Genomic DNA, 115,343 nt, shown 5'->3' on the forward strand with positions numbered 1-115,343 from the left:
ACGATGCCGACGTGCCCTACACGCGCATTCACGAATTCCGGCACTTTCACCCCGAGCGGGATTACCCGGCGGACAAGACCGTGATCATGCGCGAGTACTCCCGGTTCGCCGAGAACGACGACGAGCCGTACTACCCGATCAACACCGAGGGTGACCGCGCCCTGTTGGCCGCCTACCGAGCCCGCGCCAAAGCTGAAACCGCGTCGGCCAAGGTGCTTTTCGGTGGCCGGCTGGGCACCTACCAGTATCTGGACATGCACATGGCCATCGCCAGCGCCCTGAACATGTACGACAACACGCTGGCGCCGCATCTGCGTGATGGTGCGCCGCTGACGACCGACGGCGAGACCAAAGCTCGATACCAAGAAAGCAGCAACGCATGAGTGACATCCCGTCCGGCGCGTTGGAGGCCGGAGAGTCCAGGGCGGTCAGTCTGCTGGCCCGCGTCATCCTGCCGCGGCCCGGTGAGCCACTGGACGTCCGCAAGCTCTACATCGACGAGGATCCGACCAACGCCCGCCGTGCCCATGCCCCCAGCCGCACGACGCTGGAAATCGGCCCGGAATCCGGGATATCGTTCGCGACCTACTTCAACGCGTTCCCGGCCAGTTACTGGCGGCGCTGGTCGACGCTGGAATCCGTGGTGCTGCGGGTCGAGCTGACCGGTAGCGCCCGCGTCGACGTGTACCGCTCCAAGGCCACCGGCGCGCGCATCACCGTCGGCGGCGCCCCCGTCTCCAGCGGGACCGGCGGACCGGCCGCCGGGCCTGATGGCGGCGCCCGCGCCGCGGAATCCATGGTCGGCCCCGCCTCCGTCGAATTCGAGATCGACCTGATGCCGTTCGAGGACGGCGGCTGGATCTGGTTCGACATCACCACCGATTCCAAGGTGACGCTGCACAGCGCCGGCTGGTACGCCCCGACTGCCGCGCCCGGGCGGGCCAACGTCGCGGTCGGCATCCCGACCTTCAACCGGCCCTCGGACTGCGTCAACGCCCTGGCCGCGCTCACGTCGGATCCGCTGGTCGACGACGTGATCGGTGCGGTCATCGTGTCGGATCAGGGCACCAGCAAGGCCAAGGACCATCCCGGGTTCGACAAGGCCGCGGCGGCCCTTGGCAACCGGCTCTCGATTCACAACCAGCCGAACCTCGGCGGCTCGGGCGGCTACAGCCGGGTCATGTACGAGGCGCTGAAGAACACCGACTGTGAACAGATCCTGTTCATGGACGACGACATCCGCATCGAGCCCGATTCGATCCTGAGAGCCCTGGCGATGAACCGGTTCGCCAAGGAGCCGACGCTGGTCGGTGGGCAGATGCTCAACCTGCAGGAGCCGTCCCACCTGCACATCATGGGTGAGATGGTCGACCGCGCGAACTTCATGTGGTCGGCCGCGCCCAACGCCGAGTACGACCACGACTTCGCCAAGTACGCCCTTGACGACATCGACGCCGAGCGCAGCAAGCTGCTGCACCGCCGGATCGACGTCGACTTCAACGGCTGGTGGATGTGCATGATCCCGCGGCAGGTCGCCGAGGAGCTCGGCCAGCCGGTACCACTGTTCATCAAGTGGGACGACGTCGAGTACGGGCTGCGCGCCGCCGAACGCGGCTATCACACGGTCACCCTGCCCGGTGCCGCGATCTGGCACATGGCCTGGAGCGACAAGGACGATGCGATCGACTGGCAGGCGTACTTCCACCTGCGCAACCGCTTGGTCGTCGCGGCCCTGCACTGGGATGGCGATGTACGGGGGCTGCTGGCCAGCCATCTCAAGGCGACGTTCAAACACCTTCTCTGCCTTGAGTATTCGACGGTCGCCATCCAGAACCGGGCGATGGAGGACTTCCTCGCCGGGCCCGAGCACATCTTCTCGATCCTGGAATCGGCGCTGCCCGACATCCGCGAGATGCGGTCGCAGTATCCAGACGCCGTGGTGCTGCCGGGTGCCACCGCACTGCCGCCGGCGTCGGATCTGAAGCGCAAGAGGGTGCGTATCCCGGTGTCCAAGCCCGCGATCGCGATCCGGCTGGTCCGCGGCATCGCGAACCAGCTGCGCGAGGCCGATCCGGAAACCCATGTCCGGCCGCAGATCAACGTGGCGACCCAGGACGCCCGCTGGTTCTCGTTGTGCATGGTCGACGGTGTCACCGTCACCACCGCGGATGGGCGCGGCGTGGTGTACCGGCAGCGTGATCGCGCGAAAATGTTTGCGTTGCTGCGTGCTTCGCTGCGCCAGCAGATGCGGTTGGCCCGTCAGTTCGACCGGCTGCGCAAGGTGTACCGCGAGGCGTTGCCTGCGCTGACGAGCACCCAGGAGTGGGAGAGCGTGCTGCTCACCGAGTCTGCCGAGAAGGTCTGACATGACCGATGCCCCGCGCGGCGAAGACGCTGTGCTGGTAGCCGTTCAGTCGGCACTGGCCGGCCGCCCCGGCGTACTGGCCGGGGCCCGTGCGTTGTCCCACTTCGGGGAGCACAGCTTGGGCTGGGTCGGGCTGGCCGCGGTAGGTGCGTTGGCGCAGCCGTCGAAGCGCAGGTCCTGGATTGCCGTGGGTGTCGGGGCGTTCCTGGCGCACGCTGCCGCGGTGCTGATCAAACGGGTGGTCCGCCGCGAGCGTCCGCACCACCCCGACATCGCGGTGAACGTGGGCACGCCGAGCCGACTGAGCTTCCCGTCGGCGCACGCCACCTCCACCACCGCGGCTGCGGTGCTGCTGGCCGAGACCACCGGTCTGCCGCTGCCCGCAGTCCTGGTGCCGCCGATGGCGCTGTCGCGCCTGGTGCTCGGTGTGCACTACCCGACCGATGTGCTCACCGGCGTGGTCGTCGGTGCCCTGGTGGGGAAGGCAGTCGGTAAAACGGTGGACCGGGGTTCCGGGGTCGAAGGAGACTGATGAGCGATGAGCACAGCTCGGATGAGTGAGGAAGCCCAGCCGACTTCTGGCCCACCGAAGAATGTGGTGACCGGTACCGTCAAGGCGATGCGCCCCCGCCAGTGGGTGAAGAACCTCCTGGTGTTGGCCGCGCCGATGGCCGCGCTGGGTGGCGGCGTCCACTACGACTACGCAGACCTGACCTACAAGATCTCGATCGCGTTCGTGGTGTTCTGCCTGGCGTCGTCGTCGATCTACCTGATCAACGACGCCCGTGACGTCGAGGCGGACCGGGCGCACCCCACCAAACGGTTCCGGCCGATCGCGGCCGGTGTGGTGCCCGAATGGCTCGCCTACGGGCTCGCGGTGGTCTTGGCCGTGGTGTCGCTGGGCGTCTCCTGGGCGCTGACGCCGAACCTGGCCCTGGTGATGGCGATCTATCTGGGTATTCAGCTGGCCTACTGTTTCGGCCTGAAACACCAAGCGGTGCTGGACATCTGCATCGTCTCGTCGGGATTCCTGATCCGGGCCATCGCCGGTGGTGTGGCCACCGGCATCCCGCTGTCACAGTGGTTCCTGTTGGTCATGGCATTCGGCTCGTTGTTCATGGCATCCGGTAAGCGGTATGCCGAGCTGCAGCTGGCCGAACGTACCGGCGCGAAGATCCGCAAGTCGCTGGAGAGCTACACCACCTCGTATCTGCGCTTCGTCTGGACGCTGGCGGCCACCGCGGTGGTGGTCTGCTATGGACTGTGGGCCTTCGAACGCGATCGCGTCGTCGGATCGTCGTGGTTCGCCATCTCGATGATCCCGTTCACGATCGCCATCCTGCGTTACGCGGTCGACGTCGATGGCGGCATCGCCGGCGAGCCGGAGGAGATCGCCCTGCGGGACCGGGTCCTGCAGCTGCTGGCCGTGGCGTGGATCGGGACCATCGGTGCTGCCATCGCTTTCAGCTGACCGCAGCGGGGTGATCGGCCTACGGCTGCGGGCTGTCGGCCTGGGCGAGCGATTCGAGCGCTCGCCGGCATTCCCGTACGACATCTCGGTGCGGGTCAGCCTGTGGGCTAGCGTCGTGGTGGTCGCGGGCCTGTTCGGGTGGGGCGCCTGGCAACGCCGGTGGATCGCCGACGACGGTCTGATCGTGCTGCGCACGGTACGAAACCTGTTGGCCGGCAACGGTCCGGTCTTCAACGCCGGGGAGCGCGTGGAGACCAACACCTCGACGGCCTGGACGTACCTGGTGACCCTGGGCGCCTGGATCGGCGGCCCGATGCGACTGGAGTACGTGGTGCTGGCCCTGGCGCTGGTACTCAGCGTGCTCGGCATGGTGTTGGTCATGCTGGGTACCGGTCGACTCTATGCGCCCAGCCTGCAGGGCCGCCGCGCGCTGGTGCTGCCGGCCGGTGCGCTGGTCTACATCGCGATCCCGCCGGCTCGTGACTTCGCCACCTCGGGGCTCGAAAGTGGTTTGGCGCTGGCCTATCTCGGCTTGCTGTGGTGGATGATGGTGTGTTGGTCGCAGGCACTGCGCGCACACCCCGATCAGCAGCGGGCGCAGCAGAACGTCACCGGCCGGGTCTTCGAGGCGTCGCTGGCCTTTGTCGCGGGCCTGAGCGTGCTGATCCGTCCCGAACTGGCGCTGCTCGGCGGCGGACTACTGATCATGATGCTGGTGGCCGCGCGCGGCTGGCGCCGCCGGACACTGATCGTCGTCGCGGGCGGGCTGCTGCCGGTGGGCTATCAGATCTTCCGGATGGGCTACTACGGCCTGCTGGTGCCCGGTACGGCGGTGGCCAAGGACGCGTCGGGATCCAAATGGGCGCAGGGTTTCATCTATCTGACCAACTTCAACCATCCGTATCTGTTGTGGGTGCCCGCGGTCCTGCTGGTGCTCCTCGGGATGGTGCTGCTGGCCACCCGGACCAGGCCGTGGTGGGTTCGGCGCCAGGTGCCCCGCGGTTACGGCTGGTTGCCGCGGACCATCCAAAGTCCGCCCGCCATCGTCATTTTCATGATTCTGAGCGGTTTCCTGCAGGCCGTGTACTGGATACGTCAGGGCGGCGACTTCATGCATGGCCGCGTGTTGCTGGCGCCGGTGTTCTGCATGCTGGCCCCCGTCGCGGTGATCCCCGTGGTGCTGCCCGACGGCACCAAGTTCACCCGGGAGACCGGTTATCTGCTGGCTGCGGCCACCAGCGTGCTGTGGGCGGCCGTGGTGGGCTGGTCCATCTGGGCGGCCAATTCGCCGGGACTCGGCGCGGACGGCACCAAGGTCACCTATTCCGGGATCGTCGACGAACGCCGCTTCTACTCGCAGGCCACCGGTCATGCGCATCCGCTGACCGCGGCCGACTACCTGGACTACCCGCGCATGCGTGCGGTGCTGGTGGCCATCAACAACACCCCCGACGGCGCTCTGCTCCTACCGTCCGGCAACTACGACCAATGGGATGTGGTGCCCGCGATCCCGCCGCCACCGGGTCTCTCGCCGTCGGCTCGCAAGGCGTTGACCCCGCCGCACACGGTTTTTTTCACCAATCTCGGCATGGTCAGCATGAACACCGGGCTCAATGTGCGGGTCATCGATCAGATCGGGCTGGCAAACCCGCTTGCGATGCACACCCAGCGCTTGACCGACGGGCGTATCGGCCACGACAAGAACCTGTTCCCGGACTGGGCCGTGGCAGAGGGGCCGTTCCTGAAGGAACACCCGTACATTCCGCCCTATCTCGACGAGGACTGGATCGCCGAGGCCGGGGTGGCCTTGGAGTGCCCGGGTACCGAAGCGATGCTGAATTCTGTGCGCGACGAGATGGGGCCGCGGCGATTCCTGTCGAACCTGACACATGCATTTGAATTCACCAAATACCGGATCGACCGGGTGCCGTTGTACGAGCTCAAGCGGTGTGGCTTGCAGCCTCCGCCGACCAAAACCCCGCCCTACGACGGGATGCCTGCAACCGGTCCGTAGCCCGCCTCGTGACGCCTATACCGCAAGGCGCGGATTTGGTCGTAAGCGGGTTCGTCTGTTTGGGTAACACTAGGCCGCCATGGCCCGATACGTAATCGGGCATCCGTGCTTCCGCCTGCGGTGCCCGATGGTCTGCCTTTGCTCGCGTCCTCGACGTCCGAGGCCCTGACCTGGGCAGACAACTGCTGAAAACGAGAAATAGGCCGTCGTGTGGTTGACTACACGGGCACGTGAGCCGCGTACGTCGGTCTGAATCGGCGTGCGGCACACGGACAGATGAGTGAGATAGGGAGCAGTATGAAGTTCGTTGGGAAGATGCGCGGCGCAGCGGCAGGTCTGTCGCGCCGGCTGACGGTTGCGGTCGCTGTTGCGGCCCTGCTGCCTGGCCTGGTGGGCGTCGCGGGTGGCTCGGCGACTGCTGGGGCTTTCTCTCGCCCGGGTCTGCCGGTCGAGTATCTCGACGTTCCGTCGGCGGCGATGGGACGTGACATCCGCGTGGAGTTCCAGAGCGGTGGACCGGGTTCGCCCGCACTGTACCTGCTCGACGGCATGCGCGCCCGCGAAGACAACAGCGGCTGGGATATCGAGCTGCCGACGTTCGAGTGGTTCCTGGACTCCGGCATCTCCGTCGTCATGCCCGTCGGCGGCCAGTCCAGCTTCTACACCGACTGGTACAAGCCGGCGTGCGGCAGCAAGGACGGCGGCTGCAAGACCTACAAGTGGGAAACCTTCCTGACGAGCGAGCTTCCGGCCTGGCTGGCGGCCAACCGCGACGTCAAGCCGACCGGTAGTGCCGTCGTCGGTCTGTCGATGGCCGGTTCGGCCGCGCTGATCCTGGCGATGAACCACCCGGAGCAGTTCATCTACGCGGCATCGTTGTCGGGCACCTTGAACCCGTCCGAGGGCTGGTGGCCCACGCTGATCGGTGTGTCGATGAATGACGCCGGTGGCTACAAGGCCGAGGACATGTGGGGCCCGTCGAGCGATCCGGCCTGGAAGGCCAACGATCCGACGGTCAACGTCGCCAAGATCGCCGCCGAAGGTACCCGTCTGTGGATCTACTGCGGTAACGGCAAGCCGAACGATGCCGGCGGCACCGATGTCCCGGCCAAGTTCCTCGAGGGTTTCCTGTGCCGGACCAACACGACGTTCCAGGAGAAGTACATCGCCGCGGGTGGCAAGAACGCGGTGTTCAACTTCCCGCAGAGCGGTACGCACGCCTGGGTTTACTGGGGCCAGCAGCTGCAGGCCATGAAGCCTGACCTGCAGCGCGTGCTCGGTGCCACTCCGACCGCCTGATCAGGCGGTCGGTACCGGCCGAATATGAATTGACGCTGATGGCGGCGACCCTTCCGGGGGCGCCGCCGTCAGTCATTCGCGGCCCTGCCGAGCGGCCGTGTGGTTCACTACAACGAGTCTGTGCTCCTCGCGTGCGCGGGGGCTGTGCTTCTCGCGTGCGCGGGCGACGTTAGGTGTGCGGGGGCACTTCTCAGCGATGGGGTCCGGCGGGCTCCCCGGGGTTCCCGGCAGCAGGAGGGGTTTGAGGATGCGACGTGCATTGATTGCCATCCGGGCGGTGCTGCTGGCCGCGGTTCTGGCGGCCGGGCTGTGGACTTCGTCGGTCCTCACCGGAACTTCGGCCCGCGCCGACGGTGTCGAATACCTGATGGTGCCCTCGGCCGCGATGGGCCGCGACATCCCGGTGGCGTTCCAGGGCGGCGGGCCGCATGCGGTGTTCCTGCTCGATGCCTTCAATGCGGCCCCCGACGTGAGCAACTGGGTCAACGCCGGGCACGCGATGACCACGCTGGCCGGCCGCGGCATCTCGGTGGCCGCCCCGGCCGGTGGGGCGTGGAGCCTCTACACCAACTGGGAGCAGGACGGCAGCAAACAGTGGGAGACCTTTCTCAGCGAGGAGCTGCCGAACTGGCTGGCCGCCAACAAGGGGCTGGACCCGGGTGGCCACGGCATCGTGGGTGCTTCGCAGGGCGGTACCGCGGCATTGACGCTGGCCGCATTCCACCCGGACCGGTTCCGCTTCGCCGGCTCGCTGTCGGGCTTCCTGACGCCGTCGGCCACCACCATGAACGGCGCCATCACCGCGGGGTTGGCGCAGTACGGCGGCGTCGACAGCTACGGCATGTGGGGTGCGCCGCAGCTGGGCCGGTGGAAGTGGCACGACCCGGACGTCCACGTGCAGCTCTTGGCCGATGCCAACACCCGGCTGTGGGTATTCACGCCCAGCACGATGACCTGCAGCGATCCGCCCGCCATGATCGGCGTATGCGATCAGGCCCAGGGCAGCAACCGGGTGTTCTACTCGCGCTACCGCGGGGTCGGCGGCGGCAACGGTCACTTCGACTTCCAGGGCAGCGGCCAGCATGACTGGGGCAGCTGGGCCCCGCAGTTGGCCCAGATGTCGGGCGAGCTGGTGGCCACCATCAAGTAACCGCGGCGAATTCGGCTGTCCCGGGACACTTTTTGGCAGCCGGTACCGTGGAGCCGTGCAACGCTCGGTACGGTCGGCCACCCTGGCTCTCGCGGTGTCCGCTGCGTCGTTGCTGTCCGGCTGCGGCGTGGGCAGCGACATGATGGAGCCGCTCGCCATGCCGACATCGCAAATCAACGATGCGCACCCCCAGTCGGGTGACCCCTCGTCGGCGTCGAGTTCTCCGGCCCTCAGCGCCCAGCAGCGGTCGTATCTCGACGCGCTGGCCGCTGCCGGGGTGAAGCCGTCGAGCGATCTTCAAGCCCTGACCATCGGGTCCTATGTCTGTCAGGCGCGGGCCGCGAAGCAGAATGATCAGGCGGTGTGGGATCTTGTGCTACCCCTGGTGCGCAGTGATGTGCAAGCCAAACACGCGGTGGACGACACCGTGTCGACCTGGGACGAGTCGGCCGGGGACGTGTCGGCTGGGGAAGTCACCACCGCGGCCACCGACTACATCCGCATCGCAACCGAACGACTCTGCTAGCAGGGAGACATGGCAAAAAATTCTCGACGGAAGCGGCATCGCGTCCTGGCGCTGGTCGCAGCCGGTGCGATGGCACTCGTCGTGGTGCTCGTGGTGGCGATCGTGGTGATCGTGATGCGGCGGCCGGAGACGCCGTCTGCGCCGCCCAGCGCCCAGCCGTCCCCCGGGGTGCAGGTGCCCCCGACGTCACGTAAGCCGCGTCCGGCGTTCCAGAGCGCGGACTGCCCGGACGTCTTCGTCCTTTCGATCCCGGGCACCTGGGAGTCCTCGGTGCAGCTGGACCCGACCAACCCGGTGCAGTTCCCGATGGCGTTGCTGCTCAACGTGACCAATCCGCTGCGGGACCAGTTCGACAACTCACGAATAGAGACCTACACCGTTCCTTACACCGCGCAGTTCCACAATCCGTTTTCCGCCGACAACCAGATGTCCTACAACGACAGTCGGGCGGAAGGCACGCGGGCCGCGGTCAAGGCGCTGACGGACATGAACGACCGTTGCCCGTTGACCAGTTACGTGATCATGGGTTTCTCCCAGGGCGCGGTGATCGGCGGGGACATCGCCAGCGACATCGGCAACGGTCGCGGCCCGGTCGACGAGGATCTCGTGCTCGGCGTGACCTTGATCGCCGACGGACGTCGTCAGATGGGTGTGGGTAACGACGTGGGCCCCAACCCCGTCGGACAGGGCGCGGAGGTCACGCTGCACGAGGTGCCGACGCTGTCGGCCCTCGGGTTGACGATGACCGGCCCCCGCCCAGGGGGTTTCGGTGCTCTCAACGACCGCACCAATGAGATCTGCGGCACCGGTGACCTGATCTGCTCCGCTCCGGAGGAGGCGTTCTCGATCGTCAACCTGCCGGCCACGTTGTCGACGCTGTCCGGAAGCACCGCGGGTCCGGTGCACGCCCTTTACAACACTCCGCAGTTCTGGGTTCTCAATGGTCAGACGGCCACCCAGTGGACGTTGGCGTGGGCGCAGAACCTCATCGAGAACGCGCCGCATCCCGCACACGGATAACAGTTCGGCCACGTGCGCGCCGGATTTGGTTGGGGCCGCTGGACTCCCCTAATATTAAGAGAAAAGTAAGGGCTTCATATATGTGTAGCGAGTCCGATCGCGCGTACCATCTTCGGGGTTTGGGTACGCGCGGTCGGTTGACTGGCTGAGGCGCACCGTGAATGACGTGCGACAACAGGCTTCACGATGAGTGCGGCTCCGACGGGAGAAGAGATATGCCGTTCCACAATCCGTTCATCAAGGACGGACAGATCAAGTTTCCTGACGGCGCCAGCATCGTTGAACACGTCGAGCGCTGGGCCAAGGTGCGTGGCGACAGACTCGCTTACCGGTTCCTCGACTTCTCCACCGAACGTGAAGGCATCGCCCACGACCTGACGTGGGCGCAGTTCAGTGCCCGCAACAAGGCCGTCGCCGCGCGGTTGCAGCAGGTCACCCAACCGGGAGACCGCGTCGCGATCCTGTGCCCGCAGAACCTCGACTACCTCGTCGCCTTCTTCGGCGCCCTCTACGCGGGCCGCATCGCGGTGCCGCTGTTCGACCCGTCTGAGCCCGGGCACGTCGGCCGCCTGCACGCGGTGCTGGACAACTGCCACCCGTCGGCGATCCTGACCACCACCGAGGCCGCCGAAGGTGTCCGCAAGTTCTTCCGCAGCCGGCCCGCCAACCAACGGCCGCGCGTGATCGCCGTCGACGCGGTCCCGGATGACGTTGCCGCCACGTGGGTCAAGCCCGATCAGCCCGACGAGACCACCATCGCGTACCTGCAATACACCTCCGGATCGACCCGCATCCCCACCGGCGTGCAGATCACCCACCTCAACATGGCCACCAACATCGTGCAGATCGTCGAGGCGCTGGAAGGCGAGGAGGGCGACCGTGGGCTGTCCTGGCTGCCGTTCTTCCACGATATGGGTCTGGTCACCGGGCTGATCGCCCCGATGATCGGTCACTACTTCACCTTCATGACCCCGGCCGCCTTCGTGCGCCGTCCCGAGCGCTGGATCCGCGAGATGGCCCGCAAGGAAGGCGACACCGGCGGCGTCATCTCGGTGGCTCCCAACTTCGCCTTCGACCACGCTGCTACTCGCGGTGTCCCCAAAGATGGCGCCGAGACGTTGGACCTGTCCAATGTCAAGGCCGTGCTAAACGGCAGTGAGCCGATCTCTGCGGCGACCGTGCGCCGGTTCAACGAGGCGTTCGGCCCGTTCGGGTTCCCGGCCAAAGCCATCAAACCGTCCTACGGACTGGCCGAGGCAACGTTGATGGTGTCGACTACCCCTGCCGCCGAAGAGCCCAAGATCATCACGGTCGACCGCGACGAACTCAATAGCGGCCGGATTGTCGAGGTGGCCGAGGATTCCCCGAAGGCCGTCGCACAGGCCTCCGCAGGCCAGGTCGGCATCTCCGAATGGGCCGTCATCGTCGACGCCGAAAGCGCCAGCGAACTGCCCGACGGACAGATCGGCGAGATCTGGATCAGTGGCGAGAACATGGGCACCGGCTACTGGGGCAAGCCCGAGGAGAGCCGCGAGGTGTTTCAAAACACCCTCAAGTCACGGACCAGCCCGTCGCACGCGCAAGGCGCGGCCGACGACGCCACCTGGGTGCGCACGGGCGACTACGGCGCCTTCTACGAAGGTGACCTCTATATCACCGGCCGCGTCAAGGATCTGGTGATCATCGACGGCCGCAACCACTACCCACAGGATCTGGAGTATTCGGCGCAGGAGGCCAGCAAGGCTGTGCGCACCGGATATGTGGCGGCCTTCTCGGTGCCGGCCAACCAGTTACCCGACGAGGTCTTCGAGAACGCCCACGCCGGGCTGCACCGTGACGCCAGCGACACCTCTGAACAGCTCGTGATCGTGGCCGAGCGGGCGCCGGGCGCACACAAGCTCGAGGTCGGCCCGATCTCCGACGACATCCGCGCCGCCATCGCGGTGCGGCATGGGGTCACCGTCCGCGACGTGTTGCTGACCGCGGCGGGAGCCATCCCGCGCACGTCGAGCGGCAAGATCGGCCGCCGCGCCTGCCGGGCCGCCTATCTGGACGGCACCCTGCGCAGCGGCAAGATTGCCAATGCCTTCCCAGACGAGACCGACTGATGAGCGCTTGCGCGAAGAAGAGATGGCACTGATGAGCGCTTGCGCGAAGAAGAGATGGCACTGATGAGCGCTTGCGCGAAGAAGAGATGGCACTGATCTGCGTTAGACATGTCGCCGACTCCCGCGGCCGGTCTGAGACAACAGTGAGCTGAACCCCGCACGCGAGGAGGACAACCCGCGATGGATGAAACACAGAACGACTCGAATCTTCCAGCGACCACCGAGTCTGCCGGCCAATCGACGTCGCGCCCCGACATGACGGTCGCGGAGATGCGTGAGTGGCTGCGTAAGGCGGTGGCCACCGCCACCGGGCAGTCGCCCGATGCCATCGATGAGACCACCCCGCTGATCGAGCTTGGCTTGTCCTCGCGTGACGCGGTGGCGATGGCCAGCGACATCGAGGATCTCACCGGTGTGACACTGACGGCCACGGTGCTGTTCCGGCACCCGACCATCGAGTCGCTGGCCACCGTGATCATTGAGGGTGAGCCCGAACCCGAGAACACCGGTGACGAGGACTGGTCCCGGGATGTGGACGAGGACAGCTTCAACATCGCCATCGTCGGCGTGGCAACCCGCTTCCCGGGGGACCTGAACACTCCTGACGAGATGTGGACCGCGCTGCTCGAGGGCCGCGACGCCATCACCGATCTGCCCGAGGGCCGGTGGGAGGAGTTTCTCGACGAGCCGCGCATCGCCGAGCGAGTCGCCAAGGCCCGCACCCGCGGCGGCTACCTCAAGGACATCAAGGGCTTCGACTCCGAGTTCTTCGCGTTGTCGAAGATGGAAGCCGACAACATCGACCCGCAGCAGCGCATGGCGCTTGAGTTGACGTGGGAAGCCTTGGAGCACGCCCGGATTCCGGCGTCGAGCCTGCGCGGGACCAGCGTCGGGGTGTACATCGGCAGCTCGACCAACGACTACAGCTTCCTGGCGATGAGCGACCCGTCTGTTGCCCACCCGTATGCGATCACCGGAACCGCGAGTTCGATCATCGCCAACCGGGTTTCGTACTTCTACGATTTCCGCGGCCCGTCGGTCGCGGTGGACACCGCATGTTCCAGCTCGCTCGTGGCTGCGCACCACGGCGTGCAGGCGCTGCGCTCCGGCGAGGCCGACGTCGCGGTGGTGGGTGGCGTGAATGCGCTGATCACCCCGCTGGTGACGGTCGGTTTCGACGAGGTCGGCGGCGTGCTGGCAGCTGACGGGCGCATCAAGTCGTTCTCGTCGGACGCCGACGGCTATGCCCGTGCCGAGGGCGGCGGCATACTGGTGCTCAAACGGGTATCCGATGCGCGCCGCGACGGCGACCACATCCTGGCGGTCATCGCAGGCAGTGCGATCAACCATGACGGCCGGTCCAACGGTCTGCTCGCGCCCAACCCCGACGCGCAGGAGGCCGTGCTACGCAAGGCTTACAAGGACGCGGGAATCAACCCGCGGACCGTCGACTACATCGAGGCGCACGGCACCGGCACCATCCTGGGCGACCCGATCGAGGCCGATGCGCTCGGCCGAGTGGTCGGCCGCGGCCGTGACGCCGATAAGCCAGCCCTGCTGGGTGCGGTGAAATCCAATGTGGGACACCTGGAGTCGGCCGCGGGCGCGGCCAGCCTGGCAAAGGTGACGCTGTCGCTGGCCAACGACAAGCTGCCACCGTCGATCAACTACGCGGGACCCAACCCCTACATCGACTTCGACAAGGAACATCTCAAGGTCAACGACACCCTCTCGGAGTGGCCGCGCTACAGCGGGCACGCCATCACCGGTGTGTCGGGCTTCGGGTTCGGTGGCGCCAACGCGCACCTGGTGCTGCGCGAGGTGTTGCCCAGCGATCTGACCGAGCCCGAACCGAAACCCGAAGCCGTCGAGGATAAGTCGGCTTCCGACGCCACCGACGCGGTATACGTCGGTGGCGTGCGGATGGATGAGTACGGCGAGTTCGTGCACAATGAGCCGCTTGCGCGAAGAGCAACAGACAGCGATGAGCCGGAAGTGGACGAGTACCCGGCCTACGGCTCCGCTGATTACGAGGCGACCTACGAGCTGCCGGGCCTGACTGACGAGGCTAAGCGCCTGCTCGAGGTGGCCCGCGAGGAACTGGCTGCCGCTGAGGCCGCCGAGCCCACCAAGAAGGTTGTCCCGCTGGCAGTTTCGGCGTTCTTGACGTCACGCAAGAAGGCGGCCGCGGCCGAGTTGGCGGACTGGATCGATAGCGCTGAGGGTCGGGCGTCGTCGCTCGAGTCCATCGGGCGTTCGCTGTCGCGACGCAACCACGGCCGTTCCCGCGCGGTCGTGCTGGCTCACGACCACGACGAGGCCGTCAAGGGTCTGCGCGCGCTGGCCGAGGGCAAGCAGCATCCCAGCGTGATTACCGCCGACGGGCCGGTTACCAACGGGCCGGTGTGGGTGTTGGCCGGATTCGGTGCGCAGCACCGCAAGATGGGCAAGAGCCTGTACCTGCGCGACGAGATCTTCGCCGAATGGATCAACAAGGTCGACGCCCATGTGCAAGACGAGCTGGGCTATTCGATCGTCGAGCTGATCCTCGACGACTCGAAGGACTACGGCATCGAGACCACCCAGACCGTGATCTTCGCGATCCAGGTTGCGCTCGGTGAGCTGCTCAAGGCACATGGCGCCAAACCCGGTGCGCTCGTGGGACAGTCGCTCGGCGAGGCTGCCGCGGCCTACTTCGCCGGCGGCCTGTCGCTGGCTGACGCGACCCGCACGATCTGCTCGCGCGCGCACCTGATGGGTGAAGGCGAGGCGATGTTGTTCGGCGAATACATCCGGCTCATGGCGCTCGTGGAGTACTCGGCCGACGAGATCAAGACGGTCTTCAGCGATTTCCCCGATCTTGAGGTGTGCGTCTACGCCGCGCCGACCCAGACCGTCATCGGCGGCCCGCCCGAGCAGGTCGACGCGATCATCGCGCGCGCCGAATCGGAGGGCAAGTTCGCCCGTAAGTTCCAGACGAAGGGCGCCAGCCACACCCAGCAGATGGACCCGCTGCTCGGTGAGCTTGCCGCGGAAATTCAAGGGATCCAGGCGCATCCACTGACCACGGGCTACTTCTCGACCGTGCACGAGGGCAAGTTCATCCGCTCAGGAAGCGAGCCCATCCACGACGTGGAGTACTGGAAGAAGGGGCTGCGGCACAGCGTCTACTTCACCCAGGGGATCCGCAACGCGATCGACAACGGGCACACCACGTTCCTGGAGCTCGCCCCGAATCCGGTGGCGCTCATGCAGGTTGGGCTCACGACAGCGCCCGCGGGGCTGCACGACGCGCAGCTGGTCCCCACGCTGGCCCGTAAACAGGACGAGGTCGCCTCGATGACCACGGCCATGGCGCACCTGTACGTGCACGGTCACGATCTGGACCTGCGCACGCTGTTCCCGCGCAAATCCAGTGGCCTGGCCGGTGCGCTCGATTTCGCCAACGTCCCGCCGACCCGGTTCAAGCGCAAGCAGCACTGGCTCGACGTGCACTTCACCGGTGACAGCTCGGCGGTCATGCCGGGCAACCACGTTGCGACCCCGGACGGCAGGCATGTCTGGGAGTTTGTGCCGAAGGGTGCGAGTGACCTAGCGGTCCTAGTGAAAGCCGCTGCCGCACAGGTTCTTCCGGACGCCAAGCTGACCGCGTCCGAGCAGCGCGCGGTGCCCGCCGAGGGATCGCGACTGGTCACGACGCTGACGCGGCATCCGGGTGGAGCCTCGGTGCAGGTGCACGCCCGCATCGATGAGTCGTTCACCCTGGTCTACGACGCGATCGTGACCCGAGGTGGTGCGGCGACCGCGTTGCCGACCGCCGTGGGTGCCGGGGTTGTCGCCCCAGTGGTCGGCCAGGCACTGGTCGAGGACGAGGCTGAGCCCGACGTCACCGTCGGGGCGGCTCCGGAGATCCTGCAGGACAACCTCACCCAGGGCGCCAATCTCGGTGTGGGCTTTGCCAAGTGGTCACCGGACTCGGGCGAGACCGTCGCACAGCGATTGGGCACGATCGTCGGTGGCGCTATGGGCTATGAGCCCGAGGACCTGCCGTGGGAGGTACCGCTGATCGAGCTGGGTCTCGACTCGCTCATGGCGGTGCGGATCAAGAATCGCGTCGAGTACGACTTCGACCTGCCGCCGATCCAGTTGACCGCGGTGCGCGACGCGAACCTCTACAACGTCGAGGAGCTCATCAAGTACGCGATCGAGCACCGCGACGAGGTCGATCAGCTCGCCGAGTCCCAGAAGGGCAAGACCGCCGAGGAGATCGCCGCCGAGCAGGCCGAGCTGCTGGGTGGGGCGTCGAGTGTTGCCGAGGTCGAGGCCAAGCTTGCAGAGGTGAGCGGAGCGACGGGGGATAGTCGAGCGACGGGGGAGTCGGAAGCCGCTATCCCGGCTCCGCCCACCGATCCGAGCGGACCTGCTGGCCCTTCCAAGGCCACCGCGGCCGCGGCAGCGGCCAAGGTGCTCACCCAGGAGGCGGTGACCGAGGCGCTCGGTGCTGACGTTCCGCCGCGTGACGCCGCGGAACGCGTCACGTTCGCGACGTGGGCGATCGTCACCGGTAAGTCGCCGGGCGGCATCTTCAACGAGCTCCCCGCGGTCGACGAGGCTACCGCGACCAAGTTGGCCGAGCGGCTGTCCGAACGCGCCGAGGGCACCATCACGGTCGACGACGTCAAGTCGGCCACGACCATCGAGCGCTTGGCCACGATCGTCCGCGACCAGCTCGAGGAAGGTGTGGTCGACGGATTCGTCCGCACCCTGCGGGCTCCTGTAGAAGGTTCCTCACGCGTCCCGCTCTTCGTGTTCCACCCGGCCGGCGGATCCACCGTCGTCTACGAGCCGTTGATGAAGCGGCTGCCGGCAGACACCCCGGTGTACGGCATCGAACGGGTCGAGGGTTCCATCGAAGAGCGCGCCGCCGAGTACGTGCCCAAGCTGCTGGAGATGCACAAGGGTCCGTTCGTGCTGGCGGGCTGGTCGCTCGGCGGTGCGCTGGCTTATGCGTGCGCCATCGGGCTCAAGCAAGCCGGCGCCGATGTGCGCTACGTCGGGCTGATCGACTGCGTGCGCCCCGGTGAGCCGATCGACCAGAGCCAGGCGGGGATGCGGGCTCGGTGGGACCGCTACGCACGGTTCGCCGAGCGCACTTTCAACGTGGACGTTCCCGAGATCCCCTACGAGGAGCTCGAGAAGCTCGACGACGAGGGCCAGGTGAAGTTCGTCCTGGAGGTCGTCGCGCAGAGCGGCGTGCAGATCCCGGGCGGGATCATCGAGCACCAGCGCACGTCGTACCTGGACAACCGCGCCCTGGACACCATCGAGATCCAGCCGTACGACGGGCACGTCACGCTGTACATGGCCGACCGCTACCACGATGACGCGATCGTCTTCGAGCCCGCGTATGCGACCCGTAAGCCCGACGGCGGGTGGGGCGAATTCGCCAAGGACCTCGAGGTGGTGCCCATCGGGGGCGAGCACATCCAGGCCATCGATGAGCCGTACATTGCCAAGGTGGGTGCGCATATGAGCGAGGCGCTCAACCGTATCGAAGCTGAGAGCGAGAGCAAGTGACGACTGAACCGTCCCCCGCCCATTCGCCGAGGACCACCGCTGAGCTGCTGGCCGACCTCCGCGAGAAGCTCGAGCTCGCCAAGGAACCCGGCGGTGAGAAGGCCGTCGCCAAGCGCGCGAAAAAGGGTATCCCCAGTGCCCGCGCGCGGATCCACGCGCTGCTCGACCCGGGCAGCTTCCTGGAGATCGGTGCGCTGTGCAAAACCCCGGGTGACCCGAACGCACTGTTCGGCGACGGTGTGGTCACCGGCCACGGCACCATCAACGGCCGCCCGGTCGGCGTGTTCAGCCACGACCAGACGGTGTTCCAGGGCACGGTCGGTGAGATGTTCGGCCGCAAGGTGGCCCGACTGATGGAATGGGTGGCCATGGTCGGCTGCCCGATGATCGGCATCAACGACTCCGGCGGCGCGCGCATCCAGGACGCGGTGACCTCGCTGGCCTGGTACGCCGAACTCGGCCGTCGCCACGAGCTGCTGCGCGGCATGGTGCCTGAGATCTCCATCATCCTCGGCAAATGCGCAGGCGGCGCGGTGTATTCGCCGATCCAGACCGACCTCGTGGTCGCGGTGCGCGACCAGGGCTACATGTTCGTCACGGGACCGGACGTCATCAAGGATGTCACGGGTGAGGACGTGACCCTCGACGAGCTCGGCGGCGCGGACGCACAGGCCCGCTACGGCAACATTCACCAGGTGGTCGAGGACGAGGCCGCGGCGTTCCAATATGTGCGTGACTACCTGAGCTTCCTGCCTCCCAACACCTTTGACGATCCGCCGATCGTCAACCCGGGCCTGGAGCCCGAAATCACGCCGCACGACCTTGAGCTGGATTCCATCGTGCCGGACGCCGACAACATGGCCTACGACATGCACGAGATCCTGTTGCGGATCTTCGACGACGGCGACGTGTTCGACGTGGCCGCGCAGCGCGGGCAGTCGCTGATCACCGCTTTCGCGCGGGTCGACGGGCACCCGGTCGGGGTGATCGCGAACCAGCCGATGCACATGTCGGGTTCGATCGACAACGAGGCGTCTGACAAGGCCGCCGGTTTCGTCCGGTTCTGCGACTCCTACAACCTGCCTTTGGTTTTCGTGGTCGACACCCCGGGCTTTCTGCCGGGTGTCGAGCAGGAGAAGGGCGGCATCATCAAGCGCGGCGGGCGGTTCCTCAACGCCGTCGTGGAGGCCGACGTGCCAAAGGTGACCATCACGATCCGCAAGTCCTACGGCGGTGCGTACGCGGTGATGGGCTCCAAGCAGCTCTCGGCCGACCTGAATTTCGCGTGGCCCACCGCACGCATCGCGGTGATCGGTGCCGAGGGTGCGGCGCAGCTGCTGGTGAAGCGCTTCCCGGATCCCACCGCGCCCGAGGTGCGTAAGATCCGCGACGAATTCATCAAGGGCTACAACGAGAACATGGCCACGCCGTGGATCGCCGCCGAGCGCGGGTTCATCGACGCGGTGATTCAGCCGCACGAGACCCGGCTGCTGCTGCGCAAGTCGCTGCACCTGTTGCGCGACAAGCAGAATCACGCTCGCATCCAGCGTAAGCATGGTCTGACCCCGATCTAGCGCGAGCAGACACTGCGGTCCACGACACGCCGCCGTTCCGGTACCGCAGTGTCTGCTCACTTATCAAGTCCCACAAGGGAACCACGCTGTGCATAGCGTCCCCGCCGAGAGTGCATTCAACCCAGCTGTCCAAGCAGCACCTGTAGCAACCGGCGCGCGGCTACGATTCGAACCGTGTCAGGCCTAGAAGATCATCCTGTGGTGACGGTTGCCGCGGGTGCGGCAGCGACCGCCGTCGTCGGCGCCGGAGCGGTCTACCGCGGTGTGGAGCGGCTGCCCGTGGTAGGCGGGCTGCTCAAGCAGGCGCGCAGCGATCTGTCCGCGCGCGGTGGGCGCGTCATCGCCGCTGGCGTCGAACCAGTCAAGGCGGTCGTGGCCGCCATCGCCGTGCAGGTCGTCGACATGGTCCTGGACGAGCTCGACCTCAACGAACTGGTACGCGAGCGCGTCGACCTCGTCGGGCTGGCCAACGAGGTGGTCGACGGAATCGACCTGCCTGCGATCATTCGCAAGTCGACGGATTCGGTGACCGCCGAGGTGATGACGGACGTCCGCAGTCAGAGTGAGCGGGCCGACGACGTGGTGTCCGGCTTCGTCGACCGGTTGCTGGGCCGCGGGTCACAGCCGTGATCGAGGATGTCCGAACGGCTGGAATCGTGAGTCGGGGAGTGGCCGCGGTGATCGATCTGGCCGTCGTCGGAGTCGTGCTCTCAGCGTTGTACATCGGCCTGATCCTGATGCGGTTGATGTTCGGCCCCACTACATTCATCCTGCCGACCGTGTCGGCGATCTTCTCCTCGGTGGTGATGTTCACCGTCTCGGTGCTCTACCTGACGGCGTGCTGGGCGGTGTCAGGCTGCACCATCGGCGCGGTCGTCATGGGGCTGCGAGTGGTGGGGCGCCGATGTGACCGGTTGCCGCCGGTGGTGGCGCTACTGCGCGCCGTGGCCTACGTGCTGTTCCCCGTCGGCTTGCTGTGGGTCGTGGTTGATGCGCGGCGAAGATCGTTGCAGGACATCGTCTTGGGTAGTCGCGTGGTGTACGTGCGGGTGTAGCTTGTTTCCGCTGCGGTCCGGCATTATCAGAGGTTGGATGGCATCATGTCGAACCACTTCACCGGGCTGAGCCTCGGGCCACCGCTGGGCGATCAGCGACTCGATTTATGCGATCTGTATGCCTTCCAGTCACCGGCAGATCCGGAGCGCACGGTGTTGATTCTCAACGCCAATCCGCAAGCCGACGCGCTGCATCCCGATGCCATCTACCGCCTGGCCATCGACAACGACGGTGACCTGCGCAATGACATAGCGTTCAGCTACGTCTTCTCCGAACCGGTCGACGGCCGTCAGACCGTGGACGTGTACCTAGCGTCCGGCGACGACGCGGAATCGCCCGAAGCGGTGGGGGAACGGCTCTTCACCGGTGTCGAGGTGTCATTCGGGCGGGAGCCGGTGATCGCCCGGACGAACGCCTACACGTTCTTCGCGGGCGCCCGCAGCGACGCCTTCTTCTTCGACTTCGACGGCATCAAGAACCTGTTCGACACCACCGGCGGCCGCAATTTCACCGCGCTGCACCTCAGTGGCCAATTCCCGTGGACGGGTGTGGATTCCAACATCGAGGCCAATGTGTGCTCGATGGTCTTGGAGTTGCCGACCGAACAGCTCGGCGCCGACCCGGACATTCGGATCTGGGGTCGGTGCAGCGTGCGCATCGACGGTGAGCTCCTACACGTGGACCGGGCCGGGCATCCTTCGGTGAGCAGCTTCTTCAACACCGACGACACCAAGCTGGAGTACAACGCCAGCGTTCCGATCCACGACCGGGAGCGCTGGATGGGCCTGTTCATCCACTTGCTGGGGCACACCGGTGGCTACTCACATGACGAGGCGATCGCCGCCATCGACGCCGAGGGCATCCTGCCCGACATGTTGACGTTCAACCCGTCGAAGCCCGCCAAGTATCCGAACGGCCGGGTGTTCACCGACGACGTGATCGACTACCGCCTGGCGTCGTTGACCAAGGGTGACTGTCCGCCCTCGGGGCTCAGCCCCCATACCGACACCCTGCGGGTTTTCCCGTATCTGGGGCCGCCGCACTGAAGTACTTTTCCGCCGAATGGCCAGTTATGTACGCGTACCGCGAAAAAGCGTGCAGTAACTGGCCACTCGACGCGAAGTGCTAGGGCTGGATGCGGATCTTGCCCGGCGTGTACAGCCCGCTGCGGGTGGCGGTGCCCAGGTCGATCTGCGCCGGTGTGGCGTCGACGATGGTGTCGAACCTGCGCAATGAGCCCCAGTCCCGGCCCCAGTCCTTGTTCAGATACGCCGCCATCACGTGTTGCCGCAGCAGCACGTCTGTGATGCCCAGCAGGCCACCGTTGATGCCGTCCTCCCAGGTGTCGGTGTCCTTCATCTTGGCGTTGTAGTCCGGCGTGATGCGGAACTTCGGGACCTCGGTGACGCCGTTGGCGTGCAGCATCGGTTGCTGGCACGGGAAGGCCAGGCCGACTGCCCAATCCATCAGTACCGGCTGCTCTGAGCCGATGTACTGCTGAACGGTCTTGACCTCGGGCACCCGCGGCGGGGTGATGGCGATCCAGTCGCCCAGGCTCAGTGACTTGTCCTCGGCGATGACCCGGACGAACGTCGCGTCGGCCGGGATCTGACTGCGGTCGAACCGCAGGTTGCGCCACGACGGGATGGGCCCGAGGTCATAGGGCACCAGCCGGCCCGCGGCCACCGGTGCACCGTCGGGCCCCGGACGTCCGTATTCCAGCTCGACGGTCTGGCCCTCGGTGCGGCCGTTGAAAACGCTATTACCCGTGATGGTTCCGGCAGCGGTCACGACGACCAGCGGGCTGCCGGGATCGGGGGCGGGCAGCTGGTACCACGCCGACGCGAGCTTGCTCTCCTGCTGCGCAGACCCTTCCACGTAGCTGCCGGCCACCGGAACCCGGGCCGGGTCCAGACCGTAGGGCAGCGGCACGGTCGAACCGTTGATGCCCGGGGTCTTCAGCTTGGCCGGAGCATCCCAGTCGGAATCGATGCCCGGTATCGGTACGGTCAACCGAATCGCTTCGGCGACAATGTGATCCGGAACACCGTTGGGGGTGAACCCGGTCGGTGCGGTGCCGCCCAGCGGGCCCAGCGGGCCGTAGTCACCGGGCAGCGGCGTCAGGAAGCCGTTGTTGGTGTCGGGTTCGACCAGCACGTCGTCGGCCAGACCACAACCACCGCTTAGCGCCTGCAGGTTGGACGATGCATTGGAGTAGGTGCCGTGCTGGCGTACCACGCCGTAGAGCATCGAGCCGACGAACACGACGCACATGAACCCCGCCGCGAGCGGTACCGGCGCCGTGGTCAGCACCCGGGTCAGCTTGCCGCCTGTCCCCGGACGGAAATGCAGCCAGAACGCCCACAGTGCGGTGATCACGAACAGCGTGAAGAAGATGGTGCTCACGGTGATGCCACCGATGGCCGGCTTGTCGTTGTTGAACGGCACGCCGTAGCTGGAGACGTACCACCAGCCGTTGGTGGTGGCGAAACACAGTGCCATCACGAACAGCACAGCCGAGGTGAATGCCATGCGGTTGCGTGCCGACCGCAGCACCGCGGGCGACGCCAGCACGGTGACCACCGCGGCCATCGCCGCACCCACGGCGGCGAACAGACCGAAGTGGTGCACCCACTTGGTCGGGGTGAACATCAGGCAGAACATGGTCGCGAAGATGATGCCCATCAACCGCCACACGGGTCCGCGGGCCACGCCGGGAATCCTCTTGCGCCGCAACATGATGAACATCGAGGTGAACAGGCTCAGCGCGGTGATCATGAAGCCGAACCGGCGCGACAGCGATCCGTCGACCGTCGGCAGGATCAGGTAGTAGTAGCGCAGGTTCTCGGTGTACCAGGCCTGGCTGGGCCCGATGGCCGTGCGAATCCTGGTGGCCTCCAACACCGTTGCCAGTGTTTGGTCGGCGAACACCACCGTGAGGATCACGGTTCCGGCGGCCAGCAACGGCAGGATCAGCGGCCACGTGCCGACCACCTTGTGGCGCTGCACCAGGATGCGCACGATCGGACGGCCACCGGCCAGCAACGCGGCAACCGCGATGAGCCCGGTGGGTTGGATGCCGAGGGTGAACGCCGCCGCGATGATCGCCAGCGCGGCGGGGGTGACCCTGCTGGAAATGATGGCACGTTCGATCAGCACGTAGGTGATCAGCGCGCCGGTGGCGATCTGGCCCTCGGGACGCAGACCGTTGTTGAACGGCATCCAGGCGGCCATCAGCACCAGGCCTGCGGCCCACAGGGCGGGCTTGCTCGCGATGACGGCGGGCCCAAGCCGCGGCAGCACCTCGCGGGAGAGCAGCAGCCAGCACACCAATGCGCAGATCAGGTCGGGCAGCCGCATCCAGATGCTGGCGTCGCTGACATGGGTCATCAGCGCCAGCAGGTTGTAGAACCAGCCGAACGGGTCTTCGGGGCTGCCGAACCAGCGGAAGTAGTTCGACATGTATCCGGCGTGATCGGCCACGCGGGCCATCTGCAGGATGTAGCCGTCGTCGGACGAGTTGGCGCCGATCACATGCCACACCAAGAACCCGCCGACCACCACCACGTCGACCGCGCTGAACGTGCGCCAACGCGACGGGATCAGGGTGTGCATCCGGCGGCCGTCGAGCCGGTCGAGGCGCCACAGCGCGAGCACCGCGATCACGGTGGCCGCGATGCCCAGCAGCATCGCCGTCAGCTTGAGCGCCGTCGGGGTGGTGGTGAACCGGGTGTCGATGGTCGCCGACAGGGAAAGTCCTTGCGGCGCAGGCCCGCTCAGGTCGGTGAAGACGCCGACGATCGCCGGCCGCAGATTCGGGTCGGCGAAGCCCGTGCGCTCCTGCCCGCCGTCGGTACTCGTCAACCCGACGAACGTGGCGAAGGTGCCCGCCTCCGAGGACGTGATCTCGATGCGGGAACATCCGGGGCTGCCGGCACCGCCGACCGCTTTCTCCCGGGGAACGCTGGCGATCACCACGTTGCGGTCGGTGATGTCGACGCGCTTGCTGGTGACGTTGACGAACAGCGCGTTGAGCGGGGCCTGTCGGCCCTCCTTGGGTGCGGTGCCCAGCACCAGGGCACCTTCGGGCGGCAGTGAGCGGATCAGGTCACACGGGATCGTCGCCGTCATATTGACCGGCGTCTCGCTGATCAGCGGTGCGGTAACGCTGTTCAGCTGCCCCCCCTGGGGCCAGTTCAGCGTCGCCGTCGTCTGCACCACCGGCAGCAGCGGCGTCAGCACCGAGCAGACGAACCCGATCAGACCGGCGATCATGGCGACCCAGCGGGCCGTCTTCACGTCCTTCGCCGCCGCCGGCGCACTCTCGGCGGGCTTGAGTTCCGTCGTGGTCATGGCAGGGCCCGGATCGGTCCGGGCCGGCTGAAGCCGAACACTCGCTTTGTCCCCTGATCGATGTGGGCAATGGGTGCCGCCTCAGGCGGTACCACCGGGTCGTACTTCTCGATCGAGCCCCAGTCGCGATACCAGTCGTCGCGCAGATACGTCGGGATCGTCGACGTGCGCAGCAGCGCCTGAATGAACAGGAAGGGGCCACCCTTCTGGGCGGACTGCCACATATTCGACGACACCACCACTTGCTTGACGTTGGGCAGGATGCGGTACTCCGGCAGCTCGGCAACACCGAGGTGCTCGGAGAACGGGCGCTGGCACGGGAAGTTCGCGGCGGTCGCGATGTCCATCAGGATGGGGGTCTGCGAACCGAGGAACCGCTGCGCGGTCTGTAGCGTCGGCACCCGTGGCGGGGTGAACCCGAACCACTGGTCATCGCTCAGGTTCGGGTCGTCGGCGACGATGCGCGCCACGTTGGCCTCGGCCGGCGCCCAGGCCAGCGGGAAACGCAGGTTGCGCCAAGCGAATTGGGCGAACACGTCGATCGGCTGGACCGAGTTGAGCGCATGGTAGCTGCCGTCGGGACGGTGTACACCCCACTGCAGCTTCAGCGACTGGCCGTAGTGGAATTCGTGCTCCTCGTCGTAGTACCAGATGGCGCCGGCGGCGGCGACGGTGACGAGCGGCCGGTCGGGGCTGCGGGGCGGCAGCTGATACCAGGCCGAGGTGGCCTTGGCGGCGACGGTGTTCTCCTTGTAGCTGCCCATCACCGGGGTGCGGGCGGGGTCGAGACCGAAGGGCAGGAACACGCGGGATCCGTTGATGCCGGTCGGTCCGTAGCCGCCGCCCGTGCCTGCCGCGTAGGCGATACCGACGTTGGGTTTGTTGGGGGAGCCGTCGGAATTCACGGTGCCGGGGTTGGCGACGACGGGTTTCGGCGGCTCCAGGGTGTCGCTGATCCCGTTGGGGGTGAACCCGACCGGATTCTCGCCACCGAGCGGCCCGTACTCGCCGTAGGTCTGGCCCGGTACGGGCTGCAGCATGCCGGCGTTGGTGTCGGCTTCGACCAGGACGTCGTCGGCCATCGCGCAGCTCGTGTTCGACAGCCCCGAACTCAGTGCGCTCAGGTTAGCTTTGGCGGTGGTGTAGACGGGGTAGCGCTGGACGAAGCCCTTGGCCATCGAGCCGACCTCGAGCACAACCATGATGATCGCGACCACCAGCAGCGGTGTGGAGGCCAGTGCGCGGTTGCGCCGGGTATTGGCCACTTCGGTGTGCCCGGCGTAGTCGATGCGGAAGTGCAGCCAGCCGGCGAGCACCGCGGTGATGATGGCCAGCACCAGGAACATCGTGGTCACGGGGTGCCCGGCGAGCACGGGCTGGCGGTCGAACCACGGCACGCCGAAGTTGCCGATGTAGAACCAGCCGTTGATCCCGGACGTCGCCCAGGCCAGCACGAACAGCAGCGCCGTCACGTACAGCGCGAGGTTGCGTCGGCTGTGCAGGCCCACCAGGGCGAACGCGAACGCCGTAACGCCGCCGAGCGCGCCGGCCAGCCCGGCGAACTCACCGAACTGCACGGCCCATTTGGTCGGTGTGAAATGCAGCAGCAGCAGGCCGATCGCGGTGACACCGAGCAGCCGCCACACCGGGCCGCTGGCCAGCCCGGGTACCCGGCCCTTGCGCAGCAGCACAGCCATCATGCCGAACAGGCACAGCAGCATGGTCAGCACCGCGAACCGCCGAGTCAGCGAGCTGTCCACAGAATCTTCCACGGTGAGGAAGTAGTAGCGCAGGAACTCCTGGTACCAGGAGATGGTCGGGCCGACGGTGTACTTGATCCGGGCCGATTCGGCGACCGTGGCCAGGGTCTGGTCGCGGAACACGATGACGAAGACCAGCGCGGCCGACCCGGCCAGGGCCGCCAGCGCGGGCAGTGCGATACGCCGGGCCCTCATGATGCCGACGACGGCACGGGCCCCGACCAGCAGCGGTGCCAGCGCGATGAGGCCCTGCGGGGCCAGCGTCACGCTGAACATCGCCACGATGACAGCCACGCAGGCCGGCCACAAACGGCGTGTTCCAATCGCATTTTCTATGAGCGCCCACACCGCGAGCACGCCGAAGGCGATCAGCGGCTCCGGCCGCAGGCCGTTGTTGAACGGCAGCCAGGCCGCCAGAAACACCGCGCCGGCCGTCCACACCGCGATGCGGTTGGTGGCGAGTTTGCGACCCAGCCGGGGCAGCACCCAGCGGCTCAACAGCAGCCAGGTGCCGATGGCGGCCAGGGTTGCGGGCACCCGCATCCATACGCTTGCGGTGCTGATGGCAGCGAAGTGCGCGAGCACCGACTGATACCAGTCGAAGGGAGCCTCGGTGGTGCCGAAGTAGCGGAAGTAGTTGGCGGTGTAGCCGGCGTCGGCGGATACCCGTGCGATGGTGAGGTTGTAGCCGTCGTCGGATGAGATGGCGCCGATCATGTGCCACAGCAGCAGCGTCCCGACGACGCCTGCGTCGGCGATCCATGTCGCAACGGGCACTCGTAGAAATCGGCGCCACGCACCGCGCACCCGGTGGGCGCCGTGGTGGTCCAGCACGGCCAGCGCCACGATCGAGGCCACCACGCAGACCACGCCGAGCGCCATCACCAGCAGCTTGAGCGCCGTCGGGCTGGTGATGAACCGGGTGTCCACGTCTACCCGTGCCGACAGGCCGGGCTGCGGCGCCACCTTCAGATCGGTGAACACGCCGGCGACCTGGGGTTTCTTCTCGACGGCCGCGGTGCCGGTCGCGCCGGGAATGCCGGCGAAGTCAGCGCCCACACCGCCGAGGTTGGCCCAGATGTGCAGCGCGCTGCACGTCCCCGCGTTGACTGCGGCACGTGGCGCGACGGCGGTGACGGTGTCGCGGAACGCGACGAAGACGGTGTCGGCGGTGGCCCGGACGAACAGACCGTTGCGGGTGGCGTCGATGCCATCGGGCGGAATGGTGGAGAACACCAGCCCGCCCGCCGCGGGCAGGGTCGCGATGGCGTGACAAGGGATGGAGACGTCGAGGGCCTGCGGGGCCCCGGACACCAGCGGCGCCGTGATGTTGGTGATGTTGCCGTCGGTACCGGTGCCCTGCGGCCACAGGATGGTCGCAGTGGTCTGTTTGACCGGCAGCAGTGGGACCAGTCCGCACAGCACCACACCCGCGACGCCGGCGATGATCGCGATCAGGCGAGCGATGCGGGTTCGATCAGTGGCTGTATTACCTGTTTCTCGTTCATGTCGCTCATCGCCCGGCACGAGGGTCGATGGTATGCGACCCACATGTGAGTCCCGGTTTCCCCTGCCGCGTGGTCGCTGAGTCGTGATCCGCTCAGCTGGGCCGTAGCGGAGCCGGGCTCCACCACCCGCTGCGGGTGGCGGTTCCCAGGTCGAGCCGGGCCGGCACGGCGTCGGTGTACCACGGTGTCAGCCGCTGCAAAGAACCCCAGTCCCGGAACCAGTCGTCTTTGAGATAGGTCGGCACTGTCGCGGCCCGGAACATCAACTCGGTGATGCCCAGTGGCCCGCCGCCCAGGTAGTCCATCACCGGCGAGTTGGCCTCCGCGCCGAACCGGTCCGGCAGGATCCGCCACTTCGGCACCTCGATCACGCCGTACTGGTGGCCGAACGGCCGTTGGCACGGGAAGGCCAGGCCCACCAGCCAGTCCAGCATCACCGGATCGGTCGAGCCCACCACGTCCTGCAGGGTGCGCAGGGTGGGGATCCGCGGCGGGGTCACCGCGATCCAGTGCTGCGGGGCCAGATCGTCGTCGGTCGCGACAAGCCGGATCTGGGTGGCGTCGCTCGGGATGGCCGCCAGCGGCGCCCGCAGGTTCCGCCATGCCGGGGCTGACCCGACGTCGGCGAAGCCGAGACTGCCTCCCGGCCGGTCCGCGGCAGCCTGCTTGTCGGTGGCCCACTGGACCACGACCTCGCCCGCATTGAACCGTCCGGCGGCTGCCACCACGAGCAGAGGCCCGGCGGTATCCCGGTTCGGCAGCCGGTACCACGCCGAACGCAGCTCCGACGGAATCTGGGTGCCGGCCCGCCAGCTGCCCAGCACCGGTGTGGTGGCGGGGTCGAGGCCGTAGGGCAGCCGCGCGCGCGACCCGTTGGCGCCTGCCGCGGCCGTGGTCCCGCCCTCGGTTCCGCCTTGGCTGGCGGTCGTGGTGCCGGATTCGGTGTCGGCGAAGTTGGTGGAGCCGGGTTGCTCCATCACCGGGTCGGCCGAGACGTCCGACGGGATGCCGTTGGAGGTGAACCCCTGTGAGGTGACCGCACCGAGCGCCTGGCTGGGGGGCTGGTCGATCGGCGTGAGCATGCCCGCGTTCGGGTTCTCCTCGACCATCACGTCGCTGGCCAGCCCGCACGTCTTACCGGTCAGGGCCTCCAGATTGGAGCGTCCCACCGACCAGGCCGGGTACTGGTTGATCATCGCCAGAGTCAGTGACACCACCTCGAACATCACCAGCACCCACGCGGCGATCGCGAGTGGTGCCTGCACGAGCCGCTGCCATCGGCCCGGCGGGCCGGCGGGGGACACGTCACGTCCGCTGAAGTGGAACCAGGCGGCCAGCAACAGTGCCAGCACCGAGAACCCGAGGAGGATCGTGGTGAAGCCGAAGTGCCACTGCGGGAACGAGTTCGACCACGGCACGCCGAAGTTCGACACGTACCACCACCCGTTGACGGTCGCGAACGACAGCGCCGTCACGAACAGCACGGCCGCGCCGAACATGGCGCGGTTGCGTCGCGATTTCATCGCCGCGGCGGTCACCGCCACCGCGGCCAGCGCCCCCAGGGAGCCGGCCAGGCCGGCGAACACGCCGAAGTGATGGGTCCACTTGGTCGGGGTGAACATCATCGCGAAGAACGAGATGATCGTGATGCCGATGATGCGTCGGCTCGGACCCGCCGCAGTGCCGGGCACGCGGCCCTTCCGCAGCGACATGGCGATCGAAACCGCCAGCGCCAGAAGGAGAGTCAGCACCGCGAAGCGTCGAGCCACCGAGCCGTCGGGGCTCGTGGTGAACAGCCGCTCGTAACGGATGTGTTCGTCGAACCAGGCCAGGCTCGGACCCACGGTCGACTTGAAGGTGCTGGCCTGGATCTCACCGATCAGCGTCTGGTCCCGGAAGATCAGGATGATGGTGACCGTGCACGCGGCCAGGATCGGAGCCAGCAGGGCCAAGTGCCCGAAGCGGGAAGTATGCCGGGCCACAATGGTTTTCAGTGGTCCGACGGCCACCAGCAACGCGCCGATGGCGGCGATGCCGGTGGGACCGGAGAACAGGGTGAGCGCACCGATGATGATCGCTATGGCGACCGGCAGCATCCGGTTGGTGGCCACGCCGCGTTCCACCGAACACCACGTCAGCAGGATGCCGAGGGCGATGATGGGCTCGGGGCGCAGCCCGTTGTTCAGGGGTAGCCAGAACGCCAGGAACATGCCGGCCGCGGTCCATGCCGCTGCCCGGCTGTGTTTGACGGCGTGCCCGAGTCGTGGGATGACCTCGCGGCTGATGACCCACCAGCAGGCCAGCGCCATCACCAGCGTCGGCAACCGCAGCCACACGCTGGCGGTGCTGACATGCGCCCACAGCGCCAGCAGGTCGTAGTACCAGCCGAAGGGGGCTTCAGGGGTGCCGAACCAGCGGTAGTAGTTGGCCATGTAGCCGGCGTGTTCGGACACCCGGGCCATGGTGAGGATGTAGCCGTCGTCGGACGTGTTGGAGCCGACGAAATGCCACCACACCAGCACAGCGCTGACCAGCGCGTCCAGCGGCGACACCGACCACCAGCGGGCCGGCAGGAAGTGCCGCTGTTTGACGCCGTCGGCGGCGTCGAGCACGTGCAGAGCGCCCAGGGCGACGATGGTCATGGCGACGCCGATGATCATCGCCAGCATCTTGAGCAGCGTGGGGGAGCTGCTGTACCGCGTGTCGATCGTGGCCGAGAAGGTAAGACCTTCCGGCGCGGGGCCGGACAGATCGGTGAAGACGCCGACGATCTGCGGGCGGAAGTCGTAGCCGCTGCGCTCACCGCGCAGCGGCGCATTGGGATCCTGGGACGGGTCACTCGACGGGCCCTGCGTAAGTCCGACGAACTCGCCGGTGACCTTGTCGGCGTGCGCGGTGAAGGTCAGGTACTTGCATGCGGGGCTGAGCACCCGATCCAGCGAGGCGCTGACCACCGGGGTGTTGCGGACGATGACCAGCAGGTCGTTGTTGACGCGTTCGATGAGCAGACCGCGGTCGACGGCCTTGGGCGCCTGCTTGGGCACGGTCGACAGCAGGACCGTGCGCTCGCGGTACTGCGGGCCGACTAGCCCCGCGGCGGCCTGGCACGGCACGTTGATGGTCAGGTCGGTGGCGACATATCCGATCAGTGGGGCGTCGACGCTCTGCCAGGTGCCGTTCTGTGGCCAGTTGAGCTGCGCAGTGGTCTGCTTGACCGGCAGGAACGGGGTGGCGATGGCCATGATCGCACCGAGCAGACCGGCGACGATGGCGATGAGTCGCGCTGTCCGGTGGTTGGCGCCCGTAGCGATCACGGGTTTCGATGCTATCGGCGCGTCAACGGCCATCGGGAGTCGCTTTCTGACTGGCGTTCTGATCAGGCTTGCGGATGGCCAGTACGAACGGCCCCACATCCGACAGGTGGAACCGCGGATCGTCGAACAGCGCTGAGTTCAGCTCCACGTGGTAGCGGCGCACATTGGGCTGGTTCGGATAGACGTCGGAGGCCAGCCGCAGGGTGTAGGTATCGCCGGCGCCGCGGCGCATGAGAAACACCGTCGGCGCCTTCCAGGGCAGCCCGTCGAGGGCCTTGATGAACTGGTCGGCGGTGCTCAGTGTGCCCCAGCCCTCGATGGTGGCTGCGCGTTCCTTGAACTGGGCCAGCGGGTTGGCGTAGTGCGATGTCAGTCCCTGGAAGCCGTAGTACGGGTAGTACGACAGGAAGCTGTAGTCGGCGGTGAGCACCACGGTCTGGTCCCGCGGGACGCCCGTGACCTCAAGGATCTTGGCGTCGACCTCGCGGTAGTACTGCTCGGCGCCGGGCGGCCTGCGGTCAGCACGTACACCGGTGCCGTCGGTGTCGGTGTAGGCGACGTTGATGTCGGGACGCAGCACGTCGGGAATGTCCTGGCTGAACGTGAGCGCGCCGACGGCGCCGATCGTCGCTGCCACGGCGATGACGCGTCGCCGGGTGTCCGGCTGATAGCGCCGGGCGATCGCGAGCGTCGCCTCGATGAACCCGAACGCCCCCGCAGTGGTCAGCAGCACGGTCAGCATCGACTGCAGCCGGAATGACAGCAGCGTGGTGCCCACAAGCGTGGTCAGCATCGACAGCAGCGACCAGGCGTAGATCGCGACCACGCCGAAGGCCAGCGCTGCAGCCGTCTGCTCTTCGCGCGAGTTACGCGCCCGCACCACCAGCCACAGCGTGCCGACCATGCACAGCGCCCCGAGCAGCGTGAAGCTCAGCATCGGGAAGGTCAGTTGCGCGCCGGCGTCGGGCAGATAATGCTGGGCGGTGCCCTTGTCGGCGGGCCGGCCCTTGGCTGCGGCCAGCAGGTACGGGCCCCAGCTGATCAGGGCGATGAGCCCCGAGATCGCCGCGATGACGACCAGCCGCAGCAACGGGTCCCAGTGCCTGCGGGCGGCTGCCAGCAGCAGCCCCATGATGGCCAGCGTGAACGCGCAGTAGGCGAACAGCAGCGTGTAGAACAGGGCGGCCACGCCGAGGAAGATGCCGGTGCCGACGATGGCCGCCCACCCGCCGTTGCGGGTGCCGCCGTCTCCTTCTGTGCTCCTCGCGTGCGCGTCTCCTTCTGTGCTCCTCGCGTGCGCGCCCAGCCCGGACCAGGCCAGCACCAGTACGGGCGGCAGCAGCACGGTGATGATCGCGGCATACGGTTCGGCCGGCGAATAGGCCAGCATGGCGGCGGTACTGGCCGTGGTGACGACCAACGCGTACTCGAACCGGACCATGGCCGCCCACAACACGAGTGCCAGCGCCGCGGCGACGGTGATGGAGCCGATGGCCCATGGTTTGAACATCTCCCAGGCCGGGGTCCCGGTCCAGGCGGCGATCCGCCCGCCCATCCAGAACCAGCCCGCCGGGTAGTAGGGCGGCAGCCCGAAGTAGGTCATGTCATGCAGGCCCGCGGTGTCGGTGAGCCGGGTCAGGTACTCGGTGCGGAACTGCTGGTCCACCGACACCCCGAACAGGTACAGCTTGGTGGCGCCCAGCGGCATCGCCAGCGTCACCACCGAGAAGGCCGACAGGAAGATCAGCGCGGCAAGGCGGGCCAGGGTGCGCCATCCGCGCCGCCAGATCAGACCCGACACGAAAAGCCCTGCCAGGCAACCGAACTGGCCCACGGTGGTCAGGGCGTGCAACTGGTTGGAGGTGTTGTAGGCCGGCCACTGCACCCGGGCGATCGCGGTGATCGCCACGCCGGCAACCACCGAGGCGATCAGGGCGGCGATGACCATCTGGCCGACCACCCTGGCCGGACCGAGGAGTCCGGCCCGCATCAGATGGGGAGCCGACGGAAGATGGGTCGCGGGATGTGCCGCAACACCATCATCACGTAGCGGAACGCCCCTGGCGCCCAGACCAGCTCCTTGCCCTTGGCCGAAGCGGTGACCGCCAGGTCGGCGACGTATTCCTTGTCGACGGTCAGCGGGGCTTCCTTGACGTGCGCGCTCATCCGCGTGCGCACCTGGCCGGGCCGGATCACCAGTACCCGGACACCGAATTCCCGCAGTGCCTCACCGAGGCCGAGGTAGAAGCCGTCCAGGCCGGCCTTGGTCGAGCCGTAGACGAAGTTCGAGCGACGCACGCGCTCACCGGCCGCGGAGCTCATCGCGATGATGCGCCCGGAGCCCTGCGCGCGCATCTTCTCGCCCAACAGCACACCGACCGAAACGGCTGCGGTGTAGTTGATTTCGGCGATCTGCACGGCCTTGCGCTGGTTCTGCCACAGTTCCTCGGCATCCCCGAGCAGCCCGAACGCCACGATCGCGACGTCTATATCTCTGGGGCCATCGCCTCCGTCGAATGCCTTGTCGATGACCGCGGGATGGCTGGCGGTGTCGACGGCGTCGAAGTCGATCACCTCGACCTCTTTGGCGCCTGCAGCACGCATCTGGGCCACCGCACCGTCTCGGCCCGGGTCGTCGGGCAGCGCGGCCAGCACGATACGGGCCGGGGCGTTGCGCAGATAGCGCTCACAGATTGCCAGCCCGATCTCTGAGGTGCCGCCGAGCAGCAGGATCGTCTGGGGGTTACCTACGGCGTCGAACACCATCTAACGCAGCTCCAAGCCTCGGGGGACATCGTGACGAGGGTACCGTGCGGCCTTCTTCCCACGGCCGAACGCCGAACGCCCAGGCGGCCGCGAGGCCGACCTGGGCGTTCGGGTACTTCGGTTACTTGCCGATCAGACCTCGAGGTCGAACCGGTCGTTGTCCATCACCTTGGTCCACGCCGCGACGAAGTCCTTGACGAACTTCTCGCGTGCGTCGTCCTGGGCGTACACCTCGGCCAGTGCCCGCAGCTGCGAGTTGGAGCCGAACAGCAGGTCCACCCGGCTGGCGGTCCACTTCGGCGTGCCGGTGGCCCGGTCGGTGCCGACGTAGGTGCCGTCGTCGGCCGGTGCCGGCGCCCACTTGGTGCCCATGTCGGTGAGGTTGACGAAGAAGTCGTTGGTCAGCTGACCCTTCTTGTTCGTCAACACGCCGACATCTGAGCCGCCGTGGTTGGCGCCGAGCACCCGCAGACCGCCGACCAGCACGGCCATCTCGGGAGCCGTCAGACCGAGCAGGTTGGCCCGGTCGATCAGCCGGTACTCGGACGGCAGGGTGTCGCCCTTGCCCACGTAGTTGCGGAAACCGTCGCCCTTGGGCTCCAGGTAGGCGAAGGACTCGATGTCCGTCTGGTCCTGGCTGGCATCGCCGCGACCCGAGGTGAACGGCACCGCGACATCGAAGCCGGCATCCTTGATCGCCTTCTCCAGGCCGACGACGCCGCCGAGGACCACCAGGTCGGCGAAGGACACGCCAGTGTTGGACGCCTGCTGGATCTCCTCGAGCTTGCGGATCACCTGGGCCAGCTCGTCGGGCTCGTTGACCTCCCAGCCGAGCTGCGGCTGCAGCCGGATCCGGCCGCCGTTGGCACCGCCACGCATGTCGCTGGAGCGGTACGACGCGGCCGCCTTCCATGCGGTGTCCACCAACTGCTGGACGCTCAGACCCGACTCCGCGATGGCCGTCTTGAGCGCGGCGACATCCGCGGCGGACAGCGTCTTACCGGCAGGCACGATGTCCTGCCACAGCCAGGTCTCCTTCGGCGCCAGCGGTCCGAGGTAGCGCGCCACCGGTCCCATGTCACGGTGCAACAACTTGAACCAGGCCTTGGCGTACTCCTCGGCCAGTTCCTCCGGGTGATCCAGCCACCGGCGGGTGATTTCGCCGTAGATCGGGTCCATCCGCATCGACAGGTCTGTGGTCAGCATCGACGGGTGGGTCTTGCCCTTACCCTGTGCCATCGGCACCGAGTTAGCCCAGCCGTTGTCCTTGGGACGCCACTGATTGGCGCCCGCGGGGCTCTTGAACAGCTCCCACTCGTTGCTGTAGAGGATCTCCAGGAACGAGTTGTCCCACTTGGTGGGGGTGTGGGTCCAGGTCACCTCGAGGCCGCTGCTGACGGTGTCGTTGCCGACGCCCGGGTTGGCCCAGCCGAGGCCCATCTGCTCCAGCGGGGCGGCTTCGGGCTCCACGCCGTTCTCGATGTCGGTGGCACCGTGGGTCTTGCCGAAGGTGTGACCGCCGACGATCAGTGCGGCGGTCTCGATGTCGTTCATCGCCATCCGGCCGAAGGTCTCGCGGATGTCGATGGCCGCGGCAACGGGATCCGGCTTGCCTTCGGGGCCTTCGGGGTTGACGTAGATCAGACCCATGTGGCTGGCGGCCAGCGGGTTTTCCAGCTTGGTGCGGTCAGTGCCGGCGTAACGATCCTGCGAACCCAGCCATTCGTGCTCGGCGCCCCAGTAGATGTCCTCCTCGGGCTCCCAGAAGTCCGGGCGACCGAAGGCGAAGCCGGCCGTCTTGAAGCCCATGTGCTCCATGGCGCGGTTGCCGGCGTAGACGATCAGGTCGGCCCACGAGATCTTCTTGCCGTACTTCTTCTTCAGCGGCCACAGCAGACGGCGGGCCTTGTCCAGGCTGACGTTGTCGGGCCAGCTGTTCAGCGGAGCGAAGCGCTGCATACCGCGTCCGCCGCCACCGCGGCCGTCCTCGACTCGGTAGGTGCCCGCGGCGTGCCACGACATGCGGACGAACAGCGGGCCGTAGTGCCCGAAGTCGGCAGGCCACCAGTCCTGAGAATTCGTCAGCAGCTCGTCGAAATCGCGCTCGAAGGCCTCGAAATCGAGGGTCTTGACGGCTTCCCGATAGTCGTAGCCCTCGTCCGTCGGGTCGACGGCGGGGGGATTCTTTTGCAGGATCTTGAGATTCACCGCATTGGGCCACCAGTCGCGGTTGCTACCGCCCTCGACGGGAGGCTTGATCCGCATGGGACAACCGCTTTCGGCGGGTTCGGTCTGAGCTTCGCCGATGGGGGGGTGAGTTTCGGTCTCGGCCATGACAAATCCTTTCCGGGCTGGGGTGGGCTGTTTGTGAGTTATCTACTTGGAGCAGTGGAACATTCGGGGCAAGTGCCCCAGTAGATGACCTCGGCCTCGTCGATCTCGAAGCCATGGTCTTCTGACGCGGTCAGGCAGGGGGCTACGCCGACCGCACAATCGATGTCGGCGATGGCGCCACACGAGCGGCACACGATGTGGTGATGGTTGTCGCCGATCCGTGACTCGTAACGGGCTACGGATCCGGAGGGCTGGATCCGTCGCACCAGGCGCGCCGCGGTCAACGCGTGCAGCGAGTCGTAGACGGCTTGGTGTGACACCTCGGGCAGCTCTTCACGCACGGCGCGGATGATCGAATCCGTGTCGGCGTGAGGATGTGCATGCACCGCCGTAAGCACTGCCACCCTGGGGCGGGTCACTCGCATGCCGGCGGTCCGCAGCACTCGCTGGAGGTCCGCAGTCGTCGCCACGCCCTGAAGTCTCGTCCCTTTTCTGGAATTAGTCAAGAAAAAGTTCTCGGCTACTCCCGCCGCCCGTTCCGGCGTATCCGGACTACAGAAGTTCCAGTCGGCGCGCCATGTCGGAGGCGAACACCCCGTCCGGATCTACCTTGCGCCGCACCGCAATCCACTCGTCGATGCGCGGGTACATGGCATGGAACGTCTGGGCCGTCGTGCGCGAATCCTTGGCGGTGTAGAGCCGCCCACCGAACTCCAGTACCCGGCGATCCAGGTCGGTGAGGAACTCACCGACACCCGGCTTGACGGGGAAGTCGACACACACGTTCCAGCCGGGGATCGGGAAGCTCAGCGGCGCCTGATTGCCCTTGCCGAACAGCTTGAACACGTTGAGGAATGAGTAGTGTCCGGAGCGCTGGATGTCGTAGATGATGCCCTTGAACTCCTCCACGGCCTCCGTGGGGACCACGAACTGGTATTGCGCGAAACCGGCCGGACCATAGGCGCGGTTCCACTCACCGAACATGTCCAGCGGGTGATAGAACTGCGTCAGGTTCTGCACCTTGTCGCGGTAGGTGCCCGATTTGCGGTACCAGACTTCGCCGATCGGGCCGAAGGTGTACTTGCTCACCAACATCCCGTTCGGAACGATGTCGGGAATCGTAAGCAATTGCGGCGCATCGAATTTCAGCGGATTCTTCTGCAGCTTCTTGGGCAGCTGGTCGACTTTGGCCAGCGACCCGCGGGAGATGGCGGCGCGGCCCAGCTTCGGTGGGGCGCTGATGGCGTCGAACCAGGCCGATGAGTACGTGTAGTCGTCCTCGCTGCCGTCGCTGTGGAAGGCGATGGTCTCGTCGAGGGTGTGCGTGACGTCGCCGTCGGCGATGAAATACGCGGTCTCCGTCGGCGTCATCTCGATGGTGGCGCGCAGGACGATGCCGGTCAGCCCGTTGCCGCCGACCGTCGCCCAGAACAGTTCGGCCTCCGGGCCGTCCGGCGTGAGCTTGCGCACCTCGCCGTTGGCGGTCAGCAGATCCATGCTGCGGACGTGATTGCCGAAGCTTCCCGCGCTGTGGTGATTCTTGCCGTGGATATCGCAGCCGATTGCCCCGCCGATGGTGACCTGCCGGGTACCCGGCAGCACCGGGACCCACAGCCCGAACGGCAGCGCCGCCTTCATCAGCTGATCGAGGTTGACCCCGGCGTCCACGTCGACGATCCGGGTTTCCGCATCGATCGAATGGATCCGGTTGAGCGCGGGCATGTCGATGACCAGGCCGCCGCCGTTCTGCGCGTTGTCGCCGTAGGAGCGCCCCAGACCGCGTGCGATCACACCGCGTCCGCCCTGCTCGGCGGCCCGCGCGACAGCCTTGGCGATGACCTCGGGATCAGGTGTGGAGAGCACCTGCGCGACGGTCGGTGCGGTGCGGCCCCAGCCCATCAGGCGCTTGTCCGTGGTCGGGAAATCGGTGGTCGACATCGCTAAGGAGGGTACCGCGCCGCGGCGGCCACTCAGTGCAGGCGGAAGATGACCGCCCGCTGCACGATGAAGTTGATGACGGTCGCGGTGCCCTGGGCGATGACGAAGGCAACGACCACGGCCATCGGCGTGTAGTTCAGCAGATGCAGGAACAGGTGATTGAGGCCGACCTGGACGACGAAAGTGACGAGGTAGAGCACCCAGACCGCGATCAGCCGGGCCGTGCTCGGCGGCGCCTGGAACGTCCAGCGCCGGTTCAGCAGGTAGGCGGTGGTGGTACCGGCCACGAAGCTGATCATCTTGGACGGATCAGGAGGCAGCCCGAAGGCCTTGTAGAGCAGCACGTACAGGCCGAAGTCGACGATCGCGGAGAACCCGCCGGTGACGATGAACCGGAACACCTGGGTTTTGAGGCTCAGGCGTTGGGTCGGCGACATGACGGGTTCGGCCACCACGGCAGCTTAGCGAGCGCCTACGGTTCAGACGTGTTGCAGACGGTCCTCAACTACGGCGGTATCGCGGTTTTCGCCTCGTCGGGGGCGATGGTCGCGATCCGCAAAGGCTTCGATTTGTTCGGCATCGCGGCGCTGGGTGTGCTGACGGCAGTCAGCGGCGGTGTGCTGCGTGACCTGTTCCTCGACGTCACCCCGCCGACGTCGATCCAGCACTGGCCCAACGTCACGGTCGCCGTGGTCGCGACGGCGGTGGCGACGGCGACGGCCCGGATCTTCATCCGAATGCGGCGGATCGTGCTCACCCTCGACGCCGTCGGGATGGGTTTCTTCGCGACGTCGGGTGCGGCCTTCGCCACCGACCATGGGGCGACCTGGTTCGCGGCCGTACTGATCGGTGTCACCACCGCGATCGGCGGCGGCATCGTCCGCGATGTGCTGGTCCGCGAGATCCCGTTACTGATGGGGCAGGACGATCTGTATGCGGTTCCGGCAATGATCGGTGCGACGACCTATGCCGTCATCGACTACTTCGGCCCGCAGTGGATCGGTCTGGTGGCCGGCACGGTGTTGGCCACCGCGTTGCGGCTGGCCGGTCTGGCCTTCCACTGGCGGCTGCCCACCGGCCCGCGCGACCTCTTCGTCGGCGGGGATTCCTAGCGCTGCGCCCACGCCACAGCAGCTCCGCGGCGCTGATCCACGCGGCCCGGTATCGACCAGGCGTATTCATCCCCTGGAGTTGCCCTCTTCGTGGACGATTGGTGGACCAGAGTCACCATGGTCCGGGAGGTCACCATGTCCACCGTTTCGGGAACCCAGCCCGGCCAGCGCCAACTCAACGGCCCTCAGACCACCGGTCGCAACTACCGCAACCTCAGCGAACCGCGGTACGGCACCCGCCACGACCTCGACGTCGCGGTCGAGGTGCGGGACGGCACCACACTGCTCGCCGACGTGCACCGGCCCGACGCAGACGGCCGATTCCCCGCTCTGATCGCGGCATCGCCCTATCCACGCCAGATCCAAGATCTCGGGGCGCCCGCCGGTTTCATCGAGGCGGGCGCCACGGATTTCTGGGTGCCGCGCGGCTACGTCCATGTCATCGCGAACGTGCGCGGCACCGGGGGATCCGGCGGTACGTTCGGGTTCTTCGACTCCGCGGAACGCCGCGACATGCACGACCTCGTCGAGTGGGCGGCCGCCCAGCCGTGGTGTGACGGCAACGTCGGCATGATCGGGATCAGCTACTTCGCCATGACCCAACTCCAAGCCGCTGTCGAGCGGCCGCCGCATCTCAAAGCAGTCTTCCCGGTGGCCGTCACTGCCGACCTGTACGAGGCCGCGATGCACCATGGCCTTTGCAGCGCTTCGTTCGTGACGCCGTTTCTGTCGATGCTGGGCCTTACCGCCGAGCGCAGCGACCATGTGTGGCGGAGCCCACTGCTCGGCGGGCTCCGGCACCTCCTGACCACCCCGCGCATCCACCACAAGTTCGCCACGATGAACGGCGAGGCCGCGGTCACGATGATGCACGCGATGCTCAAACTGCCGCATGAGCCGCATCCGTGGGACGATCTGTGGCTCGACGTCGTCGTCAAACATCCCACCCGCGACGAGTGGTGGGAGGAGCGAAATCTCATACCGCTGCTCGAAACCGTCGACATACCGGTCTATCTCGGCTGTGACTGGGAGAATGCCCCATTGCACCTGCCGTCGACCTTCGCCACGTGGCAGGCGTTGTCCAACAGCCCGGCGGTCAGGATCGGCATGCTCGGTGAGTTCGGCCTGACCTGGCCGTGGGAGAGCCTGCACGTCGAGGCGCTTGCCTGGTACGACCACTGGCTCAAGGGCCGCGACACCGGCATCGTCGACGGACCGGCGGTCCGGTACTACCTACCGGGAGCCGACGAATGGAACACGTCCCCGTCGTGGCCGCCCGACTGCGAGCACCGGGAGTTGGCGCTGCGCGCCGACGGCACGCTTGCCGAGGACGAAGGTGCCTCGGGTGCCCGCGAGTTCATGGTTCTCGGCGGTGGTCTGGGACGGGCCCGGAGCAGTCCCATCGACCCGCCGGCGTCGCTGTCGTGGACCGGTGCACCGCTGGGCGCCGCGATCGACGTCGTCGGCGCCATCGAGCTGAGGCTGTTGGCCTCGGCCACCGCTGCCGACACCGCCTGGATCGCGACGCTGCAGGACGTCGCACCCGACGGCAGCGTCGAAGACGTCACCGCGGGATGGTTACGCGCCAGCCTGCGCGAGGTCGACGAAGCGGCCAGCCTGCCTGGTGCACCCGTGCTGCCCTGTCGGACGCCGGTCGCGGTGCCGATCGGGGAAGCCGTCACGTATCGAATCCCCCTGGTGCCCAATGCTCGTCGCTTCAAGACTGGTCATCGCATCCGGCTGGTGCTGACCGGTGACGACCAAGACCCAGACACACCGGCGATCATGAACTTCCGGCACGCGAGCGTCGGCACCAGCAGTCTGAACACTGTGCGATCGTCGTCGCGCCTGCTGCTGCCGGTGTTGGCCACACGCTGACAGGACCGGCCGCTGGGTTGGCGTGCAGGCTGCTGTCGCCTAACGCTGGGCGCCCTTAGAAGGGTGGGGGGTCGGCAGCGTAGCGGATGCGGTTGGATCTTCGTTCGGTTTCGATCCGGTAGGCCTTTTCTTGGGCGCGGGTGCGGCGACGGGTGGGCATGGCCAACCCGCGTGCCGGGATGTCCAATCGCGGGCGCTTCGGCAGGTTGAGGTCACCGGTCGGTGCCGATAGTTGCGGGAAGAACAGTGCCCCATGGGGTTTGGTGGTGTAGGTCCGTCCGGTTGGTGAGGTCCAGATGACCGTGCCGTCGGGGAGTTGTTGGTCGTTCCAGGTGGTGTAGAAGGTCTTCATCAAATGGTGAAAACGGCACAGGGTCTTCAGGTTTGAGGCGTGGGTTGGTCCGGCGGGGTAGGGCACCGTGTGGTCGATGTCGGCGTACTCGGCCGGGGTGTCGCATCCGGGGAAGCGGCAGGTCAGATCGCGGCAACGGATGAACTCGGCCAGTGCTGGTGACGGTCGGTAGTGCGGTTCGGCAGGGGAGGCGGCTGGGTGGGTCAGGGGTCGAATCTTGGCGTGGGTGGCCATTTCCCGCACGGTGTCGGCCGGGATGGGGCCGAGTTCGGAGGCGTAGCCGGGGGTGTCGCTGGCGGCGTCGAGCGTGGCGGGTTCGGCGAGCACGTGAATGACGAACGGGCTGATCGGCCTGGCGGCGTTCTCGGTGGCGGGGCAGTCGGGTAAACCGCACATACAGGGCATGGTGGTTTGGTATTCGGATAGGGCGCCGGTCGCGTCGGCGCGGCGTTGCCGTTTGGTGCGGGGGTCGTTGGGGCACACGGTGGCGGCGAGCTGGTCGAGGCGGTGGGTCAAGGCGGCCGCATCGGAGGCACGCAGGCTGCCCCAGATTTCGGTGACGCCGTTGCAGGGGGTGTCCATCTCGAGGTGACGGTCTTCGGCGGCGCTGCGGGCCACCCGCACGGCATCGGGATCGTGGGTGATGACCAGCCAGTCGAGGAGTTCGGCGATCTTCTTGTCGGATAGGTGGTTCCAGCCGGGCGCGCGGCCGGCCAGTTCGGTGTCGACGGTGCCGAGGATGTCGGGGTCGGTGATCAGCCCGGTGCGGTAGTCGATGATGGCAAACACTCGGAAGTCCAGATCGCCGGCAACAAAGACTTGGGCGAGTTGGGGCAGACGGTCGACGAGGGTCTTGCCGTAATTCATCTTGGTCAGGGCGCGGGCGCGGCTGATGCCCAGTTCGGCGGCCACCTCGGCGGCGACGACATCTAAGTCGTCGACGCACCAGAAGTCGTGTTTATCAGCCTCTTCGTCCATGCGCTGAATGGCGTAGGTGCCGATCGCGATGAGCTGTTCGGCTATCCCTGAACGCTCGGTGCGCTGGGCGCGGACGGCGGTGCCGAGGAGCTCCGACAATGCCATAGATTCGAACATATGTTCTATAGTACCCGTGCTCACCACTCTCTGTCCAGCAAATATCCTCGGGAGCAGCGCGCGCTGGCCCGGCTGTCGATTAGGGTTCGGGTATGGCGCCCGAGTATCCGGTGTCGATCCTCGGTGAAGACGAAAGCTGGCACCTGCTGGCCAGCGTGGCGCTCGGTCGCCTCGTCACGACGATCGGCACCAGAATCGAAATCTTCCCTGTCAACTTCGTCGTGCAGCGGCACACTGTGCTGTTCCGCACGGCCGAGGGCACCAAGCTGATCACCTCCATACTCAGCGACCGGGTGGTGTTCGAGGTTGACGACCACAACCTGATGAACGGCTGGAGCGTGATCGTGCGCGGTGCCGCCGAACTGTTGGAGACCCCGGAGGACATCGCCGCGGCCGAGCGGGCGCAGCTACTGCCCTGGACGGCGACCGTGAAACGTCGCTACGTGCGGATCACGCCTCACGAGATCTCCGGGCGTTACTTCGAGTTCGGCACTCAGCCCGACTGACCCGTCACACCCAGTACGGCACCCGCGCGCGGTACTGGCGCATCGCGACGGCCGCGAAGCCCCAGCCGATCACCGTGAGGGCAAGAACCACCACCCAGTGCCGCACCTCCTGGTCAGCGCCCAGCAACGGGGCCCGCACGATGTCGAGATAGTGCAGCAGGGGGTTCAATTCGACGATCTTGGCCCACGATCCGGCGCCCTGCTGCCGCAGCGTGGATTCGTTCCAGATGATCGGCGTCATGAAGAACAGCAGCTGCACCACCGAGCCCAGCAGCGGGCCGATGTCGCGGTAGCGGGTGGCCAGGATGCCGAAGCACAGCGACACCCACACACAGTTGAGCATGATGAGGCCCAGAGCCGGGATGGCCGCCAGATCAACCCATTTCCACGGCTTGGGAAAGACGATCGCGATCACCACGAAGATGACGATGTTGTGGGCGAACAGGATCATCTGCCGCCACACCAGCCGATAGACGTGAACCGACAGCGGTGTCGGCAACTGTTTTATCAGCCCCTCGTTGGCGATGAACACCTCGGAGCCTTCGAGAATGGACGCGTTGATCAGGTTCCAGAGGATCAGCCCGAGTGTGACGTAGGGCAGGTGCTCCTCGAGCGGCAGCTTGAACAGCTTCGAGTACAGCAGGCCCATCGCCACTGCCGTGGTACCGGTGGCGATCGTGATCCAGAACGGTCCGAGCACGCTGCGGCGGTACCGCTGCTTGATGTCCTGCCAGCCCAGATGAAGCCACAGCTCGCGTTTGCCGAACCCCTCGGTCAGATCGGCCCAGGCCCGGCTCATGGTCTTGGACTGCGCCGCCGCATCGGTGAACGTCATCGCCTATCTTTCCCGTCGCTTCGCTCGCCCCGAGGTTTTTTCCCGTCGCTTCGCTCACCCCGAAGGTCCATCCCGAACCTTTCGCGTCTACCCAAGCGCCGCAGGCGAATCCACTCGCGCAGCCCCGCGGGGTCGCGGCGGGACACCAGAAAGTACCAGCCGAACCGCAACCACTCCTGCGGAAGCAGTTTGCGCAGTCCCGGCTGGGAGAGCAGATAGCCGCGGTTGCGGTAGGTGAAAAACCGCTTGGTCTGGTCATCGGGGTACTGGGTGTGCATCCGTCCGCCCAGGATCGGTTTGAACTCGTCGGTGCCGCACGGGTGCAGGTACTTTGCGGTCAGACAGGTTCCGAATGGCAGCCCGGAGCGCACCAATCGGCGGTGCAGTTCGACCTCGTCGCCGCGGACGAACAGGCGCAGATCCGGAACGCCGACGGCCTCCACGGTGGCGGCCCGGAACAGGGCTCCGTTGAACAACGACGTGATGCCCGGCAGCAGATCTCCGGAAACGGTTGAGTCCTCGGTCTGCAGTTCTGACACCAGCCGGCGCCACACCAGACCGCGGCGCAGCGGGAAGGCCAGTCGGTCGGGATCGTCGAGGTTGCACACCATCGGTGAGACCTCAGCCAGGCAGTGCTGCTCGGCGCACGCCAGCAGGGTGGCCAGCACGGTGGAGTCGGCCGGGCGGCCGTCGTCGTCGGCCAGCCAGATCCAATCGGATCCCAGAGCCAGCGCGTGCAGCATGCCGAGTGCGAAACCGCCCGCACCGCCCAGGTTCCGGCGAGACCCGAGATAGGTCGAAGGCACCGGCTGCCCCGTCACCAGCTCTCGCACCGCGGGATCGTCGTCGTTGTCGACGACGATCAGATGATCCGGGCGACGTCGTTGGCCGACCACGGCATCCAGAGACTTCGCCAGCAGTTCGCGGCGCCGATGGGTGACCACCACCGCGCAGACTGTGTCAGGCTCCACGCGCGGTTTCCTCCAGCACCTCACGGACAGTGCGCGCGGCGTCGTCGCCCTCGTAGGCGCGGACGACCTCTTCGATGCCGCCGGCCATTTTGATCGTGCCGTGGTCGATCCACATAGCGGTCTTGCACAACCTGGCCAGGAACTCGTTGGAATGGCTTGCGAACACCAGGATTCCGGACCGCTCGACCAGACCCTGCAGCCGAGACTGTGCCTTCTTGAGGAAGTCGGCGTCGACCGCGCCGATGCCCTCGTCGAGCAGCAGGATCTCCGGATCGATGCTGGTGACCACGCCCATCGCGAGCCGTACTCGCATGCCGGTCGAGTATGTGCGCAGTGGCATCGACAGGTATTCGCCCAGCTCGGTGAACTCGGCGATCTCGTCGACCTTGGCCAGCATTTGCTTACGGGTCTGTCCGAGGAACAGCCCGCGGATGATGATGTTCTCGTACCCCGAGATCTCCGGGTCCATGCCGACGCCGAGGTCGAAGACCGGTGCCACCCGGCCGCGAACCGTGGCCGAACCACGGGTCGGCTCGTAGATACCCGAAAGCAGGCGCAGCAGCGTGGATTTCCCGGCGCCGTTGTGGCCGACCAGGCCCACCCGGTCACCCATCTCCAGCGACATCGTGATGTCGCGCAGCGCTTCGATGACGACGACGTTGGACTGGTTGCGCCCGATGGCACCGCCGGCTCTGCCGAGGAACGCCTTCTTCAGCGAGCGGGTCTTGGCGTCGAAGATCGGGAACTCGACCCACGCGTCACGCGTGGAAATATGCGGATCGGACAACGGCGGACCTACAGGTACTGCCCGGTGCCCGGGTGCGCGGACCCGCCACGCTGGCCGCCTGACCCGCCCGCACCCGGGGGCAGTGCGCCCTGGCGCATCTGTTCGAGCTGGGCACGCGCGGCCATCTGCTGCGCGAACAAAGCCGTCTGGATGCCGTGGAAGAGTCCCTCCAACCAGCCGACCAACTGGGCCTGGGCGATACGCAGCTCGGCGTCCGATGGGATGGAGTCCTCGCTGAACGGCAGCGTCAGCCGCTCCAGCTCCTCGCGCAGCTCGGGTGCCAGCCCGTCCTCCAGCTCGGAAATGCTGGTCCGGTGGATGTCGCGCAGCCGGTTACGGCTGGCGTCGTCAAGCGGAGCTGCCCGCACCTCTTCGAGCAGCTGCTTGATCATCGTGCCGATCCGCATCACCTTGGCCGGCTGCTCGACGAGGTCGGTCAGCGATTTGCCGTCGGCGTCGGCGTCAGCATCCGGATCGCCGGCGTTGCCGGCCAGGATCTCGATGTTGTCGTCGTCGGGGTTGATGGTCATGACCTTCCCGTCGTCTGTTGGTCTCCGCGCCAGCGGTAGATGCGGTCTTTACCGTCGTCGTAGATCTTCTCCCACGACTTCGACTTGTCTAGCGACACTAGCCCGTCCGGCATGGTGAACCCGCGCACCACCGGAGTGCTGGTCAATACGTACTTGATGTTGAGGGCCTTGACAGCCGCGGCAACGCGAGGATCGGTGTCAGCATCGTCGGCGTATGCCCAGAAAATGAACCGGTTGTACCCAGGGCCCTGCTGCACGGGGTAGTCGTAGTGGGTCCACAGCGGGTGCAGCCCGGCGATCGCGTACATCCACGCCGTGCCGTCGGTGTTGGCGTCGCCGATCACCGTGGTGTGCGCGTCGGGTAAACCGGCCAGGTAGGCGAACGCGCGCAGTTTGTGGTCGTCCACCATCACCGAGTCGTATTTGTCGCCGAACAGGAACCGGTGCCGCGGGAAGTAGTGCCAGGCCAGGCCCACCGAGACGGCGACCAGCACGACAGCAGCGGTGGCCCGGATCAGCGTTTGCCGCTGCGTCACGCGGCCCAGCAGCACCGTCAGGCCCAGCACCAGGGTGCACAGCCCGATTGCCGCCATCGGCGCGTAGAGCATGGTGACCACCGCGGACAGCCGGCGCGGGTCGCTGTAGAACAGGTCGCTGAACTTGCCGATGACGGTGCCTACCGGACCGCCGAACGGCGCGCCGGAATGCACGATCGACACGATCATCAGTGCCCAGATCGCCAACGGCCACCAGATTTTCCTGATCAACATGACCAGGGCACCGATGGCGGCGAGCGCGATCAGGACATTTTGGATCGGGTAGTCGTTGAGGTGGCGCGTGTGCTGCACCACGGCCGCGAACAGGGAGCGTTTGCGGCCCAGATGATTGACGAACGCGTGCCCGGCGATGATGTCGGCCTGGTCGGCGACGGTGAGGAACTGCGGCAACATGATCAGCAGGGTGGGTATCCCGACGATGAGCAGTGCCACGAAATCGGGTAGCCGGCCCCGCACCGGGTGCGGCAGGCAGTCCAACAGCCACCACGCACTGACCAGCAGCACGGCCACGACACCGCCCGTGATGTGTACCGAGAAGACCCCGACGAGCGCCAGGATCGCCAGCGGTATGCGATCCCGGTGCCGCAGGGTCGAGGCGACCAGGACGAAGGCCGGCACCGCCAGGCCGTAGGCGACCAGGTTCGGGACAGCCGCGACATCGAACTCGACGTAGGGCACCGCTGTGAACGATGCCGACAACGCAGCCGCCGTCGCGGATACCACCGCCGTACGCCACTGGCAGGTGAGCGGGCGCACGATCTTCCAGGTCAGCATCGCGGCGCTGAGCGGGAACAGCCACACCGACGCGGCGACCGTGCTCACGGTATAAGCGGTGGTCGCCGCGGCCCCGGTCACCTGGCTGTACACCGCGGCCAGGGCGTGGAAAGCCGACGGGTAATACAACACATCGTGGGTCTCAACATTGCGCAGCTCACCCATGTGCGTAGGGGAGGCCTGCCCGGTGTCGAGGATGAACCGCACGGTGTTGGCGTGCCACACCGAGTCCCACGTGCTCGGCGCGGACTGCCAGTGCACCACCCCCGCCGCAGCCGCCCACATGATCAGCAGGGCACCCAGCACGACGCCCGCGCCAACGATCAGAGCCGGCCCCGTCGAGGGCGCCAACTGCTCGGTGTCGCGGTCCCGAAACCGCCCCAGCACCATCCGCAACCCCGCTGCAGCCGCAGCGGTGATGGCCACAGCAAACAGTGCCGACCACTCGTTCCATGGCACCCCAATGGCGCCGAACGGGACGATGAACAGCGCAACGATGCCGTAGGTCAGGGCCGGGCCCACAGCCACGGCTACCGGCAGGCTGAGGCCGCCGGCTCGTGCGGTCAACGACCCGGGGATCACTAGCAACAACAGTGCAACTAGCACCCCGAACCCGAAGCCCACTGGACTAGTATGGCTGCCCAGGGCGACTCGGTCCTGCGCGGCCTACGTGGCCGAAACACGCGGTCGGGCGCCCACCTCGATTGTCTCGGTTTGTCATATTTGCGAACGCTCTAAGGTGGCTGGCATGGCTTACGACGTCGCCCGGGTGCGTGGTCTGCATCCCTCCTTGGGCGACGGGTGGGTGCACTTCGACACCCAGAACGGCATGTTGGTTCCCGACGCAGTCGCGACGACAGTCTCGACGGCGTTCCGTGGCTCCATGCCGACGACGGTCGGTCCCCACCCGTCTGCCCGCCGCAGCGCTGCCGTGCTCACCGCGGCCCGCCAGGCGGTCGCTGATCTGGTCAACGGGGATCCCCGCGGTGTGGTGCTCGGGCCCGACCGTGCGCACCTGCTGACGGCGCTGGCCGAGGCCTCCTCGGCCCGGGTCGGTCTGGGCTACGAAGTGGTGGTGACGCGCCTGGACGACGAGGCCAACATCGCTCCGTGGCTGCGGGCGGCGAATCGTTATGGCGCCAAGGTGAAGTGGGCCGAGGTCGATATCGAGACCGGCGAGCTGCCGTCCTGGCAGTGGGAAGGGCTGATCGAGAAGCCCACCCGGCTGGTGGCGATCGCGTCGGCGTCGTCGGCCGTGGGAACTGTCACCGACCTGGGGGAAGTGACCAAACTGACCCACGAGGTCGGAGGCCTTGTGGTGGTCGACCACTCGGCTGCCGCGCCGTACCGGTTGTTCGATCTCGACGAGGTCGACGCGGACGTCGTCGCACTGAACGCCGTCGTGTGGGGCGGCCCTCCCATCGGCGCCCTGGTGTTCCGGGATCCGTCGATCATCGACTCGTTCGGTGCGGTGTCGCTGAACCCGGACGCCAGCGGACCGGAGCGTCTCGAGATGGGCGTGCATCAGTACGGTCTGTTGGCCGGTGTGGTGGCCAGCGTCGAATACCTGTCCAACCTCGACGAGGCGGCGACGGGCACGCGGCGCGAAAGGCTTGCGGTTTCAATGCAATCCGCAGCGTCGTACCTGAGCCGGCTGTTCGACTACCTACTGTCCTCGCTGCGCTCGTTGCCGCTGGTGATGGTGATCGGCCACCCTGAGGCGCACATTCCGGTGCTGAGCTTCGCGGTGCGCGACGTGCCGGCCGAACGGGTGGTGCAGCGGCTGGCCGACAACGGCATCCTGGCGGTCTCCAACACCAGCTCGCGACTGCTCGACGTGATCGGGGTCGACGACATCGGCGGCGCGGTGACAGTGGGGCTGGCGCACTACTCGACCATCGCCGAGGTCGATCAGCTGGTGCGTGCCCTGGCGTCGCTGGGCTAATTTGTGCTCCTCGCGTGCGCGGGCTGATCTGTGCTCCTCGCGTGCGCAGGCTAGTTTCCTACACCCGCAACAGCACTTTCCCGGCTACTTCGCCGGAAGCCAGCAGCCGGTGGGCGCGCTGCGCCTGTTCAATAGGCAGCTCCGCGCCGATGACCGGGCGCACCCGCCCGTCGGCGACCATCGGCCACACGTTGTCGACGACGGCCGCGACGATCTCAGCCTTACCGCCCGGGCCGTCGACCGGCCTGGGCCGCAGGGATGTGCCGATCACGCCGGCTCGCTTGCCGATGAGCTTCCCGATGTTCAGCTCGGCCTTGACGCCACCCTGCATGCCGATGATGGTGATGCGCCCACCGGTGGCCAGCGCATCGACGTTGCGGTCCAGGTAGACCGCGCCCATGATGTCGAGGATCACGTCGGCACCGCCCTCGGCTTGCACAACCGCCACGAAATCCTCGTCGCGGTAGTTGATGGTGATATCGGCGCCGAGGCTGCGGCACAGAGCCAGCTTTTCGGCTGATCCGGCGGTCACCGCGACCCTCGCGCCGAGCGCGTGGGCAACCTGGATGGCGTGGGTGCCGATGCCACTGGCGCCGCCGTGCAGGAGGACGAGCTGTCCCGTCGTCAGGCCCGCTGTCATCACCAGGTTCGACCACACAGTGCATGCCACCTCGGGCAGAGCTGCCGCCTCGTCCAGGCCGGCGCCGTCGGGGACGGGCATCACCTGCGCAGCGGGCGCCGCGACGTATTCGGCGTACCCGCCACCGGCCAGCAGGGCGCACACTGGCTGGTCGACAACCCACCCGGTCACGCCGTCGCCAAGCCCGGCGATCACACCGGAAACTTCCAGCCCGATGATTTCGCTCGCCCCCGGTGGCGGCGGGTATTTACCCGCAGCCTGTAGCAAGTCCGCACGATTGACTCCCGCGACACTGACGCGGATCAGAACCTCGCCGTTTCCCGGCGCGATGTCGGCAACGTCTTCCCAGGTCAGAGAACCGTCCGCGGCAGCGACAATTGCGCGCATTTATTGAACGCTACAACGATTGGATTTCGGGCACCCAGCAATACTGACGTCCCTTACGATTGCGGCCATGTCAGGCATGATTGCCGGGCGTACGGCAGGTGATATGCCGGGCCTGGATATTGCCGAGCAGAGGTCGTGGCAGCACTATCTCGACTCGGCTTTGCGGTTGTATGCGACTCTGAACCGGTCGCTTGTTGATGAGCATCAACTGACGCTCAACGATGTCCGGCTGCTCGACATGCTGGACAAGTCGGCGACCGGATCCGCGCGGATGGGGGATCTGGCGGAACGTCTGATGTCCCTCCCGAGCCGGGTCACCCGGCAGATCCGCCGACTGGAGGTACAGAACCTCGTCACGAGGTGTGCGAGTCCCGACGACGGCCGGGGGGTGATCGCGACCATCACCGACGACGGCCGAATGGCGGTGCGAGGCGCGATGGTGACCTACGGGCAGTGCGTCCGTGCGCACTTCCTGGGCAGGCTGTCCCGCCCGCAGATCGCGGCCATGGGGGAGAACTGCCGACGCATCAGCGTCGCCCTGCAGTCCGGAGCGCCGCCCGCCAAGCTGGGCCGGGTGTAGACCCTTTACGCTTATCGGCGGTGGCGTGGCAGAGCGGCCTAATGCACTCGCCTTGAAAGCGAGAGATGTCTAACAGCATCCGGGGGTTCAAATCCCTCCGCCACCGCAGGTCAGGCGGGATTTCGGGAGTTCGTATCAGGTCCCGGGATCACGCCACATGACACGATGTGACACATGGGCTCCGGCATTGACGGCGTCCGACATCTGCGGTCGGCGTGGGGACGGCGGCTCCGCATGCGAGGCCGGACGGCGCCACACGTCAGGGCGCTGCGAGAGACCATCGTGAACGGACCGAATCCCTTGAGCCGCAATCGAATACGAGCGCCAAAATGATTCCAGTGATTGATGCCGCAACGCGCGAAGAATGCGCGACGGTAATTTAGTACAGACGCCGATCACCGCACGACGGACGATTCCGCCGGTGGCTCCAGAGCCCGATCGAGTCACCCGTTGCCATTCATCGGAATCGCCGCAAATCGGACGATATGGTGACGTTGAGTGTCTGATCCAACAGTTTGCTGTTGGTGTGAGTGCGACGGATTGTACGAGGTCGGATAGGGGAGCGCGATTCGTCTGCGGGTACCGAAAAGTCCGACGACGACTCATTGGCAACACTCCTTGCGCTATCTCATTCAATCCGGGCGGTGTGATAAATGTGGGTCGCACGAATTTGCTTAGGACTGCGTTGGTGCGTTATGACCTTGCGTGATGCGGATCACTGCACGTTAGATGTCGACCAATTCTCGATTGAGTGAGTCAGAAGGAATGAACGCCCACAATGATGGTTGCGAAAGGTCCCCGGTTCTCTGAGTCCGACCGCGCGGCACTCCTGCGCATCGCTGCATCGCGGCAAACGCCCCAAGGCGTGGCGACCCGCGCCAGGGCCGTCATCGACTGTGCGGATCTTGGCATCGCCGAAGCCGCCCGACGGTCCTCGGTGAGCCGTACGACGGCGGCCAGATGGTGGCAGCGCTACCTCGACGCCGGCGTCGAAGGTCTACGCGATGTCTCACCCGCCGGCCGCCCTCCGGCCCCTGATGAGGTTGTCCACCGCGTCCTGAGCTGTTCCCTCGATGATCCCCCGGGTGGCCGCCAGCGATGGTCGACCCGAGCCATCGCTGAGGTCACCGGCGTCAGTCAGGCGACCGTCAGCCGGATACGGCGCCACTACTTCCCTCCGCTGCAACCGGGAGCAGCTGTCCTACAGGACTTTTCGACATCGGTCCTCGACTACGTCGACGTCCACCGGTCAGGATGCGCCCTGGGCTTTCTTGCGTCGAACGAGGCCTCACCGCGCCGCACACCGCCAGCCGTCCGCCTCGACATCGTGGAGACGGTCATCTGTGCAGCACTTCTGCGCTTGCCGAGTCGCGGACAGGCAGAGACCGTAGACGACGCGCCCGACGCGGTTACCCTCCTCGAACGCGCGGTTGAACGACTACCCTCCACGCCGGCGGTGACTCTCGTCGTCAATGCCAAACTCGACGCAGCCGCCCGACGATGGCTCTCGCGTCACCCCGAGATCACCGCACACGCGGTCACGGGAACAGACTGGTTCGGTCTGCTGCACTCGGTAGCCGACGCCATCGACCCACGCCAGCTGGCCGAGCTACGCGAGGTTCAGCAGCACATCCGCCACGCGCGACGCGACGGCGCCGACGAGTTCGTCTGGTGCCGAGCAGTCACTCCGCCGGCGCCGGTAGCGACCCGGACCGCTTCCGACGCCGAGACCGAGCCTCCCGCAGGCAACTTCACTCACGTCATTCGAGGTATCTGCACCGCTGTCGCCGAAGGCGAGGTGCAGCCCGGCGACACCATCTCCGCACACCACATCGCCCGGAAATGTGGTGTCTCCCCGGGCCGCGTTGCCGATACCCTCGCGCAGCTGGCGGAAGAAGCTCTGGTCGACAAACACGCCGGCCGTTACCTGTTGCCCGTTCCCACGCCCCGCGATGTCATCGAGACTTATACCGCTCGCAGCCTGCTCGGCACCGTGATCACCCGGCGGCTGGCCTCCACGCGCATCGAACTGCCGCCGGTTGTGGACGAGTATTTTGCCGGATTGGTTCGATGCGACGAACTCGGACGCGTCTACGAGGCCGGCGACCTCGACCTGGATCTGCAGGACGAGTTGGCGACGACGGCGGCGATGCCGCGGATCGGATCGATGTTCATCCGGTTGACCCTGCAATTGCGGCTGTTCGTCACGATTTTCGGATTGAACTACCGCTATCCGACCGATGAGATCATCAGGGATGACCGTCGAATCCTCGACGAGATCCGGCGCCGCGATCTGGACGGAGCCGTCAGCGCATGGCATAGCAAGATCGACAACTGCGCACGCTTCATGCTCACCCATCTCCGCCCGATCCAATGACGCCCAGCGTTCATGGAACCCGTGTCGCCACGCCTCAAATGTTCTGACTCAAGCGGTCGCCGCATATTGACACTTTGCCTCCGTCGCCGAGTATCTGACGAAGGATGCAAGTCGATTGGAGGTAATCGCGCCGATCATCAAGCACCGGGCGTTCTCTGACATCAGTCCCGCCGCCGAGACCGGTCTTCCGGTCGGCATCAAATCCGGTTGAGGTCTACCGTCTTTCGCCGACCAAGCCGGTGGATCAGGGCCGGCGTCGGCAACGGCTCGGTGAACCCTTCGCTGTTCTGGGAGACTTCATGACTGAAAAGCGGTTAGATAAACCCGGTTTCGTTGTTGTCCGGTGGGGCACACACGGCGCAGCCTATATCCGCTTGCCGATCTACGCCGTTCGGGACGCCGCACTGGCCGCCCTCATCAACGAGACCTGCGAGCTGGTCGTCGCGTGGAAAGGGACGGACACCGACACTCTCGCTGGGATCAGCGAACACAGCTGGAGCACGGCACGGAAGCACTGACTGGGATCAGACCCCCTTCGGAGGCGCAGCCGGACCCCAAGCCGAAGCGGAACCTCGCGAGGCGGAGCTGTTCACCATGACGCCCGGTCAGCGTTGATCGCCGCCGGCGATCGGCGGTGCCCACCCGGTGATGTAGGACGCCTTGTCGAAGTCCAGGAGGTGAGGAGGCAATATTTACGAATAGCTAGCCGGAACAATGCTGATCCTGGCCATGGCGACGAGAAACAGGCGAGGATTAAACCATGAAAATCACTGCAGTCGAGGCGATTCCGTTCGTCATCCCATTTCTCAAGCCGGTGAAGTTCGCCTCGGGTGAGGTATATACCGCCGACCATGTATTGGTCCGCGTGCACACCGACGACGGCGTCGTCGGGGTCGCCGAGGCGCCGCCCAGGCCGTATACCTACGGCGAAACGCAGGCCGGGATCGTCGCTGTCATCGAGCAGATCTTCGCGCCCGCGCTGGTCGGGCTACCCCTTACCGCTCGCGAGATCGCGGGTAAACGGCTGTCTCGCACGGTGGGGAACCCGACCGCCAAGGCGGCGATCGACATGGCGATGTGGGATGCATTGGGCCACACCCTCGGTTTATCGGTCGGCGACATGCTCGGTGGCTACACCGACCGCATGCGGGTCAGCCACATGCTGGGTTTCGATGATCCGGAGCGCATGGTCGCCGAAGCCGAGCGAATGCGAGACATCTACGGCATCGGCACATTCAAGGTCAAGGTCGGTCGTCACCCGGTGTCGTTGGACACCGCGGTGGTTCGCGCGCTGCGAGCGCGGTTCGGGGACTCGGTCGAACTCTACGTCGACGGTAACCGCGGTTGGTCTTCGTCGGAATCGTTACGCGCAATGCGCGAAATGTCGGATCTGGGACTGCTTTTCGCCGAGGAGCTGTGTCCGGCCGACGATGTGTTGGGGCGGCGCTGGCTGGTCGGCCAGCTCGACATCCCGTTCATCGGCGACGAATCCGTGCCGACACCCGCCGACGTGACCCGTGAGGTGCTCGGTGGGGCGGCCACCGCGATCAGCATCAAGACGGCACGCACCGGCTTCACCACCTCCACCCGGGTGCACCACCTGGCAGAGGGCCTCGGGGTGGAGTTGGTGATGGGCAACCAACTGGACGGCCAGATCGGAAGTGCCTGCTCGGTGGCCTTTGGTACCGCGTTCGAGCGCACGTGCCGTTACGCCGGCGAACTGTCCAACTACCTCGACATGAGCGATGACCTGCTGAGTGTGCCCCTGCAGATCACCGACGGTCAGCTGCAACGCAGCACAGGTCCGGGACTGGGTATCGAGATCGACCCGGACAAGCTCGCCCGCTACCGCACCGACAAGTGAGACCGTCACCAACCTGCGACGGGAATATCCGGGATGCCAGGGTTAGCGGATATGCAGCGACGCGGTGGGAATTAGACGTCGGACGGCTCGTTGACACCTTCTTGTTCGGCGGCGCGTGAGCCGCGTTCCTCCGACTGCACCGCGGAAGCGGGTGCCGACCAGCTGGCCAGCATGCGCAGCTTCTCATCCGACTCGCTGCCGGGAGTGGCGGTGTAGCCGTTGAGGATGAAGCGGTCATCACCGGTGGAGCGGACGTCAAGGGAGTCGTAGGCGAGGTCGATGGCGCCGACGATGGGGTGATTGAAGTGTTTGAGCCCGGTGCTGTGGTTGCGGACATTGTGGGCACCCCAGCGACTGCGGAAATCCTCGCTGCGGGTCGCGAGTTCGCCGACGAGGTCGGTGAGGTCTTTGTTGTACGGGTCGCGGCCGGCCTCGGCGCGCAGCAGCGCGACGGTGGTGTCCATTGACCCCGCGTAGTCGGGGAAGAAATCGACAGCGCGTGCGTCGAGGAAGTTGAACCGGGCGATGTTGGCTTTCCAGCCGGGCTCGTCCAGCACCGGGGCGTACAGCGCCCGGCCCAGGGCGTTGGTGGCGATGATGTCCAGCCGTCCGTTGCGGATGAATGCGGCCGCTCCGGTCATCGCGTCAAGCAGCTGCTGCAGGCTCTCGGGCAGCTTGGCGGATGTGCGCCGGCGCGGAGTACGTGCGGGTTTGGCGGCACGAGCCAGATGGAACAGGTGGGCGGTCTCGGCGTCGTCGAGCAAGAGCGCGCGGGCGACGGCGGACAGTACGTCGTCAGAGACACCGCGGATGTGGCCCTTCTCGAGGCGGGTGTACCAGTCGGTGCTCACCCCGGCGAGCACTGCGACTTCTTCACGGCGTAGTCCGGGAACCCGCCGTTGAGTACCGCCGGCTGGGAGCCCGACCTGTTCGGGGGTGATCCGAGCGCGGCGGGTGGCGAGGAAGTCGCGGATGTCGGTTCGGTCTGGGATACCGCTGGTGTTCACTCTTTCGACGGTACGACGGGCCGCCTTGGTGATGGGGGTTGTGTTTGTACCCCCTCTGACTCGACCTGCCGCGCGGGGCCCAGACGGCGTTCTCTGGTTGGTGGCTGCGGTCTCCGCCCTGATCGCGTCTCTGTCCCCGGCCGCACCACCCAACACCACGAGGAGCCCTGATGACCGATCCTTGGCCGACAGATGTTCTAGACCGGTTCGGCACGGCTGAGGAGATCGAGATCAGCACCCGCCGGGTTGACGGTTCCCTGCGCGGGGACGATCGCACGGCCGTCGACGCCGCCTACCGTGCCATCGCCACCACTCTGCGCGTCACGCCGCAGATCTGATCAGGAACATCCCCGATGAAAGGAACCGATCACATGACCGACCAACAGAACACCGGCTGGACCGGCGGACAGAATGTGTTCGGTGATTTCGCCCCCGGCATGGTGCATTACACCGACCGCGTGCTTTTCGACGAGGTGTGGGAACGGCCCGGCCTGTCCAAACGCGACCGCAGCCTGATCACCGTCGCCGCGCTGACCGCTATGGGCAAGGCTGAACAGCTGACCTTCCACCTCGACTACGCCCGCCGCAACGGCGTCACTGAAGAAGAGCTGAAAGAGGCCATCTTGCACCTGGCCTTCTACACCGGCTGGCCCAACGGGATGTCCGCCATGTCCGTCGCCAAGAAGGTCTTCACCGACGACGAGAAAGAGAACTGACATGGACGATTACACGTCCCTCGGGTCGACTGGGGTGCAGGTATCTCCGTTGTGCTTCGGCGCCATGTCGTTCGGTGCTGAGGCCGACGAACAGATCTCGGCGGCGATGTACCGACGGGTGCGCGACGCCGGCATCAACTTCTTCGACACCGCCGACGTCTACGGCGGCGGCGCATCGGAGGAGATTCTCGGCCGGCTGATCAAGGACGAACGCGACGACGTGGTGATCACCTCGAAGGTGTTCTACCCGACCGGCACCGACCCGAACGCCTGCGGGCTCTCTCGCCGGCACATCGGTCTTGCCGTCGACGCCAGCTTGCGGCGCCTCGGTACCGATTGGATCGACGTCTATTTGGTGCACGCCTTCGACGAGAAGACCCCGATCGAGGAAACGCTCCGTGCCTTGGATCAGGCGCAGCGATCGGGCAAAATCCTCCACCTCGGTGTCAGCAACTGGGCCGCCTGGCAGATCGCGCTCGCTCTCGGTATCTCTGCCCGCGAAGGTCTGGGCCGGTTCCAGGTCATTGAGCCGATGTACAACCTGGTTCGCCGACAGGCCGAGGTCGAGATTCTGCCACTGGCGCAGGCGCAGCAGCTCGGCGTCATCACCTACAGCCCGCTGGGCGGTGGACTTCTCACCGGCAAGTACACGAGCACCAGCAAGCCGTCGACCGGGCGGCTGATCGAAAATGCCCGCTACACCGACCGATTCGGTCTCGACAGCGACTTCACCACCGCGGAACAGTTCACCGCGCTGGCCGCCGAACTCGACGTCGCCCCGGCAGCCCTCGCCGTGGCGTGGGCGATGGCCAACCCTGCTGTCACCGCACCGATCATCGGCGCCCGCAACCTCGACCAGCTCGAAGGCTCCCTCGCCGCACTCGATATCAAGATGACCGCGGAGCTGTACCACCGGGTCACCGGTCTGTCCGCTACTCCTGCCCCGGCAACCGACCGCACCGAGACTCTCAAGCCAGGCTGGACCTGACGCGGAAAATCACCAAAACCACTATGTACCTTCGCAGTACAGATCAGTACCAACCCGCCACCCTTGGCGGCGCCGTATCCGGCGGAAGCGTCGAGTTGACCAGCCCGCCGGATTCAGTCAAATACCTGCGCTGGACCTCTATTCCCCGGTGAACTGCGGGGGGCGCTTCTGGAACATTGCGGTGACGGCCTCGGCCAGGTCCTTCGACGGCAGGAACGCCGAGTTCCAGGCCGCCACATAGCGCAGGCTCTCCGACACCTGGGCGATGCGTTGCTGATCGAGCACGTCCTTGACCCCTGCGACCGTCAGCGGCGGATTGGCCGCGATCTCGGCGGCGGTGGCGTGAGCGGCCGCCAGCGAGGCCTCGGCATCGGCGTAGATGTCGTTGACCAGGCCGATCTTCTCGGCGCGCGCTGCGTCGATGTCCTTACCGGTCAGAACGAGTTCCCGCAGATGCCCGTCGGACAGGATCAGCGGCAGTCGGGCAAGGCTGCCGACGTCGGCGACGATCGCCAGCTTGGTCTCGCGTACCGAGAATTTCGCGTCGGCGCTGGCGTAGCGGATGTCCGCGGCACTGATCAGGTCGACGCCGCCGCCGATGCACCAACCGTGGATGGAGGCGACGGTCGGAGTCCGGCTATCGGCCACCGCGGTGATCGCGGCCTGCATTCCCCGCAGCTTCTTGTGGAACTCGGCTCGGGCCTTGGCGCCCGCGTCGAGGCCCGGGAGAGTAGCGCCCATGGCGGGTAGATCCAGCCCGTAGCTGAAGTTCTTGCCCGAACCGGTGAGCACGATGGCGCGCACCTCTGGATCGGCGTCGAGTGTGCCGAACACCTCGGGCAGCTCCGCCCAGAACGCCGGGCCCATCGCGTTGCCCTTACCGGGCCCCAGCAGGGTGACCTGGGCGACGCGGCCCTTGACGTCGACGGAAACGGACTCATAGGTGTCAGCCATGCTGGCGACACTACCCAACCGGTCGGTCGGGTCGTACGTCCAGTCGCTGCCGTTCCGACGAGACGCGCGCGAAACGCAACATTGCCGGCGACGCCCGGCCGGGACAATATCGAGTATGGACGAACTCGAATCCGCCGAGGCAACGCTGGCTGTACTGCAAGGGGTTCTTCAAGGCATCACCGCCGGGGACTTGGCTCGGCAGACGCCCTGTCGAGAATTCGACGTGGCTGCCCTGACCGATCACCTGCTCAACTCGATCACGGTGATCGGGGGAGCCGCCGGCGCCGATATCCCGGTCCGCGACCTGGACACCCCCGTGCGTCATCAGGTTCTCGCAGCGGCGCAACCCGCCGTGGCGGCGTGGCGGCAGCGGGGTGTCGACGGGACTGTCCCGTTTGGTGACGGTGAGGCACCTGCGGCGATGATGGCCCGCATCCTCTCCCTCGAATTCCTGGTTCACGCATGGGACTACGCCCAAGCTGTCGGCAAGCCCGTCGAGGTGTCAGACGCGCAAGCGGAACCCGTTCTGCAGTGGGCCCGGGAGATCATCACGCCCGACGGGCGGGTGCGCGCCGGCTTCGACGATTCGATCGAGATCGTGGCGGACTCGACGGCGCTGGACCGGCTGCTGGCATTCACCGGCCGCCGGCCCGCACTCCCAGCTTGAAATCCAAGTGCAGCCGGTTTCAGAACCGCCCAGAACGCGTCGGAGGTGCGGCGTCGGTCACTGTTGTCCGATCCAGCGTCGCGCGAATTCGAGGAATGCGTCGTTCTCGTGCGGGGCACCGATGGTGGCGCGCACACCGTCGGCACCGTACGGCCGGACGACCAGTCGGTTGTCGGCGGCCCGTGCCACGAAATCCGTGGTGCGCTCGGCCAGGGGCAACCAGACGAAGTTGGCTTGTGACTGCGGCAGTGTGAATCCGGCCTCACGCAACGCGGCGGTCACCCGGGCGCGTTCGGCGACGACGGTGTCCGTGCGGGCCAGCAGTTCGTCGGCGGCGTTGAGGCAGGCGATGGCGGCGGCCTGCGACAGACTGGTGGCGCTAAACGGCACATATACCTTGCCGAGCGCAGCGACGATGTCCGGGTCGGCCACGGCGTAGCCGACCCGTAACCCGGCCAGTCCGTAGGCCTTCGAGAAGGTACGCAGGACAACCACATTGGGGTGGGTCCGGACCAGGCCGAGGCTGTCGGGTACCAGGCCGTCACGAATGTATTCGACGTACGCCTCGTCGAGCACGATCAGGATGTCCGACGGGACCGCGGCCACGAACCGGGCCAGGGCCTGCGGGGCGACGACCGTGCCAGTCGGGTTGTTCGGGTTGCAGACGAAGATCAGCCGGGTCCGGTCGGTGATGGCGGCCAGCATGGCGTCCAGATCGTGGGTGTGATCACGCAGCGGCACCTGCACCGGGGTGGCGCCGGCGGTCCGTACCTGCAGCGGATAGATCTCGAAACTGCGCCAGGCGAACAGCACCTCGTCGCCGACGGTCGAGGTGATCTGGATCAACTGCTGGCACAAGCTCGCCGAGCCGCAGCCCACCGATATGTGCCCAGGCGTGAAATCGGTGTGCTTGGCCAGTTGTTCCCGAAGATCGCTGTAGCCGTTGTCCGGGTACCGGTTGAGGTTGTCCATGGCCTCGGTGATCGCCGCTCGGACACTCGGTAGCGGACCGTGCACGGTTTCGTTGCTTGCGATCTTGATTGCGCCGGGAACCGTCTTGCCGGGTGTGTAGGCGGGAATGTGGTCCAACACGGGGCGCAAACGGGCGGTCACCTGACCAGCATAGGGTGGCCGAAATGCCGCTTTGCTTCTAGCGGTCAGGCATGTGTAGGCTTGCCCCTCGGCGGTTCCGGGGACCGGTCTGAAAGCCAGATTGGGTCCGGTACTCTCAAGAAGTTCAGGAGGCGTGCCAGAGCGGCCGAATGGGGCTCACTGCTAATGAGTTGTCCCCCTCAAAGGGGACCGGAGGTTCAAATCCTCTCGCCTCCGCCACGGTTGATCCGTCAACCGCACAACTGAATATGTGCAAGCGCCCGTAGCTCAACGGATAGAGCATCTGACTACGGATCAGAAGGTTAGGGGTTCGAATCCCTTCGGGCGCACTTCAAGTATCGGCAGAGACGACTCCCGCGGCACCAGCACCATGCCCCGGGAGTCGCTACTTTCCTGCCCCGCCTCCGACCGCGCTCGTCCCAGACGCGGTGACAGGTGGAGCTGCCGGGAGTGCCCGTACTCGCGTGGGGATTTGTTGGCAAATTGCCGTGAAGCATTGCGCTGACCAGTCATCCGGAGCAGTCGAGCCAAGCGGAGTCGGTTGTACCTTGGAAATGCGATAGTAGTTTTCAAGGTTGGCGCGCGTAGATGGACGTTGAGAGACTTCGTGAAAGTCCGGTAGGGCATGTGGTGCCCATATCGGGTTACGACTCGCGGTTCGGTGAGCAGTACGACTACTTCGCGTTCGTCCCGAACCCTCTCCCGCCTCAGTTGGTGCTCGATGCGGCAACCTACGCGGCGCTTCCCGACGTGTTCGAGGCAGACTTCCTCGCAGTTATACGGGGTGTCATATCAGGCAGCGAACACGGCGATCGCAAAGCTGGTCGATCGGAAAATTCTGAGGCAGCGCACATCGGGCCGATACGACAGGATCTTCCAGTGCGACGCGGTGATGGCTGTGCTGGAGTACTGAGCGTCTGACTCTGGAGCAGAAGGTTAGGGGACGACGACTGCGATTGTGGCCGATCCGGGCGCACGACAAAGTCACCCAATGAGAAAGGTCGACGTGCCACGCTCCAGCTAGGGGAGAAGCGTGGCACGCCGACCTAGGTCAGAGTAAACGTGAAATCAGTTCATGTTCCAGGGGTCGCCGTAGGTGGTGACGCTGTCACCGGTGGAGGCGATCAGACGGGCGAACGGACGCAGCAGCACACCACCGGCGGCACCGGTCACGGTGCCATGAGCGTTGGAGACCGCCACCCCGCCGGCCGGGCCCTTGACGTCCACCGAGAAGGTCGCAACCTCCTGGATACCCGGGCCGTTACCCAGGTCAGCCGAGATCGACACACCGGGGAACAGGTTAGGAGTGATCACCGAGCCCAGCGGGGAAAAGCCACCGCCCAGCGGCGGCGGTGCGATCGATGCGTCGTCGAGCAGGATGTTCGGGGTGGTGTAGCTGAAGTTGATGCCCACACCCAGGGACCACGGGAAGCCGATCTGATAGCCCAGTTCCAGCGTGCCCGCGAAGTCATCGGCACCGGGGCCCTCGACGTGGTACTTGGCCCGACCGGAATGGAACCACTCACGGGTCAGCCGGTTACGGTCCAGGGGAAACACCCCATTGAGGAAGGTGTCCCACTGCTGAACCGTCAAGGTCCGATCCTGGCCATCGACCAGACTCAGCTCATTATCCAGACCTGCATGCGCGGTCCCGGCGCCGGTGAATAGCGCTGCGAAGCCAGCGACCGCGGTTGCCATCGCAACCACCAACGCGGCCAGCATCCGACTGAATGCTTTCATGTCTCTTCCTGTCGCCAGTTGTCGTTGTGGGCGCCCGGGACGGTAGGTCTCGAACGGGTCTCGATTAGGATTCGGTGAGGTTTCCCTCAGAGATACAGCACCGTACACCTCTGCTGTCTCTTCTGCACCACGTACGGTGGATTTTGTGCGGTTGCTCCTCATCGCAGACACTCACGTCCCCACCCGCGCTCGCGATCTTCCGGCTCCGGTCTGGGAAGCGGTGGGCGCCGCTGATGTCGTGATCCATGCCGGCGACTGGGTGGAGCCCGCTTTGCTCGACGCGCTGAGTGGCCGCGCCCGGCAGCTCGTGGGCTGTTGGGGCAACAACGACGGCGCCGAATTGCGGCGACGGCTACCCGAGCGCGCGGACGTGACGCTGCAAGGGGTGCGGTTCACCATCGTGCACGAGACTGGCGCGGCGACCGGACGTGAGGCCCGGATGGCCAAGTCTTATCCGGATACCGATGTGCTGGTGTTCGGGCACAGTCACATTCCGTGGGACACCACGGCGAAAACTGGTCTCCGCCTGTTGAATCCGGGATCGCCCACCGATCGACGGCGTCAGCCGTTCTGCACCTATATGACTGCAGATGTCGTCGGCGGAGTTCTTTCTGGCGTCACCCTGCACGAACTCTGACGAGCTCATCCGAGACCGCCGCGGTGTTACATGCGCGGTGCGGAAATCATCAGCGCCCGGCCACTCGATGCCGCCAGCGTGGCTATTTTGACCAACATAGGCATATGGGTGTGCTAAATCGAAATCTTATATTGACAAGTGACATGAGTTGGGCCACGGTAATGTCATGGGAAATCAGCAGCGCTACGACGTCGTCGTCGTGGGCGCCGGCATCGTAGGCCTGGCGCACGCGTATCACGCCCACGAACGTGGCCTGAGCGTTGCCGTCATCGACCACGCCGAGGGCGTCGTCGGCGCATCGGTGCAGAACTTTGGCCACGCCTGCATCACCGCACAGTCCGGTGTTGCCCGCGATTACGCGCGAGCGGGCCGCAGGCACTGGCTCGACCTGTCGCGTAAGGCCGGTTTCTGGTCGGCGCAGGCCGGAACTTACTGCGTGGCCCGCCATGCGGACGAACTCGCGGTGATGCATGAGTTCGCCCCCACTCGCTCCGAAGATGAAGTGGTGCTGCTGGATCGCGAACAGATCCTGAGCCGCATCCCGGTGGCCGAAGCGGGCGTCACCGGCGGTATGTACCTGCCCAACGACGTACAGGTCGACCCGCGCACAGCGGCTCCGTCGATCGCCCGGTGGCTGGCCCGCGAGGGTGTCGAATTCTATTGGCGCACAGCGGCAACCAGCTTCGCCCAAGGCGTCGTGAACACCTCGCGCGGGCCGGTCTCCGCCGGCGCCACGTTCGTCACCGTCAACGACGACATCGACCGGCTGTTCCCCGGCTTGGCCGAACGCGACGGGCTGCTGCGTTGCCGGCTGCACATGCTGCGCGCCCGCCTGCCACTCACTTTCACGCTGCCGGCGCCGCTGTTCACCGGCTGGTCACTGCTGCGCTACTCCGGATTCGAGAATCTGCCGAGCACCCAGGCGGTGGCCGACCGGTTGCGTGCGGAGTACCCGGGATACGTCGCCATCGACCTGCATCAGATGTACACCCCGCAGCCCGACGGATCCCTGCTCATCGGCGACACTCACTATCGCGACGTGTCCGCACCCGCGTTCCAGTCCGAGGAAGGTTTCACCGCACTCGTCGATGAGGCGCGGAAGTTGTTCGGAGTCAACGATATCGAGATCAGTGAGCGATGGCAGGGGGTGTACTGCTCGGCACCCGGCCAAGAATTCCTGATCGAGGAGCCGATCGAGGGAACCCACGTCGTGACCGTGACGACCGGCATCGGCATGACTACCAGCATGGGACTGGCCCGTAGCAGCGTCGACAACGCATTAGTGCGCGACAGTGCTGACCCGGTGATCATCGCAAACCCCTGACCGAACCCACTGAAAGAGAAACACCATGACCGACAACACAAATCAGCCGATCAGCCTCGTCGTCTTCGACATGGCCGGCACCACGGTCGAAGACACCGGACTGGTCCAGCAGTCGTTCCTGGCCGCCGACAGCCACGCCGGGTTGTCGAAGACCGACGCCGATCGCGAGGAGATGCTGCGCTACGTCAGCGACACCATGGGGCAGTCCAAGATCGTCGTGTTCCGGCACCTGGCCCGCGGCAACGAGGAACAGGCGCAGGCCGCCAACAAAGAGTTCGAGCGCTGCTATGCGCAGCTGGTCGCCGAGGGCAACTGCAGCCCGATCCCGGGCGCCGAGGATGTCATCACGTCGCTGCGGTCCCGCGGCATCAAGACTGCGCTGACAACGGGATTTGCCCGTGAGACCCAGTCGGCCATCATCGACGCGCTGGGTTGGCAGAACCTTGCCGACGTGGTGCTGTGCCCGGAGCCGGGAGTTCGCGGGCGGCCTTACCCGGATATGCCGCTGACCGCGCTGATGCGTACCGAGACCGATTCCGTGTCATCGATGATCGTCTTGGGTGACACCTCATCCGACGTCATCAGCGGGCTGCGTGCCGGCGCACGCGCCTCGATCGGTGTGCTGACGGGTGCGCACGACACCGCCCAGCTGTCGGCGGCGGGCGCGACACACATTCTCAACAGTGTTGCCGATCTGCCCACCCTGGTGGCCAGGCTCGGCTGACAGCTCTTCCAGCTGATTCCGCGCCGGAACCGAAATCTTTCGCCTATGTCCGTGCGTCGATGGTCTTGGCGTTGACGATGCTGAACGCGACCAACTCGGGACGATAGCGGTCGTCGGCGTATTCGAAGACCTGGCCGTTCTGATCCCGCGAGGTGCGGCGCTCCCGCAGCAGAGGGCCGCCGACATCGATGCCGAGGTTCTCGGCATCGACCTCGGTAGCCGCTACCGCGTCGAGCACATGCTCCATCGAATCGAAGTACACTCCGCGGCCGGCCAAATAGTCCGTCATCGAGCCGGAGTCCGTGTCGAAGTCGAACAACATCGAGCCGACAGAATCGACGAAGGTACTGCGCTCGATCATCGCGGGCTCGCCGTCGAGTAGGCGCACGCGCAGCACGTCGACCACGAAGTCCGTCGCCGTCAGGTCCAGCGCCACCTGAGCCGGTTCGGAGGGCCGCCGCCGCGCGATCTCGACCGTCCGGCTGCCCGGTTTGCGGCCGTTGCGCCGTGCCCACTGGGTGAACGGTGTGAACGTGTCGAGGGTCTGGGTGGCGTCGTGGCTGCGCACCACCGCGGGCTTGCCCTGCGAAAGTCGGATCAGGCCTTCGCTTTTCAGCGTCGCCAAGGCCTGACGCACAGGGCCGCGGGACACTCCGAACTCGGCGCACAGCGCGTTTTCGGTCGGCAGGGACTCGCCGATCAGATAGTCACGCCGGATGATCCGCTGACGCAGTTCGCCCGCGACATAGGTGTGGCGGGGCAGCGAATCGGAAGGAGCCATCGGCGCAGCACCTTTCTGGCAGTTGTCAAGACAAGTATGTCAAGAGTAATCACCTAAGTTCACCTGCTCGGCGCGTCAACGGGTGGCAGGCTCGTCGACATGGAGCAGAAGCCGCCCACTGCAGTCGTCGAATCCGCCAATCGGGCCAGCTTGGACAAGTTGCCCTTCCACGACACCCGAGACTTCGCCGACGCCGACCGCGGATTCATCGGTGCGCTAGAACCCTGCGTCGTCACCGCCGCCGACAGCCGAGTGGTGTGGGACAACGACTCCTACGGGTTCCTCGACGGAGATGCGCCCACAACCGTGCACCCGAGCCTGTGGCGGCAGAGTCAACTGTGCGCCAAGCAAGGCCTGTACGAGGTGGTCGAGGGCATCTATCAGGTGCGCGGGCTCGACCTTTCGAACATCAGCTTCATCGAGGGCGACACCGGCATCATCGTCATCGACCCACTGATCTCCACCGAAACCGCCGCGGCCGCGCTCGCGCTGTACCGGTCCCACCGCGGAAATCGTCCAGTCATCGCTGTCATTTACACCCACAGCCACGCCGACCATTTCGGCGGAGTGCTCGGGGTGACCAATCAGGACGACGTCGACGCGGGCAAGGTGGCGATCATCGCTCCCGAACATTTCACCGAGCACGCCGTGCAGGAGAACGTCTACGCCGGCACGGCGATGACCCGCCGCGCGGCCTACATGTACGGTCTGGCGCTGGCCCGCGGACCGCAGGGACAGGTCGGCTGCGGTCTGGGCCAGGCCGGATCGACCGGCGAGGTGGCGCTCATCGTGCCAACCCTCGACATCCGGGAGACCGGTGAAACCCACACCATCGACGGTGTCGAGATCGAGTTCCAGATGGCACCCGGCACCGAGGCCCCCGCCGAGATGCATTTCTATTTCCCGAAGTTCCGCGCGCTGTGCATGGCCGAGAACGCCACTCACAACCTGCATAACCTGCTGACGCTGCGTGGTGCGCTGGTTCGCGATCCGCACGGCTGGTCCGGCTATCTGACCGAGGCCATCGACAGCTTCGCCGACCGTACCGACGTGGTGTTCGCCTCGCACCACTGGCCCACCTGGGGCCGCGACAACATCGTCGAATTCCTGTCCCTGCAGCGTGATCTCTACGCCTACCTGCATGATCAGACCCTGCGCCTGCTCAACCAGGGTTACACCGGGGTCGAGATCGCCGAGCAGTTCCAAATGCCGCCCGCGTTGGAGGCGGCATGGAACACCCACGGCTACTACGGCTCGGTGAACCACAACGTCAAGGCCGTCTACCAGCGGTACATGGGCTGGTTCGACGGCAACCCGGGCCGGTTGTGGCCGCACCCTCCTGAAGCCTTGGGTCCACGCTACGTCGAGGCCATCGGCGGCATCGACCGGGTCGTCGAGCTCGCTCGGGCCGCCGCTGATACGGGTGACTTCCGTTGGGCGGCAACACTGTTGGACCACGCGATCTTCACCGACGAGAACCACGCCGCGGCCCGGGAACTGTACTCCGACACCCTGGAACAGTTGGCCTACGGCGCGGAGAACGCGACCTGGCGAAACTTCTTCCTGTCGGGCGCGACCGAACTTCGGGAGGGCAATTTCGGTACCCCGACCCAGACCACATCGCCGACCGTTCTCGCGCAACTGACGCCCGAGCAGATGTTTGACACCTTCGCGATCAGTGTCAACGGTCCTCGTGCCTGGGACCTCGACATCGCCGTCGACATCGCGTTCGTCGACACCGGATCCAACTACCGGCTGACCCTGCGCAACGGCGTTCTGGTCTACCGCAAGGTGCCCGCCGACCAATCCACCGCTCAGGCGACGGTCACCCTGGCGAACAAGCTGCGGCTGCTGTCATTCGCTGCGGGCGACGCGACATCGCCGGGCCTCGAGACCACCGGTGACAGCGCTGTTTTGGTATCGCTGGTCGCTGTGCTGGACCGGCCGGACCCCGACTTCGACATCATCACGCCGTAGGAACCTATGGTGTCACGGTGCAACTGCTTCTGGTCCGCCACGCGCTGCCCATGCGCAGCGAACCCGGTCAAGGGTCCGACCCGCACCTGTCGGAGGCCGGGGTCGAGCAGGCCAACCGGCTGCCTGCCGCGCTGGCTCGCTTCCCGGTCTCCCGGCTGGTGAGCAGCCCGCAGCTGCGCGCGGTGCAGACTGCCGAGCCGGTCGCTGCCGCGCTCGGGCTGACAGTCGACGTCGATGACCGGCTGGCCGAATACGACCGGGACATGTCGCACTATGTGCCGATCGAGGAGATCGCCAAGGAGAACCCCGAGGAGCTGGCCCGGCTCACCGGCGGGCACCTGCCCAGCACTGTGGACGAGGAAGCCTTCTCCGCCCGCATCAGTGCGGCTTTCGAGGACCTGGTGGCTGCGGGCGATCACAGGCAGACGGTCGCGGTGTTCAGCCACGGCGGGGTGATCAATGTGCTGCTGCATCAAATTCTGGGCACCGAACGGCTGTTGTCCTTCCACGTCGATTACGCCTCGGTCACCCGGCTGCTCTCGTCGCGCTCGGGCAAGCTGGCGGTCGCATCGGTCAATGGCACCGAGCATGTATGGGATCTGCTGCCTCGTAACTCACGGTGGTAAACAGTTCCCGTGACGTCTCTGGCAGGCCTCGACCTCGACGCCCTGGATCGCCATCTGCGTGCCGAGGGCATTGCCCGCAGCGGTGAGCTGCGCGCGGAGCTGATCTCCGGAGGCCGGTCCAATCTCACCTTCCTGATCACCGACGATGCGTCGAAGTGGGTGCTGCGGCGGCCGCCACTGCACGGGCTGACCCCGTCGGCTCACGACGTGGCTCGTGAATACCGGGTGGTGGCCGCGCTGGCCGACACCCCGGTGCCGGTGGCCCGCGCGGTGACGATGAGCAACGACGACTCGGTGCTGGGCGCCCCGTTCCAGATGGTCGAGAACGTCGACGGCCACGTCGTCCGCAGTGCTTCAGAGCTCGAAGCGCTCGGTGACGCGACGGTGATCAGCAACAGTGTCGATGCCCTGATTCGGGTACTGGCCGACTTGCACGCGGTAGATCCGGAGGCAGTCGGTCTCGGAGACTTCGGCAAGCCAGCCGGTTACCTGGAACGTCAGGTGCGACGGTGGGCTTCGCAGTGGGACCTGGTCCGGCTGCCCGACGACCCCCGCGACACCGACGTCAAACGACTGCACCAGGCGCTGGCCGAGTCGGTTCCTGCGCGGCACCGCAGCTCGATCGTGCACGGCGACTACCGCATCGACAACACCATTCTCGACACACAGGACCCGACCAAGGTTCTTGCGGTGCTCGACTGGGAACTGTCGACGCTCGGCGACCCGTTGTCCGACGCGGCGCTCATGTGCGTCTACCGGGACCCGATGTTCAATCTGATCCTGAGCATGCAAGCGGCGTGGAGTTCGCCGCTGATGCCGTCAGCCGATGATCTGGCCAACCGATATTCGGTGCAGTCGGGCCAGGAGCTGGCGCACTGGGACTTCTATATGGCGCTGGCCTACTTCAAGGTTGCCATCATCGCCGCGGGCATCGACTTCCGCCACCGTCAGGGTTCCGAGGCCCTGGGCAGCTCAAGCGTGGGCACGGCCGTTGCCCCGGCCATCGCGGCGGGGCTTGCCGCGATGCGCTGAGCGTCAGCTGCTCAGCGCGGCCTTCAGATTCTTCTTCGCGGTGCGGCGCAGCTGGAAGATCCGCGCAGTGCCCGCGGCGACCGTCAGCAAGCCGCCGCCCACCGCGGCGCCGAGGATGGCCACGCCCTTGGGCAGCGACCACCGCCAGCCGAGGAAGGCCAGCTCGACCGGGTCGGTGTTCTGCGCGATGAAGATCAACAGGACGATCAGAATCAGGAAGCCCACGATCAGCGCTGACCAAAGTGCACCCGCGCGGGTGAGCTTGGGTGCTGCCGGTGGCTGCGACTTGGGCGCATCCGGCGTCGGCGTGGGTTGGTCCGGTTGATCGGGCGATGCGGGCAGATCGCTGGTCATGGGTCCATCTTTGCCCGTATCGGCGGCAAAGCAAACAACCGGATGGTAAAGACGGGCAGCATGTCGGCCCTGCGGTTAGGGTCAGGAAAGCCGGCCGAGGTCATCGGATTCGGCTGCAGCCGTCGGAAGGACGTTCGCATGCAGCATCGAACCCTGGCAGTGCTCGCGGTTCTGCTCGCTCTGATAACACCCTTTTTCACCGCGTGCGGCAGTGCGAATCCGCTGGGCGGCGGACAGATCTCCGGTGACCTGAAGTCGATCGTCGTCGGGTCGGCAGACTTCACGGAATCGAAGATCATCGCCGAGATATATGCCCAGGCCCTGGAAGCCAACGGTTTTCAGGTCGGCAGGCAGTTCGGCATCGGCAGCCGGGAAACATACGTACCTGCGGTACAGGACCACTCGATCGATCTGATCCCCGAGTACACCGGGAACCTACTGCAGTACTTCGACAAGAACACCACCGCGACAACGTCCGACGCCGTACTGATCGGCCTGTTCAAGGCATTGCCCGGCGATTTGTCGATCCTGTATCCGGCGCCCGCCGAAGACAAGGACACCCTCGCGGTCAGCGCCGAGACCGCCCAGCGCTGGAACCTGAAGACCATTGCCGATCTGGCCGCACATTCGGCAGAGGTGAAAGTCGGCGCACCATCGGAGTTTCAGACGCGGCAGACCGGCCTGGTGGGCCTGAAGGACAAGTACGGGCTGGACATCGCGCCCGCCAATTTCGTCGCGATCAGCGACGGCGGTGGTCCCGCCACGGTGCAGGCGCTGACCAGCGGTGCCATCACGGCCGCCAATATTTTCAGCACCTCGCCTGCCATCGACCAGCACCACCTGGTGGTGCTGGAGGATCCGAAGAACACGTTCCTGGCCGCCAACGTCGTACCGCTGGTGGCCTCGCAGAAGATGTCCGATGAGCTCAAGACGGTGCTCGACGCGGTATCGGCCAAGCTCACCACCGAATCCCTCATCGCGCTGAATACCGCGGTCGAGGGCAACTCCGGGGTTGACCCGGACCAGGCGGCCGCAAAGTGGATCAAGGACAACGGATTCGACGAACCCGTGCAGGGCAGGTGAGCACCGATGATCACATTCACCGACGTCACCAAGCGGTATCCGGATGGCACAGTCGCGGTCGACACCCTCAATCTTGAGGTGCCGCAAGGCACCTTGACGGTGTTCGTCGGGCCGTCGGGCTGCGGTAAGACCACGTCGATGCGGATGATCAACCGAATGATCGAGCCCACCTCGGGCACCCTGACCGTCGACGGACGTGACGTCACCACAGTCGACCCGGTCAAGCTCCGGTTGGGCATGGGTTACGTCATCCAGAGCGGTGGGCTGATGCCACATCAGCGGGTGATCGACAACGTGGCGACGGTCCCGGTGCTGCAAGGTGAATCACGGCGTGCCGCACGTAAATCCGCCTACAGTGTGCTGGAGCGAGTGGGCTTGGACCCCAAGCTGGCCAACCGGTACCCGGCCCAGCTCTCCGGCGGCCAGCAGCAGCGTGTCGGGGTGGCCCGCGCATTGGCCGCTGACCCGCCGATCCTGTTGATGGATGAGCCGTTCTCGGCGGTCGACCCGGTGGTTCGGGAGGATCTGCAGACCGAAATCCTGCGTCTGCAAAACGAATTGCGCAAGACGATCGTGTTCGTCACGCACGACATCGACGAGGCTGTCAAGCTCGGGGACAAGGTCGCGGTGTTCGGCCGCGGTGGTGTGCTGCAGCAGTACGACGCCCCGGCACGCTTGCTGTCAAACCCGGCCAATGACCTGGTCGCCGGATTCGTCGGTGCCGACCGTGGTTATCGCGGGCTGCAGTTTCTGCACGCCACGGGGCTGCCGCTGCACGACATCTGGCATGTCGGCGAATCGGAGGTCGACACGCTCGAGCTCCGGCCCGGCGACTGGGTGCTGGTGACGCAGCCAGACGGGGTGCCCTACGCGTGGATCAATGCCGAAGGCGTCGAGGTACACCGCAGCGGAAAATCGCTGTACGACAGCACGATCGCGGGCGGGTCTCTGTTCCGGCCGGACGGTACCCTGCGGCTGGCTCTTGATGCGGCACTGTCCTCGCCGTCGGGTCTCGGGGTCGCGGTCGACGAGAATGAACAGGTCATCGGCGGCATACGGGCCGAGGATGTGCTGGCGGCCCTCGCCGATCAGCGGCAGATACCCGAATTGGGGTGCTGATGCGGTATCTGCTGACCCATCTCGACACGCTCTGGGCGTTGACCATCGTGCATCTGCGGTTGTCGCTGGTGCCGATTGTGTTGGGATTGCTGATCGCGGTGCCGTTGGGTGCAGTGGTGCAACGCACCACCACGCTGCGACGGTTGACCACTGTCATCGCCAGCATCATCTTCACCATTCCCTCGCTGGCGCTGTTCGTGGTGCTGCCGCTGATCATCCCGACCCGCATCCTGGACGAGGCCAATGTCATTGTGGCGCTGACTCTCTACACCACCGCCCTGCTGGTACGAGCGGTCCCCGAGGCGCTGGATGCGGTGCCTGAGCCGGTCCGGGACGCCGCCACCGCCGTCGGCTACCGGCCGCTGGTTCGGATGGTGAAAGTGGAACTGCCACTGTCGATTCCGGTTCTCATCGCCGGGATCAGAGTGGTCGCCGTGACCAACATCTCGATGGTGTCGGTGGGTTCGGTGATCGGTATCGGCGGGTTGGGCACCTGGTTCACCGAGGGCTATCAGGCCAACAAGAGCAGTCAGATCGTGGCAGGCATCATTGCGATCTTCGTGCTGGCCGTCGTGATCGATACCCTGATCATGCTTCTGGGCAAAGCCATCACGCCCTGGACCCGCACGTCCCGTACGCCTCGCGCCAAGGCGGCAGTATGAACTTCCTGCAGCAGGCGCTGAGCTACATCTTCACCGCGGCAAACTGGACCGGCCCGGCCGGGTTGGCCGTCCGCATCGTCGAACACCTTCAGTACACGGCCGTCGCGGTGGTGTTCTCGGTTCTGATCGCAGTCCCGGTCGGATTGCTCATCGGACATACCGGTCGCGGCACCTTCCTGGTGGTCACCGGGGTCAACGCGCTGCGGGCGCTGCCCACGCTCGGCGTGCTGCTGCTCGGGGTGCTGCTGTGGGGGCTGGGCCTGGTTCCGCCGACAGTGGCCCTGATGCTGCTGGGCATTCCACCGCTGCTGGCCGGCACCTATTCCGGCATCGCCAATGTGGACCGGGCAGTGGTGGATGCCGCGAGATCGATGGGGATGACCGAGTCCCGGGTGTTGTTGCGGGTCGAGGTCCCCAATGCGCTGCCGCTGATCCTGGGCGGGCTGCGTACCGCGACGCTTCAGGTCGTCGCGACTGCGACGGTGGCGGCCTATGCCAGTCTCGGCGGGCTGGGCCGGTATCTCATCGACGGGATCAAGGTGCGCCAGTTCCACATCGCCCTCGTGGGTGCGCTCATGGTGACGGCGCTGGCGTTGATCCTCGATGCCGCGCTGGCGTTTGCGGTGTGGTTGTCGATGCCGGGTACAGGGCGCTGGCGCCGGCTGCCTCAGCCGTTGATCGACGACGAGGTGGCACTCGAATCGCGGCCCTCTGCCGCATCGCGCGGGAGTTCCGGAGTCGGCCACGAAGCCAATGGTGCGTCGCATACGGTAGAAGAGTGAGTGAAGCGGTACACACAGACGAGCAGACGAGCGAGCCGGGGTCGGCCTGGCCGGCTGTCCTGACGTGGCGGGCGCGCGATGTACCCCGGATGGAGTCGGTACGTGTGCAGCTGTCGGGGAACCGCATCAAGGCCTACGGGCGAATAGTGGCTGCTGCCACCGCGTCTCACCCAGCGTTCTCGGCATCCTATGATCTGGTGACCGACGAGGCGGGGGCGACGAGACGGCTTTCGCTCACGGTGACCCTCGCCGAGCGGGAACGCCAGCTCTCGGTCGCCCGCGACGAAGAGAATATGTGGCTGGTCCAGGACCACAACCAGACCAAGCGATCAAGCTACGCCGGCGCGCTAGATGTCGACGTCGTTTTCAGCCCGTTCTTCAATGCGCTGCCGATTCGTCGGACGGGCCTCTACCTGAAGAACGAATCGGTGACGCTTCCGGTCGTCTATGTCCGCTTGCCCGAGCTGTCGGTCGAGGCCGCCACCATCAGCTACACCAGCGCGGAGACGGGCATCGAGCTGTCCTCGCCCGTGTCGCAGACGACCATTACCGTCGACCCGTACGGCTTTATTCTCGACTACCCAGGACTGGCAGAGCGGATCTGATCACCCCGCCGGCCCGGCCCGCGGCGGCCAGCTCGGTCCGCCAGTTCTCCGCGCCGACGACGGTGGTGACGATCTCGGGGCGGACGAAGTTGGCGTAGCGCATCCGGGCGGAATGGCCACCTTCGACCAGGTCGGCCAGCGAGCCCGTGGTGGCGAGGCTGTCCCGGGCCTGCTTGAGCACCTCGATGCCCTGCTCCAGAGCCGGAAGCAGCTGTGCGGCGTTGGCCTCGCACATGGCGCGCACCAGATCGGGCGCGGTCGCCGCAACGCGAGTGCCGTCCCGGAATGAACCGGCGGCCAGGGCAAACGCCAGCGGTACCTCAGCCGCGTTCAAGGCCAGTGTCTCGGCGAACAGATGGGGAAGATGGGAGATGGCGGCCGCCGCCGCGTCGTGCTCCTCGGAGCAGGCCGGGACCACCACGGCGTGACAATCCAGCGCCAGCTTGGTCACCTGCGTCCACACCTCGGCGTCGACGTGGTCGTCAACACTGACCACCCACGGCGCGCCGACGAACATCCCGGAGTTGCCCGCGGCCCAGCCCGAGTCCGCCGTGCCCGCCATCGGATGCCCGCCGACGAATCGGTTCAGCAGGCCGAACTTCTGAACCTGTTGCAGCACAGCACCTTTGACGCTGATCACATCGGTCAGCGGGCAGGTCGGGGCGATGTCGCGGATGTGGCCCAACATGAGCGGTAGGGCAGGCATGGGCACTGCGAGCACGATCAGCGCGTCGCGGTCGACGGCCCGGCGCAGGGTCTCGTTGAGATTGTCACTGGCGTCGAATCCGTCGAACCGGGCCGCCTGGACCACGTCGACCGAACGGTTGTAACCGAACACTTCGCGGCCCGCGGCCGCCGCTGCCCGCATCAGTGAGCCACCGATGAGTCCGAGTCCCACCACACATACGGGTGTGTTTGTCACCTACCAAGATTGGCACACTCCCCTGGGAGAGGTGGACGGTGATACCTGGTCAACATCGCTGGTCGGCGACTACCGTAGGCGTTCATGGGAGCACAGCGTGCGCCGGCGGATCTGCCCGACGGCTTCGGCGTAGCAGTTGTCCGCGAGAACGGCAAATGGCGATGTGCGTCGATGCGCCCGGCGTCACTGAACAGCCTGACCGCCGCGGAGACCGAGTTGCGGGAACTGCGCAGCTCGGGGTGCGTGTTCGGGCTGCTGGACATCGACGATGAGTTCTTCGTCATCGTGCGGCCTGCACCCGCTGGAACCCGGCTGCTGCTGTCGGATGCCACCGCGGCGCTGGATTACGACATCGCTGCCGAGGTGCTCGAGACGCTCGACGCCGAGATCGACGCCGATGATCTCGACGACGCCGATCCCTTCGAGGAAGGTGACCTGGGGCTGCTCTCCGATGTGGGGCTGCCCGAGGCCGTGCTCAGTGTCATTCTCGACGAGACGGACCTGTATGCCGACGAACAGCTCGGCCGCATCGCCAGAGAGATGGGCTTCGCCGACGAACTATCGGCGGTGCTCGATCGACTCAATCGGTGAATTCGTCTGACGAAACCCTGATCCGCGCTGCTCTGGACGCTGCCGGCATGGCCGGTCCCCGCGATGTGCCGATCGGTGCGGTCGTCTTTGCGGCCGACGGTACCGAGCTGGCCCGGGCCGCCAACGTCCGTGAGGCCACGGGTGACCCGGCCGGACATGCCGAGATCGTTGCGATGCGCGCGGCCGCGCAGGTGCTCGGTGACGGTTGGCGGCTGGAGGGCACCACCCTGGCCGTGACCGTCGAACCCTGCACGATGTGCGCGGGTGCGTTGGTATTGGCCCGGGTGGCGCGAGTGGTGTTCGGGGCCTGGGAACCCAAGACCGGAGCGGTCGGTTCGCTGTGGGACGTGGTGCGAGACCGTCGGCTCAACCATCGGCCGGACGTGGTGGGCGGGGTGCTGGCCGACGAGTGCGCGGGCCTGCTGGAGGAGTTTTTCGCGCGTCAACGGTGAGGACCTCGCCGAACGTGAACAAGATGGCGAGTTTTCGATCTTCGTCATCTTGTTCACACTCGCGGACGGATGATTAGGGTCAGCGGCCCACGTTCGGTAAGCTGCCACACGGTGGCGTGTCCGAGCGGCCTAAGGAGCACGCCTCGAAAGCGTGTGACGGGTAACCCCCGTCCGAGGGTTCAAATCCCTCCGCCACCGCCATAGCTCCCCTGCCGATTCATGCGGTCGGGGAGTTAATGTTTCCGGCTCCTCGGCCGGTGGGGCCCGGTTGTGGTTTTGGCCAAACCGCTTGGGCGATAACCATTTTCATGCCATTTGGCGTTCACCGGATGTGTCTAGGATCGAGCGATGCGGGCCCCTTCGCGCGGTTCGGTCCTCGTTTTCCCACTCTCATTCATGGCGAAGCGTTGAATGGGTCGCATGGAGTTGATGTCGCCGACCGATTCGATGTTTCTCATCGCCGAGACACGTGAGCACCCCTTCCATGTCGGTGGCCTGGCACTCTACGATCCGCCGGAGGGAGCGGGTCTCGAATTCGTGCGTGAATTACACGAGGAAATGCTCGCGCACAACGACTTTCAGCCGGTATTCCGTAAACACCCGGCAACCATCCTGGGCGGTATCGCCAACGTCGGGTGGACCTACGACAACGACGTCGACCTCGACTACCACCTGCGCCGCTCGGCGTTGCCGTCGCCGGGCCGCGTGCGTGACCTACTCGAGCTGACATCGCGGCTGCACGGCGGTCTGCTCGACCGGCACCGTCCGCTGTGGGAGGCCCACCTGATCGAGGGGTTGGCCGACGGCCGGTTCGCCGTCTACACCAAGCTGCACCACGCACTGATCGACGGGGTCTCGGCGCTCAAGCTGATCACGCGCACCCTGTCGGAAGATCCGAACGACACCGAGCTTCGGGTGCCATGGGATCTGCCGCGCAAGAAGCGGCCGCACCAGAGTCCGTCGCTGCTGCACGCCGTGACGGATGTGGCGGGTGCCGCGGTCGGGATCGCGCCGTCGACGGTCAAGTTGGCTCGCGCGGCGTTGCTGGAACAGCAACTCACGCTGCCGTTCGCCGCACCGAAGACGATGTTCAACGTGAAGATCGGCGGTGCTCGCCGCGTGGCGGCACAGTCGTGGCCGCTGGAGCGGTTCAAGCGGATCAAGGACGCCACGGGCGTAACCATCAACGACGTGGTGCTCGGTATGTGCGCCGGCGCGTTGCGCGCCTATCTGCTCGAGCAGGACGCGCTGCCGGACCGGCCGTTGATCGCGATGGTTCCGGTCAACTTACGTTCGGAGAACGAGGTCGATTCGGGTGGAAACCTCGTCGGCTCGATCCTGTGCAACCTCGCGACCGATCGTGACGACGCCGCAGAGCGGCTCACCGTCATCAGCGAGTCGATGCGCGGCAACAAGAAAATCTTCTCCGAACTGCCACGTGTGCAGGCACTTGCCCTGTCAGCGCTCATGATCGCACCGCTGGGGCTGGCCGCGGTGCCCGGCTTTGTCAAGGCCACCGCGCCGCCGTTCAACCTCGTCATCTCCAACGTGCCCGGGCCGCGACATCCGTTGTACTGGAAGGGTGCCCGGCTGGACGGCAACTATCCGCTCTCGATCGCGCTGGACGGGCAGGCGATGAACATCACCCTGGCCAACAATGCCGACAACCTCGACTTCGGCCTGGTCGGTTGCCGGCGCAGTGTGCCGCATCTGCAGCGGATACTCGGGCACCTGGAGGATTCGCTCAAGAGCTTGGAACTCGCGACCGGCGGGTGAGGCCACAAACCCACTAGCCGGTATTGGCCAGCGCCGGGCGCAGGAATTCCCCGGTGAGTGTGACCGCGGGGGTCGACGAGTCCCCGCCCACGATCAGCGTCGCGAACGCGATGTCGCCCACGATGCCGGCGAACCAACCGTGGGAATGGGTGTTGTCGCCGTATTCGGCCGTTCCGGTCTTGCCGCCGAGATCGGGGATGTCGCTGAGTTCGGCGGCGGTGCCTTCGGTCACCGTCTGGCGCATCATCGCGCGCAGCGCGTCAACGACGTCGGGTGATAACGGCACCGAGGGCTTGTCGGAGGTGGTCTTCTCGCCGTCGACCAGCATCGGCACGATGGTCGAACCATGCGCCAGGCTGGCCTCGGCGACCGCGAGGCCGAACGGGCTGACCGTGACGGTGCCCTGGCCGATACCGTTCTCCACCCGCTGTGCGGCGGTGTCGGCGTTGGGCACCTTCCCGGTGACGGTCGTCAGTCCCGGCACGGTGAAGTCCACACCGATGCCGAAGTCGCGCGCGGTGTTGGTCAGAGCGTCGGCGGGCAGCTTGTCGGCCAGCGCCGCCATGCTGGTGTTGCACGAATGCGCGAACGCCGAACTCAGTGGCACCGTCCCGAGATCGAAGTTGTCCTCGTTGGGGATGGTCCGGTTCTCGATGGTTACTTGCCCGGGGCAGGCGACCGGGGTCTGCGGCGTCACGAGGTTGGCCTTGAGCGCGGCAGCGGTGGTGATGGTCTTGAATGTCGAGCCCGGTGGGTAGAGCCCGGAAAACACGATCGCCCCTTGCGGATCGGCGGCCGCATTCTGTGCGGCGGCCAGGACGCCACCCGTCGAACTCGACAGGGCGATCAACACCGCAGGCCGGGATTCGGTCGCGACGGCGCGCTGGGCGAGCAACTGCAGCCGCATGTCCAGCGAGGTCTTCACCGGCTCGGTCGGGGCTGGCGGGGTGGAGATCAACCGTTGCGCCGGGGCGCCTTTGGCGTCGACCAGATAGACCGACCATCCCGCGGATCGGGTGATGCGGTCATGCCAGAGCGGTTCCAGCCCGCTGATCGCCGGGGAGTCCAGCTCCCGGTTGGCCGTGAGCAGCTCGCCCTGTTCGACGACGGTGACGCCAGGGATCGGAGTGAGTTGATCGCGGACCTTGGCCAAGTCGTCCTCACGCAGCTTGATCACGGTGACACGGTCGTCCTGCGTGGAGTTCAACTGTGCGGCAATGGAATCCGGTGTGATGGTGGGGTCGAACTGGGTGAGCAGCGCTGCCAGGGCGGCTGCCGATTCCGGATGGGTGCGGTCCAGGTTGATGACCCCGACGGTTTGCCAGTTCATCAACGGCTGACCGGTCCGGTCGAGCACGGGAGTCTGCAGCTCGCTGTCCTGGCTGTACTGAAAACTCAGACCGTCCTGCAGATCACGGTGCAACAACGCCGGCGACCAGGTGATGCGCCAGTTGTCGCCGGACTTGGCGGCCGATCCGGTGGTGTCATATCCGAAGTCGTGTCCCTCGCCCCAGGACCACTGGTATTTCAGGTCGAAACCGTTCTCCTGGCCCTCGGCGGGTGACGAGGCGACGGTCAGCTTGGCGTGCTCGCCCATGCCGTTGAACATCGCGGTGATCGTCTTTTCGGCCGTGGCCGGATCACTGGTCCGTTCCGCGGCCGCATGTGCATCCTTGCGTTGCAGGGCATCGGCGAAGGACGCGAAAACGTCAGCGGGCTTCGGTGCCGACGAGCAACTGACAACCCCCAGCAGCAGACCAAGCAGCGTGAGCACGCTCAGGACGCGCCGGCTCATGCCGGCACCAGCGCGCGGACCTGCTCGCTGAGGGCCACGCCGAGATCGTGATTGTTGGCCTCGGTGAAGTGAATACCGTCGACCCCCTGCGTGGTCAGTACCGAGCCGGCGTCGAAGAACGGGACTTTCATGAACGATGCGAGTGCACCGTAGACCGTCGCCAACTCGGCCGACTTGCGTTGTCCACCTTCGAAGATCAGCTGAAACCACGGATGCGGCATCGGTGCCAACGGTGGCGGCGCGACCATCAGCACCTGCGGCGCGGGATAGACCGTGCCCACCCCGCCGGCACTCGTGAGCACCTGGGTCACCAGCACCGACATGCCCAGCGCTATGTCCAGCGGCTCGCGCCGAAAGTACGCCTTGGTGTCATTGGTGCCCAACATGACGACGACCAGGTCGAGGGGAAGATGGGCAGCCAGGCAGGACGGCAGATACGCAGCACCGTTGAGCCGTGGATCGGTCGGGTCGTCGATGTTCGTGGTGCGGGCGCTGAGACCCTCCTCGATCACCTCGTAATCCGCGCCGAGCCGGTCGGCCAGCACCCCGGTCCAGCGGACGTGGCGCGGGAACCGTTCTGTGGGTACGCCGTCCGTGACGGGCACCCAGCCCCACGTCAGTGAGTCACCGAAACACAGAATTCGCTTGGCCACCATGGACCAAGCACATCACATACCGCCGACGTCGAGCTCGTCTTCGACGAGGGCTTCGGCGTGTCTTTCTGCGGTGCTATGGCGTCAGGGGCAGGTGATCTCCACTTCGTACGACTTGGTGACTGCTCCTGCCGTCGGATTGGCCATATCCATTCCGGTGGCATTTCCCTTGATGGTGTAGGTGTTTCCGTCCTTGGTGGCCTCGGCGCTACCACCGGGGACGCCGGGCGTGTAGCCGAGTGACACTCCGTCGATGTTGCCCAGCGCCAAGGCTGTGACAGTCGGCGAGTCACCGGGCGTCAGGGTCGCGCTGACCCCTGTCGGTGCCTGTCCGATGGCCAAGCTGACGGTGTTCGCAACCGTCGCACACACCACTGAACCCTCGACCTGATGGTCTTGGCCGTCGATGGTGACCCTGGCGGTACCCGTCCCTGTGGTGGCGGTGGCGCCGCCTCCCGGTGCCGACATTGTCGCCGTCGCCGAGGCCGTCGCCGACGAATCACCCGATTCCGATTTCTTCTCGCTCGACGAACAGCCCGACAATCCGGCGATGATGATCGCCGCGCCCCCGACGGTTACCACGAACCCACGTTTCATCACTGTTCTCCTCCAGGTATGCGGCCCGTCGACGGTGACGGACCATCCTGAGCAGTATGGGGTGAGCAGCCGGTGGTGGCGACGGATTGGCTGAATTGTCTAGCCCAGCATCGGCAAAGATCGCAGGCTCAGCATCATACAGACCTTGCTAAACCCTGACGAACGGTTCCGTGATTTACCCGAATTATCCTGTGCCCCAAACTATTCCGATGTCACCGAAGGTGACCGCCGCCTTCCTCAGGGGCAGGTGACGGCGATGTCGAACGGTGTGTCGACCGGAGGCTCGGTGCTGGCGGAGTTGGAGCCCATACCGCTGCCGGTCACCGTGTAGTTCTTGCCGTCGTGGGTAGCGACCACAGGCGTGCCGGACACGCCTTCGACGTAGGCCAGTGCCGGTCCGTCGGAACCGATATCGCCGATGCTCACCGACTTCACCGACGGTGTGTCACCGTCGGTGAGTTCGACAGTGGTGTGCAGGTGACCCTCGATGTTGATGGTGGTCAACCCGTCTTTGGTTTCGCAACCGATCCCGGTGAACGGGGCAGCATCGTTGGTGCCGAAGATCACCCGGACCTGATCGGACTGCGCGGGCGCCACCGGCGGCAGCATGGACGTCGAGGTTTCGTGGCCGGGCGCCGTCGGCCCGGGCGCCTGGGAACCACCCGGCGAACCCGAATTCTGCGACGAACACCCGACAATCCCGGCCAGTAACGTCGCGACTCCAGCGGCGACGACGAATCTGTGCTTCACGACAACCGAGTATGGTCGCGTGCGCCCCATGACGGAAGTCGGACGCGCATCCGGTTGAATACCTGCTTGTGGGCGAGCCGTACTTCACCGTGGAAGCTGAGCTGCCGGGCCGGCTCGGCAGGGTCGGGGTGATCCGCACTCCGCACGGCGACATCCGCACGCCGGCATTCATCGCCGTAGGCACCGCGGCCACCGTCAAGTCTGTTTTGCCGGAGACCATGAAACAGCTTGGCGCCCAGGCAATCCTGGCCAACGCCTACCATCTGTACCTGCAGCCCGGTCCGGACATCGTGGCCGAGGCAGGTGGGTTGGGCGCATTCATGAACTGGCCGGGCCCGACCTTCACCGACAGCGGAGGCTTCCAGGTGATGTCGCTGGGGGTTGGGTTCAAGAAAGTCCTGGCGATGGACACCGCCAGGTTGCAGACCGACGACATCATCGCCAAGGGCAAGGAGCGGCTCGCGGTCGTCGACGAGGACGGGGTTACCTTCCGGTCACACGTAGACGGCTCGAAGCATCGGTTCACGCCCGAGGTCTCGATCGGTATCCAGAACAAACTCGGCGCGGACATCATCTTCGCGTTCGACGAGCTCACCACGCTCGTCAACACCCGCGGCTACCAGGAAAGCTCGGTGCAGCGTACGCACGAGTGGGCGGTGCGGTGCCTGGCCGAGCACCACCGGCTGCAGGCCCGCTCACCCGAGCGGCCGCGGCAGGCGCTGTTCGGAGTGGTGCAGGGCGCCCAATATGAGGACTTACGGCGGCAGGCCGCGCGCGGGCTGACCGAGATTCGCACTGCCGACGGCCACGGGTTCGACGGCTACGGCATCGGCGGCGCGTTGGAGAAGCAGAACCTGGCCACGATCGTCGGCTGGGTCAGCAGCGAGCTGCCCGCCGACAAGCCGCGCCACCTGCTCGGGATCAGCGAACCCGACGACCTGTTCGATGCGGTGGCGGCCGGCGCGGACACCTTCGACTGTGTGTCGCCGTCACGAGTGGCCCGCAACGCGGCGGTCTACTCGGCTACCGGGCGGTTCAACATCACCGGCGCCCGGTACAAGCGGGATTTCACCCCGATCGACGCTGAATGTGACTGCTACACCTGCGCCAACTACTCCCGCGCCTACATCCGGCATCTGTTCAAGGCCAAGGAGATGTTGTCGGCGACGCTGTGCACGATCCACAACGAGCGATTTGTGATCCGGCTGGTCGACCAGATCCGGGCATCGATCGTGGCGGGTGAGTTCGATGAGCTGCGGACGCACGTTTTGGGGCGTTACTACGGCACCGGCACCCCGGTGCGGAAGTGACGCTGACCTGCCCTCTTTTTCAACGCGTGCACAATAAGTAGATGACGACCGTCGCAGAAGATCAGTTGCTCCTGCTGCAGTTGCTCGATCCCGCCAACCGAGCCGACCCGTACCCGTCATACCGGCGGATCCGCGAGCGCGGCCCGTTGCGGATACCCGAGGCCAACGTCGCGGTGTTCTCCACGTTCGCCGAGTGCGACGCGGTGCTGCGGCATCCGGCATCGTGCAGCGACCGCAGAAAGTCCACTGTGGCGCAACGCGCACCTGCATACGAGGACGGGGCTCGAGAACGTGGCCCCGCCAGCTTCCTGTTTCTCGACGCACCTGACCACACGCGGCTGCGTGGACTGGTCAGTAAGGCATTCGTGCCAAAGGTGGTCAACGCGCTCGAACCCGACATTCGGGCTCTGGTGGACGGTCTGCTCGACCAGGCCGAGGCCGGTGCCGGTTCGTTCGACGCGGTTGCCGAGCTGGCCTACCCGCTGCCGGTCGCGGTGATCTGCCGGCTATTGGGCGTACCGATCGAGGACGAGCCCAAGTTCCGGGAAGCGTCGGCACTGCTGGCCCAGGCGCTCGACCCGTTCCTGGCGATGACCGGCTCGGTGTCCGATCTGTTCGACCAGCAGATGGCCGCCGGTAGATGGCTCAGCGACTACCTGCGGGACCTGATCGCCCAACGGCGGCGGAAGCCGGGGGAGGATCTGATGTCGGCGCTCGTCCAGGTTGAGGAATCCGGTGACCAGCTCACCGAGGAGGAGATCATCGCCACCTGCGATCTACTGCTCATCGCCGGGCACGAGACGACGGTGAACCTGATCGCCAACGCGGTGCTGGCGATGCTGCGGCATCCGCGGCAGTGGACGGCCCTCGGCAGTGACGCCGCTCGGGTGTCGAGCGTGATCGAGGAGACCATGCGCTACGACCCTCCGGTGCAACTGGTCTCCCGAATTGCCGGGGAGGACATGACAATCGGCGATGTTCACCTTCCCAAGGGGGACACCATGCTGATGTTGCTGGCTGCCGCGCATCGCGACCCGGCCGTGTTCGAGCGGCCGGACGAGTTCGACCCGGACCGTGGCGGTATCCGCCATCTGGGGTTCGGCAAGGGGCCCCACTTCTGCCTGGGTGCGCCACTGGCCCGCCTCGAGGCTGCCGTGGCGCTGTCGGCCGTGACGGCACGGTTCCCGAATGCCCGTCTCAGTGGCGAGCCGGAGTACAAGCCGAACCTGACGTTGCGTGGCATGTCCACCCTTCCCGTCGCTGTCTAGGCGCCTGCATTTCGCCGAGCGTGCGTGTCTGTTGCCCGCCACGGCGCATTTGGCAGCAGTTTGCGCACGCTCAGTTGGGTCGATATATCCACGGATGACGCGGCAGCAGGGCCGGGTCGAATCGCTGCAGCATGCCCTCGACGTCGAGCGGGGGCCAGCCCAGTGACGCGCTGATCTGTGCCAGTGCACGGTCGACACCGATCTCAGCCAGGGCGACCGCGCCGTCCCGTTTGGCCAGCCGGGCCCCGTCTTCGTTGAGCACCAGCGGCACATGGGCATACGTCGGTTCGGGGTATCCCAGCAAGCGGGCCAGATAGGCCTGCCGCGGCGAGGAACTCAGCAGATCGTCGCCGCGGACCACCTGGTCGATACCCGTCGCCGCGTCGTCGACCACCACGGCGAGGTTATAGGCGGGGACGCCGTCGCCGCGACGCACGACGAAGTCGTCGACGATGCCGGTATAGGAGCTGTGCAGCAAGTCGGCGACGGTGCCGACGAAGGTGTCGGTGCGCAGCCGCAATGCCGGCGGGCGGTCGGACTCGGCCCGGCGCTGTGCGCGTTGCGTATCGGTCAGATCCCGGCATGTGCCCGGGTAGGCGCCCTGCGGAGCGTGCGGGGCTTGTGGTGCCTGCGCGATATCTTTTCTGCTGCAATAGCATTCGTAGAGCAGGCCGTCGTCCCGCAACTGTTCGATGACTGCGTCGTACCGCTCGCGGTGTCCGGTCTGCCACTCCACCGGGCCGTCCCACGTCAATCCGATCGCCGCCAAGTCGTCGACCTGGCGGGTGCCGATATCGCTGAACGTCCGGTCGTCGAGATCCTCGACCCGCAACAGGAACCGTCGTCCGGTCGACCGGGCGAACAGCCAGGCCAGCACGGCGGTGCGCAGATTGCCGATATGCAGGTCGGCCGACGGGCTCGGCGCGAACCGTCCGGCCGGGGTGAGGCTCACGCCCGCAATCTAGCTAATGACGGTCCCAGGGCGCCGTCCCACTCCCGGTCCCGGTCAGCCAGCGGCAGATCCTGAAATGCTGTCACAGACGTGGCGGTGGATGCCCGATGACGGCGACCGGTAAACGGGAGCGCTCAGTTCACGATGGTGTGCGAAGACCCGGCACGATATCGCTCAACTCGAAGTTCACCGGCCGGTCCAATTGCTCATAGGTGCACGAGCGTGGATCGCGGTCGGGCCGCCACCGGTTGAATTGCGCGGTGTGGCGGAATCGTTGATTTCTCCCCGTCGCTTCGCTCGCCCCAGGCCGGCCTTCCATGTGGTCGTAGCGCACCTCGACGACCCGTTCGGGTCGCAGTGGTACGAACGACAGATCCTTGCCGGCGTTCCAGCGTGAACCGCCGTACCGGCGCTGGGTTTCCTCGTCGAATTGCGCCGCCCAATTCCACGGATGGCCCTCGAACCCCGTGACCAGTGGCTGCAATTCGGTGAACAATGCCCGGCGTTTAGCCATCGGGAAGGCGCCGACGACGCCGACCGATGCCAGGGTGCCGTCGTCCTCATAGAGTCCGAGCAGCAGTGAGCCGATCGCGTCGGGGCCGGATTTGTGCAGGCGGTAGCCCGCCACCACGCAGTCGGCTGTGCGCTGATGCTTGACCTTGAACATCACCCGCTTGTCCGGTTGGTACGTGAGGTCCAGCGGTTTGGCGACCACCCCGTCGAGTCCGGCGCCCTCGAACTCGGCGAACCACCGCTGCGCGGTCGAGAGGTCGGTGGTCGCCGGGGTCAGGTGGATCGATGGTCCCGAGCCCGAGATTGTTTTGCTCCTCGCGTGCGCGCCCAGGGCGTCGATCAGGGCCGCCCGCCGCTCGGTGAACGGGCGTCCGGTGTAGTCTTCGTCGCCCAGAGCGAGCAGGTCGAACGCGATGAACGCGGCCGGTGTCTGCTCGGCGAGCATGCGCACGCGCGACGCGGCCGGGTGCAGCCGCAGCTGCAATGCTTCGAAGTCCAGGCCGTTGCCGGTGGGCAGGACGATCTCGCCGTCGATGACGCTGCGCAGCGGCAGTTCCGTCGTAGCGGCCGCCACCAGTTCGGGAAAATACCGCGTCAACGGGCGTTCGTTGCGGCTACCCCACTCGACCTCGTCGCCGTCACGGAAACAGATCGACCGGAAGCCGTCCCACTTGGGTTCATACGACATGCCGGCGGGGATCTCGGCGATCGATTTCGAGAGCATCGGGGAGACCGGCGGCATGACGGGCAGTTGCATCGCTTCATTCTCGCGGTCCCACCCACCGCCGGACCGCCACGATGACATTGCCCGGCTTCCCCGGTCTACGTGAGTATGGAACCTGTGGACCTACCCGTAGCGCCTCCGCTGAAACCCATGCTGGCCAAGGCGCAGGTCAACGTGCCCGATGAAGCCGGGGTGTGGTCGTACGAGCCCAAGTGGGACGGCTTTCGGGCGCTGGTCTTTCGTGACGGCGACGACGTGATGCTGCAGTCACGCAGTGGCAAAGACCTCGGCCGATACTTTCCCGAGCTGCTCGACGCGTTGCGCGACGAACTCGTCGACCGCTGTGTGCTGGACGGAGAAGTGGTGGTGCCGCGGGAGATCGATGCGGACGCGAGGAGCTGTGTCCGGTTGGATTGGGAGTCGCTGTCGCAGCGCATCCACCCGGCTGAATCCCGGATCCGCATGCTCGCCGAGCAGACACCCGCGCACTTCATCGGCTTCGACGCGCTCGCGACGGGCGAGAATTCCCTGCTCGACGAGCCGTTCCGGATCCGACGCGAAGCCCTGATCGACGCGGTCCATGAGAATCTTCCGCGCACGCGAGGAGCACGACAAGCCTCGTGTCACGTCACCCGCACCACCGAGGATCCTGCGCTGGGTACCCAGTGGCTCGAGACGTTCGAGGGCGCCGGGCTCGACGGTGTGATCGCCAAGAGGCTCGACCGGCCGTACCTGCCGGGCAAGCGGGAGATGGTGAAGGTCAAACATCACCGTGACGCCGACTGTGTGGCCATCGGTTACCGCATCCACAAGAGTGGGGAAGGTGTCGGGTCGATTCTGCTGGGCTTGTACCGCGATGACGGTGAGCTCCAAATGATCGGCGGTGCAGCGTCGTTCACCGCCAAAGACCGATTGAAACTGCTGGCCGATCTGGAACCGTTGCGGGAGGGCGACGAGATGCGTGAAGGTGATCCGAGCCGATGGAACTCGGCGGCCGACAAGCGCTGGATCCCGGTGCGGCCGGAGAAGGTGTGTGAGGTGGCGTATGACCAGATGGAGGGCCAGCGATTTCGGCATGCGGTGAAGTTCCTGCGCTGGCGGCCCGACCGGGAACCGGCCAGCTGCACCTTCGGCCAGCTCGACGTGCCGCTCAACTACGACCTCTACGACGTTCTGGAGACGAGCTAGTGGCAACGCCTGCAACCGAACTCGATGTCGAAGGCATCAAAGTCCGCTTCACCAACCCGGACAAGGTCTACTTCCCGAAGCTGGGTAAAGACGGCACCAAGGGCAAGTTGATGGATTATTACCTCAGTGTCGCCGACCGGATGGTGACGCTGCTGAAGGACCGCCCCACCCATCTGCAGCGATTTCCGGACGGTATCGAGGGTGAGGAGATCTACCAGAAGCGGGTTCCCCAGAAGCATCCCGACTATTTGCAGACCTGCCGCGTCACTTTTCCATCCGGTCGCACTGCCGACGCGCTCAAGGTGACCCACCCGGCGGCGATCATCTGGGCTGTCCAGATGGGCACCGTGACACTGCATCCGTGGCAGGTGCGTTGCCCCGACACCGAGCATCCCGACGAGCTGCGCATCGACCTGGACCCGCAGCCCGGCACCGGTTTCCACGAGGCCCGGACCATCGCCTGCGACGTACTCAAGCCGTTGCTCGACGAGCTCGGGCTGGTTGGCTATCCCAAAACGTCCGGTGGCCGGGGTGTGCACGTGTTCTTGCGGATCAAAACCGACTGGGACTTCATAGAAGTTCGCCGCGCCGGGATCGCGCTGGCCCGGGAAGTGGAACGCCGCGCACCCGATGCGGTGACCACGTCGTGGTGGAAGGAGGAGCGAGGCCGGCGGCTGTTCGTCGACTACAACCAGAATGCCCGTGACCGCACCTTCGCCTCGGCGTATTCGGCCCGCAAGACCCCGATCGCGACCGTGTCCACGCCGCTGAGCTGGGTCGAACTGCGTGACGCCGACCCTGATGACTACACCATCGCAACCGTGCCGGATTTCGTTGCCGGGCGCGATGATCCGTGGGCCGATATCGACTCCGAGAAGCAGTCGCTCACGCCGCTGCTGGACATGGTCGCCGCCGATGAGGAGTGCGGCCTGGGCGATCTGCCGTACCCACCCAACTATCCCAAGATGCCGGGCGAACCGCCGCGGGTCCAGCCGAGCAAGAAGGTCGCCGCACACTGGGACGACAAGGGCAACCGCCGCGAATAGCGCAGGCGCTCACCGCTTCAGGCGCTTCGTGCGCGGCTAGGGTCATGCCCTCCTGAAGCCATGGTTGCGCAGGACCGTGGCTCCTTTATAGCTGCTGACCGGCTGGTGCAACCCGTAGGGGACCGCGGAGATGAGGGTGACCGGAATCAGGTTGCCACTGGGCACCGGGTAGCTGCGGCGCTCACCCGGACGGGCTCCGAGAATCGCGGTGCCCAGCGGGGACTGCACCGAATACACTTCCATGTCACCGTATTCCGCGCCGCGGACGCCGAGTAGGAACTCCTCGGTGTCGCCGTCGTCGTAGCGCACGGTCAACACCATGCCAGGTTCTGCCACACCGTCGTCCGGCGGATCCTCGCCGACCACGCAGTTGAGCAGCAGGTCGTGGATGTGCTGGATGCGGGTCTGGCGGGCGCGTTGGACGGCGACGCTGTTCTCGTCGGAGTCGGTGGCCGCCTCGGTCGCGATCAGCTCGCGCAGCCTGGCCAGCTCGTGCTGCAGGCGGGAGTGTGCCTGCGGTGACATCCAAATACGTTGGCTGGTGGTCATTCTGGTTCCTCCTGATGATGAAGTGTGTTTGCCGTCAGGGGCGGGGCGGGACACCGCCCCTGACGACCCGGTCGCCCGCAGTGGGGCAGGATGCTGTGAACTCCTAACGCAGTGGGTTGAATTCGCGCAGGGCTTCGGGTTGCTTGCCGGTGGTGACGTATTCGGCCAGCAGCCGGCCGGTGACGGGCCCGTGTGCCAGCCCCCACATTCCGTGCCCGCCTGCGACGAAGATTCCATGTGCTACCTCGCCGATCAGCGGCCGGCCGTCAGGCGTGATCGGACGGCCGCCAACCCACACGTCGGTGCGTTCGTCCCAGCGGACGCCGTCGAGTAGCGGCGCGGCCGAGGCGACGATGGCCTCCATCCGTGCGGGCCGCGGCGGATCGTCGGGCGAACGGAATTCCATGGTTCCGGCGACCCGCAGCGCGCCCCGGTACGGCGTACACGCCACCCGGACGTCAGGCAGGTATATGGGTCCGGGAACCGGGCGGTCCACCGGGACCGTGAATGAGTAGCCGCGTCCGGCCCGCACCGGGGTACGGACCTTTGGGCCGGCCAGCCGTGACAACCACGCGCCGGTGGCGATCACCGCGGCGTCGGCAGTCAGGTCCGCGGCGCGCATCTGGACCCTGACGCGGGCGCCCGTGGGCCGCACGGCAGTGACCTCGCCGGTGCGGATAGTTCCGCCCCTGGCGACGACGGATTTTGCCAAGGCGTGCACGAGCCGGCCCGGATCCACGTAGCGCTGGCCTTCGACACTGATGCCTGTGGTGATCGCAGGTGACGCCAGTGGGACATGCTCGCGCAGCGTTTTCCCGGACAACCGGGTGATCGAGACGGTCTGACCGGCTGAAGCGAGCCCGCTCAGTTCGGCCAGCAGGTGCTCGGCCTGGCGCGGTGTTTCGAACAGCGCGGTGATGGGTCCGTCAGTGGTGGGCGCTTCCACGCCGTTGCTGGTCAGAACGTCGTAGGCCTCGATGCACTCCGCGTTGAGCGGCAGGTTCGCGCGGACCACCCGAGTCCACGACGAACGCCGGCAGTTGGCGACGAACCGCAGCAGAAACGACCACAGCCGGGGATCTGCCGTCAGAGGTATGTGCAGCGGCGCGGCCGGGTTGACCAGCGAGCGCAGTCCGTAACGCAGCACGCCCGGATCGTTGAGCGGGATCGTCAGGGCCGGCGAGACCCAGCCGGCGTTGCCCCAGGAGGCCCCCGCGGCCACCCCGGTGCGGTCCACCACGGTCACCTCGACGCCACGCTCTTGCAGGAACCACGCGGTGGACAGGCCGACGATGCCGGCACCCACGACGACAGCCGAACGCGGACCACCATCGATCCGTTCGACGCCCATCATGACGTCCACCTCCGCGGTCGAAGTTCACCCTGACATCACCCATGGTGGGGTCGGGGACCACGGCACTGTTTGCCCGATTTCGACAATCGGGCTATGGCGGATTGTCGGCTTCTGACAGGCCGTCGATGACGGCTAACTCGATCATCATTGCCAGTCGCTTACGAGCGTCGTCGAGGCCGAGATTGGTCACCTCGGCCATCTTGCGCAGCCGGTACCGCACGGTGTTCTCGTGCACGTCGAGCCGCTGCCCGGCATCGGTCAGATCGCCCTGAGCCTCCAGCCATGCCCGCAGGGTCTCGGTGTACCGGGTGGAGTGGGTCCGGTCGTGTTCGCGCAGCTCGGCGACCGGACCACGCTGCGGCGCCCGTCCCGACTGCGCGGCTGCCCGCAGCCGTTGCAGCAAGATGTCGTCCCAGGCTTCGTCGTACACCGGGGCCGGTCCGGTGCGCCGCACCTCGTGCAGGGCCAGGCACTCCTCGGCCTCGCGCCGGGCCGGTGCCAGTTCTGCCACGGTCGCCGGCCCGCTCACTCCGGCCAGCAGCGTCACCTGCGCGGGCAAGGCGGCCCGCAGTGCCGTCAGCCAACGGCCGGCGGCCTCGGCCTCGGCGCCGGGTAGCACGGTGTAGACGGTATTGCCCGCCAGCGCGCTGCGGCCCGGCCGGGACCAGCCGAAACCGGTGGTGGCCCGATCGAATGCGAGCAGCAGTGGGGCATGACGGTCGTCGGCAGTGTTCGCCCGCAGTGCGATCACGCGCAGCGGGGTCTGCGGTAGCGCGAGCCTGCTGGCGACCGTCGTCGCGTCGGCGGCGCCCTCGAGCAGTCGCAGCACCAATTCGGACTCCACCTGTCGTTCCAGGTCCGCACTGGCACGCGAGCGCAGCAGATGCATGGCCACCAGGCGGGCCCCATGGGCCAGCGCGGTACGTCGTCTCTCCGGCAGCGGCTCGGCGCAGGTCACCCACACCGAGCCCAGTAGTTCCCGGCCCGCTCGCGCGGCCACCACCATGCGTCCGGTCAGCCCGTACTCGGGGTCGCCCGCGACAAACATCGGCTCGTCCGATTCGGCCAGATGGCGGAAGACCCCGCGCGCTTCGAACAACGCCCGCAGTCGCTGCGGAGCCTCGCGGCTCAGGATCGTCTCGGCCCGCGCCGGGTCGGCGTGCTGCTGCATGCGCGAGTACGCCAGCACCGCCGAGCGCCGGCTTTCGATGGTCACCGAGCCGCCGACCGTATCGGCGAGACTGTCCGCGAGTGCGAACAAATCCGTCGGGCCACGGCCCGATTCGGTTTCCCGGCCCTCCAGCACGAGGCCGTACACCACGGCCGCCAGCTCACTCCAGGACACCTGCGGATCGACGGACATCACCGCGATGTCCTCGGGGTCGTCGGTAACGGGCTCATCGGTGTCTCGGACCAGGACCACCACGGCCTGGGCTGCTGTGGCCCAGGCGATCGCCTCGGTGGCACCGACGGCACCGACGGCGATCAGGACGTCACCGACCACCTGGCCGGGTTCGTGGATCACGACACTGCGCAGCTCGGTCGACCGCGGCGTGGAGCAGTACCGCAGATGGACGCCGTAGCCGCCCAGGACGTTGATCAGCCGGTCGAGTGTGATCACTCCGTCGAGCGTAGTTACGGCCCGGCGGTCAGCGTGGCCTTGCCGTTGTGCTGGGCACCTGAGGGGTCCAGCCAGGTGAGATCGATGACGTCACCCGGATAGTGCCGGTCCAGGACCAGGGTCAGGGTCCGCGCCGAATCCAGGGACGTTCCGTCGATCGTGGTCAGCAGGTCGCCCGGCGCCAGGCCCGCGGCCTCGGCCGGGCCCCCGCGCATGACGTCCCGGATGATCACGCCGCCGCCGCGTCTGGGCGTGCTGCCTACCCCGACGCCGAGCATGGTCGGAGCCCCGATGTGCACGGAGCCCGACGGGGTGCGGGAGCGGATCTGCCCGGCGACGGCCATCGCCTCGTTGATGGGGATCGCGAAGCCCTTGCCGCCCGGGCCCATCCGAAAGTTCACCGACGCCGCGGTCGTCATACCGACGACCTGGCCGGCACCGTTGATGACCGGACCACCAGAATCACCGGCCCGCACAGGTGCGGCGAACTCGAACAGCCCGGTGATCTCGTCGCTGCTCCCGGTCAACTCGTCCTCGGCGTTGACCGTACGGCCGAATGCGGTGACCGTGCCGACCTCCTGGGTCAGCGGGGCGTCACTGCCCTGCGCATTGCCGAGAGCGACCACGGGGTCGCCTGGTGCCAGTGCGTTGGAATCACCGATCGTTGCCGTCGGCAGACCATCCGCGCCATGCAGCTGCAGCAGAGCAACATCGTGCTCACGGTCGTAACCGATCAGATCGGCGGGGTAGGACCGGCCATTGACCGTGGCGCTGACGGCGTTGGCGCCCTGCACCACGTGGTAGTTGGTCAGCACCTCGCCGTCGGGGGACAACACGATGCCGGTTCCGATGCCGTACGCCTGTTGGTAGTCGACCCTGGTGTCGACCCGGGCCACGGCCGGTTGCACCACAGAGACGGCGGATAGGGGATCGCCCGGCGCGGCTGTTGCCGGTACCAGGGGCGTCACCAATGCCAAGGCGGTAAGGACCGCCAGGATTACCGACGTGGAACGGCGTGACCGCAGTTTGCCCATGGATATATCTTCGCCCGCATGGGCACCGGTGTCGACGCGCGGGGTTTCAGTCCTCGACGGCGACGTTGTCGCGGGAGTGCCGGCGCAGACGCGAGAACCCGCTCTTGTTCGTCGGCCGCCGGTTGCGCAGTTTGCCCTTCTGACGTGCGACGTCATCCTCCGGGGAGTCCTCTTGTGAGGCCGTGATCGGCTCCGGCGTCGAAGCGTCGCTCGGCTCCGCTTCGATGACCGAGACTTCGGGCTCCTCCGCTGTGGATTCCGTGACCTCGGAGTCTTCGGATTCGTCGACGTCGGTCGGTGCTTCCGTTTCCGCAGAATCCTCGGCCACATCGGCCTCAGTCTTGTGGCTGCCCCGCTTCTGCTTGGTCTTGAGCGGTTTGGGCGGAGGCGGTGGCAATTCGGCGAGAAACGCCAGATAGAAGCCGAGGATGCCGAGCAGTGCGATCGACGCGGCCGCGCCGTAGATACCGAACAACCACTGGCCGGCGGCGTCCAGGGAGAGCCAGATCTCGGAGACCGCGGCGCCGACGATGAGCAGACCGGCCAGCACGTGGAACACGACGGCCGAGGTCCGCAGCCGCAACGCCAGCTGTGGGGTGCCGTACTCGGGGCGTCGCGTGCGCTGCAGCGTAAAGAACACCGGCAGCGCGGCCAGTGCGATCAGAACCCCGGTGGTGATCCGGAGCACCAGGCCGAGCATGGGCGAGGTCTCGCCCATGAGTTCGGGCCAGCGCGGGAGGACGAAGAAGAAGTAAAGGCCGGCAGCGATGACCGAGAACGACGCATGCCAGGTCACCGCGGCGGTGCGGCCCATACCCCTCCTCGGATGTGGCGGGCCGGGGTGCAACCAGACTGCGTATGAGCAGGTCACACCCCGGACCCAAGCGCGGAGGATAGGGGATTTGAACCCCTGAGGGCTGTTAACCCAACCCGCGTTCCAGGCGAGCGCCATAGGCCACTAGGCGAATCCTCCGTCGGCAATCCTAACCGAAGGCGCAACCGGCTTTGTCCGGTGCGGCGGTGGACCGTCTGTACGCCTGGGGCCGCGGAGGCATCGGGCTCGGGGTACTACACTCGCCCGTGGACCCCGCGCGGCGTCCATCCTGTGAACTCCCCCAGGGCCGGAAGGCAGCAAGGGTCAATGGGCTCTGGCGGGTGCGCGGGGTCCCCTTCATCGATCATCCCGGTGGCATCCGGGTCCACGCTTGTGAAAGGCGCGCGGTGTCGTTCCATTCCCTCGGCCGCGACGATCTGCTCGCGCAGCACGAACTCCAGCAGCGCAACTACGCTGAGCTGCAGGCCAAACAGCTCAAATTGGACCTGACCCGCGGCAAGCCGTCGCCGGCGCAGCTGGATCTCGCAAACGCGCTGTTGGGCCTGCCCGGCAGCGATGACTACCGCGACCGTGACGGCACCGATACCCGCAACTACGGCGGCCTGAATGGACTGCCCGAACTGCGGGAGATCTTCGGGGAGCTGCTCGGTATCTCGGAGCAGAACCTGATCGCGGGCGACAACTCGAGCCTGGCCATGATGCACGACTGCATCGTGTTCTCGCTGCTGCAGGGGGGCGTGGATTCGGAGCGGCCCTGGCTAGCGGAAGCCGCTGGATCCGGAATCAAATTCCTGTGCCCGTCACCGGGCTACGACCGGCACTTCGCGATCACCGAATCGTTCGGGATCGAGATGATCCCGGTGCCGATGCGCGACGACGGCCCCGACGTCGACCTCGTCGAAGAACTGGTCGCCGCCGACCCGGCCATCAAAGGCATGTGGTGCGTACCGGTGTACTCCAACCCGACCGGCGCCACCTACTCCCTGGAGACCGTCCGCCGACTCGTCCAAATGCACACGGCCGCACCGGATTTCCGGCTGATGTGGGACAACGCCTACGCCGTCCACACGCTCACTCCCGATTTCATCCGGCAGGTCGACGTGCTGGGCCTGGCCGAGGTCGCGGGCAATCCGAACCGCCCGCTGGTATTCGCCTCGACCTCCAAGATCACGTTCGCCGGGGCCGGCGTGAGCTTCCTCGGCGGATCCGCCCGCAACATCGCCTGGTACACGCTGCACGCGGGGAAGAAGTCGATCGGCCCCGACAAGGTCAACCAGTTGCGGCACCTGCGGTTCTTCGGTGATGCCGAGGGAGTGCGGCAGCAGATGCAGCGACACCGGGAACTGATCGCCCCGAAATTCGCGCTCGTGGCCGAGGTCCTCGAAGACCGGTTGGCTGAATCGAAGATCGCGTCGTGGACCGACCCCAAGGGCGGCTACTTCGTCAGCCTCGACGTGTTGCCCGGTACCGCCAAGCGCACCATCGCCCTGGCCAAGCACGCCGGTATCGCGCTGACCGAGGCGGGTTCGGCGTTCCCGTACCGGAATGACCCGGAGGACAAGAACATTCGCATCGCCCCGACCTTCCCCTCGCTGTCCGAAGTGCACGAGGCGATCGATGGCGTGGCCACGTGTGCGCTGCTGGCGGCCACCGAGTCGCTGCTCGGATCCTGATAGTCCGACCCGATAGGTAGCCTGCACCCGTGGCTCTCTACCGCAAGTACCGCCCGGCAACCTTCGCCGAAGTCGTTGGGCAGGAGCATGTCACCGAGCCGCTCTCGACGGCGCTCACCGCGGGCCGGATCAACCACGCCTACCTGTTCTCCGGGCCGCGCGGCTGCGGTAAGACCTCATCAGCGCGGATCCTGGCCCGCTCGCTGAACTGCGAGCAGGGCCCCACGCCGACGCCATGCGGGGTGTGTGACTCATGCGTGGCGCTGGCCCCCAACGGGCCTGGCAACGTCGACGTCGTCGAACTCGACGCGGCCAGCCACGGCGGTGTCGACGACACTCGCGAACTCCGGGACCGGGCGTTCTATGCGCCTGCGCAGTCGCGCTACCGCATCTTCATCGTCGACGAAGCGCACATGGTCACCACAGCCGGGTTCAATGCGCTGCTCAAGATCGTCGAGGAGCCACCGGACCACCTGATCTTCGTGTTCGCCACCACCGAACCGGAGAAGGTGCTGCCGACCATCCGATCGCGTACCCACCACTACCCGTTCCGCCTGCTGGCCCCGCGCACCATGCGCCCGTTGCTCGAGCGCGTGTGTGGTGACGAAGGCGTGACCGTGGATGACGCCGTCTACCCGCTGGTCATTCGCGCGGGCGGCGGCTCGCCCCGCGACACCCTGTCGGTGCTCGACCAGCTGCTGGCCGGGGCCGAGGGCAACCGGATCACCTACCAGCGGGCGTTGGCGCTGCTCGGCGCCACCGACATGGCGTTGATCGACGACGCCGTCGAGGCGCTGGCCGCCGGTGACGCCGCGGCTTTGTTCGGGGCCGTTGAAGCGGTGATCGACGCCGGTCACGACCCGCGCCGGTTCGCCACCGACCTGCTGGAACGCTTCCGCGACCTGATCGTGCTGCAGGCCGTGCCCGACGCCCCGGCCCGCGGCGTCGTCGACGCGCCCGACGACGTGCTGGACCGCATGCGCGAGCAGGCGGCCCAGCTCGGATCGGCGACGTTGACGCGCTACGCCGAGGTGGTCCATGCCGGGCTGGGGGAGATGCGCGGCGCCACCGCGCCCCGGCTGCTGCTCGAAGTGGTGTGTGCGCGGCTGCTGCTGCCGTCGGCACACGACACCGAATCGGCGTTGCTGCAGCGCATCGAACGCATCGAAAACCGGTTGGACATGTCCATCCCGGCCGGTGAGGCTCAGGTATCGGAGGGTGAGCCGGCCAAGACCTACACCCGGCGCAGCCGGGGGGCGGCCGCCCCGCCGCCGGAGCCGGAGCCGGTCCCCGACCCGGCGCCTGCCGCTGCGGCGCAGGCGCCCGAGCCTGATCGCGAGCCCGAACCGGTCCCCGAGCCGGCGCCGGTCGAGGTGGCACACGCACCGGAACCAGAGGTGCCCGCGCCGTCGATCGTGCCGGGCGTGTTGGACACCACGGCCGTGCGCAACGCGTGGGTGGAGATCCGGGCCAAGGTGCGTGCGCGCAGCAAGACTCTCGACGCGATGATCAACGACATGACAGTGCTCGCGCTGGATGGCAATACACTTGTGCTCTCGCATGTTTCACCTCAGCTGGCGAAGCGGGTCATCGAGCCGCACAACGCCGAGGTCATCCGGGAAGCACTCAAGGATGCGTTGGGTGTCGACTGGCAGATCCGATGCGAAGCGGGTAACCGCGAAGCACCCGCTCGAGTTGCACCACGTGCCACCAAGGCGCCACCAAAGGTTCCGGCCCGGGTGGCTCGTTCCATTCCCGAAGCCGACCTGGCGCCCCCGCCGGAACCGCCGTCCCCGGAAGACGAGGAAGAAGAGCTGCTCGCCGAGGCCGGGCAGAGCGAGGCCGGGCCTCGCCGCGACCCCGAGGAAGTCGCGTTGGAACTCCTGCAGAACGAACTGGGTGCGCGCAAGATCGAGGGCTAGGGTCCGTTAGCGCACCAGCAGGGTGTCCACCAGCACGTACACGGCGACGGCGAACACCAGATAGGCAAACCAGCGTTGCAGACGCCGGGTGTCGGCCTTGGTACCGAGATGCCCGGCGATCAACGACCCGACGATCGCAGTTCCTACGAACGCGGCGGTGATCGCCCAGTCGATGCTGGTACCGCTCATATGGGAGATGACACCTGCCACCGAATTCGCGACGATGATGAGCAGCGACGTACCGATAGCGATGGGTATCTCGACACCGAGCATCAACACCAGGGCCGGGATGATCAGGAAACCACCGCCGACGCCGAAGAGTCCGGTGAGCAGACCGACGAGGAATCCCGCGGGGATGGATCTCGGCGCGCAGCGACGCCAGTTGATTCCCGAATCGCCCACCTGGCACGCGGTGCCCGTTCCGCCGTTGCTTCTCAGCATCCGGAATCCGGCCAGCAACATGACGATGGCGAAGCCGATCATGAGCGTCGACTGCGGCAGATGCCGACCGATGGCGCTGCCGAGGAAGGTGGTCGGAATACCCACCGCCGCGAAGACAGCGGCTAATCGCCACTGGACTTGGCCGGCAAGGATTTTCGGCAACGCACCCACCGCCGAAGCTATGCCCACGACCAGCAGGGACATCGGAATCGCCTGCTCGATACCGAGTCCCAGCACATAGACCAGGGCCGGTACCGCCAGGATAGATCCGCCACCACCGAGCAGGCCCAGCAGGACACCGAGCAGCGCCCCGAGCAAGAGGGCAACCAGGATGCTCATGCGAGTACGCTCATCGCCGCATCATGCGGTGATAGGACGGACGACTCATGCCCGCGTCTAGGACACATCGCTGGACAACACATGAATTCTCCTGCGCCGTTCGTGAATCTATGCCAGGCCCTTGAGCATGAGATTCCAGTACATGAACGGAAGTCCGTACTTCTTCAGGTACCAGTACGCCCGGTGCGGTGTCGTCGGATTAAGCAGTGGGAACGAGGGCGCCAACTGCAGGTCGTAGTCGAATTCGGCGAGCAGCATCGCGTGCGACGAGGTGACGATCGGGCAGGACGAATATCCGTTGTACGACGCGAGCAGTGGTTTGCCCGCAAGGAAGGAGTCGATGTTGTCGACCACGACCGGGGCCTGCTTGCGGATCGCGGCGCCGGTCTTCGAGTTCGGCGATGAACCGGCGTCACCGAGGCTGAACACATTCGGGTAACGCACGTGCTGCATGGTGTGCTTGTCGATGTCGACGTAACCCGCGGCGTCGCCGGTCGACAGTGGACTGGATTTGATCCAGTCCGGGGCAGACTGCTGCGGTACGGCGTGCACCATGTCGTAGGGCAACATGGCGTCGGTCCCACCGGCAGCGACGCTGGAGACCTCGACCTTCCGCGAGGCCGCATCGATGGACGTCACCTCGGAGTTGCTGTGCAAGGTGATCCCGTAATCGGCTATCACCTTGTCGAGGCTGTCTGCGATCGCCGGAATACCGAACGGGCGTGGTCCGGGCATCACCAGGTGGACGTCGATGTTCTTGAGAACCCCCTGCGAACGCCAGTAATCACTGGCCAGGTAGGCGATCTTCTGTGGTGCGCCAGCACATTTGATGGCGCCTGAAGGAACGGTGAAGACCGCGGTGCCCGAACGGAGGTTCCGGATGAACTCCCATGTCCTCGGTGCCAGGTCGAACCGGTAGTTCGACGAAACCCCGCTGCGGCCCAGGGTGTCCTCGAGCCCGTTCGTCCGGTTCCAATCCAGTTGGATGCCTGGACAAACCACCAGCGCATCGTATTCGTACGTGGTGCCGTCGGCACACGTCACCGTGTTGCTGTCAGGGTCAATGGCGCTGGCGAAATTGCGGATCCAGGTTGCCCCCTTGGGCATCACCGACGACTCGGACCGTGCGGTCGTCGTGGCCTTCGCCTGGCCGCCGCCGACGAGTGTCCACAACGGCTGGTAGTAGTGCGTGCCGGACGGCTCGATGATTGCGACATCGGAATAGCCTTTGCGAAGCATCCGCGCTGCGACGGTGATCCCGGCGGTTCCACCGCCGATGATCAGGATCTGATGTTTGGCTTTGATGGTCATGGTGATTCCTCTGCTATTCGTGGTCAGGCGTTCTGGTGCGCTTCGTCCCAGGCGCCGAAACCACCCAGGATGTCACTGACATCGGTGAAGCCGTTGTGCCGCAGCAGGCTCGCCGCGACCGACGACCGATAGCCGCCCGCACAGAACACGACGGTCGGTTTGGTGGGGTCGAGCTCGCTGAGCCGAGAAGGCAGCTGCCCCACCGGGATCGGGGTTGCACCCGGGATAGAGCCGGCCTCGACTTCGGCCGGGTTCCGGACGTCGACGATCTGCAGATCCTTGACTTGCGCGACCCGTTCGTCGAATACCTTGGCAGTCAACCGAGATGCCACCGAAACATCGTCTTGGTGGGCGAACATCGTCTGGTACGGGTTGGCGACATAGCCGATGACGCGGTCGAAGCCGATTCTGCCGAGCCGGTTCTTGGCCTCCAGTTCCTGACCGGGCTCGGTGAACAGGACGATGTCGACATCTGATCTGAGCACCGATCCGGCGAATTCGGCGTAACGGCCCGCGAGCCCGATGTTGATCGACTGTCGCAGGTGGCCCAGCGCGAACTCCTCCGGGGTCCTTCCGTCCACCAGGATGGCGCCACGCTCGATCGCCGCGCGGACCTCCTCGTAGGTCATCGCGATCGGAGCTTTGGTCTCGTCCAGCAGTTCTCGATCCTTGCGGTTGAGGATCGCGTCGTAGACGAAGTAGCCGGGCGCCGGTGGCTGGCCCTCGGTGACGAGCTTCATGAAGGTCGCCTTGTCGGGTGCCCGCAACGCGTAATTCGTTGCTTTCTGTTCCCCGATGGTCGACCACAGATCTGTCGATAGGTTCTTGCCGCACGCCGAACCCGCGCCGTGCGCGGGATATACGCGGGTGGAGTCGGGCAGCGTCATCAGCTTGTCGTGCAGTGAGTCATAGAGCTTGTCCGCCAGTTCATCCCGGGTGAAGCCGATCGAGGCCAGCAGGTCGGGGCGGCCCACATCACCGATGAACAGCGCGTCGCCGGTCATCACCCCGTAGGGCACCTCGTCGTCGGCGTGCTCGTAGACCACCACGCTCAGGGATTCCGGGGTGTGCCCGGGCGTATGCCGGAACTCCAGGGTCACATCGCCCAACGAGTACCGCTCGCCGTCGGCGACGCCGACCGACTCGAACTCGGTTTCCGCGACAGAGGAATAGACGATCTTGGCACCCGTGGCTTTTGCCAACTCCAGGTGGCCGGACAGGAAATCCGCGTGGAAATGTGTCTCGATGACGAGTTCGATGGTCAGGCCGTTGTCCCTGGCGTCGTCCACGTACTCTGACACATCCCGTTGTGGATCGATAACCACTGCGCGGCCGGTGTTTTCGTCACCAATCAGATATGACGCATGCGACAGGCAGTCCAGATAGTACTGCTGAAAAAACATCCTGCTCCTCCTCGTTACGGCTGGGGCTCAGCTCATTCTTAGATACCCCTGTAGGTATGTCAACCTACCCCAGGGGGTATTCTATTTCACAGTTGACAATACGACTGGGGGTATATATACCATGGCACGGACCATACCCCACGCCGTATCTCGGATTGAGGGTCTTCCGTCACCGTTTCCCGCGAAAGGATCGTCAGCATGACCGTCGCCACGACCATCTCCGCCCAGGATCTCCACGAGCGCCTCCGATCTGGCCACGATCTGCGTGTCCTGGACGTGCGGACACCCGCGGAATTCGAGACGGCTCACATTGCCGGCGCGTACAACGTCCCACTCGACCTCTTACGCGAGCACCGCAGCGAGATCGCCGCGCACCTCGACGAAGATGTGATCCTGGTCTGCCGGTCTGGCGCACGAGCAACGCAGGCCGACGAGGCGCTCCGCGCCGCGGGGTTGTCCAATGTCCACATCCTCGACGGTGGTATCACCGCGTGGTCTGCCAATGGACTTGACGTCGTCGAGGGCAAACAGCGCTGGGATCTGGAACGCCAGGTACGCCTGGTGGCCGGCTCCCTGGTCTTGACGAGCATCCTGACCAGTGTGTTCGTTCCCAAGGCCAAGTGGTTGGCCGGGGCGATCGGCGCGGGCCTGAGCGTGGCCGCGGTTACCGACACCTGTGCGATGGGGATGGCTCTGGCGAAACTGCCCTACAACCGCGTCCCAAATGCCGACGCCAAGACAGTGGTCGCACAACTCATCGGATCGTGATCCGATGACTCCGATGACGGGGTACCCGTGGGGATATACCCCCATGGGTACCCCGTTATCAGGTCAAAGAGAAGGATGTGAACCATGGATTGCGACGACGAAAGCATTGCCGCGGTATTGAATCGGCTGCGGCGCGCGCAGGGCCAGTTGGCCGGCGTTATCGCGATGATCGAGGCGGGTCGTGACTGCAAGGACGTGGTCACCCAGCTTGCCGCGGTGTCCCGCGCACTGGACCGGGCCGGCTTCAAGATTGTGGCCAACGGACTGCGCGAGTGCATCACCGGGCGGACCTCCGACGGGGCCGCTCCGATGACCGAGGCCGAGTTGGAGAAATTGTTCCTGGCACTCGCATGAGCCTGCGCGGCCGCTGCCCGTTACGCGTGCCACCATGGTCGCAGCGGCAGGCCGCCGTCATTACCGTGCTCGTCCAGCTTGACTGCCAGAATCTGGTGCAGCTGAATGATATTGGTCTCGAAGCCCAGTCGTGATCCAGCCATGTACAGGCCCCACACCTTCGCGGTGGGCAGCCCGACCTCCGCCACCGCCTCGTCCCAGTGCTCGACGAGGTTGGCGCACCAATCGCGCAGGGTCATCGCATAGTGATGGCGCAGGTTCTCCTCGTGCAGCACCTCGAGGCCGACGTTCTGGACCTCGGTGATGATCCGGCCGGAGCCCGTGAGCTCACCGTCCGGGAACACGTAACGGTCGATGAACCCACCCGCCGTGGCACCCGACCGGTTGTCGTGGCGGGTGATGCAGTGGTTGAGCAGCAGTGCGCCGACACGCATCCTGGACTGCAGGAAATTGAAGTACGACGGATAGTTGTGCACGCCGATGTGTTCGGTCAGACCGATCGACGACACCGCGTCGAAGCCGGACTCGGTGACATCGCGATAGTCGCCGTGGCGTACCTCGGCGAGATCGCCGAGTCCTTCCCTCTCGATCGCCTGCTGCGCCCAGGCGGCCTGTTCGCGCGACAGCGTCACACCGATGGCCCGCACGCCGTGGCGGGCCGCGTAGCGAACCATGGCACCCCAGCCGCAGCCCACGTCGAGCAGGCGATCGCCGGGTTGCAGCCGCAGTTTGTCGAACACCAGCCGATACTTGTTCTCCTGCGCCTGTTCCAGGGTGGCGTCAGGGTCCGGATAACAGGCGCACGTGTAGGTCATCGACGAGCCGAGCACCCACTCGTAGAACGTATTGGACACGTCGTAGTGGTGGTGGATGGCCTCGGCGTCGCGAACCCGGCTGTGCCGCAACCCTTCCACCATACGGCGCCAGCGCGGCAGGGCCTCCTGCGGCGGCGGAGCGATCGGTTTCAGGTGTTCGATGCCGATCGAGCGGACGATGTGGGCCAGCACCCGGGCCGGTGGACGCTTGAAATCCATTTTCTCGGCCAGCGCGCACAGCAACGGGTACGGATCGCCGGGGTGCACGCCGTATGGTTCCAGATCGCCTGACACGTAGGCCCGCGCCAGCCCGAGATCGCCGGGCGCGGTGGCGAGGTAGGTGGTGCCGCGCGGGGTCTTGAGGTCGAGTCCGAGCGCGGCGTCCTCAGGGCCGGCGGCGCTGCCGTCGTAGGCGGTGAATTTCAGTGGAAGCTGTCCCGCGGCGAAGATCTCCAGGATCTCGGCCAGCGTGAGTTTGTTCGCCTGAGCGTGCGTCGAATTATCCCTGAATGTTGTCATTGCCGTTGCACCGCTTTCGAATACAGATCAAGTAGACGTGAATCGGGATCGTAGGTTTTCTTGACCGTCTTATAAGCTTCCCCGCCGTATAGTGCGTCAAACTCGTCACGCGTATAGAACGCGTCCGAATACAGCGATTTATGTCCGTCGAGTTGGCTGACCTTGCGTTCGATAAGCCGGTTGGTGTGCCCGGCTACGGGCCCGGCCGGGACGGACGACCAGAATCCGATGTTGACGTAGGTGTGGTGTGGGTGAAGCGGATAGAGCGGCCATGTTCCGGCGGTTTTCGGATCGTCGCGTAATCGCAGCGGGCACAGCCAGATTGGCTCGATCGGGATGTTGTCGAGAAACCATTTGAGGAACAGTCCGCAGTGCTCCAAAGGCACCTCGATGTCCTGTACCACCCGTTCCCGGGGCGGGCGCCCGTTGCGCTTCTCGATCCGGTCGGCGATGTTGAACCGCTGGTCATAGCCGATGAGCTTCCAGTAGAAGCTGCTGCGGCGGTAGCGGCGCGGCCACAGTCGCCGAATCGTCGGATTCTGTGCGCCGAACGCCCGTGAGCACCAGAACCAGTCGGTATCCCACCGCCACAGATAGTCGTGGATGGTCAGCCGGTCATGTTTCTCCGCGCCATTCTCACCGTCATGCTGTATCGACCGGTAGTAGACGTGGTTACCGGTGTAATCGCTGACGGGCCCCGCTGTGGTCGTCTTAATGCCCACGCACAGGTAGCTTTCGTCGGCGCTGAACACCACGCCGTCGAGGTAATCGACCTTCTCGCCGTGCAGACCGCCGGTTTCGATGATGCGGTCCATCGCTGCGACCAGATCGTCCAAGTCGTGAAAACGCAGGTGGCGCAGCGCGACGAACGGCTTCACGGGTTCCAGCTCTATGCGTAGGCGAGTCGAATAGCCAAGCGTTCCATAGGAGTTGGGGAACGAGCGGTACAGATCGGCGTGTTCGGTCGGAGACGCGGTGACGATTTCGCCTGTGCCGGTGAGGATGTCCAGCTCCAGCACGGATTCGTGCGGTAGCCCGTTGCGGAACGACGTCGACTCGATCCCCAGACCGGTGACCGCGCCGCCGAGGGTGATGGTCTTGAGCTGCGGCACCACCAACGGCGCCAGCCCGTGCGGCAGCGTCGCGTCCACCAGATCTTCGTACGTGCACATGCCTGCCACGTCTGCCGTCGATGCCTGCACATCAACAGCGATGACATTCGTCAAACCCGATGTGTCCAGGCCTTTGCCGGCGTGCCGGTCACGGGCGCGGAACAGGTTCGATGTGGGTTTGGCAAGGCGAACCGTATCGGTGGGCTTTATGGCGCGATAGCTGTCGAGAAGCCGCTGTACGCCGGCAGCGTGGACAGTCTGTGCGTCAGTCGGAACAACAGACACACATATACGCTAGTCGGCGGTTGCACTCGATGCGACTCGGAGTAGCGCGGTTATCAGACCGCGACGTCATTGATACAAGGAGTATTCGCCGATGGGACAGGTCAGCGCGGTCAGCACCGTTTTGATCAACGCCGAACCCGCCGCTGTGTTCGCTGCGATCGCCGACTACCAGACGGTGCGGCCCAAGATTCTTTCCTCGCACTACAGCGGTTACCAGGTCCTCGAAGGGGGCCAGGGTGCGGGCACCGTCGCCACCTGGAAACTGCAGGCGACGAAATCGCGGGTGCGCGACGTCAAGGCGACTGTCGACGTGGCGGGGCACACCGTCATCGAGAAGGACGCCAACTCGTCGATGGTGATCAACTGGACCGTTGCCCCGGCTGGGACCGGGTCGTCGGTCAACCTCAAGACCACCTGGACCGGAGCCGGTGGCGTGGGCGGCTTTTTCGAGAAGACGTTCGCCCCGTTGGGCCTGCGCAAGATCCAGGACGAGGTGCTGGCCAACCTCAAGAAGGAAGTAGAGGGCAGCTAGCTAACGCGCCGACGCCACCTGCTGCGAACCGAGGAACCCGGTGATCCCGCGGACGATGGCGTCGGCGTATTTCTGCCTGCCCTCCGGTGACTTCATCAGCGACGAGTCGACCGGGTTCTTCATGTTGCCGCACTCGACGAGGATCGACGGGTACTGAGCAAGGTTGAGCCCGGCGATGTCCGACCGCCCATCCAGACCGCCCGACCCGATGTAGGTGGCCGGCGGGATGCCCGAGCCGGCGATCTGATCGCGCATGATCTTCGCGAACTGCACCGACGGCCCGGCCTGGGCGGCATTGAGCGGCGGCGAGGAGTACAGCACGTGGAAGCCGCGGCCGTTCGCGGGGCCGCCGTCGGCATGGATGGCCACGATGGCATTGGGGTGCACCGCGTTGGCCATCGCCGCGCGCTCGTCGACGCACGGGCCCAGCGACGTGTCGTCGCCGCGCGTCATCGCGGTCCGCACCCCGAGGGCGGTCAGCGCGGCCCGGACGCGCAGCGTCGTGTCCCAGTTGAAGGTGTGTTCGGGGTAGCCGTCATCGGTCGACGTGCCACTGGCCTGGCAGTCCTTGGTGCCGCCGCGTCCGGTCGGCACCTGTTTGCTGATCGAGGCGTCGTTGGCGCCGTTGTGACCGGGATCGAGGAAGACGATCATCCCGGCGATGTTGGCGGGCGCGGCATGGGCTGTGGGTGTGGCGGCCACCGTCGCGACAGCAATGAGCACGCTGCTGGCAACCGCGGTGCCGACACGCAGGCAGGCTGGGACTCGCACGGGCGTCACCGTAGCCCGGGCGCCGTCTACGCTGGAAGCTCAAACCGCCGCGCTCGAGCGGAGAGCAACCAAGTCGAGACCAAGACGCAACCAACACGGCAAGGGGACCTGTCATGCAACCCGGAGGCACACCCGACATGTCGGCACTGCTCGCACAGGCACAGCAGATGCAGCAGCAGCTGATGGACGCTCAAGAGGCGATGACCAAAGCCGAGGTCGAAGGCCAGGCCGGCGGGGGACTGGTCCGGGTCACCGTCAAGGGCAGCGGAGAGGTCGTCGCAGTGTCGATCGATCCCAGGGTCATCGATCCGTCCGATCCGGAGACCCTGCAGGATCTCATCGTCGGTGCGCTGGCCGACGCATCGGCACAGGTGCAGCAGATGGCGCAGAGCCGGCTGGGCCCGCTGGCCGGCGGGTTGAGCGGCCTCGGCATTCCGGGACTGTAGGTAGCACGGAGTGTTTGAAGGCCCTGTCCAGGATCTGATCGACGAGCTGGGCAAGCTGCCCGGCATCGGGCCGAAGAGCGCGCAGCGGATCGCGTTTCATCTGCTGAGTGTCGAGCCGCCGGACATCGACCGGTTGACTGCGGTGCTGGGCCGGGTCCGCGACGGGGTCACGTTCTGCGAGGTGTGCGGCAACGTGTCCGACGCGGAACGCTGCCGGATCTGCAGCGATCCCCGGCGTGACGCGTCGCTGGTGTGTGTCGTCGAGGAGCCCAAGGACGTGCAGGCCGTGGAGCGCACGCGCGAGTTCCGGGGCCGCTACCACGTACTCGGCGGGGCACTGGACCCATTGTCGGGAGTGGGTCCTGACCAGTTGCGCATCCGTGAGCTGTTGAACCGGATCGGTGAACGCGTCGACGGTGTCGACGTCGCCGAAGTGATCATCGCCACAGATCCCAACACCGAGGGCGAGGCCACCGCCACGTACCTGGTGCGGATGCTGCGCGATATCCCGGGTCTGACCGTCACCCGTATCGCGTCGGGCCTGCCGATGGGCGGGGATTTGGAATTTGCCGACGAACTCACGCTGGGCCGCGCGCTTGCCGGTCGCCGCGCCATGGTCTGATTTCCGTTTTGCAGTGAGTGGCCAGTTATTACACGGGTTTTCGGAATTGGCGTGTAACAAGTGGCCATTCGACGGCTGATTCAGCTCGCGCGCTAGGCCCGCCGCTGCGCCGCGAGCCGCTCGCGGCGCAGCATTTGCACCTCGGGCAAATCCAATGGAGGCAATTCTCCGACCACCCGTGACAACAGATGGTCGGCCAGTTCAGGATTGCGGGCCAGGCATGGTCCGTGCAGATAGGTGGCCACCACGCTGCCCTGTACGGCCCCGTCGTAGCCATCGCCGGCCCGGTTGCCCGCACCCTTGGTGACGGCCGCAAGCGGCCGGGCATCGGGGCCGAGAACTGTTCCACCGCGGTGATTTTCGAAACCGGTCAGCGGCTGCGTCAGCCCCGCCAGCAAGGGTTTCGAGGCCACCTCGCCGATGGTTCGGGCCTCTTGTGGCGACGTGGTGACATCCAACAGGCCGACGCCCTCGACGCGCTCGCCGGCCGACGTCTCATACCAGTGCCCGAGCACCTGGATCGCCGCGCAGATCGCCAGTACCGGAGTTCCCCGCGAAACCGCTTGTTGCAGGCCGGGATACCGAATCAGATGCTTGGTGGCCAGGCGCTGCGCGTAATCCTCGGCGCCACCGAGAGTGTAGAGGTCACACGAGTTGGGAACGGGCTCGGTCAGGGTGATCTCCACGATCTCGGCATCGATGCCACGCAGCAGCAGCCGCTGTCGCAGCACCACCGCATTGCCGCTGTCTCCGTACGTGCCCATCACATCGGGGAGCACGAGCCCGATGCTGACCGTTGAATTGCTCCTCGTATGCGCGCCTGTCAACGTGTGCTCCTCGCGTGCGCGCCTGTCAAACATATGCTCCTCGCGTGCGCAGTCATGAGATCCGCCGATTCAGTTGCAGGAACGCGGTGTAGTTCGCGATCACCTCGACATGCCCTGGCGGACACGAGTCGATCGCGGCGACCGTGTCATGCACGAGCGAGTGTTCGACACCGGCGTAGCCGAGGCGCACCGCGAGATCGGTGCCCCGCTCGCCCGCCGCGACGACGACGCGTGACCGTGCCGTGTCTCCGACAAATTGCTCGAACCGCACATCCCACAGCCACGACAGATCCTCGCCGTCGGGCACCTGCCCGTTGACCGCGATCACCACCCCGGCGCCCCGTTGGTCGACCATCGACAAGGCCTCTTGCCATCCGGCGGGGTTCTTGGCCAGCAGGATCCGTGCGGTGTGCGAGCCCACCTGCACGGTGCGGTACCGGCCGGCCACCTCGTCGACGCCGGAGACTGCCGCCACCGCGGCAGCGGGGTCGGCACCCAGGGTGACCGCTGCCGCGACGGCCTGGGTGGCGTTGCCGCGGTTGACTGCTCCGGGCAGCGCCAGCGCCATCGGCAGGACCAGCCCGTCGGGGCCATAGATGTGGGTGTCGTCGAACCACCACTGCGGGCTGGGGCGCTTGAAGTCGGTTCCGGTGGAGTACCACGCCCGGCTCTCTCCGCTGTCACGGACGATGATCTCGCCCGACCGCGGGCAGCTGACCGAGTCGCCGGCCCAGCTGCCGCCGGCTGCCACCCACACCACGTTGGGGCTGTCGTAAGCGGCCGAGGTCATCAGGACGTCATCACAGTTGGCCACGATCACCGCGTCGGGGTGCCGGGACAGGCCGCCCCGCAGCGTGCGTTCGATGTGGTTGATCTCACCGACCCGGTCCAGCTGGTCTCGGGACAGGTTGAGCAGCACGATCACCGACGGGTCCACCGCATCCGAGACGTGCGGGACGTGCATCTCGTCGACCTCGAGCGCGGCCAGGTTGGCAGTGCGCGCGCCCGCCAGGGCCGCCACCAGCCCGGCATCCATGTTGGCGCCCTCTGAGTTGCTGGCCACCGGACCCACGGTGGCCAGCGCAGCCGCGATCATTCGCGTGGTGGTCGACTTGCCGTTGGTGCCGGTCACGACCACAGTGCGACGGCCCTGGCCCAGCTGCCGCAGGATCGTCCGGTCCAGCGTCATTGCGACCAGGCCGCCGATCATTGCGCCTGCGCCTCGGCCGCTCACCCGCGACGCCCAGCGTGCAGATGCTCCGGCCGCGAGTGCGGTACGTCCGCGCAGGGTCAGCATTCCGGCGATTTTAGGTGCACGACACGCTGCCCTGCCGACTGAGGTTGTCGGACTTGCGTGCCATCCTGGCGACTATGAGCACCGCACCGCCATTGACGGCCCGGCCCTCGTGGGGCCGACCGGCAGCTGAGCCGGGCGCGGGCTGGGCCGTCGTCGACGTGGAGACCACGGGATTCCGGCCTGGGCAGGCACGCATCGTCAGCGTGGCCGCACTGGCGGTCAGCGACGACGGCAATATCGAGCGCAGCGTCGCCACCCTGCTCAATCCCGGTGTCGATCCGGGCCCCACCCATGTGCACGGGCTGACTGCGGAGATGTTGGAAGGGCAGCCCTGTTTCGGTGATGTCGTCGACCAACTCGGCGACGTGCTGCGTGGGCGCACCCTGGTGGCACACAACGTGGGCTTCGACTATGGCTTTCTGACCGCCGAGGCCGAGCTGGTCGGCGCGGAACTCCCAGTCGACAGTGTGATGTGCACGGTCGAGCTGGCTCGTCGTCTGGACCTGGGCACCGAGAACCTGCGGTTGGAGACGTTGGCAGCACACTGGGGAGTCAGCCAGGTGCGCCCGCACGATGCGCTCGACGACGCCCAGGTGCTCGCCCAGATCCTCAAACCCACCCTGGCCCGGGCCCGGGACCGCAAGGTGTGGTTGCCGCTGCGTGAAGTCAGCCGCCGGCGCTGGCCCAACGGCCAGGTCACCCACGAAGAGTTGCGGCCACTGAAGGTTATGGCGCCACGGCTGCCGTGCCTATACGCCAACCCGGGCGTATACGTGCCCGGCCGGCCGCTGGTGCAGGGCATGCAGGTGGCATTGTCAGCCGAGGTGGCCCGCACCCACGAAGAGCTGATCGAACGCATTCTGCACGCGGGTCTGGCCTACGCCGAGGCCGTCGACCAGCAGACCTCGGTAGTGCTGTGCAACGAGCCCGCTCCGGAATCCGGAAAGGGTTACCACGCCAAGGAACTCGGTGTTCCCCTCGTCACCGATGACGACTTCATGAATATGTTGGACGACGTGATCGGCGGCGCCATGGTCGAAGAGTTCTCTGACACCGCCCCGGTGGGCGACCAGTTCACCTTGTTCTGATCACCCACCGGTCCTGACAGTCAGCGGAGTGCCTTGGCCTTCAACATCTCGTACTCGTCGGCGGTGATGGTGCCTGCATCGAGCAGGGCCTTCGCATCGGCGATCTCATCTGCCGGTGTACGCCTGGCGGCCTCACGGATGTAGGCGTCGGTCTCCTGTTTGGCAGCCGCGGCGGCGGTGGCGGAGCGCTGGGCCATCCCCTTACCGCGCGCAATCAGATATATGAATGCGGTAAGCCACGGGAAGATGATCAGGAAGATCACCCAGATCGCCTTAACCCAGCCGGAGGTCTGATGGTCACGCCAGAGCAGGTCGCCGAGAATCTGGAACAGCACGAGCAAGTAAGCGATCCAGGCGAAGATGATCAGGAAGTGCCAGAGAAAATCCCACGTCGATCCCCAGTCCACGGGTTACTCCTTGAGTTGTTGGATGCGTAGCTGATCTACGCGTCCGTCAGTTAACCACGTGGGGCACGGTTCACGACGGCAACGGTGGCCTGACGTGATGCAGTCGTGATCGACGTCACGGAGTGCCGTAGCGGCGCAGCCACTGCCGCAGGATGACCGCAAGACCCGTGCTCCCGGTGTCGAACAGACCGAAGTCGATGTCAGAAGGCATGCGCTGTGGTCGGTGGCCGGGCCGGAACTTCACCCGCAGTCGGGTGGCGGTGCCGCCCAGCAACAGCGGCACCTCGACCGCGTGCACGCTCTCGACGTCCGCCCACGCCCATCTGTCGCGACCGAATTCAAAACCCTTGCTGTGCAATCGAAGTCCAGGTCGAAGGAGGATACGGGCACGGCGATATGCGGCATGGCCGGTCCATCCGGCCAGAAACAGCAGGAGCACCGCGAGGCCGACCGTGAGCGAGGTGGAAGTGTCGGGGAGCGGTCCAGCAGCACCAGCGGAAAGTTGAGCACTATCACGACAAAGACCAACACCGGGCCTGCTGCGCCGGCCGCCGCCTGACCCCGCCGAACCGGAAGTATGAGTTCGTCGGCGTCTGGTGCGCCGCAGAGTTCCGGGCGGATCTCGTGGCCGAGCGCCAGGAAGTTCAGGTCCGCGTCGAGGTTGCGCCACGCGTCGGCTTCGAGCGGGTGCACCTCGATAGCGGGGTGCGGCGCCCATCGTCACGAACACCGCGCAGCCGACCAATCGGAATGTCAGATTGGTCGGCACCGCAGGCAAGACCAACTCGTCCACTGGCGGGCCAGAACGAGGTCGGATGTGGCCCGGGTCAGCCCCGCGCCGCCCGGTTCACAGCGGACACGACGGCCCGCAGTGACGCAGTCGTGATCGACGTCGCGATACCGACGCCCCACACGGTCTTCCCGCCGATCGACGTCTCCACATAGGCCGCGGCCTGTGCTTCCTCACCGGAGGACATCGCGTGCTCGGAGTAGTCCAGCACGTTGACGTCGTAGCCGACGGCACCCAGGGCGTCGACGAATGCCGCCAGCGGACCGTTGCCGGCGCCGACGATTTCGCGCTCCTCGCCGTTGATCTTCACGATCGCGGTGATGGTGTCGGTGCCGCCGTCGACCTCGGCCGCGGTGACCTTCTGGCGGATCCGCTCCAGCGGCGTGATCGGCGCCAGGTACTCGTCGGAGAAGACGTCCCACATCTCCTTCGGCGACACCTCGCCACCCTCGCCGTCGGTCAGCTTCTGGATCTCGCGGCTGAACTCGATCTGCAGCCGGCGAGGCAGCACCAGCCCGTGATCGGCCTTCATGATGTAGGCGACGCCGCCCTTGCCGGACTGCGAGTTCACCCGGATGACGGCCTCGTAGGTCCGGCCCACATCCTTGGGGTCGATCGGCAGGTACGGCACCTGCCACAGGATGTCGTCCATGTCTTTGTCGGCGGCATCGGCATCGAATTTCATCTGGTCCAGGCCCTTGTTGATGGCGTCCTGGTGGCTGCCCGAGAACGCGGTGTACACCAGATCACCGCCGTAGGGGTGGCGCTCGTGCACAGGCAGCTGGTTGCAGTACTCCACGGTCCGACGGATCTCGTCGATGTTGGAGAAGTCGATCTGCGGATCCACGCCGCGGGAGAACAGGTTCATGCCCAGCGTCACCAGGCAGACGTTGCCGGTCCGCTCACCGTTGCCGAACAGGCAGCCCTCGATCCGGTCGGCACCGGCCTGGTAGCCCAATTCTGCTGCGGCAACGGCGGTTCCGCGGTCGTTGTGTGGATGCAGGCTCAGGATGATGCTGTCCCGCGGGGTCAGGTGCCGGTTCATCCACTCGATCGAGTCGGCGTAGACGTTGGGGGTGGCCATCTCGACGGTGGCGGGCAGGTTGACGATCAGCGGCCATTCCGGCGTGGGCTGGATCACCGCGGCGACTGCGTTGCAGACGTCGACGGCGTATTCCAGTTCGGTACCGGTGTAGGACTCCGGAGAGTACTCGTACCGCCACAGCGTGCCGGGATACTTCTTGGCTTCTTCGACACACATGCGGGCACCGTCGGTGGCGATTTTCTTGACGGCGTCGCGGTCGGCGCGGAACACCACGCGACGCTGCAGGATCGAGGTGGAGTTGTAGAAGTGCACGATGACGCGCGGCGCGCCGGCGCAGGCCTCGAAGGTGCGTGCGATCAGCTCGGGCCGGCACTGCGTCAGCACCTGGATGGTGACGTCCTCGGGAACGGCGCCCTGCTCGATGATCTCGCGGACGAAGTCGTAGTCGGTCTGGCTGGCCGATGGGAAGCCGACCTCGATCTCCTTGTAGCCCATGCGGACCAGCAGGTCGAACATCCGGCGCTTGCGCTCCGGGCTCATCGGGTCGATCAGGGCCTGGTTGCCGTCGCGCAGGTCGACCGCACACCACATCGGGGCGTGCCCGATCACCTTGTCCGGCCAGGTGCGGTCAAACGGAACATTCGCTGTGCCAAATGCCGGGCTTCCGCCCGGGACCTCGTGGGCGAAGGTGCGGTACCGGCTGACCGGCATCGCGGATCCGCGCTGGGTGTTCCAGGAAGGCTGACCGTCCCGGCGAGAACCGGACGGTGTGGTGATGGTGCGTACCGAGGTATAGGCGTCGACAGAAATTTCGGGGGTGGTCATGATGTCTGCTCCGGGAGTTGAAAGGGAACTCGACCGGCGCATCGCCAAACACCCGCGACGGGAAGCCGGTCTGGTCAGACCCCGTCGCGGCGGCTGAGGAGGAGCACCCGCTGCACGCGTACACAATAGCGCGCCCGCGGCCGGGCGCCCAAACCAGCGTCCGGCTCGGGCTTCGAGCTCCGACAGTTCGTCGTCCTCGTCGTGTCTGGATTGTCTGCCACGGCGGCACCGGGTTCGCGGGCCGGCACGGCGCGGAATCGGTCAGACCTGCGAATCCGGGAACGCGATGACCGACAGGAACTGGATCGGCAGCTCGACCAGATCGACAGGTCCGTGCGCGCCTTCGCCGTCGATCTGCAGTGCGTCGCCGGGGTACATCCGGTACACCGAGCGGCTGTGGCCGTAATCCATCACGCCTTCGAGCATGTAAATGAACTCGGTGCCCGGATGCTGGAACAACGGGTAGGTCTGGCTCTTCTCGGTCAACGTCACGTGCAGGCACTCGAGCCGTTTGTGCTCCCCGCGCAACGAGCTCAGCAACTGGTATTTGTGGCCGGCGCGGGTGCCCTCACGCACGATCTGCGCACCCGTGCCTGCCTTGACGAACGCGGCCGGACGTTCCACGTCCGCACCCCGGAACAAGCTCGTCACCGGAACGTCCAGGCCCTTCGCCAACAACGTCAGGGTGGAGAGGCTGCACGACGTTTGGGCGTTCTCGATCTTGGACAGCATGGCCTTGGATATACCGACCCGGGTAGCCATGTCGGCGACCGTCAGGCCGTGCTGCTGACGGAGCTGACGCACATTGCGCCCGATCGCGGCCTCGACCTCCAGCTCGTCGGTCGAGGCGTGCGGATCGCGGTCACGCGCTGTGCCGGACTGGTTGCGGAGTAGCGGAATGTCGCTCATTTGCCGTCCCCCGAATCCAGCTCGTGCCCGCCACGGAACCCGCGCCATGGCGGCTGCTTCGATGGTAATCGTGACCAGGCTCTGGGGTTCCGGATAGCACACGCGGGCCTTCCCGAAGGGCCGCGTGACGGTGTGGCCGTACGGCATCGCGACCTTTGACGAATCGAACATCTCCTCAACTGTCTACGCCGGAGATGCCAACGGGCAGTTCCAACCTGCGGAACCGTTCAGCTTCTTGGCTGTACCCTGAGCGCCCCACCAGAGGGTGCTCCGCCCGGGGGAGGAAAACCAGCTGCGCGTCTCCCTTATCCTTGATGCGACTCATTCCCGCATTTTCGAAGGGCAGACAGTGGCGCTCGTCGTACAGAAATACGGCGGATCTTCGGTCTCAGATGCCGACCGGATCCGTCGCGTCGCCGAGCGCATCGTGGAGACCAAGAAGGCCGGCAACGACGTCGTCGTGGTCGTCTCCGCGATGGGCGATACCACCGATGATTTGCTGGACCTGGCCCGCCAGGTCTCACCCGCGCCACCACCACGTGAGATGGACATGCTGCTCACCGCGGGTGAACGGATCTCCAATGCGTTGGTCGCGATGGCTATCGAGTCCCTGGGTGCGCAGGCCCGCTCATTCACTGGCTCGCAGGCCGGCGTGATCACCACGGGCACCCACGGCAATGCCAAGATCATCGACGTCA

General features: G+C 66.0%; 101 protein-coding genes, 5 tRNA genes and 1 other RNA gene (2 of these 107 running past the window's edge). 60 read left to right on the forward strand and 47 right to left on the reverse strand.

Annotation, left to right across the window (positions count from 1 at the left end; all coding sequences use genetic code 11):
• The 15 genes from glf to B133_RS0118950 all read left to right on the forward strand — a co-directional run.
• Positions 1-383, forward strand: partial view of a UDP-galactopyranose mutase gene (gene glf, locus B133_RS0118880; RefSeq protein WP_026256624.1) — the 3' portion only. The gene continues 877 nt to the left of window position 1, outside the view; 383 of the gene's 1,260 nt are visible here — the last part of the coding sequence; its start codon lies beyond the left edge, outside the window; it ends in the stop codon at positions 381-383.
• Complete coding sequence (locus B133_RS0118885) at positions 380-2,365, forward strand: glycosyltransferase (protein WP_018603268.1); 1,986 nt, start codon at positions 380-382, stop codon at positions 2,363-2,365. The genes glf and B133_RS0118885 overlap by 4 nt, the downstream gene beginning before the upstream one ends.
• A 1-nt stretch (position 2,366) precedes the next feature.
• Entirely contained in the window at positions 2,367-2,897 is a 531-nt protein-coding gene (locus B133_RS0118890; RefSeq protein ID WP_018603269.1) for a phosphatase PAP2 family protein, read from the forward strand.
• A gap of 21 nt (positions 2,898-2,918) precedes the next feature.
• Positions 2,919-3,836: a decaprenyl-phosphate phosphoribosyltransferase gene (locus B133_RS0118895; protein WP_018603270.1), complete on the forward strand. Its 918-nt coding sequence runs from the start codon at positions 2,919-2,921 to the stop codon at positions 3,834-3,836.
• On the forward strand, positions 3,814-5,850 hold the full coding sequence (gene zomB, locus B133_RS0118900) for a flagellar motor control protein ZomB (protein WP_026256625.1): 2,037 nt from the start codon (positions 3,814-3,816) through the stop codon (positions 5,848-5,850). Before B133_RS0118895 ends, zomB begins: the two co-directional genes overlap by 23 nt.
• Before the next feature lie 297 nt (positions 5,851-6,147).
• Positions 6,148-7,149 (forward strand): esterase family protein, encoded by a 1,002-nt coding sequence (locus tag B133_RS0118905; RefSeq protein WP_018603272.1) that lies wholly within the window; start codon positions 6,148-6,150, stop codon positions 7,147-7,149.
• Between the two features lie 247 nt (positions 7,150-7,396).
• On the forward strand, positions 7,397-8,299 hold the full coding sequence (locus tag B133_RS0118910) for an alpha/beta hydrolase-fold protein (protein WP_026256626.1): 903 nt from the start codon (positions 7,397-7,399) through the stop codon (positions 8,297-8,299).
• A gap of 55 nt (positions 8,300-8,354) precedes the next feature.
• Positions 8,355-8,825, forward strand: coding sequence for a hypothetical protein (locus B133_RS0118915; protein WP_018603275.1), 471 nt, complete (start codon positions 8,355-8,357; stop codon positions 8,823-8,825).
• A 9-nt stretch (positions 8,826-8,834) separates the two neighbouring features.
• Positions 8,835-9,845, forward strand: a complete 1,011-nt coding sequence (locus B133_RS0118920; protein ID WP_018603277.1) for a cutinase family protein — start codon at positions 8,835-8,837, stop codon at positions 9,843-9,845.
• 215 nt (positions 9,846-10,060) lie between these two features.
• A complete protein-coding gene (fadD32, locus tag B133_RS0118925; RefSeq protein ID WP_018603279.1) occupies positions 10,061-11,953 on the forward strand; it encodes a long-chain-fatty-acid--AMP ligase FadD32 in 1,893 nt (630 codons plus the stop codon).
• A 180-nt stretch (positions 11,954-12,133) separates the two neighbouring features.
• Positions 12,134-17,530, forward strand: coding sequence for a polyketide synthase Pks13 (gene pks13 / locus B133_RS0118930; RefSeq protein WP_018603281.1), 5,397 nt, complete (start codon positions 12,134-12,136; stop codon positions 17,528-17,530).
• Positions 17,527-19,104 carry an acyl-CoA carboxylase subunit beta gene (locus tag B133_RS0118935; RefSeq protein WP_018603282.1) on the forward strand — a complete coding sequence of 526 codons (1,578 nt, stop codon included), beginning with the start codon at positions 17,527-17,529 and terminating at the stop codon, positions 19,102-19,104. The genes pks13 and B133_RS0118935 overlap by 4 nt, the downstream gene beginning before the upstream one ends.
• Before the next feature lie 198 nt (positions 19,105-19,302).
• Positions 19,303-19,734: a hypothetical protein gene (locus tag B133_RS0118940; protein ID WP_018603283.1), complete on the forward strand. Its 432-nt coding sequence runs from the start codon at positions 19,303-19,305 to the stop codon at positions 19,732-19,734.
• Entirely contained in the window at positions 19,731-20,159 is a 429-nt protein-coding gene (locus B133_RS0118945; protein ID WP_018603284.1) for an RDD family protein, read from the forward strand. The genes B133_RS0118940 and B133_RS0118945 overlap by 4 nt, the downstream gene beginning before the upstream one ends.
• A 45-nt stretch (positions 20,160-20,204) precedes the next feature.
• Entirely contained in the window at positions 20,205-21,206 is a 1,002-nt protein-coding gene (locus B133_RS0118950; protein WP_018603286.1) for a DUF4331 family protein, read from the forward strand.
• A gap of 79 nt (positions 21,207-21,285) precedes the next feature.
• On the opposite strand, the gene B133_RS0118955 is transcribed toward B133_RS0118950, so the two are convergent.
• The 9 genes from B133_RS0118955 to B133_RS0118995 all read right to left on the reverse strand — a co-directional run bounded on the left by B133_RS0118955 (position 21,286) and on the right by B133_RS0118995 (position 38,570).
• Entirely contained in the window at positions 21,286-24,513 is a 3,228-nt protein-coding gene (locus B133_RS0118955; protein ID WP_018603289.1) for an arabinosyltransferase domain-containing protein, read from the reverse strand.
• Entirely contained in the window at positions 24,510-27,800 is a 3,291-nt protein-coding gene (locus B133_RS0118960) for an arabinosyltransferase domain-containing protein (protein ID WP_018603290.1), read from the reverse strand. Before B133_RS0118960 ends, B133_RS0118955 begins: the two co-directional genes overlap by 4 nt.
• 73 nt (positions 27,801-27,873) lie before the next feature.
• Positions 27,874-31,128, reverse strand: a complete 3,255-nt coding sequence (locus B133_RS0118965) for an arabinosyltransferase domain-containing protein (protein WP_036418741.1) — start codon at positions 31,126-31,128, stop codon at positions 27,874-27,876.
• On the reverse strand, positions 31,118-33,085 hold the full coding sequence (locus B133_RS0118970; protein ID WP_018603294.1) for a galactan 5-O-arabinofuranosyltransferase: 1,968 nt from the start codon (positions 33,083-33,085) through the stop codon (positions 31,118-31,120). The genes B133_RS0118965 and B133_RS0118970 overlap by 11 nt, the downstream gene beginning before the upstream one ends.
• The gene (locus B133_RS0118975; RefSeq protein WP_018603296.1) at positions 33,085-33,861 is read right to left on the reverse strand and encodes a decaprenylphospho-beta-D-erythro-pentofuranosid-2-ulose 2-reductase; all 777 of its coding nucleotides are present in this window, start codon (positions 33,859-33,861) and stop codon (positions 33,085-33,087) included. Before B133_RS0118975 ends, B133_RS0118970 begins: the two co-directional genes overlap by 1 nt.
• A 132-nt stretch (positions 33,862-33,993) precedes the next feature.
• The gene (katG, locus tag B133_RS0118980; protein WP_018603298.1) at positions 33,994-36,195 is read right to left on the reverse strand and encodes a catalase/peroxidase HPI; all 2,202 of its coding nucleotides are present in this window, start codon (positions 36,193-36,195) and stop codon (positions 33,994-33,996) included.
• A gap of 38 nt (positions 36,196-36,233) precedes the next feature.
• Positions 36,234-36,620, reverse strand: coding sequence for a Fur family transcriptional regulator (locus B133_RS0118985; protein ID WP_085974303.1), 387 nt, complete (start codon positions 36,618-36,620; stop codon positions 36,234-36,236).
• A 127-nt stretch (positions 36,621-36,747) separates the two neighbouring features.
• A complete protein-coding gene (locus B133_RS0118990; RefSeq protein WP_018603304.1) occupies positions 36,748-38,133 on the reverse strand; it encodes an FAD-binding oxidoreductase in 1,386 nt (461 codons plus the stop codon).
• A gap of 32 nt (positions 38,134-38,165) precedes the next feature.
• Positions 38,166-38,570 (reverse strand): GtrA family protein, encoded by a 405-nt coding sequence (locus B133_RS0118995; RefSeq protein WP_036419428.1) that lies wholly within the window; start codon positions 38,568-38,570, stop codon positions 38,166-38,168.
• Between the two features lie 48 nt (positions 38,571-38,618).
• Here B133_RS0118995 and B133_RS0119000 point away from each other — a divergent pair, with 48 nt between their 5' ends.
• Both B133_RS0119000 and B133_RS0119005 read left to right on the forward strand, forming a co-directional pair.
• Positions 38,619-39,245 (forward strand): trimeric intracellular cation channel family protein, encoded by a 627-nt coding sequence (locus B133_RS0119000; RefSeq protein WP_018603309.1) that lies wholly within the window; start codon positions 38,619-38,621, stop codon positions 39,243-39,245.
• Positions 39,246-39,380: 135 nt separating this feature from the next.
• A complete protein-coding gene (locus B133_RS0119005) occupies positions 39,381-41,123 on the forward strand; it encodes a CocE/NonD family hydrolase (RefSeq protein WP_026256630.1) in 1,743 nt (580 codons plus the stop codon).
• Positions 41,124-41,178: 55 nt separating this feature from the next.
• Here B133_RS0119005 and B133_RS0119010 read toward each other — a convergent pair whose 3' ends face one another.
• On the reverse strand, positions 41,179-42,570 hold the full coding sequence (locus B133_RS0119010; protein ID WP_018603313.1) for an HNH endonuclease signature motif containing protein: 1,392 nt from the start codon (positions 42,568-42,570) through the stop codon (positions 41,179-41,181).
• Between the two features lie 92 nt (positions 42,571-42,662).
• On the opposite strand from B133_RS0119010, the gene B133_RS0119015 reads away from it, so the two are divergent.
• A complete protein-coding gene (locus tag B133_RS0119015) occupies positions 42,663-43,076 on the forward strand; it encodes a pyridoxamine 5'-phosphate oxidase family protein (protein ID WP_018603315.1) in 414 nt (137 codons plus the stop codon).
• A 4-nt stretch (positions 43,077-43,080) separates the two neighbouring features.
• Here B133_RS0119015 and B133_RS0119020 read toward each other — a convergent pair whose 3' ends face one another.
• Genes B133_RS0119020 through B133_RS0119040 form a run of 5 tightly spaced genes read right to left on the reverse strand, consistent with a single transcriptional unit; the run spans position 43,081 to position 48,154 of the window.
• Positions 43,081-43,911 carry an ABC transporter permease gene (locus B133_RS0119020; protein ID WP_018603317.1) on the reverse strand — a complete coding sequence of 277 codons (831 nt, stop codon included), beginning with the start codon at positions 43,909-43,911 and terminating at the stop codon, positions 43,081-43,083.
• Entirely contained in the window at positions 43,908-44,882 is a 975-nt protein-coding gene (locus B133_RS0119025; RefSeq protein WP_018603319.1) for a glycosyltransferase, read from the reverse strand. The genes B133_RS0119020 and B133_RS0119025 overlap by 4 nt, the downstream gene beginning before the upstream one ends.
• Positions 44,872-45,669, reverse strand: a complete 798-nt coding sequence (locus B133_RS0119030; RefSeq protein ID WP_018603320.1) for an ABC transporter ATP-binding protein — start codon at positions 45,667-45,669, stop codon at positions 44,872-44,874. The genes B133_RS0119025 and B133_RS0119030 overlap by 11 nt, the downstream gene beginning before the upstream one ends.
• Positions 45,670-45,677: 8 nt before the next feature.
• On the reverse strand, positions 45,678-46,199 hold the full coding sequence (locus tag B133_RS0119035) for a bacterial proteasome activator family protein (RefSeq protein WP_018603321.1): 522 nt from the start codon (positions 46,197-46,199) through the stop codon (positions 45,678-45,680).
• Positions 46,196-48,154: a DUF6541 family protein gene (locus tag B133_RS0119040; RefSeq protein ID WP_018603322.1), complete on the reverse strand. Its 1,959-nt coding sequence runs from the start codon at positions 48,152-48,154 to the stop codon at positions 46,196-46,198. Before B133_RS0119040 ends, B133_RS0119035 begins: the two co-directional genes overlap by 4 nt.
• A gap of 124 nt (positions 48,155-48,278) precedes the next feature.
• Here B133_RS0119040 and B133_RS0119045 point away from each other — a divergent pair, with 124 nt between their 5' ends.
• The gene (locus tag B133_RS0119045; RefSeq protein WP_018603323.1) at positions 48,279-49,475 is read left to right on the forward strand and encodes a cysteine desulfurase-like protein; all 1,197 of its coding nucleotides are present in this window, start codon (positions 48,279-48,281) and stop codon (positions 49,473-49,475) included.
• Positions 49,476-49,533: 58 nt separating this feature from the next.
• Here B133_RS0119045 and B133_RS0119050 read toward each other — a convergent pair whose 3' ends face one another.
• Positions 49,534-50,502, reverse strand: a complete 969-nt coding sequence (locus tag B133_RS0119050; protein WP_018603324.1) for an NAD(P)H-quinone oxidoreductase — start codon at positions 50,500-50,502, stop codon at positions 49,534-49,536.
• Between the two features lie 67 nt (positions 50,503-50,569).
• Between B133_RS0119050 and B133_RS0119055 the strand changes: the two genes are divergently transcribed.
• The 5 genes from B133_RS0119055 to B133_RS0119080 all read left to right on the forward strand — a co-directional run bounded on the left by B133_RS0119055 (position 50,570) and on the right by B133_RS0119080 (position 55,323).
• Complete coding sequence (locus B133_RS0119055; protein ID WP_026256631.1) at positions 50,570-51,082, forward strand: MarR family winged helix-turn-helix transcriptional regulator; 513 nt, start codon at positions 50,570-50,572, stop codon at positions 51,080-51,082.
• A 19-nt stretch (positions 51,083-51,101) separates the two neighbouring features.
• A tRNA-Ser gene (locus tag B133_RS0119060) sits at positions 51,102-51,188 on the forward strand.
• A 672-nt stretch (positions 51,189-51,860) separates the two neighbouring features.
• Positions 51,861-53,459 carry a helix-turn-helix domain-containing protein gene (locus tag B133_RS0119065; RefSeq protein ID WP_018603326.1) on the forward strand — a complete coding sequence of 533 codons (1,599 nt, stop codon included), beginning with the start codon at positions 51,861-51,863 and terminating at the stop codon, positions 53,457-53,459.
• Between the two features lie 299 nt (positions 53,460-53,758).
• Positions 53,759-53,977 carry a hypothetical protein gene (locus B133_RS0119075; protein ID WP_051088143.1) on the forward strand — a complete coding sequence of 73 codons (219 nt, stop codon included), beginning with the start codon at positions 53,759-53,761 and terminating at the stop codon, positions 53,975-53,977.
• A 242-nt stretch (positions 53,978-54,219) separates the two neighbouring features.
• Positions 54,220-55,323: a mandelate racemase/muconate lactonizing enzyme family protein gene (locus tag B133_RS0119080; RefSeq protein WP_018603329.1), complete on the forward strand. Its 1,104-nt coding sequence runs from the start codon at positions 54,220-54,222 to the stop codon at positions 55,321-55,323.
• A gap of 71 nt (positions 55,324-55,394) precedes the next feature.
• On the opposite strand, the gene B133_RS0119085 is transcribed toward B133_RS0119080, so the two are convergent.
• Entirely contained in the window at positions 55,395-56,330 is a 936-nt protein-coding gene (locus B133_RS0119085; RefSeq protein ID WP_018603330.1) for a helix-turn-helix transcriptional regulator, read from the reverse strand.
• A gap of 170 nt (positions 56,331-56,500) precedes the next feature.
• Here B133_RS0119085 and B133_RS24715 point away from each other — a divergent pair, with 170 nt between their 5' ends.
• Genes B133_RS24715 through B133_RS0119100 form a run of 3 tightly spaced genes read left to right on the forward strand, consistent with a single transcriptional unit; the run spans position 56,501 to position 58,034 of the window.
• Positions 56,501-56,668: a hypothetical protein gene (locus B133_RS24715; RefSeq protein WP_018603331.1), complete on the forward strand. Its 168-nt coding sequence runs from the start codon at positions 56,501-56,503 to the stop codon at positions 56,666-56,668.
• A gap of 33 nt (positions 56,669-56,701) precedes the next feature.
• Positions 56,702-57,046 carry a carboxymuconolactone decarboxylase family protein gene (locus B133_RS0119095; protein ID WP_026256632.1) on the forward strand — a complete coding sequence of 115 codons (345 nt, stop codon included), beginning with the start codon at positions 56,702-56,704 and terminating at the stop codon, positions 57,044-57,046.
• Between the two features lies 1 nt (position 57,047).
• Positions 57,048-58,034: an aldo/keto reductase gene (locus B133_RS0119100; RefSeq protein WP_018603334.1), complete on the forward strand. Its 987-nt coding sequence runs from the start codon at positions 57,048-57,050 to the stop codon at positions 58,032-58,034.
• A 138-nt stretch (positions 58,035-58,172) separates the two neighbouring features.
• On the opposite strand, the gene B133_RS0119105 is transcribed toward B133_RS0119100, so the two are convergent.
• Complete coding sequence (locus B133_RS0119105) at positions 58,173-58,988, reverse strand: crotonase/enoyl-CoA hydratase family protein (protein WP_018603336.1); 816 nt, start codon at positions 58,986-58,988, stop codon at positions 58,173-58,175.
• A gap of 115 nt (positions 58,989-59,103) precedes the next feature.
• On the opposite strand from B133_RS0119105, the gene B133_RS0119110 reads away from it, so the two are divergent.
• Positions 59,104-59,655, forward strand: coding sequence for a TIGR03086 family metal-binding protein (locus B133_RS0119110; RefSeq protein ID WP_018603337.1), 552 nt, complete (start codon positions 59,104-59,106; stop codon positions 59,653-59,655).
• A 57-nt stretch (positions 59,656-59,712) separates the two neighbouring features.
• Here the strand turns inward: B133_RS0119110 and hisC are convergent, their stop codons facing one another.
• The gene (hisC, locus tag B133_RS0119115; protein WP_018603338.1) at positions 59,713-60,768 is read right to left on the reverse strand and encodes a histidinol-phosphate transaminase; all 1,056 of its coding nucleotides are present in this window, start codon (positions 60,766-60,768) and stop codon (positions 59,713-59,715) included.
• A gap of 127 nt (positions 60,769-60,895) precedes the next feature.
• Between hisC and B133_RS0119120 the strand changes: the two genes are divergently transcribed.
• The 3 genes from B133_RS0119120 (at position 60,896) to B133_RS24720 (ending at position 61,689) form a co-directional block, all read left to right on the forward strand.
• Positions 60,896-60,987: transfer RNA gene (locus B133_RS0119120), tRNA-Ser, on the forward strand.
• Between the two features lie 37 nt (positions 60,988-61,024).
• Positions 61,025-61,097, forward strand: a tRNA-Arg gene (locus B133_RS0119125).
• A 259-nt stretch (positions 61,098-61,356) separates the two neighbouring features.
• The gene (locus B133_RS24720) at positions 61,357-61,689 is read left to right on the forward strand and encodes a hypothetical protein (RefSeq protein ID WP_198291014.1); all 333 of its coding nucleotides are present in this window, start codon (positions 61,357-61,359) and stop codon (positions 61,687-61,689) included.
• 147 nt (positions 61,690-61,836) lie between these two features.
• On the opposite strand, the gene B133_RS0119135 is transcribed toward B133_RS24720, so the two are convergent.
• Positions 61,837-62,508, reverse strand: coding sequence for an MspA family porin (locus tag B133_RS0119135; protein ID WP_018603340.1), 672 nt, complete (start codon positions 62,506-62,508; stop codon positions 61,837-61,839).
• Between the two features lie 145 nt (positions 62,509-62,653).
• Here B133_RS0119135 and B133_RS0119140 point away from each other — a divergent pair, with 145 nt between their 5' ends.
• The 3 genes from B133_RS0119140 (at position 62,654) to B133_RS0119150 (ending at position 65,193) form a co-directional block, all read left to right on the forward strand.
• Positions 62,654-63,145 carry a metallophosphoesterase gene (locus B133_RS0119140; protein WP_026256633.1) on the forward strand — a complete coding sequence of 164 codons (492 nt, stop codon included), beginning with the start codon at positions 62,654-62,656 and terminating at the stop codon, positions 63,143-63,145.
• A 166-nt stretch (positions 63,146-63,311) separates the two neighbouring features.
• Positions 63,312-64,469 carry a TIGR03364 family FAD-dependent oxidoreductase gene (locus tag B133_RS0119145; protein ID WP_018603346.1) on the forward strand — a complete coding sequence of 386 codons (1,158 nt, stop codon included), beginning with the start codon at positions 63,312-63,314 and terminating at the stop codon, positions 64,467-64,469.
• Positions 64,470-64,494: 25 nt separating this feature from the next.
• On the forward strand, positions 64,495-65,193 hold the full coding sequence (locus B133_RS0119150; RefSeq protein ID WP_018603347.1) for a phosphonatase-like hydrolase: 699 nt from the start codon (positions 64,495-64,497) through the stop codon (positions 65,191-65,193).
• 43 nt (positions 65,194-65,236) lie between these two features.
• On the opposite strand, the gene B133_RS0119155 is transcribed toward B133_RS0119150, so the two are convergent.
• Complete coding sequence (locus B133_RS0119155) at positions 65,237-65,974, reverse strand: GntR family transcriptional regulator (protein ID WP_018603348.1); 738 nt, start codon at positions 65,972-65,974, stop codon at positions 65,237-65,239.
• A gap of 99 nt (positions 65,975-66,073) precedes the next feature.
• Between B133_RS0119155 and B133_RS0119160 the strand changes: the two genes are divergently transcribed.
• From B133_RS0119160 to B133_RS0119170, 3 genes are read left to right on the forward strand one after another with little or no spacing between them, the layout of a single operon-like run.
• A complete protein-coding gene (locus B133_RS0119160) occupies positions 66,074-67,951 on the forward strand; it encodes an alkyl/aryl-sulfatase (RefSeq protein WP_018603350.1) in 1,878 nt (625 codons plus the stop codon).
• A gap of 17 nt (positions 67,952-67,968) precedes the next feature.
• A complete protein-coding gene (locus tag B133_RS0119165; RefSeq protein WP_018603352.1) occupies positions 67,969-68,577 on the forward strand; it encodes a histidine phosphatase family protein in 609 nt (202 codons plus the stop codon).
• 9 nt (positions 68,578-68,586) lie between these two features.
• On the forward strand, positions 68,587-69,609 hold the full coding sequence (locus tag B133_RS0119170) for a phosphotransferase family protein (RefSeq protein ID WP_018603353.1): 1,023 nt from the start codon (positions 68,587-68,589) through the stop codon (positions 69,607-69,609).
• A gap of 3 nt (positions 69,610-69,612) precedes the next feature.
• Here B133_RS0119170 and B133_RS0119175 read toward each other — a convergent pair whose 3' ends face one another.
• Positions 69,613-69,963: a lipopolysaccharide assembly LapA domain-containing protein gene (locus B133_RS0119175; RefSeq protein ID WP_018603355.1), complete on the reverse strand. Its 351-nt coding sequence runs from the start codon at positions 69,961-69,963 to the stop codon at positions 69,613-69,615.
• Positions 69,964-70,101: 138 nt separating this feature from the next.
• Here B133_RS0119175 and B133_RS0119180 point away from each other — a divergent pair, with 138 nt between their 5' ends.
• From B133_RS0119180 to B133_RS0119200, 5 genes are read left to right on the forward strand one after another with little or no spacing between them, the layout of a single operon-like run.
• Positions 70,102-71,046 (forward strand): ABC transporter substrate-binding protein, encoded by a 945-nt coding sequence (locus tag B133_RS0119180; protein WP_026256634.1) that lies wholly within the window; start codon positions 70,102-70,104, stop codon positions 71,044-71,046.
• 6 nt (positions 71,047-71,052) lie between these two features.
• Entirely contained in the window at positions 71,053-72,165 is a 1,113-nt protein-coding gene (locus B133_RS0119185; protein ID WP_018603359.1) for an ABC transporter ATP-binding protein, read from the forward strand.
• Positions 72,165-72,827 carry an ABC transporter permease gene (locus tag B133_RS0119190; protein ID WP_026256635.1) on the forward strand — a complete coding sequence of 221 codons (663 nt, stop codon included), beginning with the start codon at positions 72,165-72,167 and terminating at the stop codon, positions 72,825-72,827. The genes B133_RS0119185 and B133_RS0119190 overlap by 1 nt, the downstream gene beginning before the upstream one ends.
• Positions 72,824-73,609 (forward strand): ABC transporter permease, encoded by a 786-nt coding sequence (locus B133_RS0119195; RefSeq protein WP_018603363.1) that lies wholly within the window; start codon positions 72,824-72,826, stop codon positions 73,607-73,609. Before B133_RS0119190 ends, B133_RS0119195 begins: the two co-directional genes overlap by 4 nt.
• Positions 73,606-74,214: a putative glycolipid-binding domain-containing protein gene (locus B133_RS0119200; protein WP_018603365.1), complete on the forward strand. Its 609-nt coding sequence runs from the start codon at positions 73,606-73,608 to the stop codon at positions 74,212-74,214. The genes B133_RS0119195 and B133_RS0119200 overlap by 4 nt, the downstream gene beginning before the upstream one ends.
• Here the strand turns inward: B133_RS0119200 and B133_RS0119205 are convergent.
• The gene (locus B133_RS0119205) at positions 74,177-75,136 is read right to left on the reverse strand and encodes a prephenate dehydrogenase (protein ID WP_026256636.1); all 960 of its coding nucleotides are present in this window, start codon (positions 75,134-75,136) and stop codon (positions 74,177-74,179) included. The genes B133_RS0119200 and B133_RS0119205 overlap by 38 nt on opposite strands.
• 84 nt (positions 75,137-75,220) lie before the next feature.
• Between B133_RS0119205 and B133_RS0119210 the strand changes: the two genes are divergently transcribed.
• The 4 genes from B133_RS0119210 to B133_RS0119225 all read left to right on the forward strand — a co-directional run bounded on the left by B133_RS0119210 (position 75,221) and on the right by B133_RS0119225 (position 77,955).
• The gene (locus tag B133_RS0119210; RefSeq protein ID WP_018603367.1) at positions 75,221-75,727 is read left to right on the forward strand and encodes a tRNA adenosine deaminase-associated protein; all 507 of its coding nucleotides are present in this window, start codon (positions 75,221-75,223) and stop codon (positions 75,725-75,727) included.
• Positions 75,724-76,179, forward strand: coding sequence for a nucleoside deaminase (locus tag B133_RS0119215; protein WP_018603368.1), 456 nt, complete (start codon positions 75,724-75,726; stop codon positions 76,177-76,179). Before B133_RS0119210 ends, B133_RS0119215 begins: the two co-directional genes overlap by 4 nt.
• Positions 76,180-76,289: 110 nt before the next feature.
• Positions 76,290-76,380 (forward strand) — tRNA-Ser (locus B133_RS0119220).
• 219 nt (positions 76,381-76,599) lie between these two features.
• Entirely contained in the window at positions 76,600-77,955 is a 1,356-nt protein-coding gene (locus tag B133_RS0119225) for a wax ester/triacylglycerol synthase family O-acyltransferase (RefSeq protein ID WP_018603369.1), read from the forward strand.
• A 13-nt stretch (positions 77,956-77,968) separates the two neighbouring features.
• On the opposite strand, the gene B133_RS0119230 is transcribed toward B133_RS0119225, so the two are convergent.
• The 4 genes from B133_RS0119230 to B133_RS0119245 form a co-directional block, all read right to left on the reverse strand.
• Complete coding sequence (locus B133_RS0119230) at positions 77,969-79,750, reverse strand: penicillin-binding transpeptidase domain-containing protein (RefSeq protein WP_018603370.1); 1,782 nt, start codon at positions 79,748-79,750, stop codon at positions 77,969-77,971.
• Positions 79,747-80,406 (reverse strand): SGNH/GDSL hydrolase family protein, encoded by a 660-nt coding sequence (locus tag B133_RS0119235; RefSeq protein ID WP_018603371.1) that lies wholly within the window; start codon positions 80,404-80,406, stop codon positions 79,747-79,749. The genes B133_RS0119230 and B133_RS0119235 overlap by 4 nt, the downstream gene beginning before the upstream one ends.
• A gap of 81 nt (positions 80,407-80,487) precedes the next feature.
• Complete coding sequence (locus tag B133_RS0119240) at positions 80,488-81,000, reverse strand: lipoprotein LpqH (RefSeq protein WP_018603372.1); 513 nt, start codon at positions 80,998-81,000, stop codon at positions 80,488-80,490.
• A 237-nt stretch (positions 81,001-81,237) separates the two neighbouring features.
• The gene (locus B133_RS0119245; RefSeq protein ID WP_026256637.1) at positions 81,238-81,750 is read right to left on the reverse strand and encodes a lipoprotein LpqH; all 513 of its coding nucleotides are present in this window, start codon (positions 81,748-81,750) and stop codon (positions 81,238-81,240) included.
• Positions 81,751-81,818: 68 nt separating this feature from the next.
• On the opposite strand from B133_RS0119245, the gene tgt reads away from it, so the two are divergent.
• Both tgt and B133_RS0119255 read left to right on the forward strand, forming a co-directional pair.
• A complete protein-coding gene (tgt, locus tag B133_RS0119250) occupies positions 81,819-83,060 on the forward strand; it encodes a tRNA guanosine(34) transglycosylase Tgt (RefSeq protein ID WP_018603375.1) in 1,242 nt (413 codons plus the stop codon).
• Positions 83,061-83,101: 41 nt separating this feature from the next.
• Positions 83,102-84,328, forward strand: coding sequence for a cytochrome P450 (locus B133_RS0119255; protein WP_018603376.1), 1,227 nt, complete (start codon positions 83,102-83,104; stop codon positions 84,326-84,328).
• Positions 84,329-84,398: 70 nt separating this feature from the next.
• Here B133_RS0119255 and gluQRS read toward each other — a convergent pair whose 3' ends face one another.
• Both gluQRS and B133_RS0119265 read right to left on the reverse strand, forming a co-directional pair.
• A complete protein-coding gene (gene gluQRS, locus B133_RS0119260) occupies positions 84,399-85,280 on the reverse strand; it encodes a tRNA glutamyl-Q(34) synthetase GluQRS (RefSeq protein WP_018603377.1) in 882 nt (293 codons plus the stop codon).
• Between the two features lie 139 nt (positions 85,281-85,419).
• The gene (locus tag B133_RS0119265; protein WP_026256638.1) at positions 85,420-86,550 is read right to left on the reverse strand and encodes an ATP-dependent DNA ligase; all 1,131 of its coding nucleotides are present in this window, start codon (positions 86,548-86,550) and stop codon (positions 85,420-85,422) included.
• Between the two features lie 75 nt (positions 86,551-86,625).
• Between B133_RS0119265 and B133_RS0119270 the strand changes: the two genes are divergently transcribed.
• Both B133_RS0119270 and ligD read left to right on the forward strand, forming a co-directional pair.
• Positions 86,626-87,705 (forward strand): ATP-dependent DNA ligase, encoded by a 1,080-nt coding sequence (locus B133_RS0119270; RefSeq protein ID WP_026256639.1) that lies wholly within the window; start codon positions 86,626-86,628, stop codon positions 87,703-87,705.
• A complete protein-coding gene (gene ligD / locus B133_RS0119275; RefSeq protein WP_018603380.1) occupies positions 87,705-88,751 on the forward strand; it encodes a non-homologous end-joining DNA ligase in 1,047 nt (348 codons plus the stop codon). Before B133_RS0119270 ends, ligD begins: the two co-directional genes overlap by 1 nt.
• Positions 88,752-88,793: 42 nt before the next feature.
• Here the strand turns inward: ligD and B133_RS0119280 are convergent, their stop codons facing one another.
• The 6 genes from B133_RS0119280 to B133_RS0119305 form a co-directional block, all read right to left on the reverse strand.
• On the reverse strand, positions 88,794-89,300 hold the full coding sequence (locus B133_RS0119280; protein WP_051088070.1) for a GreA/GreB family elongation factor: 507 nt from the start codon (positions 89,298-89,300) through the stop codon (positions 88,794-88,796).
• A 103-nt stretch (positions 89,301-89,403) separates the two neighbouring features.
• Positions 89,404-90,654 carry an FAD-binding oxidoreductase gene (locus tag B133_RS0119285; protein ID WP_026256640.1) on the reverse strand — a complete coding sequence of 417 codons (1,251 nt, stop codon included), beginning with the start codon at positions 90,652-90,654 and terminating at the stop codon, positions 89,404-89,406.
• A 91-nt stretch (positions 90,655-90,745) separates the two neighbouring features.
• Positions 90,746-92,275 (reverse strand): CdaR family transcriptional regulator, encoded by a 1,530-nt coding sequence (locus B133_RS0119290; protein ID WP_018603383.1) that lies wholly within the window; start codon positions 92,273-92,275, stop codon positions 90,746-90,748.
• Positions 92,276-92,289: 14 nt separating this feature from the next.
• Positions 92,290-93,309, reverse strand: coding sequence for a S1C family serine protease (locus B133_RS0119295; protein ID WP_018603384.1), 1,020 nt, complete (start codon positions 93,307-93,309; stop codon positions 92,290-92,292).
• A 46-nt stretch (positions 93,310-93,355) separates the two neighbouring features.
• Positions 93,356-94,123 (reverse strand): hypothetical protein, encoded by a 768-nt coding sequence (locus B133_RS0119300; protein ID WP_026256641.1) that lies wholly within the window; start codon positions 94,121-94,123, stop codon positions 93,356-93,358.
• 73 nt (positions 94,124-94,196) lie between these two features.
• Positions 94,197-94,282: transfer RNA gene (locus B133_RS0119305), tRNA-Ser, on the reverse strand.
• Between the two features lie 106 nt (positions 94,283-94,388).
• Between B133_RS0119305 and ffs the strand changes: the two genes are divergently transcribed.
• The 3 genes from ffs (at position 94,389) to B133_RS0119315 (ending at position 97,739) form a co-directional block, all read left to right on the forward strand.
• An RNA gene (gene ffs, locus B133_RS23910) (signal recognition particle sRNA small type) lies at positions 94,389-94,483 on the forward strand.
• Between the two features lie 47 nt (positions 94,484-94,530).
• Positions 94,531-95,817, forward strand: coding sequence for an aminotransferase class I/II-fold pyridoxal phosphate-dependent enzyme (locus tag B133_RS0119310; RefSeq protein WP_026256642.1), 1,287 nt, complete (start codon positions 94,531-94,533; stop codon positions 95,815-95,817).
• 29 nt (positions 95,818-95,846) lie between these two features.
• Positions 95,847-97,739 (forward strand): DNA polymerase III subunits gamma/tau, encoded by a 1,893-nt coding sequence (locus B133_RS0119315; RefSeq protein ID WP_018603392.1) that lies wholly within the window; start codon positions 95,847-95,849, stop codon positions 97,737-97,739.
• Positions 97,740-97,745: 6 nt separating this feature from the next.
• Here the strand turns inward: B133_RS0119315 and B133_RS0119320 are convergent, their stop codons facing one another.
• The 3 genes from B133_RS0119320 to B133_RS0119330 form a co-directional block, all read right to left on the reverse strand.
• Positions 97,746-98,519 (reverse strand): sulfite exporter TauE/SafE family protein, encoded by a 774-nt coding sequence (locus tag B133_RS0119320; protein WP_018603393.1) that lies wholly within the window; start codon positions 98,517-98,519, stop codon positions 97,746-97,748.
• Between the two features lie 108 nt (positions 98,520-98,627).
• On the reverse strand, positions 98,628-99,830 hold the full coding sequence (locus tag B133_RS0119325; protein ID WP_018603394.1) for an FAD/NAD(P)-binding oxidoreductase: 1,203 nt from the start codon (positions 99,828-99,830) through the stop codon (positions 98,628-98,630).
• A gap of 23 nt (positions 99,831-99,853) precedes the next feature.
• Positions 99,854-101,233 (reverse strand): rhodanese-like domain-containing protein, encoded by a 1,380-nt coding sequence (locus B133_RS0119330; RefSeq protein WP_018603397.1) that lies wholly within the window; start codon positions 101,231-101,233, stop codon positions 99,854-99,856.
• Between the two features lie 198 nt (positions 101,234-101,431).
• Between B133_RS0119330 and B133_RS0119335 the strand changes: the two genes are divergently transcribed.
• Complete coding sequence (locus tag B133_RS0119335; RefSeq protein ID WP_018603398.1) at positions 101,432-102,001, forward strand: rhodanese-like domain-containing protein; 570 nt, start codon at positions 101,432-101,434, stop codon at positions 101,999-102,001.
• An 84-nt stretch (positions 102,002-102,085) separates the two neighbouring features.
• A complete protein-coding gene (locus tag B133_RS0119340) occupies positions 102,086-102,355 on the forward strand; it encodes a metal-sensitive transcriptional regulator (RefSeq protein WP_018603400.1) in 270 nt (89 codons plus the stop codon).
• A gap of 20 nt (positions 102,356-102,375) precedes the next feature.
• On the opposite strand, the gene B133_RS0119345 is transcribed toward B133_RS0119340, so the two are convergent.
• Positions 102,376-103,689 (reverse strand): class I SAM-dependent methyltransferase, encoded by a 1,314-nt coding sequence (locus tag B133_RS0119345; protein WP_018603401.1) that lies wholly within the window; start codon positions 103,687-103,689, stop codon positions 102,376-102,378.
• Entirely contained in the window at positions 103,686-105,086 is a 1,401-nt protein-coding gene (locus B133_RS0119350) for an FAD-binding oxidoreductase (RefSeq protein WP_018603402.1), read from the reverse strand. The genes B133_RS0119345 and B133_RS0119350 overlap by 4 nt, the downstream gene beginning before the upstream one ends.
• 91 nt (positions 105,087-105,177) lie before the next feature.
• On the opposite strand from B133_RS0119350, the gene B133_RS0119355 reads away from it, so the two are divergent.
• The gene (locus tag B133_RS0119355) at positions 105,178-105,618 is read left to right on the forward strand and encodes an SRPBCC family protein (RefSeq protein WP_018603403.1); all 441 of its coding nucleotides are present in this window, start codon (positions 105,178-105,180) and stop codon (positions 105,616-105,618) included.
• Here B133_RS0119355 and B133_RS0119360 read toward each other — a convergent pair whose 3' ends face one another.
• Positions 105,619-106,389, reverse strand: coding sequence for an Rv3717 family N-acetylmuramoyl-L-alanine amidase (locus tag B133_RS0119360; RefSeq protein WP_018603404.1), 771 nt, complete (start codon positions 106,387-106,389; stop codon positions 105,619-105,621).
• 113 nt (positions 106,390-106,502) lie between these two features.
• Between B133_RS0119360 and B133_RS0119365 the strand changes: the two genes are divergently transcribed.
• Together B133_RS0119365 and recR are read left to right on the forward strand one after the other, a co-directional pair.
• Complete coding sequence (locus B133_RS0119365) at positions 106,503-106,835, forward strand: YbaB/EbfC family nucleoid-associated protein (protein WP_026256643.1); 333 nt, start codon at positions 106,503-106,505, stop codon at positions 106,833-106,835.
• Positions 106,836-106,845: 10 nt separating this feature from the next.
• Positions 106,846-107,457 carry a recombination mediator RecR gene (gene recR, locus B133_RS0119370; protein WP_018603406.1) on the forward strand — a complete coding sequence of 204 codons (612 nt, stop codon included), beginning with the start codon at positions 106,846-106,848 and terminating at the stop codon, positions 107,455-107,457.
• Between the two features lie 92 nt (positions 107,458-107,549).
• Here recR and B133_RS0119375 read toward each other — a convergent pair whose 3' ends face one another.
• Positions 107,550-108,284, reverse strand: coding sequence for a glutamine amidotransferase (locus tag B133_RS0119375; protein WP_026256644.1), 735 nt, complete (start codon positions 108,282-108,284; stop codon positions 107,550-107,552).
• 52 nt (positions 108,285-108,336) lie between these two features.
• Positions 108,337-109,581, reverse strand: coding sequence for a Mur ligase family protein (locus B133_RS0119380; protein ID WP_018603408.1), 1,245 nt, complete (start codon positions 109,579-109,581; stop codon positions 108,337-108,339).
• 74 nt (positions 109,582-109,655) lie between these two features.
• Here B133_RS0119380 and B133_RS0119385 point away from each other — a divergent pair, with 74 nt between their 5' ends.
• Positions 109,656-110,669, forward strand: a complete 1,014-nt coding sequence (locus B133_RS0119385; RefSeq protein ID WP_018603409.1) for a DEDDh family exonuclease — start codon at positions 109,656-109,658, stop codon at positions 110,667-110,669.
• A gap of 20 nt (positions 110,670-110,689) precedes the next feature.
• On the opposite strand, the gene B133_RS0119390 is transcribed toward B133_RS0119385, so the two are convergent.
• The 4 genes from B133_RS0119390 to B133_RS0119405 all read right to left on the reverse strand — a co-directional run bounded on the left by B133_RS0119390 (position 110,690) and on the right by B133_RS0119405 (position 114,645).
• Positions 110,690-111,076, reverse strand: coding sequence for an SHOCT domain-containing protein (locus tag B133_RS0119390; protein ID WP_018603410.1), 387 nt, complete (start codon positions 111,074-111,076; stop codon positions 110,690-110,692).
• A 115-nt stretch (positions 111,077-111,191) separates the two neighbouring features.
• Positions 111,192-111,374, reverse strand: coding sequence for a hypothetical protein (locus tag B133_RS24515; RefSeq protein ID WP_157625919.1), 183 nt, complete (start codon positions 111,372-111,374; stop codon positions 111,192-111,194).
• Positions 111,375-111,903: 529 nt separating this feature from the next.
• On the reverse strand, positions 111,904-113,736 hold the full coding sequence (gene leuA, locus B133_RS0119400) for a 2-isopropylmalate synthase (RefSeq protein ID WP_018603412.1): 1,833 nt from the start codon (positions 113,734-113,736) through the stop codon (positions 111,904-111,906).
• 261 nt (positions 113,737-113,997) lie between these two features.
• Complete coding sequence (locus tag B133_RS0119405) at positions 113,998-114,645, reverse strand: XRE family transcriptional regulator (RefSeq protein WP_026256645.1); 648 nt, start codon at positions 114,643-114,645, stop codon at positions 113,998-114,000.
• 349 nt (positions 114,646-114,994) lie between these two features.
• On the opposite strand from B133_RS0119405, the gene B133_RS0119410 reads away from it, so the two are divergent.
• On the forward strand, positions 114,995-115,343 hold the 5' portion of the coding sequence (locus B133_RS0119410) for an aspartate kinase (protein ID WP_018603414.1). 917 nt of this gene lie beyond the right edge of the window; 349 of the gene's 1,266 nt are visible here — the first part of the coding sequence; its start codon is at positions 114,995-114,997; its stop codon lies beyond the right edge, outside the window.

It is taken from the genome of Mycobacterium sp. 155, from assembly GCF_000373905.1.
Classification (GTDB): domain Bacteria; phylum Actinomycetota; class Actinomycetes; order Mycobacteriales; family Mycobacteriaceae; genus Mycobacterium.

What these genes read in the sequence shown, in the direction of transcription:
- B133_RS0119230 (WP_018603370.1), bottom strand. Translation starts at nt 79,750, where the DNA reads ATGAGCCGGCGCGTCCTGAGCGTGCTCACGCTGCTTGGTCTGCTGCTG.
- B133_RS0119280 (WP_051088070.1), bottom strand. Translation starts at nt 89,300, where the DNA reads ATGACCACCAGCCAACGTATTTGGATGTCACCGCAGGCACACTCCCGC.
- B133_RS0119020 (WP_018603317.1), bottom strand. Translation starts at nt 43,911, where the DNA reads ATGACGTTCACCGATGCGGCGGCGCAGTCCAAGACCATGAGCCGGGCC.
- B133_RS24715 (WP_018603331.1), top strand. Translation starts at nt 56,501, where the DNA reads ATGACCGATCCTTGGCCGACAGATGTTCTAGACCGGTTCGGCACGGCT.
- B133_RS0119335 (WP_018603398.1), top strand. Translation starts at nt 101,432, where the DNA reads ATGACCGTCGCCACGACCATCTCCGCCCAGGATCTCCACGAGCGCCTC.
- B133_RS0119185 (WP_018603359.1), top strand. Translation starts at nt 71,053, where the DNA reads ATGATCACATTCACCGACGTCACCAAGCGGTATCCGGATGGCACAGTC.
- B133_RS0119175 (WP_018603355.1), bottom strand. Translation starts at nt 69,963, where the DNA reads ATGACCAGCGATCTGCCCGCATCGCCCGATCAACCGGACCAACCCACG.
- B133_RS0119110 (WP_018603337.1), top strand. Translation starts at nt 59,104, where the DNA reads ATGGACGAACTCGAATCCGCCGAGGCAACGCTGGCTGTACTGCAAGGG.
- B133_RS0119045 (WP_018603323.1), top strand. Translation starts at nt 48,279, where the DNA reads ATGGCTTACGACGTCGCCCGGGTGCGTGGTCTGCATCCCTCCTTGGGC.
- B133_RS24720 (WP_198291014.1), top strand. Translation starts at nt 61,357, where the DNA reads ATGGACGTTGAGAGACTTCGTGAAAGTCCGGTAGGGCATGTGGTGCCC.
- B133_RS0118995 (WP_036419428.1), bottom strand. Translation starts at nt 38,570, where the DNA reads ATGTCGCCGACCCAACGCCTGAGCCTCAAAACCCAGGTGTTCCGGTTC.
- B133_RS0119180 (WP_026256634.1), top strand. Translation starts at nt 70,102, where the DNA reads ATGCAGCATCGAACCCTGGCAGTGCTCGCGGTTCTGCTCGCTCTGATA.
- B133_RS0119345 (WP_018603401.1), bottom strand. Translation starts at nt 103,689, where the DNA reads ATGACAACATTCAGGGATAATTCGACGCACGCTCAGGCGAACAAACTC.
- B133_RS0119195 (WP_018603363.1), top strand. Translation starts at nt 72,824, where the DNA reads ATGAACTTCCTGCAGCAGGCGCTGAGCTACATCTTCACCGCGGCAAAC.
- B133_RS0118920 (WP_018603277.1), top strand. Translation starts at nt 8,835, where the DNA reads ATGGCAAAAAATTCTCGACGGAAGCGGCATCGCGTCCTGGCGCTGGTC.
- B133_RS0119385 (WP_018603409.1), top strand. Translation starts at nt 109,656, where the DNA reads ATGAGCACCGCACCGCCATTGACGGCCCGGCCCTCGTGGGGCCGACCG.
- B133_RS0119105 (WP_018603336.1), bottom strand. Translation starts at nt 58,988, where the DNA reads ATGGCTGACACCTATGAGTCCGTTTCCGTCGACGTCAAGGGCCGCGTC.
- B133_RS0119285 (WP_026256640.1), bottom strand. Translation starts at nt 90,654, where the DNA reads ATGATGGGCGTCGAACGGATCGATGGTGGTCCGCGTTCGGCTGTCGTC.
- B133_RS0118955 (WP_018603289.1), bottom strand. Translation starts at nt 24,513, where the DNA reads ATGACCACGACGGAACTCAAGCCCGCCGAGAGTGCGCCGGCGGCGGCG.
- B133_RS0119325 (WP_018603394.1), bottom strand. Translation starts at nt 99,830, where the DNA reads ATGACCATCAAAGCCAAACATCAGATCCTGATCATCGGCGGTGGAACC.
- B133_RS0119145 (WP_018603346.1), top strand. Translation starts at nt 63,312, where the DNA reads ATGGGAAATCAGCAGCGCTACGACGTCGTCGTCGTGGGCGCCGGCATC.
- B133_RS0119270 (WP_026256639.1), top strand. Translation starts at nt 86,626, where the DNA reads ATGGAACCTGTGGACCTACCCGTAGCGCCTCCGCTGAAACCCATGCTG.
- B133_RS0119330 (WP_018603397.1), bottom strand. Translation starts at nt 101,233, where the DNA reads ATGTTTTTTCAGCAGTACTATCTGGACTGCCTGTCGCATGCGTCATAT.
- B133_RS0119010 (WP_018603313.1), bottom strand. Translation starts at nt 42,570, where the DNA reads ATGTTCGAATCTATGGCATTGTCGGAGCTCCTCGGCACCGCCGTCCGC.
- B133_RS0119155 (WP_018603348.1), bottom strand. Translation starts at nt 65,974, where the DNA reads ATGGCTCCTTCCGATTCGCTGCCCCGCCACACCTATGTCGCGGGCGAA.
- B133_RS0119405 (WP_026256645.1), bottom strand. Translation starts at nt 114,645, where the DNA reads ATGAGCGACATTCCGCTACTCCGCAACCAGTCCGGCACAGCGCGTGAC.
- B133_RS0119355 (WP_018603403.1), top strand. Translation starts at nt 105,178, where the DNA reads ATGGGACAGGTCAGCGCGGTCAGCACCGTTTTGATCAACGCCGAACCC.
- B133_RS0119135 (WP_018603340.1), bottom strand. Translation starts at nt 62,508, where the DNA reads ATGAAAGCATTCAGTCGGATGCTGGCCGCGTTGGTGGTTGCGATGGCA.
- katG (WP_018603298.1), bottom strand. Translation starts at nt 36,195, where the DNA reads ATGGCCGAGACCGAAACTCACCCCCCCATCGGCGAAGCTCAGACCGAA.
- B133_RS0119265 (WP_026256638.1), bottom strand. Translation starts at nt 86,550, where the DNA reads ATGCAACTGCCCGTCATGCCGCCGGTCTCCCCGATGCTCTCGAAATCG.
- B133_RS0119320 (WP_018603393.1), bottom strand. Translation starts at nt 98,519, where the DNA reads ATGAGCATCCTGGTTGCCCTCTTGCTCGGGGCGCTGCTCGGTGTCCTG.
- B133_RS0118895 (WP_018603270.1), top strand. Translation starts at nt 2,919, where the DNA reads ATGAGTGAGGAAGCCCAGCCGACTTCTGGCCCACCGAAGAATGTGGTG.
- fadD32 (WP_018603279.1), top strand. Translation starts at nt 10,061, where the DNA reads ATGCCGTTCCACAATCCGTTCATCAAGGACGGACAGATCAAGTTTCCT.
- B133_RS0119035 (WP_018603321.1), bottom strand. Translation starts at nt 46,199, where the DNA reads ATGACCATCAACCCCGACGACGACAACATCGAGATCCTGGCCGGCAAC.
- B133_RS0119295 (WP_018603384.1), bottom strand. Translation starts at nt 93,309, where the DNA reads ATGGGCAAACTGCGGTCACGCCGTTCCACGTCGGTAATCCTGGCGGTC.
- B133_RS0119365 (WP_026256643.1), top strand. Translation starts at nt 106,503, where the DNA reads ATGCAACCCGGAGGCACACCCGACATGTCGGCACTGCTCGCACAGGCA.
- B133_RS0118890 (WP_018603269.1), top strand. Translation starts at nt 2,367, where the DNA reads ATGACCGATGCCCCGCGCGGCGAAGACGCTGTGCTGGTAGCCGTTCAG.
- B133_RS0118885 (WP_018603268.1), top strand. Translation starts at nt 380, where the DNA reads ATGAGTGACATCCCGTCCGGCGCGTTGGAGGCCGGAGAGTCCAGGGCG.
- B133_RS0118910 (WP_026256626.1), top strand. Translation starts at nt 7,397, where the DNA reads ATGCGACGTGCATTGATTGCCATCCGGGCGGTGCTGCTGGCCGCGGTT.
- pks13 (WP_018603281.1), top strand. Translation starts at nt 12,134, where the DNA reads ATGGATGAAACACAGAACGACTCGAATCTTCCAGCGACCACCGAGTCT.
- B133_RS0118990 (WP_018603304.1), bottom strand. Translation starts at nt 38,133, where the DNA reads ATGTCGACCACCGATTTCCCGACCACGGACAAGCGCCTGATGGGCTGG.
- B133_RS0119015 (WP_018603315.1), top strand. Translation starts at nt 42,663, where the DNA reads ATGGCGCCCGAGTATCCGGTGTCGATCCTCGGTGAAGACGAAAGCTGG.
- B133_RS0119065 (WP_018603326.1), top strand. Translation starts at nt 51,861, where the DNA reads ATGATGGTTGCGAAAGGTCCCCGGTTCTCTGAGTCCGACCGCGCGGCA.
- B133_RS0119190 (WP_026256635.1), top strand. Translation starts at nt 72,165, where the DNA reads ATGCGGTATCTGCTGACCCATCTCGACACGCTCTGGGCGTTGACCATC.
- B133_RS0119160 (WP_018603350.1), top strand. Translation starts at nt 66,074, where the DNA reads ATGGAGCAGAAGCCGCCCACTGCAGTCGTCGAATCCGCCAATCGGGCC.
- B133_RS0118905 (WP_018603272.1), top strand. Translation starts at nt 6,148, where the DNA reads ATGAAGTTCGTTGGGAAGATGCGCGGCGCAGCGGCAGGTCTGTCGCGC.
- B133_RS0119235 (WP_018603371.1), bottom strand. Translation starts at nt 80,406, where the DNA reads ATGGTGGCCAAGCGAATTCTGTGTTTCGGTGACTCACTGACGTGGGGC.
- B133_RS0119150 (WP_018603347.1), top strand. Translation starts at nt 64,495, where the DNA reads ATGACCGACAACACAAATCAGCCGATCAGCCTCGTCGTCTTCGACATG.
- B133_RS0119225 (WP_018603369.1), top strand. Translation starts at nt 76,600, where the DNA reads ATGGAGTTGATGTCGCCGACCGATTCGATGTTTCTCATCGCCGAGACA.
- B133_RS0119255 (WP_018603376.1), top strand. Translation starts at nt 83,102, where the DNA reads ATGACGACCGTCGCAGAAGATCAGTTGCTCCTGCTGCAGTTGCTCGAT.
- leuA (WP_018603412.1), bottom strand. Translation starts at nt 113,736, where the DNA reads ATGACCACCCCCGAAATTTCTGTCGACGCCTATACCTCGGTACGCACC.
- B133_RS0119080 (WP_018603329.1), top strand. Translation starts at nt 54,220, where the DNA reads ATGAAAATCACTGCAGTCGAGGCGATTCCGTTCGTCATCCCATTTCTC.
- B133_RS0118950 (WP_018603286.1), top strand. Translation starts at nt 20,205, where the DNA reads ATGTCGAACCACTTCACCGGGCTGAGCCTCGGGCCACCGCTGGGCGAT.
- B133_RS0119210 (WP_018603367.1), top strand. Translation starts at nt 75,221, where the DNA reads ATGGGAGCACAGCGTGCGCCGGCGGATCTGCCCGACGGCTTCGGCGTA.
- B133_RS0119075 (WP_051088143.1), top strand. Translation starts at nt 53,759, where the DNA reads ATGACTGAAAAGCGGTTAGATAAACCCGGTTTCGTTGTTGTCCGGTGG.
- B133_RS0119100 (WP_018603334.1), top strand. Translation starts at nt 57,048, where the DNA reads ATGGACGATTACACGTCCCTCGGGTCGACTGGGGTGCAGGTATCTCCG.
- B133_RS0119055 (WP_026256631.1), top strand. Translation starts at nt 50,570, where the DNA reads ATGTCAGGCATGATTGCCGGGCGTACGGCAGGTGATATGCCGGGCCTG.
- B133_RS0119240 (WP_018603372.1), bottom strand. Translation starts at nt 81,000, where the DNA reads ATGAAACGTGGGTTCGTGGTAACCGTCGGGGGCGCGGCGATCATCATC.
- B133_RS0119340 (WP_018603400.1), top strand. Translation starts at nt 102,086, where the DNA reads ATGGATTGCGACGACGAAAGCATTGCCGCGGTATTGAATCGGCTGCGG.
- B133_RS0118970 (WP_018603294.1), bottom strand. Translation starts at nt 33,085, where the DNA reads ATGCGGGCCGGACTCCTCGGTCCGGCCAGGGTGGTCGGCCAGATGGTC.
- B133_RS0118965 (WP_036418741.1), bottom strand. Translation starts at nt 31,128, where the DNA reads ATGGCCGTTGACGCGCCGATAGCATCGAAACCCGTGATCGCTACGGGC.
- B133_RS0118975 (WP_018603296.1), bottom strand. Translation starts at nt 33,861, where the DNA reads ATGGTGTTCGACGCCGTAGGTAACCCCCAGACGATCCTGCTGCTCGGC.
- B133_RS0119380 (WP_018603408.1), bottom strand. Translation starts at nt 109,581, where the DNA reads ATGCTGACCCTGCGCGGACGTACCGCACTCGCGGCCGGAGCATCTGCA.
- B133_RS0119005 (WP_026256630.1), top strand. Translation starts at nt 39,381, where the DNA reads ATGTCCACCGTTTCGGGAACCCAGCCCGGCCAGCGCCAACTCAACGGC.
- B133_RS0119095 (WP_026256632.1), top strand. Translation starts at nt 56,702, where the DNA reads ATGACCGACCAACAGAACACCGGCTGGACCGGCGGACAGAATGTGTTC.
- B133_RS0119300 (WP_026256641.1), bottom strand. Translation starts at nt 94,123, where the DNA reads ATGGGCCGCACCGCCGCGGTGACCTGGCATGCGTCGTTCTCGGTCATC.
- B133_RS0118985 (WP_085974303.1), bottom strand. Translation starts at nt 36,620, where the DNA reads ATGCGAGTGACCCGCCCCAGGGTGGCAGTGCTTACGGCGGTGCATGCA.
- B133_RS0119050 (WP_018603324.1), bottom strand. Translation starts at nt 50,502, where the DNA reads ATGCGCGCAATTGTCGCTGCCGCGGACGGTTCTCTGACCTGGGAAGAC.